The organism is Mycobacterium senriense (genome assembly GCF_019668465.1).
GTDB classification, from domain to species: domain Bacteria; phylum Actinomycetota; class Actinomycetes; order Mycobacteriales; family Mycobacteriaceae; genus Mycobacterium; species Mycobacterium senriense.
This window is the reverse complement of the sequence record NZ_AP024828.1, coordinates 5,086,013-5,201,355: the sequence shown is the minus strand read 5'-3', so window position 1 is coordinate 5,201,355 and position 115,343 is coordinate 5,086,013. Positions and strand designations below refer to the sequence as shown.

The 115,343-nt window shown below is 65.8% G+C and carries 76 protein-coding genes, 5 pseudogenes and 1 riboswitch (2 of these 82 running past the window's edge); of the genes and pseudogenes, 45 read left to right on the top strand and 36 right to left on the bottom strand.

Annotated elements, in window-relative coordinates:
• Together MTY59_RS24085 and MTY59_RS27545 are read right to left on the bottom strand one after the other, a co-directional pair.
• On the bottom strand, positions 1–8,653 hold the 5' portion of the coding sequence (locus MTY59_RS24085) for a non-ribosomal peptide synthetase (RefSeq protein WP_221043377.1). The gene continues 1,625 nt to the left of window position 1, outside the view; 8,653 of the gene's 10,278 nt are visible here — the first part of the coding sequence; it begins with the start codon at positions 8,651–8,653; its stop codon lies beyond the left edge, outside the window.
• 36 nt (positions 8,654–8,689) lie between these two features.
• A pseudogene (locus MTY59_RS27545) lies at positions 8,690–8,909 on the bottom strand (MbtH family protein).
• A gap of 385 nt (positions 8,910–9,294) precedes the next feature.
• Here MTY59_RS27545 and MTY59_RS24075 point away from each other — a divergent pair.
• Both MTY59_RS24075 and MTY59_RS24070 read left to right on the top strand, forming a co-directional pair.
• The gene (locus MTY59_RS24075; protein WP_221043376.1) at positions 9,295–10,047 is read left to right on the top strand and encodes a 1-aminocyclopropane-1-carboxylate synthase; all 753 of its coding nucleotides are present in this window, start codon (positions 9,295–9,297) and stop codon (positions 10,045–10,047) included.
• A 490-nt stretch (positions 10,048–10,537) separates the two neighbouring features.
• Positions 10,538–11,773, top strand: a complete 1,236-nt coding sequence (locus tag MTY59_RS24070) for a fatty acid desaturase family protein (protein WP_250160651.1) — start codon at positions 10,538–10,540, stop codon at positions 11,771–11,773.
• 61 nt (positions 11,774–11,834) lie between these two features.
• On the opposite strand, the gene MTY59_RS24065 is transcribed toward MTY59_RS24070, so the two are convergent.
• Both MTY59_RS24065 and MTY59_RS24060 read right to left on the bottom strand, forming a co-directional pair.
• Entirely contained in the window at positions 11,835–12,812 is a 978-nt protein-coding gene (locus MTY59_RS24065) for a S1 family peptidase (RefSeq protein ID WP_221043375.1), read from the bottom strand.
• 64 nt (positions 12,813–12,876) lie between these two features.
• Entirely contained in the window at positions 12,877–13,644 is a 768-nt protein-coding gene (locus MTY59_RS24060) for a TVP38/TMEM64 family protein (RefSeq protein WP_221043374.1), read from the bottom strand.
• A gap of 180 nt (positions 13,645–13,824) precedes the next feature.
• On the opposite strand from MTY59_RS24060, the gene mutA reads away from it, so the two are divergent.
• The 13 genes from mutA (at position 13,825) to MTY59_RS23995 (ending at position 31,917) form a co-directional block, all read left to right on the top strand.
• Complete coding sequence (gene mutA / locus MTY59_RS24055) at positions 13,825–15,702, top strand: methylmalonyl-CoA mutase small subunit (protein ID WP_221043373.1); 1,878 nt, start codon at positions 13,825–13,827, stop codon at positions 15,700–15,702.
• A 5-nt stretch (positions 15,703–15,707) separates the two neighbouring features.
• Positions 15,708–17,960, top strand: a complete 2,253-nt coding sequence (gene scpA, locus MTY59_RS24050) for a methylmalonyl-CoA mutase (RefSeq protein ID WP_221043372.1) — start codon at positions 15,708–15,710, stop codon at positions 17,958–17,960.
• Positions 17,961–18,950 (top strand): methylmalonyl Co-A mutase-associated GTPase MeaB, encoded by a 990-nt coding sequence (gene meaB / locus MTY59_RS24045; RefSeq protein WP_221043371.1) that lies wholly within the window; start codon positions 17,961–17,963, stop codon positions 18,948–18,950.
• A 64-nt stretch (positions 18,951–19,014) separates the two neighbouring features.
• Positions 19,015–20,301, top strand: coding sequence for an esterase/beta-lactamase LipL (lipL, locus tag MTY59_RS24040; RefSeq protein ID WP_221043370.1), 1,287 nt, complete (start codon positions 19,015–19,017; stop codon positions 20,299–20,301).
• Between the two features lie 135 nt (positions 20,302–20,436).
• Positions 20,437–21,606 (top strand): acyltransferase family protein, encoded by a 1,170-nt coding sequence (locus MTY59_RS24035; protein WP_221043369.1) that lies wholly within the window; start codon positions 20,437–20,439, stop codon positions 21,604–21,606.
• 165 nt (positions 21,607–21,771) lie between these two features.
• Complete coding sequence (locus MTY59_RS24030; protein WP_250160650.1) at positions 21,772–23,016, top strand: acyltransferase family protein; 1,245 nt, start codon at positions 21,772–21,774, stop codon at positions 23,014–23,016.
• A 662-nt stretch (positions 23,017–23,678) separates the two neighbouring features.
• A complete protein-coding gene (locus MTY59_RS24025; protein ID WP_221043368.1) occupies positions 23,679–24,677 on the top strand; it encodes a sulfotransferase family protein in 999 nt (332 codons plus the stop codon).
• Positions 24,678–24,854: 177 nt separating this feature from the next.
• Entirely contained in the window at positions 24,855–25,910 is a 1,056-nt protein-coding gene (locus MTY59_RS24020; RefSeq protein WP_221046628.1) for an NAD-dependent epimerase/dehydratase family protein, read from the top strand.
• Positions 25,911–26,197: 287 nt separating this feature from the next.
• A complete protein-coding gene (locus MTY59_RS24015; protein ID WP_221046627.1) occupies positions 26,198–27,001 on the top strand; it encodes a TylF/MycF/NovP-related O-methyltransferase in 804 nt (267 codons plus the stop codon).
• A 128-nt stretch (positions 27,002–27,129) separates the two neighbouring features.
• Complete coding sequence (locus tag MTY59_RS24010; protein WP_221043367.1) at positions 27,130–28,407, top strand: glycosyltransferase; 1,278 nt, start codon at positions 27,130–27,132, stop codon at positions 28,405–28,407.
• A 405-nt stretch (positions 28,408–28,812) separates the two neighbouring features.
• Complete coding sequence (locus tag MTY59_RS24005) at positions 28,813–30,099, top strand: glycosyltransferase (RefSeq protein ID WP_221043366.1); 1,287 nt, start codon at positions 28,813–28,815, stop codon at positions 30,097–30,099.
• A 98-nt stretch (positions 30,100–30,197) separates the two neighbouring features.
• Positions 30,198–31,001 carry a TylF/MycF/NovP-related O-methyltransferase gene (locus MTY59_RS24000; protein ID WP_221043365.1) on the top strand — a complete coding sequence of 268 codons (804 nt, stop codon included), beginning with the start codon at positions 30,198–30,200 and terminating at the stop codon, positions 30,999–31,001.
• 112 nt (positions 31,002–31,113) lie between these two features.
• Positions 31,114–31,917 carry a class I SAM-dependent methyltransferase gene (locus MTY59_RS23995; RefSeq protein ID WP_415822965.1) on the top strand — a complete coding sequence of 268 codons (804 nt, stop codon included), beginning with the start codon at positions 31,114–31,116 and terminating at the stop codon, positions 31,915–31,917.
• Between the two features lie 25 nt (positions 31,918–31,942).
• Here MTY59_RS23995 and MTY59_RS23990 read toward each other — a convergent pair whose 3' ends face one another.
• The 6 genes and pseudogenes from MTY59_RS23990 to MTY59_RS23965 all read right to left on the bottom strand — a co-directional run bounded on the left by MTY59_RS23990 (position 31,943) and on the right by MTY59_RS23965 (position 38,938).
• A complete protein-coding gene (locus tag MTY59_RS23990) occupies positions 31,943–33,199 on the bottom strand; it encodes a glycosyltransferase (protein ID WP_221043363.1) in 1,257 nt (418 codons plus the stop codon).
• A gap of 126 nt (positions 33,200–33,325) precedes the next feature.
• Positions 33,326–33,982: an O-methyltransferase gene (locus MTY59_RS23985; RefSeq protein ID WP_250160649.1), complete on the bottom strand. Its 657-nt coding sequence runs from the start codon at positions 33,980–33,982 to the stop codon at positions 33,326–33,328.
• A gap of 17 nt (positions 33,983–33,999) precedes the next feature.
• Positions 34,000–35,055, bottom strand: coding sequence for a polysaccharide pyruvyl transferase family protein (locus tag MTY59_RS23980; RefSeq protein WP_221043361.1), 1,056 nt, complete (start codon positions 35,053–35,055; stop codon positions 34,000–34,002).
• 4 nt (positions 35,056–35,059) lie between these two features.
• A pseudogene (locus MTY59_RS23975) lies at positions 35,060–36,119 on the bottom strand (glycosyltransferase).
• A 331-nt stretch (positions 36,120–36,450) separates the two neighbouring features.
• Positions 36,451–37,689 (bottom strand): glycosyltransferase, encoded by a 1,239-nt coding sequence (locus tag MTY59_RS23970; protein WP_221043360.1) that lies wholly within the window; start codon positions 37,687–37,689, stop codon positions 36,451–36,453.
• A gap of 379 nt (positions 37,690–38,068) precedes the next feature.
• Positions 38,069–38,938 carry a class I SAM-dependent methyltransferase gene (locus MTY59_RS23965; RefSeq protein ID WP_221043359.1) on the bottom strand — a complete coding sequence of 290 codons (870 nt, stop codon included), beginning with the start codon at positions 38,936–38,938 and terminating at the stop codon, positions 38,069–38,071.
• A 629-nt stretch (positions 38,939–39,567) separates the two neighbouring features.
• Here MTY59_RS23965 and MTY59_RS23960 point away from each other — a divergent pair.
• The 3 genes from MTY59_RS23960 (at position 39,568) to MTY59_RS23950 (ending at position 41,660) form a co-directional block, all read left to right on the top strand.
• Positions 39,568–39,981 (top strand): sugar 3,4-ketoisomerase, encoded by a 414-nt coding sequence (locus MTY59_RS23960; protein ID WP_221043358.1) that lies wholly within the window; start codon positions 39,568–39,570, stop codon positions 39,979–39,981.
• Positions 39,978–40,406 carry a sugar 3,4-ketoisomerase gene (locus tag MTY59_RS23955; RefSeq protein WP_221043357.1) on the top strand — a complete coding sequence of 143 codons (429 nt, stop codon included), beginning with the start codon at positions 39,978–39,980 and terminating at the stop codon, positions 40,404–40,406. Before MTY59_RS23960 ends, MTY59_RS23955 begins: the two co-directional genes overlap by 4 nt.
• A gap of 135 nt (positions 40,407–40,541) precedes the next feature.
• The gene (locus tag MTY59_RS23950; protein ID WP_221043356.1) at positions 40,542–41,660 is read left to right on the top strand and encodes a DegT/DnrJ/EryC1/StrS family aminotransferase; all 1,119 of its coding nucleotides are present in this window, start codon (positions 40,542–40,544) and stop codon (positions 41,658–41,660) included.
• 9 nt (positions 41,661–41,669) lie between these two features.
• Here the strand turns inward: MTY59_RS23950 and MTY59_RS23945 are convergent, their stop codons facing one another.
• From MTY59_RS23945 to MTY59_RS23880, 14 genes are all read right to left on the bottom strand, one after another.
• The gene (locus tag MTY59_RS23945) at positions 41,670–42,686 is read right to left on the bottom strand and encodes a class I SAM-dependent methyltransferase (protein WP_221043355.1); all 1,017 of its coding nucleotides are present in this window, start codon (positions 42,684–42,686) and stop codon (positions 41,670–41,672) included.
• 188 nt (positions 42,687–42,874) lie between these two features.
• Entirely contained in the window at positions 42,875–44,395 is a 1,521-nt protein-coding gene (locus tag MTY59_RS23940) for an SDR family NAD(P)-dependent oxidoreductase (protein ID WP_284145245.1), read from the bottom strand.
• Positions 44,396–44,401: 6 nt separating this feature from the next.
• Positions 44,402–44,812, bottom strand: a complete 411-nt coding sequence (locus MTY59_RS28035) for a VOC family protein (RefSeq protein WP_221043353.1) — start codon at positions 44,810–44,812, stop codon at positions 44,402–44,404.
• On the bottom strand, positions 44,809–45,369 hold the full coding sequence (locus tag MTY59_RS23930) for a GNAT family N-acetyltransferase (RefSeq protein ID WP_221043352.1): 561 nt from the start codon (positions 45,367–45,369) through the stop codon (positions 44,809–44,811). The genes MTY59_RS28035 and MTY59_RS23930 overlap by 4 nt, the downstream gene beginning before the upstream one ends.
• Positions 45,359–45,604, bottom strand: a complete 246-nt coding sequence (locus tag MTY59_RS23925; protein WP_221043351.1) for a hypothetical protein — start codon at positions 45,602–45,604, stop codon at positions 45,359–45,361. The genes MTY59_RS23930 and MTY59_RS23925 overlap by 11 nt, the downstream gene beginning before the upstream one ends.
• Positions 45,605–45,614: 10 nt before the next feature.
• The gene (locus MTY59_RS23920) at positions 45,615–47,315 is read right to left on the bottom strand and encodes an HAD-IIIC family phosphatase (RefSeq protein ID WP_221043350.1); all 1,701 of its coding nucleotides are present in this window, start codon (positions 47,313–47,315) and stop codon (positions 45,615–45,617) included.
• A gap of 121 nt (positions 47,316–47,436) precedes the next feature.
• Positions 47,437–48,414 carry a glycosyltransferase family 2 protein gene (locus MTY59_RS23915; RefSeq protein WP_284145244.1) on the bottom strand — a complete coding sequence of 326 codons (978 nt, stop codon included), beginning with the start codon at positions 48,412–48,414 and terminating at the stop codon, positions 47,437–47,439.
• Between the two features lie 3 nt (positions 48,415–48,417).
• The gene (locus MTY59_RS23910; RefSeq protein WP_284145243.1) at positions 48,418–49,398 is read right to left on the bottom strand and encodes a glycosyltransferase family 2 protein; all 981 of its coding nucleotides are present in this window, start codon (positions 49,396–49,398) and stop codon (positions 48,418–48,420) included.
• On the bottom strand, positions 49,395–50,186 hold the full coding sequence (locus MTY59_RS23905; protein ID WP_221043348.1) for an ABC transporter permease: 792 nt from the start codon (positions 50,184–50,186) through the stop codon (positions 49,395–49,397). The genes MTY59_RS23910 and MTY59_RS23905 overlap by 4 nt, the downstream gene beginning before the upstream one ends.
• Positions 50,187–50,927, bottom strand: coding sequence for an ABC transporter permease (locus tag MTY59_RS23900; RefSeq protein WP_221043347.1), 741 nt, complete (start codon positions 50,925–50,927; stop codon positions 50,187–50,189).
• Positions 50,924–51,871: an ATP-binding cassette domain-containing protein gene (locus tag MTY59_RS23895; protein WP_221043346.1), complete on the bottom strand. Its 948-nt coding sequence runs from the start codon at positions 51,869–51,871 to the stop codon at positions 50,924–50,926. Before MTY59_RS23895 ends, MTY59_RS23900 begins: the two co-directional genes overlap by 4 nt.
• A 176-nt stretch (positions 51,872–52,047) precedes the next feature.
• On the bottom strand, positions 52,048–54,966 hold the full coding sequence (locus tag MTY59_RS23890) for an MMPL/RND family transporter (protein ID WP_221043345.1): 2,919 nt from the start codon (positions 54,964–54,966) through the stop codon (positions 52,048–52,050).
• 89 nt (positions 54,967–55,055) lie between these two features.
• Positions 55,056–57,950 (bottom strand): MMPL/RND family transporter, encoded by a 2,895-nt coding sequence (locus tag MTY59_RS23885; RefSeq protein ID WP_221043344.1) that lies wholly within the window; start codon positions 57,948–57,950, stop codon positions 55,056–55,058.
• Positions 57,947–58,366 (bottom strand): MmpS family transport accessory protein, encoded by a 420-nt coding sequence (locus MTY59_RS23880; protein WP_221046624.1) that lies wholly within the window; start codon positions 58,364–58,366, stop codon positions 57,947–57,949. The genes MTY59_RS23885 and MTY59_RS23880 overlap by 4 nt, the downstream gene beginning before the upstream one ends.
• Positions 58,367–59,212: 846 nt before the next feature.
• On the opposite strand from MTY59_RS23880, the gene MTY59_RS23875 reads away from it, so the two are divergent.
• The 10 genes from MTY59_RS23875 to ileS all read left to right on the top strand — a co-directional run bounded on the left by MTY59_RS23875 (position 59,213) and on the right by ileS (position 85,862).
• On the top strand, positions 59,213–59,443 hold the full coding sequence (locus tag MTY59_RS23875) for an MbtH family protein (protein WP_221043343.1): 231 nt from the start codon (positions 59,213–59,215) through the stop codon (positions 59,441–59,443).
• A gap of 49 nt (positions 59,444–59,492) precedes the next feature.
• Positions 59,493–69,731: a non-ribosomal peptide synthetase gene (locus MTY59_RS23870; protein ID WP_221043342.1), complete on the top strand. Its 10,239-nt coding sequence runs from the start codon at positions 59,493–59,495 to the stop codon at positions 69,729–69,731.
• A gap of 20 nt (positions 69,732–69,751) precedes the next feature.
• Positions 69,752–77,377, top strand: coding sequence for a non-ribosomal peptide synthetase (locus tag MTY59_RS23865; RefSeq protein WP_431190743.1), 7,626 nt, complete (start codon positions 69,752–69,754; stop codon positions 77,375–77,377).
• A gap of 783 nt (positions 77,378–78,160) precedes the next feature.
• Complete coding sequence (locus tag MTY59_RS23860; RefSeq protein ID WP_221043340.1) at positions 78,161–78,334, top strand: hypothetical protein; 174 nt, start codon at positions 78,161–78,163, stop codon at positions 78,332–78,334.
• Positions 78,335–78,416: 82 nt separating this feature from the next.
• Positions 78,417–79,259, top strand: a complete 843-nt coding sequence (locus tag MTY59_RS23855; RefSeq protein ID WP_221046623.1) for an AraC family transcriptional regulator — start codon at positions 78,417–78,419, stop codon at positions 79,257–79,259.
• Complete coding sequence (locus tag MTY59_RS23850; protein ID WP_221043339.1) at positions 79,213–79,614, top strand: VOC family protein; 402 nt, start codon at positions 79,213–79,215, stop codon at positions 79,612–79,614. Before MTY59_RS23855 ends, MTY59_RS23850 begins: the two co-directional genes overlap by 47 nt.
• A gap of 75 nt (positions 79,615–79,689) precedes the next feature.
• Complete coding sequence (locus tag MTY59_RS23845) at positions 79,690–80,259, top strand: carboxymuconolactone decarboxylase family protein (RefSeq protein ID WP_221043338.1); 570 nt, start codon at positions 79,690–79,692, stop codon at positions 80,257–80,259.
• Positions 80,260–80,335: 76 nt separating this feature from the next.
• Entirely contained in the window at positions 80,336–81,460 is a 1,125-nt protein-coding gene (locus MTY59_RS23840) for an NAD(P)H-dependent flavin oxidoreductase (protein ID WP_221043337.1), read from the top strand.
• Between the two features lie 183 nt (positions 81,461–81,643).
• Positions 81,644–81,829, top strand: a riboswitch (M-box (ykoK) riboswitch).
• Between the two features lie 280 nt (positions 81,830–82,109).
• Positions 82,110–82,361, top strand: a complete 252-nt coding sequence (locus tag MTY59_RS23835; RefSeq protein ID WP_221043336.1) for an Rv1535 family protein — start codon at positions 82,110–82,112, stop codon at positions 82,359–82,361.
• 372 nt (positions 82,362–82,733) lie between these two features.
• A complete protein-coding gene (gene ileS, locus MTY59_RS23830) occupies positions 82,734–85,862 on the top strand; it encodes an isoleucine--tRNA ligase (RefSeq protein ID WP_221046622.1) in 3,129 nt (1,042 codons plus the stop codon).
• An 81-nt stretch (positions 85,863–85,943) separates the two neighbouring features.
• On the opposite strand, the gene MTY59_RS23825 is transcribed toward ileS, so the two are convergent.
• Positions 85,944–86,468 carry a hypothetical protein gene (locus MTY59_RS23825; protein ID WP_221043335.1) on the bottom strand — a complete coding sequence of 175 codons (525 nt, stop codon included), beginning with the start codon at positions 86,466–86,468 and terminating at the stop codon, positions 85,944–85,946.
• Between the two features lie 150 nt (positions 86,469–86,618).
• On the opposite strand from MTY59_RS23825, the gene MTY59_RS23820 reads away from it, so the two are divergent.
• Positions 86,619–88,019: a DNA polymerase IV gene (locus MTY59_RS23820; protein WP_462937579.1), complete on the top strand. Its 1,401-nt coding sequence runs from the start codon at positions 86,619–86,621 to the stop codon at positions 88,017–88,019.
• On the opposite strand, the gene MTY59_RS23815 is transcribed toward MTY59_RS23820, so the two are convergent.
• On the bottom strand, positions 87,984–88,940 hold the full coding sequence (locus MTY59_RS23815) for an asparaginase (protein WP_221043334.1): 957 nt from the start codon (positions 88,938–88,940) through the stop codon (positions 87,984–87,986). The two genes, MTY59_RS23820 and MTY59_RS23815, sit on opposite strands and share 36 nt — an antisense overlap.
• Positions 88,941–88,987: 47 nt before the next feature.
• Between MTY59_RS23815 and lspA the strand changes: the two genes are divergently transcribed.
• The gene (lspA, locus tag MTY59_RS23810) at positions 88,988–89,638 is read left to right on the top strand and encodes a signal peptidase II (RefSeq protein ID WP_221043333.1); all 651 of its coding nucleotides are present in this window, start codon (positions 88,988–88,990) and stop codon (positions 89,636–89,638) included.
• Positions 89,631–90,557, top strand: coding sequence for an RluA family pseudouridine synthase (locus tag MTY59_RS23805; RefSeq protein ID WP_221043332.1), 927 nt, complete (start codon positions 89,631–89,633; stop codon positions 90,555–90,557). The genes lspA and MTY59_RS23805 overlap by 8 nt, the downstream gene beginning before the upstream one ends.
• 1 nt (position 90,558) lies before the next feature.
• Here MTY59_RS23805 and MTY59_RS23800 read toward each other — a convergent pair whose 3' ends face one another.
• Together MTY59_RS23800 and MTY59_RS23795 are read right to left on the bottom strand one after the other, a co-directional pair.
• A complete protein-coding gene (locus tag MTY59_RS23800) occupies positions 90,559–91,317 on the bottom strand; it encodes a class I SAM-dependent methyltransferase (protein ID WP_221043331.1) in 759 nt (252 codons plus the stop codon).
• Between the two features lie 24 nt (positions 91,318–91,341).
• Positions 91,342–91,752, bottom strand: coding sequence for a group I truncated hemoglobin (locus MTY59_RS23795; RefSeq protein WP_221043330.1), 411 nt, complete (start codon positions 91,750–91,752; stop codon positions 91,342–91,344).
• A 284-nt stretch (positions 91,753–92,036) separates the two neighbouring features.
• Between MTY59_RS23795 and MTY59_RS23790 the strand changes: the two genes are divergently transcribed.
• The 4 genes from MTY59_RS23790 (at position 92,037) to dnaE (ending at position 98,062) form a co-directional block, all read left to right on the top strand.
• Positions 92,037–93,077: an SDR family NAD(P)-dependent oxidoreductase gene (locus tag MTY59_RS23790; RefSeq protein WP_221043329.1), complete on the top strand. Its 1,041-nt coding sequence runs from the start codon at positions 92,037–92,039 to the stop codon at positions 93,075–93,077.
• Positions 93,078–93,081: 4 nt separating this feature from the next.
• On the top strand, positions 93,082–93,885 hold the full coding sequence (locus tag MTY59_RS23785) for an SDR family NAD(P)-dependent oxidoreductase (protein WP_221043328.1): 804 nt from the start codon (positions 93,082–93,084) through the stop codon (positions 93,883–93,885).
• 83 nt (positions 93,886–93,968) lie between these two features.
• Entirely contained in the window at positions 93,969–94,400 is a 432-nt protein-coding gene (locus tag MTY59_RS23780; RefSeq protein ID WP_221043327.1) for a type II toxin-antitoxin system Rv0910 family toxin, read from the top strand.
• A gap of 122 nt (positions 94,401–94,522) precedes the next feature.
• Positions 94,523–98,062, top strand: a complete 3,540-nt coding sequence (dnaE, locus tag MTY59_RS23775) for a DNA polymerase III subunit alpha (RefSeq protein WP_221043326.1) — start codon at positions 94,523–94,525, stop codon at positions 98,060–98,062.
• 54 nt (positions 98,063–98,116) lie between these two features.
• Here the strand turns inward: dnaE and MTY59_RS23770 are convergent, their stop codons facing one another.
• Positions 98,117–98,989: an MBL fold metallo-hydrolase gene (locus MTY59_RS23770; RefSeq protein WP_250160647.1), complete on the bottom strand. Its 873-nt coding sequence runs from the start codon at positions 98,987–98,989 to the stop codon at positions 98,117–98,119.
• Positions 98,990–99,069: 80 nt separating this feature from the next.
• A complete protein-coding gene (locus tag MTY59_RS23765; protein ID WP_221043324.1) occupies positions 99,070–99,516 on the bottom strand; it encodes a PPOX class F420-dependent oxidoreductase in 447 nt (148 codons plus the stop codon).
• A gap of 60 nt (positions 99,517–99,576) precedes the next feature.
• Here MTY59_RS23765 and MTY59_RS23760 point away from each other — a divergent pair, with 60 nt between their 5' ends.
• The 5 genes and pseudogenes from MTY59_RS23760 (at position 99,577) to MTY59_RS23740 (ending at position 105,154) form a co-directional block, all read left to right on the top strand.
• Entirely contained in the window at positions 99,577–99,978 is a 402-nt protein-coding gene (locus MTY59_RS23760) for a helix-turn-helix domain-containing protein (protein WP_221043323.1), read from the top strand.
• A complete protein-coding gene (locus tag MTY59_RS23755) occupies positions 99,975–100,451 on the top strand; it encodes a VOC family protein (RefSeq protein ID WP_221043322.1) in 477 nt (158 codons plus the stop codon). Before MTY59_RS23760 ends, MTY59_RS23755 begins: the two co-directional genes overlap by 4 nt.
• Positions 100,452–100,541: 90 nt before the next feature.
• Positions 100,542–102,367: pseudogene (gene fadD11 / locus MTY59_RS23750) on the top strand (fatty acid--CoA ligase FadD11).
• The gene (locus tag MTY59_RS23745; protein ID WP_221043321.1) at positions 102,364–104,256 is read left to right on the top strand and encodes a lysophospholipid acyltransferase; all 1,893 of its coding nucleotides are present in this window, start codon (positions 102,364–102,366) and stop codon (positions 104,254–104,256) included. The pseudogene fadD11 and the gene MTY59_RS23745 overlap by 4 nt, the downstream one beginning before the upstream one ends.
• A 118-nt stretch (positions 104,257–104,374) precedes the next feature.
• On the top strand, positions 104,375–105,154 hold the full coding sequence (locus tag MTY59_RS23740; protein ID WP_221043320.1) for a DUF6065 family protein: 780 nt from the start codon (positions 104,375–104,377) through the stop codon (positions 105,152–105,154).
• A 7-nt stretch (positions 105,155–105,161) separates the two neighbouring features.
• Here the strand turns inward: MTY59_RS23740 and MTY59_RS23735 are convergent, their stop codons facing one another.
• Positions 105,162–106,625: an FAD-dependent oxidoreductase gene (locus MTY59_RS23735; RefSeq protein ID WP_221043319.1), complete on the bottom strand. Its 1,464-nt coding sequence runs from the start codon at positions 106,623–106,625 to the stop codon at positions 105,162–105,164.
• Complete coding sequence (locus tag MTY59_RS23730; RefSeq protein ID WP_221043318.1) at positions 106,622–107,029, bottom strand: hypothetical protein; 408 nt, start codon at positions 107,027–107,029, stop codon at positions 106,622–106,624. The genes MTY59_RS23735 and MTY59_RS23730 overlap by 4 nt, the downstream gene beginning before the upstream one ends.
• Before the next feature lie 95 nt (positions 107,030–107,124).
• Between MTY59_RS23730 and MTY59_RS23725 the strand changes: the two genes are divergently transcribed.
• The 4 genes and pseudogenes from MTY59_RS23725 (at position 107,125) to MTY59_RS23710 (ending at position 110,978) form a co-directional block, all read left to right on the top strand.
• Positions 107,125–107,712: a TetR/AcrR family transcriptional regulator gene (locus MTY59_RS23725; RefSeq protein WP_221043317.1), complete on the top strand. Its 588-nt coding sequence runs from the start codon at positions 107,125–107,127 to the stop codon at positions 107,710–107,712.
• A 10-nt stretch (positions 107,713–107,722) separates the two neighbouring features.
• Positions 107,723–108,160, top strand: coding sequence for a nitroreductase family deazaflavin-dependent oxidoreductase (locus tag MTY59_RS23720; protein WP_221043316.1), 438 nt, complete (start codon positions 107,723–107,725; stop codon positions 108,158–108,160).
• Positions 108,161–108,198: 38 nt separating this feature from the next.
• Entirely contained in the window at positions 108,199–109,482 is a 1,284-nt protein-coding gene (ilvA, locus tag MTY59_RS23715; protein ID WP_221043315.1) for a threonine ammonia-lyase, read from the top strand.
• Between the two features lie 103 nt (positions 109,483–109,585).
• Positions 109,586–110,978 (top strand): annotated as a pseudogene (locus MTY59_RS23710) (ISNCY family transposase).
• A 62-nt stretch (positions 110,979–111,040) separates the two neighbouring features.
• Here the strand turns inward: MTY59_RS23710 and MTY59_RS23705 are convergent.
• Positions 111,041–111,728: pseudogene (locus MTY59_RS23705) on the bottom strand (pyridoxamine 5'-phosphate oxidase family protein).
• A gap of 40 nt (positions 111,729–111,768) precedes the next feature.
• On the opposite strand from MTY59_RS23705, the gene MTY59_RS23700 reads away from it, so the two are divergent.
• A complete protein-coding gene (locus tag MTY59_RS23700) occupies positions 111,769–113,097 on the top strand; it encodes an aminotransferase class I/II-fold pyridoxal phosphate-dependent enzyme (protein ID WP_221043314.1) in 1,329 nt (442 codons plus the stop codon).
• Between the two features lie 7 nt (positions 113,098–113,104).
• Here MTY59_RS23700 and MTY59_RS23695 read toward each other — a convergent pair whose 3' ends face one another.
• The 3 genes in view from MTY59_RS23695 to treY are tightly spaced (at most 56 nt apart) and all read right to left on the bottom strand, a layout consistent with a single transcriptional unit that may run on beyond the window.
• Positions 113,105–113,287 carry a hypothetical protein gene (locus MTY59_RS23695; RefSeq protein WP_221043313.1) on the bottom strand — a complete coding sequence of 61 codons (183 nt, stop codon included), beginning with the start codon at positions 113,285–113,287 and terminating at the stop codon, positions 113,105–113,107.
• Between the two features lie 56 nt (positions 113,288–113,343).
• Positions 113,344–115,074: a malto-oligosyltrehalose trehalohydrolase gene (gene treZ, locus MTY59_RS23690; RefSeq protein WP_221043312.1), complete on the bottom strand. Its 1,731-nt coding sequence runs from the start codon at positions 115,072–115,074 to the stop codon at positions 113,344–113,346.
• On the bottom strand, positions 115,067–115,343 hold the final stretch of the coding sequence (gene treY / locus MTY59_RS23685; protein ID WP_221043311.1) for a malto-oligosyltrehalose synthase. 2,024 nt of this gene lie beyond the right edge of the window; only the last 277 of its 2,301 coding nucleotides appear in the window; its start codon lies beyond the right edge, outside the window; its stop codon occupies positions 115,067–115,069. The genes treZ and treY overlap by 8 nt, the downstream gene beginning before the upstream one ends.

Sequence of the window (115,343 nt, the reverse complement as noted above, 5' to 3'; positions counted from 1 at the left end):
CGGGGTCGGACCCACCCAGATCGAACTCAGGGGCGAGGTAGCGCACCAGCCCGTAGGTCAGACCGTCGGGCAGGGCGCGCAGCTGCTCCTTGGCGTCCTTGATCAGAGCGCCCAGTGCATCCTCACCCGCCATCACCTGTTCCCAGGACAGGCCGCCGGCCGGCCGCCCGAATTTCAGGGCCACCGGGTACTTGGTGGTGAACCAGCCCACCGTGCGGGACAAGTCGACGTGCGGGGCCAGCTCCTCCTGGCGACCGTGGCCCTCCACATCGATGCCGATCGGGGTGCTGGTGTTCAAGAATTGCGTCCACGCCAGGCCGAACGCGATCAGCAAGATGTCTTGAACCCCGGCATGAAACGCCGCCGGGACCTCACCAAGCAGCTGGCGGGTCCTCTCGACATCCAGTGACACCGACAATTGGCCGGCGCTGACGTAGGTGTCCTCCGGCTGTACCGGCGGTAACGCGGCCGGGATTGCCGCCACCTGACGCCATGCCTCGGCCTGGGCCATCACGTCTGCGCTCCGCGCGTACTCGGCCAACAGCGACGACCACCGGGCAAACGACGTCCCGGGCGCCGGCAGCGCCACCGGCTGGCCACTGTGATGCTGGGCCCACGCAATATTGAGGTCTTCCAACAGGATTCGCCACGACACGCCATCGACGGACAGGTGGTGAATGATCAACGCCAACTGGTTCGTCGACTCGGCCCACACCGCGCGCAGCATTGCCCCGGTGCCCGGGTTGAGCCGTGACCGGGCCGCCACCAACGCTTCAGCCGACAACACGTCGACGGTGTCCACGCAGCCGGCGGCAGCTACCGTCCCGGCTTCGGACGCCCACAACAACCAGCCGCCGGCGCCGTCGTCGTCGACGCGCAGCCGCAACGTGGCGTGCCGGTCCAGCAACGACTGCAGGACCACCACCGCGTCGGCCCGCGCGACACCCGCGGGAGCTTGCAACACCATCGTCTGGTTGAACTGCTCGACCGAACCCTCGACGCTGTGCAGCCAGCGCATGATCGGGGTGGCCACCACAGACCCGGTGCCTTCGTCGACCACGCCGCCCTCGCCGTCGGCGAGGACCGTGGCGACCTGCGCGAGCCGCGCCACCGTCTGTTCGACGAAAACGTCACGCGGACGGCACATTACGCCGGCAGCGCGGGCACGGGACACGACTTGCATCGACAGGATGCTGTCGCCGCCCAGATCGAAGAATGAGTCATCGACACCAACCCGCTGCACACCTAATACCTGGGCATAGATGCCGGCCAGGATTTCCTCGACCGCGCTGCATGGAGCGCGGTAGTGGTCGACATCGGAGTATTCGGGTGCCGGCAGGGCACGGACGTCGAGTTTGCCGTTGACCGTCAATGGCAGCCCCTCGAGGACGACGACGGCGGCCGGCACCATGTAGGTCGGCAACTGTTCACCCAATTGGGTACGGATCTCAGCGGGGTCGGCGGACCCGGTGATGTAGCCCACCAGCCGCTTGTCGCCGGGACGGTCCTCGCGCGCGATCACCGCCGCATGGTCGACACCGTCCAGCCCGTTGAGGGCCGCCTGGATCTCACCGAGCTCGATGCGATACCCGCGGATCTTGACCTGCTCATCAGCACGCCCGACATAACGCAGCTGACCATCGGCACCCCACGCCACCAGGTCCCCGGTGCGATACATGCGTGTACCCGGTTGTCCGAACGGGCACGCCACGAACCGCGTCGAGCTCAGCCCGGGCCTGCCCACATAGCCGGCGGCCAGCCCGGCACCGGCCACATACAGCTCGCCGACCACCCCGGCGGGCACCTGACGCAACCACCCGTCGAGCACGAAGAAGGCAAGGTGGGCCAATGGCACCCCGATGGGGCTGGCGTTGCTGTCGACGTCGCCGTCGACGATCTCGCGGAACGAGGCGTGCACCGTCGTCTCGGTGATGCCATACATATTGATCAGGCGCGGCAGTCCGGCGTGGCGGTTCAGCCAGGTCGCCAGACGGTTCGGTTCGAGCGCCTCGCCGCCGAACACCACCGACTGCAACTTCAGCTGCTGTCCCAGTTCCGGGGAGAGCCCGTCGGCGGTCTGTAGCGCATAAAACGCCGACGGCGTCTGGCTCAGCACACTGACCTGTTCACGAACAAGTAAGGCGTGCAATTCTTCTGGCGAACGCACCACCGAATCGGGCACCATCACCAACCGCCCGCCATACAACAGTGCGCCGAAGATCTCCCACACCGAGAAGTCAAACGCCAACGAATGACACTGCGTCCACACCTGGCCCAACCCCAGCTGACCATCCAGCGTCTCCAGCAGCTGGGTGACGTTGTGATGAGGCACTGCAACGCCTTTGGGCGTTCCAGTGGTGCCCGAAGTGTAAATGATGTAGGCGATGTTCTCGGCCCCCACCGCCGGCAACGCGGTCTCGGACTGGGTCGTCACCGCTGGGTCGTCGATGTCGATCAGCGGCAAGCCGGACCGCTCCAGCCGTGACCGCACGTCCGCGGTGGTGACCACCGCGATAGGCGCGCAATCGCCCAACACGAACTCCATCCGCGCCGCGGGAACCGACGGATCGATCGGCACGTACGCCGCCCCGGTCTTGAGCACCGCCAAGATCGCCATCACCGCTTCGGCCGACCGCGGGATCACCACCGCCACCCGCTGACCCGGACCCGCGCCCTGCCCAGTAAGCATGTGCGCCAACCGGTTTGCTGATTCCTCAACTTCGCGGTAGGTCCACGCGCGCTCGCCGCAGGTGATTGCGACCGCGTCTGCGGCGCGAGCCACCTGTGCGGCGAACAACTCGGGAATCGATGCTTGCCCGCTTGGCCGCTTTGCCAACACCGCCCGGTTACCCCACGCATCGAGCCGCTCATGCTCGGCATCGTCGAGCAGATCGAGAGACGACAACCGCCGGGTGGGATCGGCGATCATTGCCACCAGCACCTGCTCTAACCGGGCGATCATCGTGTCGATGGCCGCACGGTTGAATGCGTCCGTGTCGAATTCGACGCGAAGGCTCAGTTCGTGGCCCGGCGTCGCGACCACCGAAAGCGGGTAGTGGTTGAATTCGCGAACGTCAAACTCGGTGACTGCCAGATCATGTCCGCCCAGCAGGGCGCCGGGGTCGACCGGATAGTTCTCGTATAGGAAGAGCGTGTCGAACAGTTGATCGTGACCGGTGGCGCGGTGGATCTCGGGCAGAGCCAGATGCTCGTATTCGAGCGTGTCGTTGTGGATGCGCTGCAGCTGCTCCAGCAGATCGGCGACTGTGGTCCCCGAGGTGGTGGTGGCCCGCACCGGCACTGTGTTGATCATCAAGCCCACAATGGATTCCGAGCCGACCAGCTCGCTCGGCCTACCCGAGACGGCGGTGCCGAATGCCACATCATGCTGACCGGTCAGCCACATCAGCAGCTGCGCCCATGCGCCCTGCAGGACGGTGCTCACGGTGGTGTGGCATGAGCGGGCCAGCTCGGTCAGGGCCGCTGTGGTGGCGTCGGACACCCGGAAGGATGCGACGTCTCGCCGCCCTATCCGGCCAGGCGTGCCTACCAATGTCGGGGACTCGAAGCCCGCCATTACGTCGCGCCAAACCCCTTGCGCCGCATCGCGATCCTGCTCATCCAGCCAGGTGACAAAGCTGCGGTACGACGGAGCCGCGGGCAGCCGCTCGCCAGAGTAACTGCCGAACATCTCCTGCATCAGGATTGGCAGCGACCAGCCATCCGCCACGATGTGGTGAATGGTGAGCACCAAGCGGTACCGGTCTGCAGCGGTGCGGATCAACGCCGCCCGGAACGTCGGGTTGTCAACCAGGTCGCACACCGCGGCGCGTTCCGCGGCACACAGTCGCTGGACCTGTTGATCTGCGTCGCCGCCCGCAGGGGTCAGGTCAACGTCCTGCCACTCGAGCACCGGGTTGGCCGGGATGACCTGCACCGGCTCACCGAAGTCTTGGCAGAACCGGGCCACCAGGTTGGGGTGCCGGTTGACGACCGCCTGCACGGCCTCGCGCAGGCGGTGCGCGTCGAGGGCACCGTTGAAGGTGATACCGAGCTGCACGACGTACAGATCGTCCAGACCCGGCGCGAAGTCGGTGTGGAACAGCAGACCCTGCTGCACCGGGGTCAACGGCAGCACATCGGCGACCTGGTGCCGCCGGCAAAGGTCGTCGATCTGCTGCTGGCTGAGGCGGGCGGGAGCGATATCGGACGGAGTGAGCCCGCCCCCACCGGCTTTCACGTGCGCGCAGATGCCGGCCAGAGCCTCAAACCACAATCTGCTCAGCCGGCTGACCTGTTCGTCATTCAGCGCCGAGGGCGCCCACGTCCAGTTCGCTTGCAGCTGCGGCCCGGCCTCGGTGTCGATGCTGCCGGCATTGAGCTCCACCGTGTGCGCCAACCGCAGGGGCACCGCCGCAGCCACGCCGGCAAACGACAGACTGTCCTCGTTGATCCGCCACAACTCGCCAGGCAGGTCGGCACCCGCACCGAGGCGGCCCAGGTAGTTGAACCCGATCGTCGGGTCAGACCCACCGAGATCGACCTCGGGGTTGAGGTAGCGCAGCAGCCCGTAGGTCAGCGGATCGGGCAGGGCGCGCAGCTGCTCCTTGGCGTCCTTGATCAGAGCGCCCAGTGCGGCCTCACCGGCGACCACCTGCGCCCACGACAGGCCACCGACGGTCAACGCGACCGGATATTTGGTGGTGAACCAGCCCACCGTGCGTGACAAGTCCACATAGGGAGCCAGCTCCTCGTGGCGCCCATGGCCCTCGACGGCGATACCGATCGGCACACTCGCGTGCACACCGAGAAACTCCGCGAACGCCAGCCCGAAGGCGATAAGAAATATGTCGCCGACCCCGGCGTGGAACGCGGCCGGCACCTCACCCAGCAGCAGGCGGGTTGTCTCGACATCCAGCGACGCCGACCTCTGCCCGGCGGTCTGAAAAGTATCCACCCCCGGTTGCGCCGTCGGCAGCGCGGCCGGTATTGCCGCCACCTGCCGCCACTTCTCGGCCTGTGCCACTACTTCGGCGCGGCGCGCATGCCCGGCAAGCAGCGCCGACCACCGCGCAAACGACGTCCCGCCGGCGGGCAATGTCACGGGCTGGCCGGCGTGGTGCTGTGCCCAGGCGATGTTGAGGTCCTCTACCAGGATTCGCCACGACACCCCGTCCACGGCCAGGTGATGAATGATCAATGCCAGCTGGCCGGTGGAGGTCGCCCACACCGCGCTGAGCATCAGTCCCGCCGCCGGGTTCAAATGCGAACGCGCCTGCACCAGCGCCTCATTCGACAACACACCGACGCTGTGCAGGCATCCGCCTGCGTCCACCACCCCAGCTTCGGGTGCCGCCAGCGACCAGCCGTCGGCGCCGTCATCGTCGATGCGCAGCCGCAACGCGGCATGCCGATCGAGCAACGCCTGCAGGACGACCGCGACGTCGGCCTCAGTCACCCCCGCCGGGGCGGCCACCACTATGGTCTGGTTGAACTCGTCGATCGGGCCCTCGAGGCTGTGCAACCAACGCATGATCGGGGTGGCCACCACCGGGCCGATGCCCTCGTCGACGACGCCGGACTCGCCATCGGCGACCGTCGCGACCCGCGCGAGTCGTGCCACCGTCTGTTCGACGAAAACGTCACGCGGACGGAGCATCACGCCGGCCGCCCGGGCGCGGGCCACGACTTGCATCGACAGGATGCTGTCGCCGCCGAGGTCGAGGAACGAGTCGTCGACCCCGACTCGGTCCATCCCGAGGACTTGGGCGTAGATGTCGGCCAGGATTTCTTCGACCGCGTCGGCCGGGGCCCGGTACTCACCGGCGGTGTATTCCGGTGCGGGCAAGGCGCGCTTGTCGAGTTTTCCGCTGGCGGTCAACGGGATTGCCGACAGCGTCACCACCGCGGCGGGGACCATGTAGGCCGGCAGCCGATCGGCCAGTGCGGTGCGGATCTCGGTCGGGTCGGCGGTGCCGGTGATGTAACCCACCAGCCGCTTGTCGCCGGGGCGGTCCTCGCGGACGATGACCGCCGCGTGGTCCACGCCGTCCAGCGCGGCGAGAGCCGACTGGATCTCCCCGAGTTCGATGCGGTAGCCGCGGATCTTGACCTGCTCATCGGCACGGCCCAGGTGTCGCAGCTGCCCATCCGCACCCCAGGACACCAGGTCGCCGGTGCGATACATGCGCGTCGCGGGGGCCCCGAACGGGCACGCCACGAACCGCGACGCGGTCAAACCCGCCCGACGCACATACCCGTAGCCCACACCCCGCCCGGCCAGATACAACTCACCGACCACCCCGGCCGGCACCGGCTGCAGCCACTTGTCCAGCACGAACATCGCCGCCCCGGGTATCGGCGACCCGATCGGCACCAGGCCCCGCCCCGGCGTCAGCGGCGTGCTCATCGACGCACACACCGTCGCCTCGGTCGGGCCGTAGGCATTGATCATCACCCGCCCCGGTGCCGCCCACCGATCTACCAAGTTGGGCGGGCAGACCTCCCCGCCCACCACCAGCGCCGTCGACTCCAACCCCTCCGGTGGCAGCATCGCCACGGCCGACGGCGTCTGAGTCAGGACGCTGACCTGTTCCGCGAGAAGCAACGCGTGGAAATCGTCCGGGGAGCCCACCACCGACTCGGGGACCACCAACAGTCGCCTGCCCCGCAGCAGCGCACCCCAGATGTCCCACACCGATAAGTCGAAGGCGGAGGAGTGGCATTGCGCCCATACACCCCCGGGCGGCAGGCGCTCGTCGAGTGCCTCGATCAGCCAGGTGACGTTGTGGTGCGCGATGGCCACCCCTTTTGGTGTCCCGGTGGTGCCCGAGGTGTAGATGATGTAAGCGACGTTTTCGGGGTCCGGCATGGGAAGCGGGGTGCCGGGTTGGGCCTCGATGGCGGGATCGTGGGCATGGATGACCAGCAGCTCGGAGCCGTCCAGCCGCGAGCGCAGCTCGGTCGTGGTGATCACCGCCGCCGGTGCGGCATCGGCAAGCATGAACTTGGTCCGCGACGACGCGTGCGCCGGGTCGATCGGCACATACGCTGCCCCGGTCTTGAGCACCGCCAGCATCGCCACGATCGCGTCCGCACACCGGGGGAACAGCAGCGCAACACACTGCCCCGGGCCAACCCCACGACCGGCCAGAAGATGCGCCAACCGGTTCGCGGCCTCGTCGAGTCCCCGATACGTCAGGGAGCGGCCGTCGAAGGTCACCGCTACCGCGTCGGGGGCGCGCTTCGCGTGCTCTCCGAACACCACCGGAATCGACGCGGGCGCGGTTACCGGCTGGGTTAACGCCACGCGATGCGACCACCCATCCAGCCGGGCGTTCTCATCCTCATCGAGGATTTCGATCGACGAGATCGGCCGGTCCGGATCGGCAGCCATTTCCGTCAGCACCTGCTCCAGACGTGCCGCCAGGTAAGCGACGTCAAAGCCCGCAAACGGCTGTCCGGCGCCCGCTGTGCTGAGAAACAGCCGGTCACCGACCCCAAGGAGGAAGAGCGCGAAGTGCCCGACGGCGCCGTTGGCGGTGTATGTCGCGGTGGCCGGAACGCCACCAAGCTCCAGGGTCAATCGGGCCGGGATGAAATTGACACCGACTCGGTTCGCTGCCTGTCTCAGGCCGCGAACGCCGCCTTCACCGTCGAGCTGGTGCACCGGGAACCGCTGATGCTTCAACATTTCCCGGATCTGTATGTCGACGTGCTGACAAAAAGCGGCGACCGTTGTCTGCGGTCGCGTCTGCAGGACCAGCGGCACAACCCCGGCGAGCATCCCCGGGAGCGTCTTCGACTCGGGACGCACTCGCCGGCTGACCGGGAAATCGAGCGCCACCTCCGAACCGCCTCCCGACCATGCATGCACCAACAGCGCGCATGCCGCTGTGGTGACCGAATAGCGGCGGATGCGCAGCTTTTTGGACAGCCCTTGCATGCTGCCGATGGCGGACGGATCCAACTGAACTGACGCCGACGGGGCACACGGGTCCCGGTCGAAGTCGATTTGGGGCGGCACGTAATCGTGTCCGCCTTCCGGCGGAAGGTTCTTGTTCCAGTACGCTTCATCTTCCAGATAATCGGTGGATGCTTCGTATCCCGACTCGAGATCAACCAGATCCTGCACGGAGCCGAAATAGGCGTCGGTAACCGGAGATTCAGCGACCAGCGCCGAATAGATGGCTGCCACCCGACGGCTCACCAGCGCCATGCCCAAGCCGTCTATGGCGATGTGGTGGCAGCAGGCGAACAAACAGAATTCCTCGGCCTGCGTTTGGAACAGGGTGAAGTTGAATAACTGGCCGTTCAACGCCATCGGCGTGCGCTGGACGGAGGAAGCCCTCCGTTCGACTTCCTCCACGGGATCGGGTGAGCCGGTCAGGTCATGAAACTCGACCTCGAGATGCGCGCAGTCGATCGGCCTTTGGACCACCTGGCCATCGATCTCGAAGAATGACGCCCTGGCCGGTTCGGCCTCCGTCACCGCTTGGCGGATCGCCCGCTCGAGGACATCACGGTGTATGGCGCCCTCGATCTTTATCAACAGGCCGAGCTGCCACTGCGTACCGGCATAGCCCGATTCCTGCGAGAGCCAGATGTCTAGTTGTCCGCGTGTCACCGGCAGCACCAGGTCATCACGTCCCATCGACTCCACCCACACCCCCCATGCCCCGAGTGGTTACTAGATCAAAACCTTGCCTCGTCGCCAGCTCTTACGCAGGCTCTTCGGCCGAAAGTCCGGCCAATTTTGTTGGATGTAATCCAGGCACGCGGTGGGGTCGGCTTCCACATCGGCCACACGCCACCCGGCTGCAACATCGGTGAAGGTCGGCCAAAGGCTGTGTTGCTCTTCATCGTTCACCAAGACGAAAGGTGCCGTTCTCGTCGTCGAATGGTCTGATGCCCCTAACGAATCTCCAAGATACTAGTTGACCTGCGCCCCCAATTCCGTTTTCGCGACGCCTCGCCGGCGTGAAATTTGGGTCGGGTCGCCTGCCGACGCCGATGTTTCTGGCCACCGCCATCCTGGGAGTCTTCGGGCACCGCGGCCAACGCCGAACCGTCAGCACGCATCGAGGATGCAATACGCCGCCAAACCAGGCTGGGAAGCAACACCTCGGACGCATATCGCTCTTTTGCCAGCGCACGGCGCGGCGCACGGTTAAACTCGTTTCGATTTGGGTGGGTTTACACACTGCCAGCTATGCGCATGATCTCGGGCGATCAACGTAAGCGCGGTGCCGGTAGGGCGCGGGTGTCGAGTTTGCCGTTGGGGGAGGTGTGTCGATGAAACGACGATCGGACTACATTTTCACTGAACTGAGCCATCATACGGATGACTGCGTGGGGGTAGTACAAAAGTACCTTGATTTCCTTGTCCAAGGCGACGGCCGAAAAGCTCATTGTCCATTTACCAGGTCGATGCTGGAACAGCGCCAGTTCTTCTACGATACAAGCGATCTGCTCCTGCAAAAAGACGAGTTTTTCCGGGCTATAGCGGAGATGCGTGAATTTCACGCTCGGAATGCTGACCGTCTTTTGGTTGTCGGGGTCGCATACCTGAATGAGGAAAACTTCGTAGAAGCGGTCGCCAAACAAGGCGAAGTTTGGCGGCAGAGATTGAGGCTTGAGCTCATAGCCGCTGGTCTGACGATCGCATGGACGCATCCGAAAAATCCAATCGGCACCCATACGGATCGCGACAAACCTCTCGAACCTCTCTGGGTAAGCGATATTCCGCTACTCATGCTCCGAAACCTTGACAAGGGGGACGAGCCGTTCATGCTGAGCACTGACTCCAAGCGAGCGTTCGTGCAGGGTATGAGGTATAACGAAACGATACCAATAGCGATACATCCTGATACGACAAGTCCGCAGCTGGAACCGCACTATAAGCTGAGCGCCCTGACGAATCTCATGAATGACGTTCGGCTTTCCACCGTCAGATCGGTGACAGCCGATCTGACCGGACGCCTTGTGACGGTGTTGAAAAGCGGTAAAATCTGCGAGCATGTGTGGAGCCCCGAAGTACCGGTATAGGAGGCGGCGCAAGATGCCCGACCCTCCGATGCCCGGACCTCTCGACTGACGGGAACGCCGAGTCCATCCCGACCAACCATCTTCGGCACCAGGAAGAGCTTAAGAAGCTAGGCTCTGGCGACGCATCGGTGATGCACCGATGTGGCACGCAATGTGAACGCTGCTTTCCGGCAGCAACTCATCGGAGTATATCCCGGTGAACATCCTGGTTTAATCCAGGCGAACATCTTGCGACATGGCAACCGCCGGGAACTAAAGGGGGACCCGACCAGGCCGCACTGCAAGCAGGTTGAAAGCGCGACCAACGCGTAAACGCGTGGATTCGCGCGCATGTACTTGCGCACAACCGCATTAATACGTTCACCCACATGAGCGAAACCGGCAAACAGATTTACGCAAAATTCGTATCATCAGCAAAGGCAAACTTGGGGGGGTGCCAGATGGTTTTCTATGGAGTGCGTCGGCGTCGTGTTCCTAGCTGGGGGCCGTCGTGACAAGTATCGAAATTCCCGCCGCCACCGAGCAAAGGCCACAGGGCGCCTGCAAGGTGGCCGCAATCCCAAGAGGCTTCCCAGCTCCCGGGTTTGCGCGGCCGACCATCGCGGTGCCGACGGTGCTGGTCTGGCTTGGATCGTTCGTTGCGTGGTCGGGGGCGACGGTAGCGGTTCTCTGCGGAGTGAGTCATTGGTGGTTGGTGTTCACCATCGTCGTTCAGAGTCTCGTGACGGTCTCTATTTTCATCGTGGCGCACGAATCGATTCACTACACCGTCGGCCGGCCAAACTGGATCAACCAGGTCTTCGGCCGCCTGTCGATGCCGTTTGTCTCGTTGTTCGCAACATTTCCACTGCTCGCGTATATCCATCTCGCGCACCACCGCAACACCAACGAAACTATCCACGACGATCCGGACGCGTGGAGTATCGCCGGCCCGCGTTGGCAGCTTCCGTTGCGCTGGTTGACAATCGATGCCTGGTATTGCCGCTTTTACCTAGCGCGCCTGCGCCGGCGCCCGCGCAAGGAAGCCCTGGGATTTGCCGTACACCTCACCGTGGCCCTTGCCTTCGTAACCGCCATCCTGATTCTCGGCTATGGGCGCGAGCTGGTGCTCATCTATTTCATCCCCCAGCGGATCGGCGTGGGCGTCCTAGCGTGGTGGTTTGATTGGCTGCCTCATCACGACCTTGGCACGGCAAAGACCAACCGATTCCGGGCCACGCGAGTTCGGGTTGGCTGGGAGCGTGTTCTGTGTCCGTTGTTGATGTATCAGAACTATCACCTGGTCCACCATATCCATCCGGGGATCCCGTTTTACCTGTACGTCAAGGCATGGAAGGCCGCAGAAGCCGACTATCTGAACCGAAACGTGCCGATCACCACCGCGTGGGGCCGGGAAATGACTCCGTCGGAGTACCGCACATGGCGGGAGGTCACATCGCCGCGACGTGGGTGCGAATCGCAGTCTTCACATGGGTCAGTAGCGGCGCGGCAGTGGAAGGGCTTGTCTCAAGCCCTTTTTGACGACGTCGCGAGGCAAGGCTGGTCAGCACGCGATATCGGGAATCTCTTGGTCAGGGTGCTTGCTGGGGGCTTTATCTTCACTGGGCCCATCCATCCTGTCGACGGTTTCTTCACCCGGTCGGTGCGAAATCTACCGAGTCGCACCGCATTTGGCGGTCGCCGCGCCCCCGCGTCGCCGGCGTCGGGGGCGATGCCGCGACGGTAGGAAGTCAGCCTGAAGTCAACCTGAAGACGCACCGAATACCGCGGCGCTCGCCGAGAGCGCGTCAGCCCGGGGAAGCCGGCGCGGTCACGACCGTCAGGTGCCACTTGTCCAGCCAGGGCCGCACCAACTCGGCGACGGAGAATCTCGCCCGCGCCGCGCACCCGGCTCTGGGGATGTGGGGGTCGCCGCCGCGGATGAGGATGCCGACGGCGCTGACGGTGCCGTCCTTTTCGTACAGATACACCGGACCGCCCGAATCGCCGCACTGGCCGCTCGCCAGGAACACGACCTTGCTGCCGGTGATCCGCACGATCTGTCCGCAGGCGTCCGCGCCGGAGCTCATGCCGAATTTGCACAGCTGCTGACCGATCCGGAGGTTGGTGGCGACACCGCTGACCGGCACCGACGAGGCGATCGCCGAGGACTGGGGAACGTTGTCACCGTCCAGCGTGATCAGGCCGATGTCGTGCTGTTCGTCGTGGACTCCCTCGCTGACCGTCTCGCTGAACGTGCCCAGCGTCGTGTAGGGCAAAACGCCGTCCAGGTTCATCGTCACCTTGCTGCGTTCCCCTGGGCGGTTGCAGTGCCCGGCGGTGAGGATCCCCGTCCTGCCGCTGCTGGTGTGCACCAAAAACCCTGCGGTACAGCCCATTCCGCCGGAACCGTCAGCGTAGTCGACGTAGATTCCGGCACCCGGGCCCGCGGCGCTGGCGGCGGGCAGATCGATCGGTGCCAGGACGGGCGGCGGGGGCGGCGCCGGCTGCTGCGCCGAAGTTGCGGTCCTAGGGAACAAGCAGACGGCGGTCACCAGGGCGGCGATGCTGCACACCACCGCAAGGCCGAGCAACGAAGTGTGGATCTTGGCGCGGCGTGGCTGCACGACCAAGCCGGCGAACAGGCTCCTCTTCCGCTTGCGACGCCGCTCGCCCGGACCGGGTACGAAGCCCATCACGGCGAGCACCGCCAACACCAGGGCGCTCAGCGGCAGCGCGACGGCACGGGCTGGCGAGTACGGCGTCCCCCAGCTCGCGACCTCCATCGCGTACACCACTCCATTAGACCGATCTTTGGCGCACCGCGCGGCGGTCTGAACGAAGTTGGGATCAGCTGATGGCGGCCGGTTCGGGGGAGTGCTCGTCGTCGAGGTGACGGTGCGCGCGGCGGTGGTGCCGACGGAAGTGCCGGATCTCGATGATCAGCCCCGTCAGTCCCAGCGCACTCGTGACCGCCGACACCAGATACAGCAGCGCGCTGATGTGACCGGCCAGCGCATCGCCGAGCACCACCACGGCGGTGGTGCCGGGCAGCAACCCGACCACGGTTGCCACCGTGTAGGGCAGCACCCGCACGCTCGACGCGCCCGCGGCGTAGTTGAGTACCGAGAACGGCACCGCGGGGATCAGCCGCAGCGACAGGATGGCCAGCCAGCCCCGTTGTCGCAAGCGCTCTTCCACCGTCTCGATCGATCGGTGACGCGCCAGGCGGTTCAACCGCCACCCGGCCGCGCGCACCAACAGCAGGGCGATCATCGCGCTCACGGTGCTGGCGACCACCGCGATGGCGACCCCCTGCAGCGGGCCGAACAGCAGCCCGGCCGCCAGTGTGAATGCCGTGCGCGGAATGGGCACCACCGTCACGACGATGTGAGCGACCAAGAACGCCAGCGGAAACCACGGCCCGACCGACTGGGCCCAGTCGCGCATCTGCGCCGGCGAGGGCAGGGGCAGCCAGGACGCCAGCCCCACCAGCGCTGTGATGCCCACCACTGTCCAGACGATCCGCGACCGGGACACGCCTCGCGCGGCGACGCCGATGGCGCAGCCGAGATCACGAAGCGTCTCGGTGATTTTGCTGGTGGCGGAACCCGTCACGTCTTCCTAGGGTACGGGGCGCAGATGAATTAGCCGTTTCCTGAGGCTGGCGTTTCCCCGGGTTTCGGGCTCGCTGGCCACACCTAGCGGTTTTTAGCGACGAGCGGTCATCAATTAGCCTGAGTTGCTAAGTGGTATCCCCAGAGCTGTAGCCCCAATGTTGGGAAAAGGGAGCAATCGGTGTCCATTGATGTACCCGAGCTCGACGACCTGGAACAGGTTCGCGGGCGTTGGCGCAGTGCGGTCGCCGGAGTGCTGGCTAAAAGCACCCGGAAGGACCCCGAGCAGTTGGGGGACGCGCCCGAGCGGCTGCTGGAAACCCCGACGTATGACGGGATTGCGGTCCGCGCGCTCTACACCGCGCTCGATGAACTGCCGGAACCGCCGCTGCCGGGCGAATGGCCTTTTGTGCGCGGCGGCGACGCGCTGCGCGACGTCAAGTCCGGCTGGAAGGTCGCCGAAGCCTTTCCGGCCACGCCGGTGCCCGGCGTCGCGGCCAAGGACGTCAACTCCGCGGTGCGGGACGCGCTCGGCAACGGGGCCAGCGCCCTGGTCCTGCGGATCGGGGAGTCGGGCGTGGCGCCCGACCAGCTCGGGGACACGCTCGAGGGCGTCTACCTGAGCATGGCGCCGCTGATCCTCGAGGCCGGCGCCGATTACCTGGCGGCCAGCGACGCGGTGCTGGCGTTGGCGGACGGTGTGGAGCCCGACCAGCGCGCCACGGTGTCGATCGACCTGGGCGGCGATCCGCTGAGCGCGGCCCTGAGCGAGCGGCCCGCGCCGAAGATCGAGGATGTGGTCGCCGTGGCCAAGCGGGCCGCCGGGCACGCCGGCGTGCGCGCGATCACCGTCGACGGGCCCGCGTTCCACAACCTCGGTGCCAACGCGACGTGGGAGCTGGCGGCCAGTGTCGCGGGCGCGGTGAGTTACCTGCGGGTGCTAACCGAATCGGGTTTGTCGATCGGCCAGGCGTTGCGGCAGATCAGCTTCCGGTTCGCCGCCGATGATGACCAGTTCATGACGATCGCCAAGTTCCGCGCGGCGCGCAACCTGTGGGCGCGGGTCGCCGAGGTGGTCGGCGACCCGGATGCCGGCGCGGCGGTCATCCATGCCGAGACGTCGCTGCCGATGATGACCCAGCGCGACCCGTGGGTGAACATGCTGCGCTGCACCCTGGCCGCCTTCGGCGCCGGTGTCGGTGGCGCCGACTCCCTGCTGGTGTTCCCGTTCGACGTCGCGATCGACGGTGGATTCCCGGACATCGCAACGAGTTTCGCCCGCCGGATCGCCCGCAACACGCAGCTGCTGCTTCTTGAAGAGTCGCACGTGGGCCGCGTGCTGGACCCGGCCGGTGGCTCGTGGTTCGTCGAGGACCTCACCCACCGCCTGGCCGAGCAGGCCTGGGAACAGTTCCAGGCCATCGAGAAGCACGGCGGATTCACGCAAGCCCACGACTTCATCGCCGGCCAGATCGCCGAGGTGGCCGCCCGCCGCACCGACGACATCGCGCACCGCAGGACCGCGATCACCGGAGTCAACGAATTCCCGAACCTCACCGAAGTGCCGCTGCCCCAAAGCGACTCGACGTATTCGCCGCTAGCTGCCGGGAAACTGGTGCGCTACGCCGCGGAGTTCGAGGCACTGCGGGACCGGTCGGACGCCTACCTGGCCCGCACCGGGTCGCGCCCGCAGGTGTTGTTGCTGCCGCTGGGGCCGTTGGCCGAGAACAACATCCGGGCCACGTTCGCCTCGAACCTGCTGGCGTCCGGCGGCATCGAGGCGATCAATCCGGGAACGGTCGACGCCGACGGCGTCGCGTCGGCGGTGACCGACGCGGGGTCACCATCGGCGGCGGTCATCTGCGGCACCGACAAGCGCTACCAGGATGAGGCGTCGGGCGTCGTACAGGCGGCCCGCGGCGCCGGAATCGCGCGGGTCTACCTGGCCGGGCCCGACAAGGCGGTGGCGGACGCCGAGCACCAACCGGACCATTTCCTGACCGCGAAAATCAATGCGGTCGAAGCTTTGTCGGATCTCCTCACGAGGCTGGGGGCGTAGACGCGATGACGACCACTGCACCTGCTGTCGGCAGCTTCGCCGATGTACCGCTGCACAGCGAGCGGAATGTTGCGCCGGCGACCCAAGCCGCCGTCGACAAATACGTGGCCGCGGCCGCCGCTGCGCACCTGTACACACCCGACCAATTGCAATGGCAGACACCGGAAGACATCGACGTCAAACCGGTGTACATCGGCGCGGACCGTGCGGCCGTCGAAGCCGACGGGTATCCGCTGCACAGTTTTCCCGGCGAACCGCCGTTCGTGCGCGGGCCCTACCCGACGATGTATGTCAACCAGCCGTGGACCATTCGGCAGTACGCCGGCTTCTCCACCGCAGCGGAGTCCAACGCGTTCTATCGGCGCAACCTGGCCGCGGGCCAGAAGGGTCTGTCGGTGGCTTTCGACCTGGCCACCCACCGCGGGTACGACTCGGATCACCCCCGCGTGCAGGGTGACGTCGGAATGGCCGGTGTGGCAATCGATTCCATTCTCGACATGCGCCAGCTGTTCGACGGCATCGACCTGTCGACGGTGTCGGTGTCGATGACGATGAACGGCGCGGTGTTGCCGATCCTGGCGCTGTACGTGGTGGCCGCCGAGGAGCAGGGTGTTCCGCCGGAGAAGCTGGCAGGCACCATTCAGAACGACATCCTCAAAGAGTTCATGGTGCGCAACACCTACATCTATCCGCCCAAGCCGTCGATGCGCATCATCTCCGACATCTTCGCCTACACCAGCGCGAAGATGCCGAAGTTCAATTCCATCTCGATCTCCGGCTACCACATCCAGGAAGCCGGTGCCACAGCCGATTTGGAGCTGGCCTACACGCTGGCCGACGGCGTCGACTACATCAAGGCCGGCTTGGATGCCGAGCTGGACATCGACAAGTTCGCGCCGCGGCTGTCCTTCTTCTGGGGCATCGGGATGAACTTCTTCATGGAGGTCGCCAAGCTGCGGGCGGGGCGGCTGTTGTGGAGCGAGCTGGTCTCCCAGTTCGACCCGAAGAACGCCAAATCGCTGTCGCTGCGCACACATTCGCAGACCTCGGGGTGGTCGCTGACCGCGCAGGACGCCTTCAACAACGTCGCGCGCACCTGCATCGAGGCGATGGCCGCGACGCAGGGGCACACGCAATCGCTGCACACCAACGCGCTCGACGAGGCGCTGGCATTGCCCACCGACTTTTCGGCTCGCATCGCCCGCAACACCCAGCTGGTGCTGCAGCAGGAGTCGGGCACCACGCGGCCGATCGACCCGTGGGCCGGCTCGTACTACGTCGAATGGCTGACCCATCAACTCGCGCAGAAGGCCCGCGCCCACATCGCCGAGGTCGCCGAGCACGGCGGCATGGCGCAGGCCATCAGCGACGGCATCCCCAAGCTGCGCATCGAGGAGGCGGCCGCGCGCACCCAGGCCCGCATCGACTCCGGGATCCAGCCGGTGATCGGGATCAACAAGTATCAGGTCGAAGAGGATCAGGAGGTCGAGGTCCTCAAGGTCGAGAACAGCCGGGTGCGCGCCGAGCAGCTGGCCAAGCTGAAGGAGCTGCGGGAAAGTCGCGACCAGGCTGCGGTGGACGCGGCGCTGGCGGAGCTGTCGCGCGCGGCCGCCGCGCACGGCCGCGCGGGTGAGGACGGGCTGGGTAACAACCTGCTCGCGCTGGCCATCGACGCGGCCCGCCACAAGGCCACCGTCGGCGAGATCTCCGACGCCCTGGAGAAGGTGTATGGCCGTCACCAGGCGGAGATCCGTACTATCGCCGGGGTCTACCGCGAAGAAGCTGGAAAGGCCGGAAACATGGCAACCGCGACCGAACTCGTCGAGAAGTTCGCGGAAGCCGAGGGTCGCCGACCCAGGATTCTGGTCGCCAAGATGGGCCAGGACGGCCACGATCGCGGCCAGAAGGTGATCGCGACGGCGTTCGCCGACATCGGATTCGACGTCGACGTCGGGTCGTTGTTCTCCACGCCCGAGGAGGTGGCTCGCCAGGCCGCCGACAACGACGTGCACGTGGTCGGGGTGTCCTCGCTAGCCGCCGGTCACCTGACGCTGGTGCCCGCGCTGCGCGAGGCGATGGCCGAAGTGGGGCGGCCCGACATCATGATCGTGGTCGGCGGCGTCATTCCGCCGGGCGACTTCGACGAGCTGTATCAGGCCGGGGCCGCCGCCATCTTCCCGCCCGGGACGGTGATCGCCGAGGCCGCAATCGGCTTGCTGCACAAGCTTGCCGACCGGCTGGGTTACACGCTCGACTAAATGGCTTCGCAACGGAACGACTCCGTCGAGGATTTGGCCGAGGCGGTCCGCAACGGCGACCGCGCGGCGTTGCCGCGGGCCATCACGCTGCTGGAGTCCACGCGCGCCGACCATCGCGAGAAGGCGCAGCAACTGCTGCTGGAGCTGACCCCGGACTCGGGTAATGCGTACCGGGTCGGCATCACCGGGATCCCCGGGGTGGGGAAGTCCACCAGCATCGAGGCCCTCGGCATGCATCTGATCGAGCTGGGCCATCGGGTGGCGGTGCTGGCCGTCGACCCGTCGTCGACGCGCACCGGCGGCTCGATCCTGGGCGACAAGACCCGGATGGCGCGCCTGGCAATGCATCCGGATGCATACATTCGGCCCTCGCCCACCTCGGGCACCCTCGGTGGGGTGGCCAAGGCGACCCGCGAAACGGCGGTGCTGCTGGCGGCGGCCGGCTTCGACGTGGTCCTGATCGAGACCGTCGGGGTCGGTCAGTCCGAGGTGACGGTGGCCAACATGGTCGACACCTTCGTGCTGCTAACCCTGGCCCGCGGTGGTGATCAGCTGCAGGGCATCAAAAAGGGTGTGCTGGAGCTGGCCGACATCGTCGTGGTGAACAAGGCCGACGGCGACCACCTCGCCGAGGCCCGCTCGGCCGCACGCGAGCTGTCCGGCGCGATCCGGCTGATACATCCGCGCGAAACACTGTGGCGCCCGCCCGTTCTCACGATGAGCGCGGCCGAAGGAACGGGCCTCAAGGAATTGTGGGACACCGTCGAACGTCATCGCCAGGTCCTCAGCGAGGCGGGGGAGTTCGAGGCGCGCCGCCGGGCCCAGCTGGTCGACTGGACGTGGCAGATGGTGCGCGACACGGTGCTGGACCGGCTGTTGTCCAGCCCGGCGGTGCGCAAGATCCGCGCAGACGTGGAGCGAAAGGTCAAGGCGGGGGAGCTAACTCCCGCGCTGGCCGCCGAGCAAATATTAGCGGCCGCGTCCAGCTAACGGTTAGGTCAATAATCTTTGATTTCGCTCCACCCGGGAGTGTAATTCAAGTAAATTCAAAGTTGTGACGGTGGATACCCGAGTCGATCGCCGCGCGGTCCGTGTCCACGATGACCTTGACGCAGGTCATCGTGTGTCCGGCGCGGCGGACCCACACTTCGGTTGCGTCGTTCGTAGTTTCGCCAGCATGTTCCCGGCCCGCCGGTTCGGCGGCGGGGCGCTGGCCGTCTATGTCGACGGCCAGCCCGTCGTGGATGTGTGGTCGGGTTGGGCCGACCGCGGCGGCCAGCGGCCGTGGACGGAAAACACCGCGCCCATGGTGTTTTCGGCGACCAAGGGAATGGCGGTCACCGTCATCCATCGCCTTGTCGATCGAGGGCTGATCGACTACGACGCGCCCGTCGCCGAGTACTGGCCCCAGTTCGCGGCCAACGGCAAGGCCGACATGACCGTGCGCCAGGTGATGCGGCACCAGGCCGGGCTGTCGGGCCTGCGCGGCGCCACCAAGGAAGAACTGCTCGATCACGTTGTGATGGAAGAGAAGCTGGCCGCGGCGGCTCCGGGACGGCTGTTGGGCAAATCGGCTTATCACGCGCTGACGTTCGGCTGGCTAATGTCGGGCCTGGGTCGTGCCGTGACCGGGAAGGGCATGGGCACGCTGATCCGCGAGGAACTCGCCGAGCCGCTGGACACCGACGGCCTGCACCTCGGCCGGCCGCCGACCGAGGCCCCGACGCGGGTCGCCGAGATCATCTGTCCGCAGCACCTGATCGGCAACCCGGTCGTCAGCTATGTGACCCGCAAGGTCGCCAACGAGATGTCCGGGGCATACCGGTCGATGTACTTCAAGGGCCTCGTCGGCGCCGTCCAAGGTGACACTCCGTTGCTGGACGCGGAGATCCCGGCCGCCAACGGGGTAGCCACCGCGCGCGGGCTGGCACGCATGTACGGCGCCATCGCCAACGGCGGCGAGGTGGATGGCATCCGATTCCTCTCCCGTGAATTGGTCGCCGGCCTGACCGGTGAGCGCAGTCTGCGACCGGACCGAAACATCTTCGTACCGTTGGCTTTTCACCTGGGTTATCACACGCTGCCTATCGGCAATGTGATGCCAGGCTTCGGCCACGTCGGCATGGGAGGTTCGGTTGGTTGGGCAGACCCCGCTTCCGGGGTGGCGTTCTCGTTGGTGCACAACCGGCTGCTGACACCCTTCGTGATGTCCGATCACGCGGCATTCGTGGGCATCTACGCGCTGATCCGCAGGGCCGCGGACAAGGCACGCAAACGCGGATTCCGCCCGGTCACCGAGTTCGGGGCGCCGTTCTACGAGCCGGGAGCCGTCGCCGGCTGATGCCGGGCGGCGCCCAAACGGGCGGCGTAGGCTGAGTCGGATGTTTTCGGGCGCAATTCAGAATGGTGTGCTTTCATCCGCATGGCCGGCGGGCGAACTCAGTTCGCCCGCTCGACCGTGTAGCGGCGGCCTCTGATGAGCGCAGACCCCAAACTCCCTGACGCGAACTACATTGCGGACGGCCGGCCACAGCGGGCACGGACGGGGGGGCGGACGCTCGCGCAGGTATTCGATACGCGGAATAACGCGCTCAACGTCTGGCGCTTGGTGCTGGCGTCGGGCGTCATCCTCGAACACTCCTGGCCGCTCACCGGCCGCAAGTTGCACCCCCCGGTCGAGCAATTCCTGACCCAGGGGTGGGTCGACGGGTTCTTCGTCATCTCGGGATTCCTCATCACGGGCAGCTGGGTCCGCAACCCCCGGCTCCGCGAGTACTTCGTCGCGCGCGTTCTGCGCATCTTCCCGGGGCTGTGGGTCTGCCTGGCCGTGGTGGCCTTCGTAATCGCCCCGATCGCAGTGGCGATCCAAGGGGGGTCGGCGGTCAAGTTGCTGCTGTCTCCTGCGCCGATCACCTACGTGCTGAACAACGCCGTGTTCAACGTGTACCACGCCGGCATCGATGGAACGCCGAAGCACGTCCCGTTCCCCGGTGTGTGGGACGGCGTGCTGTGGACCCTCGTATTCGAATTGATCTGCTACGTCGCCGTCGCCGTTGCGGGCGTAGCCGGTCTGCTCAACCGCAGATGGCCCGCCCCAGTGGTTTTCACGCTCTTCCTGGTGAGCTCGGTGCTGGTGTCCTACCCGGTCGAGACGGCGCCGACGGTTGTCCAGATGGTGACCCGTTTCTCGCTGGTGTTCGCGGCGGGTGCCGTCCTGCACGAGTTCCGGGACGTGATCCCCGCTCGGTGGTCACTGGTCGCGTTGAACGCCGTCATCGTCGTGGTGGCCGGTTTGCTGGTGCCCAACTACCGGATACTTGCCGCGCTTCCGCTGGCCTACGCCGTCGTCGTTTCGGGCGCGCTGATCCACGACAAACGCCTGCGGTTGCGCACCGACCTTTCCTACGGCGTCTACATCTACGCGTGGCCGATGCAGCAGTTCCTGGTCATCTGCGGGCTGGCCTTCTTGCATCCGCTGGCGTTCGCGGTCGTCGCGGCCATCGCCACCCTCCCGCTGGCCGCGCTCAGCTGGTTCCTGGTGGAAAAGCGCGCGCTGTCGCTCAAGTCGCGCTTCAAGCGCAGAAGGCGGGGACCGGATGACTCGGGCGTTGGTGCACAGCCGAAGGCTGACGCCCATGGTCAATGACTGCCCACAAGCGGGGGGCGCGCCCGTCGGGCTCTTAATGCACGAACTCAAACTAAGATCAGGCATTTAAGCCAATACTCCGGCTAAACGACGGTTTCTATCGCCGGGGCATACCGCCGGTCTGTCGGGGTAAGCTGATCCGAGTGTTCTCGGGCGTAATTCAGAATGATGCGCTTTCACACGCATTGCAGGCGGGCGGACGCAGTTCGCCCGGTCGATCGTGTAGCGGGGGCCTCCGTTGAGCGCGACCCCAAACTTCGTGACGCGAACTACATTGTGAACGGCCGGCCACAGGAGGCACGGACGGGGGGACCGACACTCGCGCAGGTATTCGATCCACGAAATAATGCGCTGAACGCGTGGCGATTAGCGCTGGCGACGGGTGTCCTCCTGCAACACTCCTGGCCGCTCACCGGCCGCAAGATTCACCCGCCAGTCGAGCAGCTCCTCACCCAGTGGTGGGTGGACGGTTTCTTCGTCATCTCAGGATTCCTGATCTCGTCGAGCTGGGTCCGCGATCCACGGCTCCGCGATTACTTCGTCTCTCGGGGCCTTCGCATCTTCCCGGGATTGTGGATCTGCATGTTCATCGTGGCGTTCGTCATCGCCCCCATTGGGGTGGCGATCCAGGGCGGTTCAGCCCGGAGGTTGTTGCTCTCTCCGGGGCCGTTTCTATACGTGCTGAACAACAGCGTGCTGAACGTGTACTACGAAGGTATCAACGGAACACCACGCGACGTCCCATATCCGAAGGTGTGGGACGGTACTCTCTGGACGCTTATATTCGAGTCGTTCTGCTACATCGCCGTTGCCATTGCTGGTATCGCAGGACTCTATAACCGTCGTTGGCCTGCTCCCGTAATCTTCGCGCTCATACTTGCCGTGGCGGCGTTGGTCTCCTACCCGGTCGAAGGGGTGCCGACCTTTGTGCAGATGATGGCTCGTTTCGCCATCGTGTTCGCGGCGGGGGTGCTGGCTCATGAGTTCCGGGACGTCATACCGGCTCGATGGTCGCTCGTTGTGGTGAGCGGGGTCATCGTTGTGGTAACGGGCCTGTTGGTGCCCAATTACCGTGTGATCGCGGCTATTCCACTGGCTTACGCCGTCATCGTTTCAGCCGCACTGATTCGCAACAAACGCTTGCGGTTACGCACCGACCTTTCCTACGGCGTTTACATCTACGCGTGGCCGACGCAGCAATTACTCGTCATCTGCGGGCTAGGGTTTTTGCATCCGGTTGCCTTCGCGGTCGTTGCGGCCCTCGCGACCCTCCCGCTAGCCGCAATGAGCTGGTTCCTGGTGGAAAAGCGTGCGCTGTCGCTCAAATCTCGCTTTAGGCGCAGAGCGCGCGGCTGGGACGACATGGGCACGGGCGCACAACCGGTCGCCGACGGCGTCTCTGGCGAATAAGTCACCGCCGGTGCGAGTGAATCGCAGACTTGAGGTCGCCGCGATGGTGCATCGGCGCAGGGGAGCCTGGGCCTAGGGCTGGGGCCAGCCTGGTCAGCGCGGTCGAGCCCACCAAAAACTTGGCCTCCGGCGTGGTTCGCGCACGGGGGATGAGATCGTTTGTTAACGTAACCATGCTGCGTTCGCGGGAATGCACGGCCGATCTGATGACGGCTGCGCGTAGGTCTGCGGAGATGGTTTACCCGGGCTCTTAATGCAATTCGCGCCGGGCATAACAACCGAGCCGTGATGGCTGATCCGCGCGTTGTCATCCAAAAGTTAAGTAAACAAAACGGATTCGTAAATATTGTGTCCGGATCCTTCGTGCCGGGCTATAGTCCTTAGCGGGCGCAATAAAATTCGATGATCCGGGGGGCGAAGTTGACGGTCGCAAGTCAGGCCTGACTCCGCTGAGGAGGTCGGTAAGGGATCTCCTCTTTTTGTCAAAGATGTTGAGGGGGCTGTGATTCAGGCCTCTTGACTTCGTAGTCCGCGCGATCGGGATGGCTCCGGTGATTGCTGCGCGCCCGTCGAATGGGCCTGCATCAGATCGGAAGGGCATGAATAACAACAGAACTCCCGAAGTCGGTTAGCCGCCCGAGAAGTGAAAGGTTGGATTCGCGATGAGATTGGCCCTGTCGAGCAAACCAGCCGCCAACGCCTCCAATTCCTTCGGCACCCGTCCGGTTGTGTTGTTCGTGCTCGGGCCGCAACGGTCCGGAACCTCGGCGCTTACCCGGGTGCTCTCGCTATGCGGCGGCACCCTTCCGGCTGCGATGTTGGGTGCCGACGCGAACAACCCGCTTGGCTACTGGGAACCGCGGGCGGCCATTTCGCTGAACGAGACGATCCTGCGCCGGCTCGGGACCAATTGGTACGACCCGTCATTGCGGTTTCTGGATGACGGCGCGGTCGATCCCGGTGAGAGCAAGGGCTGCGTCGCGAAGATCGCCGCGTATCTGTCCACCCTGCCCGCCGCGCCGTTGGTGGTGATCAAGGAGCCCAGGATCACCACTCTGTCTGACCTGTGGTTCGAGGCGGCGCGCCAGGCCGGATTCGACGTCGCCTCGGTCATCGCCGTACGGCATCCGCAGGAGGTCATCTCGTCGATTGTGAAGTCCTGGCACGTTTCTCCGGCGCTCGCGAGTGCCTTGTGGCTGAAATGCAACATCCTCGCTGAGCGCAACACTCGCGGCGTGCCGCGCGTATTCGTCGACTACGCGAATCTTCTCGATGACTGGCGCCGGGAAATGAAGCGAATTTCCGTCGAGCTGCCGGTCGAACTGCATACCCGGGACGAGGACGCTATCGAGGAGTTCCTCACCCCCGGTCTCCATCGCCAGCGGCACTGCGGGCCGGTGACGGACCTTTTCGGCGCGGATTGGATCTCGCTGGTCTACGAAGTGTTGTACGAGGCCGCCCACGACGATCCGCTTGACATGTCAACGTTGGACCGCGTTTTCGTGTCCTACCGGGAAAGTGAGCGGGATTTCCGCAAGGCATTCGAGGACTTTCACGGATTATCGAACAGCGTGCTGTTCCGCATCTTCCGGCCAGTCATCGCGCGCCCGGTGATGGAGGCCCTTGCCATGGCGCATCGGCACCGGGGGACTTGGGCCTAGCCTCTTCGCCTGCTCCTTTTCAGCGTTTCGCGCGAATTCGAGGTGGCGTCGGTCCGCTTCGCAGGATCCTCTGATGCTGCGCAGAGTCCCCGATATGATCGACCGGACCGCGCGGCGATGCCGGTTGCGTAATTTCCTCTGCACACGAAAGAAAGGCGTCGATTCTTGTCAGCGTCCGTGCTCATCAGTGGTGGGGCAGGATTCATCGGGTCGGCGCTCTCCCACCGTCTCGTCGATGCCGGATACGACGTCGCGGTGATGGACGTCTTGCATCCCCAGGTGCACGGCGGCGGCCGGCCGATTGAGCTGCCCTCAACCGTGCGGCTGTTCACCGGTGACGTCACCCATGCGCCCGACTGGGACGCCGTGTTGCGATTGTTCCGCCCTTCGCAGGTCGTCCATCTGGCGGCCGAGACCGGAACCGCACAGTCGCTGTCCGAGGCGACGCGCCACGGCTCGGTGAATGTCGTTGGAACGACTCAGCTTCTTGACGCCCTGAGCCGCTCGGGAATCGTGCCCGAGCAACTGGTCCTGGCCTCGTCCCGGGCGGTCTACGGCGAGGGCGCGTGGCAGTCCGGCGAGCGGATCTTCCACCCGAAACCCCGCAGCCACGCGCAACTGCTCGCCGGTGTCTGGGACCCGCAGGGGCCGGCGGGCGAACAGGCGCAGCCGCTGCCGAGCCGTGCCGACCGAACGGAGCCCCGCCCCACCAACGTGTACGCGGCGACCAAGCTGGCCCAGGAGCACCTGCTGGCTGCCTGGACGGCCGCGCACGACACCAACCTCAGCGTGCTGCGTCTGCAAAATGTCTACGGCCCCGGCCAGTCACTGACCAATTCGTACACCGGGATCGTCGCGCTGTTCGCGCGGTTGGCGCGGCAGGGGCTTGCGCTGGAGGTCTACGAGGACGGCCGGATCGTGCGCGACTTCGTCTACATCGACGCCGTCGTCGACGCGCTGCTCGCCGCCGTCCAGCAGCCCGCGACCCAGCCGCGCTGCCTCGACATCGGGTCCGGCAACGCGACAACCATCCATGAGTTGGCCAACAAGATCGCCGCCATGTGTGGCGCGCCCGAACCGGTCGTCGTTCCGAAATTCCGCGACGGCGACGTGCGCGCTGCGAGTTGCGACATCGAACCGGCGCAAACCGAGCTGGGTTGGCAACCGAAGGCCACCCTCGACGAAGGTCTGGGCGCCCTGCTCGACTGGATCGGCGGGCAGCCCGAGTCTTAGGCCGCGTCGAAAGAATCGGGCCGTCCCCTCGCTGAAAACGTCGGGCGCCGCTGAGGGCGGTCTCCCCAAGTCGAGCAGCCGAGGCCGCCGCGAATTTACGCTTATGATGGTTGCTACTACCCGGTAGGGCAGGGATGGTCAGCCGGTAGGACGGGTCAGGTCAAGTGGGCCGGTCAGGTGTCCTCGTTGGAATGCGAAACGCCTTGACCGCCTCGACGTTGTCGAGGCCTCACCGCGAGTACTTCATCTCAACTAAGGGGCCAGCTTTGACCGTTGCCGATCGTGACATGCGATCTCCTTTCCTCGACACCCGATCCGCATATCTTGACCTGCTGCGACGTAACCTCACCCGGTACGGCAGCGACGAGTTGGTGCCGGTGGGCTGGAATTACTTTGGGCGTCCCCTCTTCAGCACCCGCAATTTGCTGCTGGTGCGCAAGCGCCCGTTCAACAAGCAGGCGCGTGATCTCGGGCTTGACTGGCCTGCGGATGCCTTGACGATGATCGGCATGAAGCGGCTGACCAGTTTGCAGCACTGCGTGGAGACCGTCCTGAAAGAGGATGTACCCGGCGATCTGGTCGAGTGCGGCGTGTGGCGGGGCGGCGCATCGATCCTGATGCGGGCCGTGCTGTCGGCGTACGGAGACGAGAAGCGATCGGTGTGGCTGTGCGATTCGTTCGAAGGGGTGCCCCCGCCGGATACCGACAATTACGAGGCCGACAAGGGCATCAGATTGCATACGGCTGCCGTCCTGGCCGTACCCCAGGAGCAGGTCAGGGCGAATTTCGAGCGGTACGGACTGCTCGATGATCGGGTTCGATTTGTTCCGGGCTGGTTCAAGGACACCCTGCAGGACGCCCCGATTGAGCGCATTTCGGTGTTACGGCTGGACGGCGACCTTTACGAGTCGACGATTCAGGCGCTCGATGCGCTCTACCCACGGCTGTCGTCCGGGGGCTTTTGCATCATCGACGACTACCACGCCATCGCTGCATGCCGTCGGGCGGTGACGGACTACCGTACGCAACATGGCGTGACCGCAGAGATCGAGGAGATCGACGGTACCGGCGTGCTGTGGCGCAAGCCTTGAGGCGCACCCGCGCTTAGTTCGTCCTCGATGCAGTCGCGCAAACCGGTGCTGTGGAGTTTCGTCGATATTTACAGTGATGTCGGTGCTTCACCGCCATTGATGGCGCAACCGAAGGGCGTGGATTCGCGATGAAATGTGTGCTGGCCAGTTATGGAACGCGCGGTGACATCGAGCCTTCCTTGGTTGTGGCGCGCGAACTGCAACGCCGGGGGCACGACATGGTCATGGCGGTCCCGCCCGACTCGGTGAGCTTCACCGAAGCCGCGGGGCTGACGGCCGTCCCGTACGGGCTGGAATCGCAGGCCTGGCTCGACGTGTACCGCGACTTCTGGACATCGTTCTTCCGCGGCTTCTGGAAGATCCAGGAAATGCGCGTCATGTGGCGCGAGATGTGGGACCTCAGCGACCAGTGCTGGGCGCAGATGAACACCACGTTGATGTCGCTGGCGGACGGAGCCGACCTGGTGTTCGCGGGGCAGAGTTACCAGGAGCCGGCGGCCAACGTCGCCGAATATTACGACCTTCCGTTGGCCACGCTGCATCACGTGCCCATGCGGCCCAACGGCCAGGTTGTCTCGATCCTGCCGCCGCCGCTGGCCCGCTCGGCGATGACGGCGTTCGACTGGTTCTGTTGGCGCCTGAACAAGAAGGTCGAGGACACCCAGCGCCGAGAACTGGGGCTGCCGAAGGCAAAAGGACCGTCACCGCGGCGCATCGCCGAGCGTGCATCGCTGGAAATCCAGGCGTACGACGAGGTTTGCTTTCCCGGTCTGGCCGCGGAGTGGGCGAAATGGGATGGCCTACGGCCGTTCGTCGGAACGCTGACAATGGAGCTGACCACCGACGCCGACGACGAGGTGATGTCCTGGATTCGCGGCGGAACCCCGCCGATCTGTTTCGGATTCGGCAGCATGCCGGTCGAATCCCCGGCCGACACCGTCGAAATGATCAGCTCGGCGTCCGCGCAGCTGGGGCAGCGGGCGTTGATCGCCGCCGGCCGTAGCGACTTCAGCGGAGTCCCGCTCGCCGATCACGTCAAGGTGGTGGGCCCGGTGAACTACGCGACGATATTTCCCGTCTGCCGCGCCGTCGTTCACCACGGCGGTTCGGGTACCACCGCCGCGAGCTTGCGCGCCGGAGTTCCCACGCTGATCCTGTCGATGGACGCCAACCAGACAATCTGGGGAGCTCAGCTCAAACGGCTGAAAGTTGGTACCACACGACGGTTTTCGGCAACCGACCGGGAATCGTTGGTGGGGGACCTGCGGCGGATCCTGGCCCCGGACTACGCTGCGCGCGCCCGCGAGATCGCCGCCCGGATGACCAAGCCGGCCGACAGCGTGGTGAAGGCCGCCGACGTGGTGGAGGATTTCGTCAGCTCGCGGAGTCGTACTAGTTCGAGCTAGCTCGTCATCCCTATTGTGCAGGGCGAATAGCTGATTCAGCTATCGATCAGGGCACGCGGAGCTATCCGGACCGAGTTGCTACTTTCTCGAGACACGATGTCGATCGTCTGGCACACTTACGTAGAATCAGGCGACGACGCCTGGGGTACAGCCATACCGCCCCAGAGTCGTCATACTTCTACGGTCGGGGGGAAAGGCCGATGAGGTTGGCTTTGCAGCACTCGACTGTACCGGTGCGCTCTCGCAATCTAATTCGGCCTCGGGGCGCCAAATCCGTTGCGAAACAACTACATCCAATGTCTCTGACCACATCGCAGGGCCACTGGCGGACCGCAGGTTACCGAGCGGAAACGCCACAGTCAAAGTTGCCCATGCCGTCGGGGATTGATTAAGGTAATAGGCGCGATGAAATTTGCTGTGGCAAGCTATGGAACGCGTGGGGATATAGAACCTTGCCTCACCATCGGGCGCGAGCTGATGCGCCGGGGGCATTCGGTTCGGATGGCCGTCCCGCCCAATCTCGTCGGTCTGGCCGAAGCGGCCGGACTTCCGGCGATCGGCTATGGGCCCGATATGCACGACTTTTGGAGCGACGAGTTCATTCGGGATTTCTGGAAGAACTTCGTCAAGGGTCCCGTCAGCCTGATCCGCGAAGCCTGGGAACCGGTGCTGCGGAACTGGCAGGAAATGAGCTCGGCGCTGATGTCGGTGGGTGCGGGCGCTGATTTGCTGTTCACCGGCCAGCTTTACCAGGATTTGGCCATCAATGTCGCTGACTACTACGGCATTCCGATGGCCACGCTGCACTACATTCCGATGCGACCCAACGGCGTACTGCTTCCGAAGGTGCCCGCGCCCCTGGTCCGCACCGGTATGTCGATCTACGACTGGATGTGCTGGCGGATGAACAAGAAGGCCGAGGATCGGCAGCGCCGCGAGCTCGGCCTGCCGACCGCCACGGTTGCCTCACCGCGACGCATCGCCGAACGCGGTTCGCTGGAGATTCAGGCCTACGACGACGTGTGCTTTCCCGGGCTTGCCGACGAATGGGCGAAATGGGGCACTCAGCGGCCGTTCGTCGGTTCGCTCACCATGGAACTGACGACGGACTCCGACGACGAGACCTTGTCATGGATCGCCCAGGGAACGCCGCCGATCTGTTTCGGCTTCGGCAGCATGCCGGTCGCCGAGACTCCCGCCGATACGGTCCGGATGATCGGCGCCGCCTGCGCGCAGCTGGGGGAGCGGGCGTTGATCTGCTCAGGTTGGAGCGACTTCAGCGACGTTCCCCAGTTGGACCACGTCAAGGTCGTGGGCGTGGTCAACTACACGAAGATCTTCCCGGCCTGCCGTGCCGTCGTGCACCACGGCGGATCGGGCACCACGGCGGCGGGCATGCGTGCCGGCATTCCCGCGCTGATCCTCTGGACGGCGGGTGATCAGCCTATGTGGGGGTCTCGCGTCACGCGGTTGAAGGTCGGCACGTCCCGGCGGTTCTCGAGCGCCACCCCCGAAACTCTCGTTGCGGACCTGCGAAAAATCCTCGCCCCGGAGTACCTCACCCGCGCGCGTGACCTCTCGGCCCGCATGAGCAAGCCCTCCGAAAGCGCGGGGCGCGCTGTCGATTTGCTGGAGGAATTCGCTCGCTCGGGGCGCTCTGTCCCGGACGCTCGAGCCGGGCGAAATCGCTGAGCGCCGGAGACGGATACACTGCGAAACGCAATTGACGGCGCCGACGGGCGTCTAGGCTCTCAACCGGTACTACTGGCATCGCGGAGTAAGGGGCAGTTTTGGCCGTGACCGATCACGACACGCGGTTTGCATACCTCGACCTGCTCCGGCGCGACCTCACCAGGTATGGCAGCGACGAGCTGGTTCCGGTGGGGTTGTACCGCCTGGGTCGTCCCCTGTTCAGTACCCGCAACTTGATGCTGGTGCGGAAGCGTCCGTTCAACAAGCAGGCGCGTGATCTCGGGCTGGACTGGCCGGCGGATGCCCTGACGATGATCGGCATGAAGCGGCTGACCAGCTTGCAGCACTGCGTCGAGACGGTGCTGGAAGAGGACGTGCCCGGCGACCTGGTCGAGTGCGGTGTGTGGCGCGGTGGCGCCTCCATCCTGATGCGCGCCGTGCTGGCGGCCCACGGGGACGAAAAGCGGACGGTGTGGCTGTGCGATTCGTTCGCCGGAGTGCCGCCCCCGGACACCGTCAACTACAAGGCGGATAAAGGGATTCGGTTGCATCGGCACGCACGCATCCTGGGCGTGCCGCAAGACCAGGTCAAGGCGAATTTCGAGCGCTACGGGTTGCTCGATGACCAGGTGCGTTTTGTTCCGGGCTGGTTCAAGGACAGCCTGCAGGAAGCCCCGATCGATCGCATTTCGGTGTTGCGGCTCGATGGTGACCTTTATGAGTCGACAATTCAGGCGCTCGATGCGCTCTACCCGCGGCTGTCGCCCGGGGGCTTTTGCGTCGTTGACGACTACCACGCGATCAAGGCGTGCGCGCAAGCCGTGACCGACTACCGCACGCAGCACAACGTGACCGGTGAGATCGTGGAGATCGACGGCACCGGCGTGCTCTGGCGCAAGTGAGATAGCTGAAACACTAAGTGTACGAATTGATTTGCCCCGTGGCGAGGGATGGTCGAAACACGATCACGGCGCACCCATCATGTTTCCCCGGGGTGCCGTGCGCGCCGATGTTATGGTTGCCGCCGTGGCAACAGGGCTGACAACCGGCACCCGCCTCAGGATGTGGTGGGTGCGCACCGAGTACTGGCTCGCACGTACGCTGCTGCCCGACGTCTACGCCAACGACGCGTTGATCACGTTCAACAATTTCCACGGGTTCCTCGATGATCCCGACTTCCAGCGCGCCTACCAGCGCGGTGCCAAATCTCTCGGCAACGAGGACTGGTACCAGTGGCAATGGCGTGTGCACGTGGGGCTGTGGGCTGCGGCGAGCGCCAGCCAGCTCGAGGGCGATTTCGTCGAGTGTGGCGTCAGTTACGGCTTTTTAAGCAGCGCCATCATGGAATACCTGGACTGGGATCGCCTGGGCAAAACGTTCTATCTGCTGGACACGTTCGCCGGGCTCGACCCGCGGTTCGTCACCGACAACGAACGCCAGGCCGGGGCGCTGCAGACCAGCGAGGGGCACCTCCGCAACGGAATGTACGCCAACGGGGTTGACAGCGTCCGCGCCAATTTCGCGCAATGGAAAAACCAGCGCATCATCGTGGGCTCCGTCCCGGAAACTCTCGAGCAGGTGGAGGCGACGTCGGTGGCCTACCTGCACATCGACATGAACTGCGCGCCCCCCGAAGTCGCTGCGCTGCGTTTCTTTTGGCCGCGCCTCACACCCGGCGCCTTTGTGCTGCTGGACGACTACGCGAATCGGGGACGCGACGAGCAGCGCATCGCCATGGATGAGGTCGCCGGCGAGCTGGGCGTGAAAATCTGCACATTGCCCACCGGCCAGGGTCTGCTCATCAAGCCGGCGCGCTGAGCCCCGCTGGTAAACGTAATCCGCCTTACTCAAGCCCTTTCCGGCGGGCGGTGGCTTCCAGCAGGTCGGCGGTGCGCTCGATGCTCGCAGCGGGTGTGGTCATGCGGGCGGCGAATTCTCGGGTCCGGGTGGCGTATTCCGGCGTGAGTATCTGGCGCAGGTCCGCGAACAGCGTTTCTTGAGATGTGGCCGAAAAGCGCCGCGCCGTACCCAACTTCAGGCGTTTGATCGCACCGGCCCAATATGGTTGATCGGCGGAGCTCCACAGCGCCAAGGTGGGGATTCCGGCGCGCAGACTCGCGGCCGTGGTGCCCGAGCCGCCGTGATGAACGATGGCGCGGCAGGCGGGAAAGATGGTCGCGTAATTCACCACACCGACCGTCTTGACGTGGTCGAAGCGCGGCACGTCGCTGAAGTCGGTGCCGCCGAAGCAAATCAGAGCCCGCTCGCCCAACCGCGCGCATGCCGCGCCAACCATGTTGACCGTCTCGGCAGCGGATTCGAGCGCGATGCTGCCGGACCCGAAGCAGATCGGCGGTGTTCCCGAGGCAATCCAGGCCGCGACGTCGTCGTCGGCGTCCGTCCGCAGCTGCAGCGTCAGCGCCCCGACAAAGGGGCGACGGTCGCCCCACCGCGCCCATTCGGCTGCCAGCCCTGGAAAGAAGATCTCGTCATACGCCTGGATTTCCAGGGATCGGCGCTCGGCGATTCGCCGCTGTGAGCGATGCGTTGCCTTCGGCAGGCCGAGTTCGCCGCGCTGCGCATTGTCGACTTCCTTCGTCGAGCGCCAGAACACCCATTCGATCACCGTCATCGTCGAGCGCATCAGCGGCGCCGGCACGCTCGGCACGAGCCGGCCATTGGCCCGCATGGGGAAGTGATGCAGCGAGGCCAGCGGGATGTCGTAATGCTCGGCGACGTTGGCCGCGGCCTGCTCGAAATTCAGGCCGCTGGAGAGCAGGTCGGCGCCGTCCGCCAGCGACGTCAGCGTGGTGCCCACGTCACCCCAGTACTTGATCAGGGGATCCCAGACTTTGGGGATCTGCCGGATCGGATTGCGAAAGAAGTCCGTCCACATGTTGCGCAGGAATTCCTCGTCCAAGAACTCCTGCACCTTCGGACCATAGGGAACCGCGGCCAGCCCCACCGACTCGACGAATCCGACAAGTTCGGGCGGGACGGCCATCTGGACTTCGTGCCCCCGGCGCACCAGTTCGAGGCCAACGGCCGCGGACGGTTCGATGTCGCCGCGAGTCCCGTAACTCGCCAGGGCAAATTTCACGACACATCCTGCCTTCCGAGTCGTCCCGCCTGTCGGCAACGTCCGGGCCATTATTGCCGGTTGTATGGACCGGCCGTCATCGGATCGCCATTGTGCGCGGTCGGCTGGCCGGTGGACGGGCCAGGGCTAGGACGCCAATTCGATGAGGCCCAGCCGTCTGGACACCTCCACCGCCCCCACCACTTCGGGATCGGCGCAGATGTCGCGCCAGGCTTCGCCCATCCCGCGGTTGAAGTCGATGTCATCGAACAGCACCCAGCCACCCGGGGCCATGCGGGGCTTCAAGATCTGCCATTGCCGGGTCACGAAATCTCGGGTGTGGATCCCATCCACCAAGGCCAGATCGATCGGGTCGGGGATGTCGCCGACGTGCTCTTCGAAGGCGCCCCGCGTGAGGGTGTAGCGATCGGTGACGGATTTGATGTTTTGCTCGGCGATGTCGGCCCAGGACGGGTTGATCTCGAACGAATACATCCAGCCCCGCCGAAGCGCCGAGGACAGGTACATCCCGGACACCCCGAACGCCGATCCGAATTCCACGACGATCCTGGGGTCGCGCCAGCCCACCAGGTAGGCGTACAGGTCGCCCTGCCATGACGCCGCGCGGACCTGCTTGGGTTTCCGGGTCGCGCCGGGCTGTCCGTAGGCTTCGGACAGGGGCAGGGCGCCGAGCTTCTCAGTTGCCCGTGCTGAAGTTTCGATCTCGGTTTTGCGCGCCGCGGGCGGCAACCGCCGGGGAAGGCCGGTGACGCGCCCGCCGCGTTTGACCCACTTCAGCTCCAACCCTTTTCGCAGCGTTATCACGAGACGAGACCCAACTGCCGCGCCAGATCCGCATATTCGCTCTCGAGGCGCTGTTTCAGGCGTGCGACGGCGATGCGCTTTGCGCTCCGGATGTTCGATGAGTTCGCGATCGCGTCGAGCACCCGGTCGACAACGGCGGCGCTGCTCACCTCGTCGGTGCGAATCAGTGAGCGGTCATCATCGATCGCGAGCGCGAAGTCTCGGCATTTCGGTTGATACTCAAGCGAAACGACGGGTGTATCGGACAGAGAAGCCAGGACGCTCGCGTGCAGGCGGGTGACGATGGCGGCGGAACAGCGGGCCAGTTCCCGCGCGGCCGCATCGGGGCCGGCCGGAAGCACCATCTCTGCTTCCGGGATGTTCCTCAGCGCCACTTCGGTCCAGCGTCGGTCTTCTGGATTCATGAGTATCCCGACGAAGCGGTAGCCATGTGATGACAGTTGCTTGACGGCGCCGGCTATCTCGTCCGCCAGCTGCTCGGGGTCGTGTCCCCAAAGGTCGTCGCCGAAGCCGAGATTCACTCCGATCAGCCCGTCTTCGGGAGCGACGTCGGGCCGGGGGAGCAGCAGCGCGGGATCGCCGGATACCTCGACGTCCAACCCGATGTCGGCCAGAAGTTCGGCGCTGCGCGGCCCCCGCACGGATACGGTTCGAAACCTGGAAAGTATGGGCGCCCAGCGTTTCAGCTCGCCTTTGCCCGAGCCGCTATTGCGTCCGCCGAATACCGGATCTTCCACGCCGACGCCAATCGCATAGCTACCGTTGTCTTTGGTGAGCGCCAACCCTCGGTTGACCAGAAGCCGCCACTGGCTCCTTCCGACGAGTGTGCCGCCACCCACGACCTGCCTGCTGCGCCGCAGCGGCCGGTTCAAACCCATTGCCGCCGTGGCGGTTGCATAGATCAATTGGTGTGGGAGGCGCGGCAGATCCAGAAACGTTGCGCCACGCAACTGGCCCCGAACCGCGTCGTAGATCGCATCGTCGCCAAGGTTGCCCAGCCCGTGCCAGCCCAGGTAAGCGACGGTGGGGTCGCCGACGACATTCGTTGTCACGCGCTCAGTCGCTGGTCGACTCGGTGTCCAACACCGTCCTCCGGTTCGGTGGCGTTGCGGGTGAGCTTGCGCCGCAACCTCTTCACACGCCCGCCGAGCGTTTTGGTCCAGCGGTTCCGCAATGCCAGCGTCGCGATGCGCGGGTACGCGGCGGTGGTTTGCACCAAAAGTGCCTGGCCCTCAGGATCTGGGACCTGTTTGGCGATCGCGCTGAGCACCCAGTTGGCGTTTTTGGCGACGATCGACTCGCGAAGGGGGTCACCGGAGACGACATCGAGCATGGCGTCCAACGTCGCCGCATGCGCGGGACCCTGCGTCCGCCAGAAGGTTGCGGGATCGGTGATCGACCTGTACCACATGCCGCGCGGGTGTCGGCGGTAGACGGCCATCGTCTCGGGCAGCATCGCGATGTCGCCCTCGGCGGCATGACGGACGTGCAGGTACCAATCCAGGGGCATGATGTCGGTCGGGATGTCGTCGTAGCGGGGGAGGCGGCGGTACATCACCGAGTTGGTCTGGATGAAGTTTCGCGAGATCAACGTCTCGAAGCTGAGGTCGCCGGCCCGAAAAGGCGGCGGAAACTTCGGAAGGAAGACTTCTTCGAACTTCCGGTACAAGGTGTGTACGAGTTTCTCGTCCTCCGCGTATTCGTTGGTCCAGACCACCTGCACCGGGTGGAAACACACCGCCGTGCCCGGATCCGCGTCCAGTAATGCCACTTGTCTGCTCAGTTTCAGCGGGTCGACCCAGTAGTCGTCGCCCTCGCACAGCGCGATGTACTCACCACGCGCGGCGGACAGGGCGCCGGTCAGGTTCGCGTTGAGGCCGACGTTCTTGGACCGCAGGATGGGCCGGAACAGGTGCGGGTGGCGGCCGGCGTACTCCTGGATTATTCGGGGCGTGGCGTCGGTCGAGGCATCGTCGGCGACGATGACCTCCATTGGAAAGTCGATCTGCTGGGCGAGGAAGCCGTCCAATGTGTCGCGGACGTAGGCCTGCTGGTTGTAGGTGGTCGACACCACGCTGACCTTTGGTGCGTCCGCTGCTTTCCTTGTGGCGGTCACTACGAGCCTCTCTTCTGCGCGGCGGCTGCGACGTGGTCGAGAAGTACTCTGTCATCGACCAGCGCACAAAGTAGTTGCGAAGAGATGCCGTTCCCCCAGAGCGGTTGCGTACCGAGCGACCCCGTGGGCGCGACAAAGTACGGTTACTGACACTTCGGTCAATTATAACCAGCGCGGAACCCGCGGTGTCCTGTCGAGGAAAGCGGCCCGACGCGCGGTTCGCGGGTTTGGCGGGCGCGCAGCAAATGGTGCTGAGCGCCCTGTAGCGCCGAGAAACCTGGTGAACTTACCCGTTGTTGGCACTGACGATGTCCGTGGCAATCACGGTCATTCACGCGGCAAATTTCTCCAAGAGGTTGGCAGTGATCGCGATACTCTCGGCGGGTTTGGTCATCCGAGCCGCGATCGCACGGGCGCGGATGGCGTAGTCCGGGGCCAGGATCTGTCTCAGGTCATCGACCAACGAATCTTGCGTGGTACTCGAAAAGTGCCGTGCCAGGCCAACTTTCAGTCGTTGGACCTGGCCGGCCCAAATCTTTTGATCGCTCAAACTCCAAAGGCTTAAGGTCGGGACCCCTGCGCGCAGTCCTGCCGCCGTGGTGCCCGCGCCGCTGTGGTGGACCACAGCGCGGCAGGCGGGGAAGACCGCTGCGTAGTTCACCGGGCCGACGACCTTGACGTGATCGAACTGTGGTGCACCAGTGAAATCTGTTTTGCCGGAGCACAACAGCGCCCGCTCGCCCAACTGCGCGCAGGCCTTAGCAATCATGGTGATTGTATTGGCCGGAGATTCAATTGATGTGCTGCCGAAGCCGAAGCAGATCGGGGGCGTCCCCGCTGCGATCCACGAAGCGACGTCGACGTCGGAATCCGTCGTCAACTCCATAGTCAGCGTGCCGACAAAGGGGCGTCGGTGGTTCCATTTGGTCCATTCGGCGGCCAGTCCGGGAAAGCACACCTGGTCGTAGGCCTGGATCTCCAGGGCGCCGCGTGCGGATATCCGTTGTGGTGCAGGGCCTTTCGCTTTCTGCAGGCCGAGTTCACGGCGCTGGGCGTCCTCGGCCTTCTTCGTCACCCGCCACTGCATCCAGTCCAGCGCCGTCATCACGGTGCGCACCGCCGGCGCCGGCAGATTAGGCGCGAGTTGCCCGTTAGGCCGCATAGGGAAGTAGTGCATCGTGGCCAACGGCACGTCGAGGCATTCGGCCACGTTCGCGGCGACCCCTGGAAAGCCGGGGCCGGTGAATACCAGGTCGGCGCCGTCGGAGAGCGATGTCAGGGTCGCGCTCATCTCAGCCCAGGACTGGGTAAGGAGGTCTTGGGCTTCCCGCCACCGCTTCCTCACCTCGGGGACATTCCAGAACTTGCCGAGGAAGTCGGTGTCCCAGAAGCCGTCCTGCTGATCGGGTCCGTAGCCTGCCGCCGGAAGGCCGGCCGACTCGACGAGGGGGACCAAATTGGGCGGAACGGCCATGCGGACCTCGTGCCCGCGGCGCTGCAGTTCGCAACCCACAGCCGTGCAGGGCTCGACATCGCCGCGAGTTCCATAGCTGGCCAGGGCGAATTTCACGACGAATCCTTTCGGTGGTCGCGCGTGCGCGGGTCGGCGACCGCAGAGGTCATTATTGTCGGTTTTGTTGTTCTCGGAAGAGCATTCGATGTTGCCGTGATCGATTGGCTGATCGGGTCGCGCTGTGCAGGCGCGAGGCAGCACTTCGAGCCGAGGCAGTTGAAGGTTTCGCGCCTCACGCCAGCGAAGGCGCAGTTGATTCGGATCGGGCGCCGAATTCTTCACACGCCTGCAGCCTGTGCTAGGGGTTATGCAGCAGGTCGACAAGCGGTGCTGCGGTGCTTTAACGCAGGCAGGCCGTGTGAAAACCCCTTTCAGGGACCGGAAGATGCGTTTCCTATCAGAGGCGCAGGTTGTGTCAGACTCGACCGCTCGGCGTTCAAGTCAGCGCCTTGCGCCCTGTTTTAATGCCGATAAAAGTGCCGCGCATGAAAGATTCATACGAGCCACCTAGCAAGCCTTCAGCGATGTTGGGCTCCAAGTTGTCGTACTGTTCCATCACGAGATCAAAGCCGACATCGTGAATCGTCTGTAGGAGGTGCTCGCGCTGAATCCAAAAGGACCGGCGGTTATCCCAGGATGCCCATTTCGCGCTTTCGCGATCCTTGAACGATTGATTGTTTTGGAATTCTGTATACCACCTGCCGGCTAGGCCCTCGTTTTTTGTCGGCGCTGAAAGGACGAACTGTGTGCTTTCAGGTCTCCGTAAAATCCTGTCGGTAAACCACCGCGCCCGTGTAGATAATTTGAATCTCACAGCATTGCGACTGATGAGTGAGAAATGTGTCTGCAAGATCAGCAATTTATTTGTCGCAACCGAGACGGCTTCCAAAAACTCCTTTGGGCGATCAAGATGGTACAGGAGTCCGCAGCAAAACACAGCATCGAAGACGCCATGCTTTGCGATGTTGAAAGCGTCATCTTGAACGAACTCGAGGTTGGGAAGATTGGTTCTGGACTTAACGTAGTTGCACGCCGCTATATTCGACTCGCGCACCTCGACCCCGAGAACTTTAAAGCCGAGTCGCGCGAATTCGACTGCGTATCCACCCTCCAGGCAACCTAGATCCGCGACGCGAATCTTGCTCTTATCTCCGGGAAATACTGTCTCCAGTACACCACGTGATGAAATAAACCATGGATGGTCCGTCATCGACTGAGTCGATTCAGGTCTAGTGAAGGTTCCATCGTCAAGTTTGATGTTGTGAGCGGTAAATTCTATCTTCTCTTTTGGTTGACCCACTGTCATGGCGCACTGATCCTTTTCATGCTAATAAATCCATTCTTCGGATAAGTACTCGTCGCGTTTCGATGGTTTCACCGAAGGCCGCCCCGTCACGTATTGGACAGGCTAATGCACGTCCTCACCGTGGGTTGGGCGAACGTTCGAATCGGCCTGCCGGTTTGCCCGCCCGCGCGATCCGGTGACTATTGCTGCTGGTGCCGTGGGGCGCTGGCACCCAAGGCCGATACGCCATTGGTCCAGCGGGGCCTGACTGACTGCTGTCCGCCAAGTCACCGTAATCGTCGACGTAGTCGGTTCGTCTGGTATTGAATACACTCGTGTCGCCTGGACGTTCGACGACTCCCGAAGTGCGCATGCGGCACGAGGGGGTCCCCAACCCTGCGGCTCGGGTGCGGTCGAGCGCGGCGCTGCGGTCTCGAACAGGGTCGCTCAATTGGTGATAGACGGGCCTGAAATCGCTTCCGGCGTCAAACACGCCTCCGGCCGCCGCCCCGAGGACAAGATCGCCGACATGCCGACGGGCGCCGACCGATCATGCGACTCGGCTGGCAGGATCAACCTATGTCTGGACTCCGCCCAGCACTTGTGTCCGCCGCGAGATGCGAACTGACGCCCTGGCTACGCCTTCGCCCATGATCAGCGCCCGCGACTGCAGATTGATCGACTTGCCCAAGATCCACGACCCTCGGGGAAACCTGACCTTCATCGAGTCCGGTAGTCATGTGCCATTCGAGATCGAAAGGGCTTTTTGGATCTATGACGTCCCGGGCGGATCGCTGCGAGGTGGGCACGCATATCGGACCGGCCAAGAACTAATATTGGCGCTTTCTGGAAGCTTCGAAGTCATGCTCGACGACGGCGCTCACCAGGTTCGTTACACCTTGAATCGCTCCTACCACGCTTTGTTCGTCCCTAGTCTCATCTGGCGAGAAATGATCAACTTTTCAACGAACTCTGTTGCGCTCGTGCTTGCCTCTGTTCCCTTCGATCCGGATGACTACGTACGGGATTACGAGGAATTCCTGCGAGTAAGGAACGCTCAATGAGCCGCGTAGACGAATGCCGAATTGTGAATCTGGACAAGATCGAAAGCGCCAGCGGCAACCTGTCTCCCCTCTATGGTGGTGTGCACGTTCCCTTTCCAATCAAGAGGGTGTATTACCTCTACGACGTCCCGGGCGGTGCCGAACGCGGCGGACATGCTCATCTGGGATTGCAGCAACTGATTGTGGCGGTCTCCGGTTCGTTCGCGGTCACCCTCGACGACGGGCACAGTCGACGAACCGTTTCGCTCGACCGGTCATACTATGGCCTCTACCTTCCCAGCATGATCTGGCGAGAGATCACTGGTTTCTGTACTGGCGCCGTATGTCTGGTGTTCGCCTCGCTGGTCTATGACGAGAGCGATTACATCCGCGACTACGACGAATTTCTATCGATGGTTCGAGCTAGCGGGGGCGGGAGCCGCTGACCCGACCACCGTTTCCAAATTCAAAACGGCCCCAAGGGGCTATGACCCAGGATATGGGTGCGGCTGGCATGGCAGTAGTGGATAGGATTTCGAGCGGTGGTGATCAAAGCGTGAACCTTTGGTATCGGTGCGCCCATGAGTGACCTTCCCGATGCAGTGCCATTCTTGGACGTCCGCGCGGCCACCCAAGAGGTCGAAGCCGCGTTGCTGGACGCCATCACACGTGTGGTGCGCAGAGGCTGGTACGTGCGTGGTGAAGAAACTGCGGCATTTGAATATGAGTTCGCCGCATTCGTCGAGGCCAAACACGCCGTCGGAGTCGGAAACGGCTTGGACGCCATCACACTCGCGTTGAGGGCGCTTGGAATCGGCCCGGGGGACGAGGTGATTGTCCCCAGCGACACGTTTATTGCAACTTGGATTGCGGTGGCAAAGACGGGTGCTCGCCCGGTAGGCGTTGAGCCGATCGTTGGCCAGTGGAACCTCGATCCGGCTCGGGTAGCGCAGGCGATGACCGCGCGAACGCGAGCGCTGGTCCCGGTGCACCTCTACGGCCAGCCTGCCGACCTCACGGAGCTTTTGGCGGTGGCGAGAGCACACGGCCTGGCAGTAGTAGAAGATGCGGCGCAGGCGCACGGCGCCCGGTACGACGGCCGCCGCGTCGGCGCTCATGGCGACGCAGTTGCATGGAGTTTTTACCCCGGGAAAAACCTTGGGGCACTTGGCGATGGGGGAGCAGTCACCACCGACAACCCCGACATTGCTGCGCGGGTCCGCTCGCTCGGCAACTACGGAAGCGCGAAGAAATATATGCATGACGTGCTTGGAGTTAATTCCAGGCTCGATGAGATTCAGTCGGCCGTCCTACGTATCAAGTTGCAGCACCTTGACATCTGGAACGCTCGCCGCCAAGCCATCTCGAAGCGGTATACGAACGAGCTGGCCGACATCGCTGGGCTGGAACTGCCCAAAGTTGCGGCTAACCGTGAACACGTTTGGCACCTATACGTGGTGGACCACGCGTCGCGAGATAAGCTTCAAAGTCATTTGGCTGATAACGGGATTCAGACTTTGGTGCATTATCCGATTCCCTCTCACCTATCCGGCGCCTTCGCCTCACTCGCGCTGGGTGAGGGGGCCTTCCCCATCGCGGAGAAGGCGGCGCGCACCCACCTCAGCCTACCCATCGGCCCTCACCTTTCGGACGAGAGCGTCTCTCGAGTGATTGACGCATGCAGGACGTTTTCAGTGTGATGTCGGGAGTCAAATCCTGTCAGCCAGCCTGAGCAAGCTTGTGTCCTGGGGGGTGGGCGCGGCCTCCAGGGGTGCCGTTCGGTTGACGCGTTCCCGCAGGTCGATTGGGCCGTCTTCGTACTGATAGCTAATCCGCGACCGGCGCTGGCCATCCATCATTCTTTGGTTGCAGAGCAGGTATTCCCAAGACTCGGCAACCGAGCCGCTCAGCCAACTATCACCGAATCCAGCACCTTTGTCCTCAACCGCCCGGCACACAACGGCCAAGTAGCCGGCATTTGAGCCCTCAACCCAGCGAACCTTGTCTTGAACAGGGTACTTGTAATAAAGACAATCGACCGGTGCGAGCTGGAAATAGCGCAGCATATAGTCGAACATCGGAATTGTAAGATACCAAAAAGTATTAACCTCCGCCTGAAACCTGCCAGAGTTGTTGAATTCGATTGCAAATTCTTCTCGGTCGACCACGTTGGTTGAAACAATCATCAAGCCGTTTTTCTTCAGCAAGGGCCGTAGGCCGGCAAGCACGTGGAATGGGGAAAAAACATGATAAAGCACGCCGGATAAATTGATCAGATCAAATCCGGGCCACTGGCGACTATGAATCTTGCTCGAGAGATCGTAAAGATGGCCAATTCTTTGAAATGAGAAGTCGACTTCATAATATGTCATTAGTGCCCGCATCTTCATATAGCAATGGAAGATGAAGTCGGTCGCGAGAACCCGCTTAGCGCCCTGTCGACACATTAGGACTGGTAGTAACCCTTCCATGCTTCCGACATCCAGGCAGTCTGCATCGTTAAGGTCGCAATTGCGTAGAAGCATCCTAGGAAGCAGCGGCATTGCCTGGGGGAACTGACCTTTAGTAATTATTCCTGGCATCAATTCAACGTCGTAGTACCAGAAACTGTTATATAGCTTCGATTTCAACATTTTTTCGGGGGATTTTGGATACCGTCGAAATTCCGCCCATACCGAGTGGGCAAGCGAAAGGCCTTTTTCAAAGGCATAATTCGTAATCTGCATCACAATCCTCCCGTTTAGATTATCCTGCTCGTCCTATTCATGCTTACGGCTAGGGGTGAGGGTAAAAATTTGCCTCCGGGCGGTCGTCGAACGCGCTTCGCGAAGAGTTGGATGGCCTGAAAGCCGTAAAAGGCTATTCGATATCTTGTATCGATGTGCCCGATTGACACGATCTGCCAATAATCGCTTTACTTTCTACTAGAAGTAACCTCGAAGTCTTCAACGATCTGCACGCCCGGCTGCGGCTCTTCGAGCAACAGCGAGACGACCTTTGCAGCAACCTGTTCCGGCATGAGGGCGCCTTTTTTGCCTAGCGGTGTATTTGTCTGATCGGTTAGCAGTTTTGGGGGCCGGACTAACATGCCACGGGATGTCGCGTCCCGATTCGCTAGCGACCGCATCAGGCCTTCGATGGCGGACTTGGCCGCGACATAGTGCGGGAAATCGGCGGGAGCCGTCTTGGAATACATGGAGGAAATCACAATCGGCCGCCCGTTACGCTCCTTGAGTGTTCCCAAAAAAGCCGCAAGCGGCACGGTCACTAGCCGCAGGCTCTGTTCCACAAACTGATGCATGCGCTCCAAAGTATCCGCCGCGAAATCGAGCGTACGAATCGCAGGACTTGCATTGCAGATTAAGAAATCGAGTCCACCGAACTCCTTTGCTAACCATTCGCTCTGCCGTCGGCACCAATCGTGGTCAGCCGCATCGCCAGGCACCAGCCGCACTCCGCCGTGTGTTCCAGTCAGACTGTCGCGCAAGGCTTCTGCTTCTTCGCGTGAGCGCGCGTAGTTAAGCAGTACAGTGCAGCCTTGTGACGCTAACGCACTGACAAGGGCTGCGCCAAGCCCTCGGCTGCCGCCGATCACCAGTGCGACCTTGCCGCGGAGCGCCTGCGAAGGCAACAACCACAGTTCTAGCGACTCTCGCGAGCAAATTCGTGAACCGCTGCGCAGAAACGCTGCGATCCGAGCATCTGCCACTACCGCTTCATCGGCTCGCAGCTGCGCCGCCAAGCGAAGCAAGTTGAACCGTGAGTCCTTGCGGACGAGCTCTACGTTGTACGAATACGGTGTCGTCAAGGCGACCTTGTCAGCGGCGAACGTCATTTCCAGCCGCGAATAAGCGGCCTGTCTGCCCGGAATCTCCATGCCAACCACGTAACTGGTCCAAGCGAGTGACGCGATCTGTTCGGGCGTTATGCCTTTCTCGCATAGTCCCCACCGCACGATTAGTTGCTGCATTTCCGATGAGGGAGGCATGTAATGCCCCGCGACGCTAAAACTGTCCGGCAGGGTCGCTTCGTCCCACTCCTGAGGTGCTGTTCGGCTAGCTGTCGCTGCCACCTGCGGCAGGCTTGCAGTCGAGCGGCGGGCCGCGTCCTGATAGGTGAATGTGGCCTCGACCAAGCGGCGTCGCCCATCGAGGACCTCGATACTATCTTTTGCCGCATCTGGTTTGACGATTACTCGATAAGTTACTCCGACAAAAAGCGGCTCTAAGAAGAGCAAAGACACACCACTGAGCGCCTGCGCTGGGCGGGCTGGCGTCCACTGCAGCGTTGCCAGCGCAGCCAGAATGCCGAAGACCACCTGTTCGCCAAACGGGGTACGGTGCGCGTAATCCGCACTCATGTGAAGCGGATTCACGTCGTGACTGACGGCGCTGAACAAAGCCATATCAGATGGCGTGATGCAGAGCCCGTCCATGAGCTGTTAGGCCTTTGCGGCTTGGACTAGCTCGATCACCGAGCGATTGCGGAGAATCAGGAACGATACCGACCGTCCTCCAAACGCTGGTGACGGCATCGGAGGGCGAAGGATGTGCGCGCGCAGTTCTTTCCGCGCCGAATCCAGAGATGCGTTAAGGTCGTCGACTTCGTAAGCCTGGTGGTAAAGGCGACTGCCCGCTTCTAGCCAGGGGTCGAGCGTAGTACTTCCTTCGAGTGGTTCAAGTAATTCGAGGCGCGGCCCAGGTCCCACCAGGAATAGGCCACGGACTCCTTGCGCCGGATCGACGAATTCCTCGTCCTCACGCTGGTAACCGAGCTGCGCGTAAATGGCCTCATCGCGCGCGATCGACTCGGTCGCGACTCCGATGTGATGGAACCGCCCGATTGGTCTCATAATCGAGCACTGCGGCGCGCGACTCGACCGGCTATCGGAGAAAGCGCGTCGCGAAATGACAGCCAGTCTGACACAACGAGAGAATGTTCGACGAACACGCGCCTAGCCGAGTCGATGTATTCGGACCGGCTCGTGTACCCGCAGGAATCCTGAAAGCTGACTCCCATGGCATTGTCCGCGAGCGTGCGGCAGTAGATCCGTTCCAAGCCGAGTTCGTCGAACCCAAAGCGCAGAATCAGTAGCACCGAGGCGGCCGCCGCAAGAGAACCTCGCCGAAGAATCCAGCGCCCCCACTCACCGCTCGCGCCTTCGATCCCGTAGAGGCCGACGAGGCCCTCCCAACGTCCATGAAGGGTTTCGACTACGAAGTAGTAATCACCGGTACGGTCTCGTTGGATCTCGATCCATTGTTCCTGGTCCTCAACTCTGCCAGTGGTCGGATTTAGGAACCGTCCGAGTTCTGGGTCAGTGCGCAACCGGAGGATGTCGGCGGCATCACCCCGGTCGACGGGCCGGAGGCGGTAACCGAAGCCCTCCGGGCCGACCCTAACGGTCACGGACTCGGTCGACCGCCGTCGCGATCGACTCAACGTCGAACAGCTCGGCGATTTCGTCCTCTTCGAACTGCACGTCACATTCCTCTTCGACCTGGAAAACAATCTCGATGTGCTTGAGTGAGTTCCAGTCCTCTTGGTCACCGCGACGAGCCCTAATGGCATCGTCGGGGGAGATGCGGAGGACGCGAGCGACGACTGCGGCGACTGCGCTGCGAATCTCTTGCGATGACGGCATGCAGAAGAGCCTAACCGTGGTCCGCGCTGGGCCCGAGTACCGAGACCACGACCGCGTCGGGTACTAGAACTTTATCGAATCGGATCCGGTCGACGATGACCTCGTCAGTACTGGCGTCCTTGTCCTCAAGACCGACGATATCTGTGAGCCAACGGCGTGCCGGGGTATTCCGGTCGGTCCGTCGCACCTGAAAACACACTTCACGTACCTCCTCCCAACACGGGAGTGCCTTCAACGCCTGCGTGACCAGAATGGATTCGAGCCCGCGGCCCATCGCGCGGCAGCTCATTGCGAGCTCGTCAACACGAAGCCGGTCCCCGTCTTTTCGAACCAGTACTAATGCGATCACGCCGCTGTTCGACAGGCGATCCGACAGTGCCACCGAAATCACGTAGGCGCCTTCATCCCGCATCGCTCGTTGCAAGTCAGATTCGTTTAGCCGGGCGACTGCGAGGTTGAATTGGTTGGTTTTGGCGCTCAGATCAGCGAGCCGAGTCAACTGTTCCTCGCGATCGATGCCGACCTCGGCCCGAACCCCAAGTTCCTCCAAGTAGCGATCGAAGTCCACGGCGCCCTGTAGTAGTTCTTCCCGCGCAACGTTCGCAGCGAGATCGCCGGCGCGGATGGCAGCGGCGTCATCGGTCGACCATCGCCAGAGGCCCGGGTGCCATCGCAAAGCATTGACAGTACGATCCGCGTCAGCTTGAGCAAGGATGAGCGATACACCCGCGCATCGAAGGCCGACGGTTAATAGTTCGCCAGGGTTGTCGTCGACGAAAACCACAGCGTCTTTACCTATTCGGGCTCTGGCAGCCGCGCGGCGCACCGCATCAGCCTTTGAGCCCCAGGAAACTTCGACGGTGAAGAAGTCCTCAAGAGCCAACCCGTAGTTGATTTTGCGCGTCGCGAAGAGGCGCTCTACGTCCTCTGGCTCATTACGTGATATGAGCGCGAGCAACACACCGCTCGCAGCGAGCTCCTTCAGATGGCCGTGCAACCTGGCATGTGCGTCGCTAACTATTACTCCCTCTATACCATCCTCACCGAGAACGCCTTGATGCAGCGTTTCGTCGAGGTCGACCGCAACCATTTTGAGGGGCGGAAGCATCGTTGCCGGCAACCAATGTGTGCCTAGGGCCCGCGCAAGTTGAACTTGCGCGTCTCGGGAGATGCGACTGCCTGTCAGGGCGGCGGTGCGCTCGTCGATGAGGATGACACCGGCTTCATCGCAAACTGCCAACGGGTTTGCGCAGTGCACTCCGGGCAAGTTCTCGAGCCGTTCAACCACCGCCGCGACACGGGCCCGCTTGTCTGAGATAGGAACCACAAGCACCGGTCCGGCAGCGGATGCCGCACACCAGGTGACCCGACTTACGAACCAGTCCAATGCCTCGTCGTCGTCAAGTGTCAATCTGTCGAGGTCGTACCAGATTAGGTCGATCTCAGCGCCGGAGCAGGGGGTCAGAGCCAGCGTGTCGTCATACCCTCCAAGCGCTAACTCGAGGTCGAGGCCAGCTGTCAGCAGAAACGGGTCGAGCAACGGTTGTAGCGGCTCGATGGCGTGGTTGCGCCACACCGCCACAGTGCCTTGCAGTTTTACAGGTTCGTCGATCTTCAAAGCTGTGACCTCCGCCCGACGCGGGCGAGGCGCGGTGAGGATCTCTTGGCGGTGGAATTGCTCAAGGAGATATTGGCCTTCCGTAACGCTCATGTCGGCGAGCCTACGCAGGTCTGATCATGTTCGGCGGTGACTTCAACATCCCAATTGCCATGGGACGCATTAGAGGACATTGGAGTCTGAGTTTTCCGCAGGTAATACAGTGGTGATCCCATCACGCGCGCGAGCCATTGGGAGGAGGCTCATTTCCTTTCAGTTCGGCCCGGAAACCTCGGGCGCGGACGAACTCGCGATACGGTGCTGCCGCCAATATTTTCGAGCGGGGCCATCGATCTGGCCCATAGATCAATACCTCCAGCGCTCGCACGGCCCACACCGGCAACCACCATAGCGCTGAAATCACGCGAATGCTCGTGGGAGACGCGGGGTCGACGACCAACCAGGTGATGATCCGCAACCGATCGAGCCACCAAGGACGCATTGTCAAGGCATGTAGCGTAAATGGCGTGTGATGCCGAACTGAAAGTTCCTTCGGGACAAAGCAAATCGCTGATCTGAGCATCAAGCGTAACCACAGGTCCAAGTCGGAAAGATTAACGATATCGTCGCGGAATCCGCCAGCATCGATGGTCAGCCGGCGTCGCAACATCACGTTGGTCGGCTCACCTACCCAGTTGGTGCCGAGCCCCTGCAAGGTCATTTGCTTCGCCAGCGATGCTCCCTCATTACGCGCTTCTAGCCTCCGAAAACGGTTATGAAGCGTTCCCGACCGCTCGAGCCACAACTCGTCATCAGTCACCACGCGCCGGGGAGCGAAGGCCAGCCCAACAGCTGGATCGTCGAAGCATTCAGCAAGTGTCTGCAAGGCTCCCGGAAGCAGATAGTCATCACCGTGTACGAATTGAATACATTCGCCGCGGGCAAGTTCTATACATTTGTTGTGGTTTCGTGCCGCGCCAACGCGAGATTGATTGCGGACAAGTCGGTCTCCCGGTCGCAGCAATGACCTGGCGATCGCAACGCAGTCGTCCGACGATTGGTCATCAACGACAAGAATCTCGAAATCAGCCTCCTGTTCCAGAATACTCCGTAGACAGCGCTCAATGGTGGAGCTGTTGTTGTGCATCGGCACGCACACCGAAATGCGTGGCGGCGCCTGGGGATCCTCAGCGCTGAAATTCGTAGATTCCACGTCCTATGAACCGCCCGGACTTAGCGGTGTATGCACGAGCCGTTTGCGAAACCGTCTCGCCCGCGTGAACTCCCCAACGGGAGCCGCCAGCAACGTCTTCAGTCGCGAGGAACGCTGAGGCCCGAACAGCGTCACCTTGATGAGCAGCCCCAGCCAGGCGAGTAACCACCATGGTGTCGCGGCAGCGCGGACGAGACCAGTAGCCGCCGGATCCACGATCATCCAGGTCAGAATGCGCAGCTGGTCGAGCCAGTGTCGCTGGGCCTTCGTGATATTCGCCGACTCGGTGGTCGCGGTGTGGTGCCGCACCGAGAGCTCCTGTGGTACAAAGCAAACCGCTCCCCGCAGCATGAGGCGCAACCAGAAATCGAGGTCGACGGTCTGATAGACGTCGTCCCGCAAGCCGCCCGCGTCCAGTGCCAGCCGGCGCCGGAACATCACGCAGCTCGGTTCGCCGATCAAGTTGGCGCTCGCACCCCACAAGGCCACCAACTGCAGGACCAGTGACGATCCGCGGTTGTGCTCGCGCAGCTTGGCAAAGTAGACGTGGAGCTTGCCCGGCGCTTTTCGTCGCTCGCTCCAGGGCAGGTCGTCGGTCTGCACCCGCCGGGGTGCGAAGGTCAGCCCGACGGCGGGATCGTTGAAACAGCGGGCGAGCGTCCGCAGTGCTCCTGGGAGTAACCAATCATCGCCGTGCAAGAACTGGATGTACTCGCCGTGGGCGAGTTCCAGGCACTTGTTGTGGTTTCCGTTCAGGCCAAGGCGAGACTCGTTGCGTATCAGGCGGTCTCCCTCACGCAGCAGGGATGCGGCAATACTTGCTCCGTCATCCGACGACTGGTCATCGACGACAAGGATCTCGAACTCGACGCCATCCTGATCCAGGATGCTGCGCAGACAGCGCTCGATGGTTGCGCCGTTGTTGTACATCGGCACGCACACCGAGACCAGGGGGTTAGCCGGTATGTGGTCAGCGTGAGTCACGCGTTGGCCTCGGCGGCTAACCGGTAGCCACGCACGGCCACCGGGATGAACACCGCGAGTAACGCGACCGCCCAAATCAATGTTGTCACAAGGGGCCACATGATCGGGCCGCCATGCGCCAAGGACCGCATCGTCTCGATCGGCGGCGAAATGGGTTGTACGCGGATCAACGGCTGAGCCCAATCCGGAAACAGTTTGATCGGCGTGGCACCGGGATTGACGAACGCCAGCGCAAAAGTGACGCCCAGCACCCAGGTCATCGCGGTGCGGCCGTTGTTACGTATAGCCATCGCCATCACCAGAGCGGTGAAGCCGGTGACAACGATCGACGGAATCAGCAGGAAAAGCAGTGCCGCGGGCCAACCCTGGTGGAAGCGCAGCCCCATTGCCAGCCCCAGGGCGGTGATCAGCACGGTGCCGAGCAATGCGCGCATTACCTCGGCGATGATCCAGCCGGTGATCGCGCTTGCCCGGTGAATCGGCAGCACCCACAACCGGCTGAGTAGGCGCGACTCGCGGTCCATGGTGATGCCGACCGAGTTGCCCAGGGACCCGAACAGCCCGGAGATCACCGCGCACATGGGAACGATGCCGTAGATGCTGTCCACGCCCGTGACCCTCTGCACCTGCTCGCCCAGCACGATTTTGTAGATGAACAGCAGACAGACGGGTAGCAGCAACGACCCCAGCAGCACCGCCTGGTCGCGCCGCCAGCGGAGCAGGAGCCGGCCGGCCTGAACCCAGCTTTGAGTCCACAGCGACCCTTGTGGCTCGAGGCGATGCGTCACCTAACCGCGCCTCTGCATCCGCAAGGTGATCGCGCCGAACACCAGGACCATGCCCAGGCACCAGGCAAGGGTGGCCAATAAATTGCCGGGGATCACGTGGCCAGTGGCCAGGCCGCGCAGGGTCTCGGCGAACTGTGACACCGGCTGGTTGCGGACGTAGGGGCGCAACCATTCCGGGAAGGTCTTTTCCGGGGCAATGCCGGTGGACAGCATGAACAGCAGCAGCTGAGGGACGAACAGCAGGTGGCTGGCTCCCTGAACAGATTTGGCTCGCGATCCCAGCGCGTCGGCGCCCAGTCCCACGGCCAGGCACAGCAGCAACGAGATGAGCAGGAAGCCCGCCGCGTAGCCGAATCCGCCGGTGATCCGGAAACCGAAGGCATACCCGGCAATCAGCGCCACCAACAGGGAGAGCACCGCGCGCATCTGGGTGGCCGCCGTGCGGGCGGTCACGGTGGCTGCCGCGGCGACCGGCAACGTGCGCATTCGCTCGCCGAACCCGGACACGTGGTCACGCGCGGCCCGGTCCGCGGTGAGCAGCCCGACGAAGATCATCGATTGCGCGACCACCGCGGGGAGGAAATATTGCGTGTAGCTGATGTGCCCGGTGTCGACCAGGCCGTGCAACGCCACACTGAACCCCGCCAAATAAGCTGCCGGCGAAAGGATCTCAAAGATCATCTCGCCGTCGCGAGCCGCCGACATCAGCGAACGTTCGGTGAGGGCGGACAGGGCGCTCATGACCGGGCGGCGGTCCGTTCGGTCAGATGCAGGAAAGCCTCGTCGAGCGAGGGCTTACGCAGCGAGATGTCGGCGAGCTCGAGTCCAAGCGCGTCGACCCGTCGGAACACCTCGACCAGCGTGGCCACCCCATCGGGTGCGAACACTGACACCGAATTCGTGTCGCCGTCGACATCGACGCCCTCGAGGCCGTTCAGCGCCGCCGCGACCTGAGCCAGGTCAACGGGATTGGCGGGGGTCACCTGGCAGTAGCTGGTACCCACCGCACGCTTGAGCTCCTCGGCAGTGCCGCTGGCGATTACCTGCCCGTGATCGATGACGACGATCGAATCGCTGAGCACGTCGGCCTCTTCCAGGTACTGGGTGGTCAGCAGCACGGTGATGCCTTGCACGGTCAGCGAACTCACCAGGGCCCACACGTCGCGGCGGCTGCGTGGGTCCAGCCCGGTGGTCGGCTCGTCGAGGAACAGCACCCGCGGGGGCACCACCAGGGCGCTGGCCAAGTCGACGCGCCGGAACATGCCGCCCGAGTAGGTCGACAGCCGCCGGTCGGCGGCGGCGACGAGATCGAACTGTTCGAGCAGTTCGTCGGCGCGGGCCTTCGCACGCTTGCGATTCAATCCGCGCAGCCTGCCGAACAGGACCAGGTTCTCCCGGCCGGTCAGCATCGGATCCATCCCGGTGAACTGCCCGGCCATCCCGATGCTGGCACGTACCTCGGACGCCTGGCGGATGATGTCATACCCGGCGACGCTGGCGCGTCCCGAGCTGGGGCGGATCAGCGTGGAAAGAATGTTGATCGTGGTGGTTTTGCCGGCTCCGTTATGGCCGAGTACCCCGCACACCGTTCCGGCCGGAACCGAGAAGTCGATGCCGTTCAACGCGAGCGTGTTCCGCCCGAATGTCTTTGTGAGGCCTACAACCTCGATCGCAAGTGCACTCACGGTACGAGTATTTCACGGTGCGATGCGGCGTGCGGACGGTATAGATAGATAGCGATAGGGGAGATGGCCCAGGCCTTTCCGTCGGGCAAAATCATTGGCGTCCAATCTTTCTCGTCGCGCTTTTCGCGGAGGGCGTTGACCGCTCGCTATCCGGGCAACGAAACGACGAGGACCACCTATACGGTCGGCCTGGCGATCGGGATCTCGGCGGTGTCGGCATCCATGTCGACCTCGTCGTGGTGGAGCAAGGTGCGTACCGATTGACGCGTTCCCACCGAGCGAAGCAACAGACTGGCCGGCCTTGGCCGCACCAATTGCGGCCACCAGAACCACCGCCCGAGCAGCGCGGCGATGGTAGGCGTCATGAACGAGCGCACGATCAAGGTGTCGAACATCAGGCCCAGGCCGATCGTGGTACCGACCTGACCGATGATGCGCAGGTCGCTGACCACCATCGACGCCATGGTGAACGCGAACACCAGCCCAGCGTTCGTCACGACCTTACCGGTGCCGCCCATCGCGCGAATGATGCCCGTATTTATGCCGCCGGCTAATTCCTCTTTCATACGGGATACCAACAGCAGGTTGTAGTCAGAGCCGACCGCCAATAAGACGATCACTGACATCGGCAGCACCATCCAGTACAACTTGATGCCAAAGATGTACTGCCAGATCAGCACCGAGATCCCGAACGATGCGCCCAGCGAAAGCGTCACCGTGCCCACAATGACCAAGGCGGCCACGAAACTTCGGGTGAGGATGAGCATGATGATGAAAATCAGGCACAGCGCACCAATGCCGGCGATAAAGAGGTCGTAAGTGGAGCCGTCCCGGAAGTCCTTGAACGTCGACGCGGTACCTGCGATATAGATCTTGGAGTTTTCCAACGGAGTGTTCTTGAGCGCCTCTTCGGCCGCCAGCCGGATCTTGTCGATGCGGTTGACGCTTTCAGACGTCGCGGGATCGCCCCGGTGCGAAATGATGAAGCGAGCGGCCTTCCCGTCCGGCGACAAGAACTGGGCCATCGCGCGCTTGAAGTCCGCGTTGTCGAAAATCTCGGGAGGCAAATAGAACGAGTCGTCGTTCTTGGAATCATCGAACGCCTGCCCCATGGCGGTGGCGTCCTTGTCGTTGCTGTCCATCTGGCCGAGGATGCCGGACATGGTGCTGTGGTTCGTCAGCATCATGTTCCGCATGTCCTCGGACATCGCGATCATCGGCGGATACTGCTCGAGCAGCTGAGGCATCAGCTTGTCCATGTGATCGAGATCTTGGAGCAGCCCTACCATCTTGTCGCTAAGCGTGTCGACGCCATCGAGCGTGTCGAAAATGGATCGCAGGGAAAAGCAGATCGGAATGTCGTAGCAGTGTTTTTCCCAGTAAAAATAGCTGCGCAACGGCCGGAAGAAATCCTCGAAGTCTGAAATATGATCACGCAAGTCCGAAACAACATCAGCCATTTCTTTGGTCTTCGTGATCGAGTCGTGCGTGATGTCGGTCATGCGGGACTGAAGTGCATATATCCGCTTCATGATCTCGATCTGCTTGGCCATCATGTCCGCTTGGATCAGCATGTCGTCCATGCGCGCCCGCATGTACTTCAAGTCCTGACCCATCGTCGCCTGCTGCATGCTGAGCAGGAACGGAATCGACGTGTGCTGGATCGGTGTTCCCTCGGGTCGCGTTATGCCCTGCACACGAGCGATGCCGTGAACTGCGAAGACCGCCTTCGCAAGTCGGTGCAGCAACAGAAAGTCTGCCGAGTTCCGCATGTCGTGATCGGATTCGATCATCAAAATCTCGGGCATCATGCGCGACTGGTTGAAGTGGCGGTCTGCGGCCGCGTAGCCGACGTTGGCGGGAACGTTATCGGGCATGTAGAGCCGGTTGTTGTAGCTCGTCTGGTAGCCGGGCAAGGTCACCAGGCCCACCAGGGCGACCGCTATCGTCGCGCACAGAATGGGCGCGGGCCAACGGACGATCGCCGTGCCGATCCGCCGCCACCGGCCGAACCCCATCGCACGCGTCGGGTCGAACAACCCGAAGCCACTTCCGACGGTCAGGACCGCCGGAACCAACGTCAGGGCGATCACCACCGAGATGAGCATGCCCACGGAGCAGGGCATGCCCATGGTTTGGAAGATGGGCATGCGGGTGAAGCTCAGGCACAACATCGCCCCGGCGATCGTCAGACCGGAACCCAAGACGACGGGGGCGACGCTGCGATAGGTGGTGAAGTACGCGCTGTGCCGGTCTTCGCCGGCCTGGCGCGCCTCTTGATAGCGGCCGAAGAAGAAGATCGCGTAGTCCGTGCCGGCGGCCATTGCCAGGGCCACCAGCAGGTTGACGGCGAACGTGGACAGCGGCATCCAGCCGTTATTGGCGATGAAGGCGATGACACCGCGAGCGGCGAAGACTTCGACCCCGACGGTGAGCAACAACAAGATGACGGTCGTGATCGAGCGGTACACCAGGAGCAGCACGACGAAGATGATCAAGGCGCCGATCATCGTCATTTTCAGAATGGATCGGTCGCCGGCGAGCTGCATGTCGGAGAACAGCGCCGACGGACCGGTGACGTAGGCCTTGACCCCGGGCGGCGGTGGTGTCCGCGCGATCACGTCGCGGACCGAAGCCACCGATTCCTGGCCCAGGGTGGTGCCTTGATTGCCCGCCAGGTTCAACTGCACATAGACGGCCTTACCGTCGGGGCTCTGGGCACCCGCCGCGGTGAGGCGATCGCCCCACAAATCCTGCACATGCTCGATATGCTTTGTGTCGCTTTTTAATTCAGCAACCAGCTTGTCGTAGTAGGCATGTGCCTGGTCGCCAAGCGGCTGCTGTCCCTCCAGAACCAGCATCGCGAAGCTGTCCGAATCGGATTCCTTGAAGTCCCGGCCCATGCGCTGCATGGCCTGCACCGCCGGTGCGTCTTGAGGAGCGAGCGGCACCGAATGCTGTTGGCCCACAATCTCGAGCCGTGGCACGCCGAACGTCACCAGCAGGGTCAGCGCCACCCAACCGATGATGATGAACACCGCAAGGTGGCGAATGGTCCGCGCGAAGCGTGACGGCCGGGGTGGGTGCGTGGTCATAAAGCCCTCGACAGGCCGGCGACGTTATTGCCCTGTGTCACAGTGTTCCCCAAGGTCGCTGTTCCCATTTTGAAGCGGAAAGCCGCCACTTACTGCGGCTGCTTCAGGAGCAGTGAACGCACCAACGGACGGGGCCCGGTGTGCCGCAGCATCGTGCTGGCCGGGCGGGGGCGCACCAATTGTGGCCACCAGAACCAGCGTCCCAGCAATGCGGCGACGGACGGCGTCATGAATGCCCGCACGATCAACGTGTCGAATATCAAGCCGATGCCGATCGTCGTGCCCACCTGGCCGATGCTGCGCAGCTCGCTGACCCCCATCGAGGCCATGGTGAACGCGAACACCAAGCCGGCGTTCGTCACGACCTTTCCGGTACCGGCCATGGCGCGGATGATGCCCGTGTGGATCCCGGCAGCCAACTCCTCCTTCATGCGGGAGACCAATAGCAAGTTGTAGTCGGAGCCCACCGCCAACAGCACGATCACGGAGGTGGAAAGCACACTCCAGTGCAGTTGCATGTGCAGCAAGTACTGCCAGACCAGCACGGACAACCCGAAGGACGCACCGAGCGATAGCAGAACCGTGCCGACGATGACCATGGCGGCAATGAAGCTTCGCGTCATGATCAGCATGATGATGAAAATGAGGCAGATCGCGGATACGCCGGCGATCAAAAGATCGAACATGGATCCGTCCACCAGATCTTTGGTAATCGCCGCGGTACCGGTCAAATAGATCTTGGCGTTTTCCAGGGGAGTGCCCTTGAGCGATTCCTCGGCCGCCGTCTTGATCTGTTCGACCCGATTGAGGCCATCGGGCGTCGACGGGTCGCCCCGCTGGGAGATGAGCAGACGGACGTCCTTGCCGTCCGGCGACATGAACACCTTCTCGATCCGCTTGAACGACTCGGACCCATTGATGATCCCGGGCGGCAGGTAGAAGGAATCGTCGTTCTTGGAGGCGTCGAACGCCTGTCCCATGACGCTGGGATCCTTTGCGCTCGAATCCATTTGGCCCATGACGCCGGACATGGTGCTGTGCATGGTCAGCATCATGGTGCGCATGCCCGACATGGTTTCGATCATGGGCGGGATCTGCATGACCAGCTGCGGCAGGACCGCATCCAGCTGATCGAGGTCCTTCACCAGGTCGCCCAGTTTGTCGCTGATCAGGTCAACGCCATCGAGCGTATCGAAGATGGATCGCAGCGAGAAGCAGATCGGGATGTCGTAACAGTGCTTTTCCCAGTAGAAGTAGCTGCGGAGCGGGCGCCAGAAATCCTCGAAGTCGGAAATGTGATCGCGCAAATCTGATGTGATGTCCTGCATTTCATGCGTCGTCCCGACCATGTGGTGCGTCGTGGCGACGAGCTCTTTCATCAGGTCCAGCATGTGCTGCATGAGGCCGATCATCTTTCCCAGCTCGTTGGCCTGGGTGAGCATGTCGTTCATGCGGTCTTTTTGGAAAGCCATGTTCTGCATCTGGCTCGCCTGACCCATGCTGATGATCCAAGGAATCGTCGTGTGCTGCAGGGGCGCTCCCTCGGGGCGGGTCACGGTCTGCACCGTCGCGATTCCGGGGACCGCCAGCACGCCCTTGGCGAGTTTATTGAGGACGAGCATGTCCGTCGGGTTACGCAAGTCATGATCGGTCTCGATCAAGAGAATTTCGGGCATCGACATGCGCTGGCCGGGGAAGTGCCGGGCCGCGGCCGCATACCCCACGTTGGCGGGAATGCGGTCCGGAATGAATTTCTGGTCGTCGTAACTGGGCTTGTAATTCGGCAGCGTCAACAGCCCGATCAGCGAGACGGCCAGCGAGGCGATGAGGATGGGCGCCGGCCACCGCACGACGGCCGTACCGATCCGTCGCCACCTGCGGGTCGAGAGTGCACGCCGTGGGTCGAACAGACCGAACCGGGCTCCGGCGGCCAGAAGGGCCGGGCCCAGCGTTATCGCGACCAGGACCGCGACGGAGATACCGACGGCGCAGGGGATACCCAGCGGCTGGAAAAAAGGAAGTCGGGTGAAGCTGAGGCAGAGCACCGCGCCGGCGATGGTCAACCCGGATGCCAAAACGACCTTGGCGACACCGTTGAATGTGGTGTAGAAGGCCTCTTCTCGGCTTTCGCCCGCATCCCGCGCCTCTTGATATCGGCCGACGAAGAAAATGCCGTAGTCGGTACCCGTCGCAATAACAGCGGCGACCAGCAGGTTGACGGCAAAAGTGGTAAGGCCGACCAACCCGAGGTGGCCGATCAGCGCGACCATTCCGCGCGCGATCTGCAATTCAAGGCCGACGATCAGCAACAAAAGAATGACCGTGACAATCGAGCGATAGACGAGCAGCAACGTCAGGAAGATCACGGCAAGGCTGACCAGCGTAACCAGCATGATGCTCTGCTGACCGGCGATATTCATGTCCGCGATGATGGGTGCGGGCCCGGTCACGTAGACCTTTAATCCCGGCGGGGGCGAAGCCTCCTGCACGATCTTTCGAACGGCCGCCACGGACGCGTCACCCGCGGCCGCGCCCTGGTTACCGTTCAGGTTCACCTGTACGTATGCGGCCTTACCGTCCTGGCTTTGCGCGGCGCCGCGGGTCAGCGGGTCGCCCCAGAAGTTCTGGACGTGCTGCACATGCGCGTGGTCGTTTTCCAGAAGCGTGACCAAGCGGTCGTAATACGTGTGCGCCTCGTCGCCGAGTTGCTGCTGGCCCTCCAGCAGGATCATCGCCAGAGCGCCGGAGTTGGTCTCGTGGAAGTCCTGGCCGAGGCGCTCCATGGCCTTGAAGGACGGTGCGCCCAACGGGCTCAGCGAGACCGCGTGCTCGGCCTCGACCTTGTCCAGTGGCGGGACGCTGACGCTGAGCAGGACGGCGATCCCCAGCCAGCCCAAGATGATGGGAACCGAGAGGCGGTGGATGATCCGCGCTATCCGTGGTCGCGCGGCCGGCTGGGTTTCCAGTTGGTGGTGGGTACTCATGTGGCCGTCAACACGCAGTAGGTGAAGGCGTTCAATTCGTGCGAGATCCTCTCGGCTTTGACGACACCGTCGACCACGATGCGGCAGCCGAGACTATCGCTATTACCTTGCGCGACCACATTTCCCACGATCGATGGCAGCGTCGTCGAGATGTCGAACGACCACGGCAACTCGATACCGTTGATGTGGTTCGGCTCGCCGTTGGCGTCAAAGTAGCTGATGTCGGCCGTCGACCCGGCGGGGCCGAAGACCTCATACTTCACGTGCTTGGGGTTGAACGGTTTGGTGTCCTGCTGCCTGGATTCGGCATATGACGGGCGCTTCTCGGAACCGAAGACGCCGTGCAACCGCGAGACTGTCATACCTCCAGCGACAACGACCGCCACGATGACCAGCGGGATCCACAGCCGGCCCAGGAAGCTGAACAACCCAGGACCCTTTTTCGTGCGCGTCGGCTGAGAGCCGCTTCGCTGCGCGGGTGCCGTTGAAGATCGACGACCAAAGCCTAGGAAACGACGTTGGCTAATGTCTCGTCCTTCCGCGATGGTGTTGTCAGGCCGGGCCCGGACATCCGAATTGACCACTGCACCCCCTTCAGCCGTGTCGCGCCCGCTCGGTGTTCGCTCCCGACCATGCAACTACACACCGGTCGCAACGCGCCAGGCGACACGGCTCCGAATGCTGGGCCCGTCGCCGACCAGTCGTTTTTTTGTCACCTCTTGCGAGTCCCGCCCCCAGGGAGCGCGACCAGGTCTTGATGAGTAAACCACGCCAGTCGCTTCCGCATCGGTGCTTTGCGAACGCGTTGCGGGATCGTAATGCCTACGGCGTTTAACGACGTCGCGCTGATCGCGAATCCGCCCGAGGACCCCCGCGACGCCGCATCGCCACCTAAGCACAACACACGGCACGTGTCACAGGCGCAGACGGTTCAAGGTTCGTCACCGTAGCCGGGTCGCTTTCGTATCTGGGTGATTTTCCCGGCTCTGTGGCTTCGGCTAGGCTGTGTGGCGACAAGCACAATAACTTCATCGGCCTGAAGGACGTGCCTGCTCCAATAGCGAAATTTCGCAGCCAACGCCATTGACGCAGGTCACTGCTGCGAATTTGGGGCATCGGGGCCCCGCCGCACACCAATCACTGGATGGCATCAACGCCTTCTGGGTCACCAGGGACTTTAACCAAACCACGGGCGAGCGATCTAGGGCTCAACTATGGTTTGGACCTGTTCCACTCATGTCCACTATGCATCCTGGAGAATTGTGAGCATCAACCCATTCGACGACGACAACGGCAGCTTTTTCGTCCTTGTGAACGACGAGGAGCAACACAGCTTGTGGCCGGCCTTCGCCGATGTTCCAGCCGGCTGGCGAGTCGTCCACGGCGAAGCCGACCGAGCCTCGTGTTTGGAGTACATCGAGCAGCACTGGCCTGACATTCGGCCGAAGAGCCTGCGCGACAAGCTCGCAACGGGCCGGGGTTTTGACGAATAAGCAGCCTGGGTACGGGGCGGGTGGTGGCGGTGGAGACTTGGGGGAGTCGATGGAGAGGGAAGATCGGGCACTTCCGCTAACGCGCGGGCAGCTCGATATCTGGCTGTCCCAAGAAGCCGGATTCGCCGGCACGCAATGGCAGCTCGGTCTCCTGGTCAGAATCGACGGCATCGTCCATCGTGATGCGCTCGAGCAGGCGATTACCCAGGCGGTCGGCGAGGCCGAGCCGGGCAGGGTCTCGTTCTTCGAGGTCGACGGCCAGGTCGTGCAGAAGCCGGTCGACTACCCGCTGGTCGAGCTGACGTTCGACGACCTGAGGAGCGCGGCGGACCCCGTGCAGGAAGCCCGCGAAAGGGCTTCGTCCATCCAGCACACCCCGATGGCGTTGAACGGCCAACTGTTCAAATTCGTGCTGTTTCAAACAGGGCCCGACGAATTCTATTTGTTTGGTTGCTGCCACCACATCGCCATCGACGGTCTGGGCATGGCCCTTGTTTGCCGCCGGGTTGCGACCATTTACTCCGCGATGGTGGCCGGAAAGCCGATTCCCGACGCCTACTTCGGCTCGGTGCAGGACTTGGTGGACCTGGAGTCGGGGTACGAAGCCTCCGAGGACTACGCCGAAGACAAGGCCTATTGGAGCGAGCACCTGCCGCCGGAGAGCGGACCGGTGGATCGCCTGCCCGACGCCGTCGGCGAGCGCGACCATTACTCGCCGTCCGCATCCGTACAGTTGGACCCCTCGGTTGCCAACCGCATCAAGGAGCTGTCGAAAAAGCTTGCCATCAGGCGCTTTTCGGTCACCACCGCCGCTTGCGCCCTGCTGGTGCGCGGGTGGTCCGGTAGCGGCTCGGAGGTGGCGCTCGACTTCCCGGTCAGCCGGCGCGTGCGGCCGGAGTCGAAAACGCTTCCCGCGATGCTCGCCGGCGTGGTGCCGCTGGTCCTGGCGACGGAGCCGCAATCGACCGTCGCCGATTTCTGCAAGCACGTCGACACCCGGATCCGTGAACTCCTGCGTCACCAGCGCTTTCCGGTGCACACCCTCGAGGGCGACGGGCTGCGGCAAGCGCCGAATCGGGTCGGGATCAACTTCATCCCGTCCCGGCTGACGCTGGACCTCGCCGGCTCCCCGGCGACCGCGTCGTACACGAACCATGGCCCGGTCGGGCACTTCGGCCTGTTCTTCCTCGGCGCCGGTGACCAGCTATTCCTCAGCACCGCGGGCCCGGGCCAGCCGTTCGCCGGCTTCGGTGTTGCCGACCTGGCGGGCAGGCTGCAGCGGATCCTGGAGGAGATGACCGCCGACCCGGAACGGCCGCTGTCGTCGATCGATCTCCTGGCCCCGGACGAGCCGGCTCTCCTGGACGAGTGGAGCAACCGGCCGGCACTGCACGAGCCCGTGCCCGCACCCGTGTCGATTCCCCAGGCATTCGCCGAGCACGTGCAGAGCACGCCTGACGCGTTAGCGGTGACATTCGACGGCCGCTCCATGACATACGCGGAACTCGACGCGGCCTCCAACCGGTTGGGCCATCTGCTCGCCGACCGCGGAGTCGGCCCCGGGGACTGTGTGGCAGTGCTGTTCCCCAGGTGTGCCGACGCGATCGTTTCGATGCTGGCGGTGCTTAAGACCGGGGCGGCGTACGTGCCGATCGATCCGGCGCACGCGTCGTCGCGGATGGACTTCGTGCTTGAAGACGCGGCACCCAGTGCGGTGATCACCACGGCGGAGCTGCGCTCGCGGCTGGACGACCATGACGTCCTGGTCGTCGATGTGCACGATCCGGCCATCGACAGCCAGCCCGACACCGCCCTGCGGCTGCCCGCTCCCGAGAACACCGCGTACATCATCTACACCTCCGGAACCACCGGAACCCCCAAAGGCGTTGCGATTCCTCACTTCAACGTCGCGTGGCTGATCGAGTCGCTCGACGCAGGATTGCCCAAGGGGAACGTGTGGACGCAATGCCACTCCTCGGCGTTCGACTTCTCGGTGTGGGAGATCTACGGCGCCCTGCTGCGCGGTCGGCGGCTGCTGATCGTGCCCGAATCGGTGGCGTCCTCGCCGGCCGATCTGCACGACCTGCTGGTCGCGGAGAAAGTCAGCGTGCTTACCCAGACCCCGTCGGCGGTGGCGATGCTGCCGGCCGAAGGCCTGGAGGCCACGGCGCTGGTGGTGGCCGGTGAGGCCTGCCCGACCGACGTCGTCGATCGGTGGGCGGCGCCCGGGCGGGTGATGCTCGACGCCTATGGTCCGACCGAGACCACGGTGTGCGCATCGATCAGCATGCCGCTGGTGCCCGGATCGCCGGTGGTGCCGATCGGCTCCCCGATAGCCGGCGCGGCCATGTTCGTGCTCGACAAGTGGCTGCAGCCGGTGCCCGCCGGCGTGGTCGGCGAGTTGTACCTGGCGGGTCGCGGCGTCGGGCACGGCTACGTGCGCCGGGCCGGCCTGACCGCGTCGCGGTTCGTGGCCAACCCCTTTGGCGGTCCGGGCGCGCGGATGTACCGCACCGGCGACCTGGTCTGCTGGGGTCCCGACGGACAGCTGCAGTACCTGGGCCGCGCCGACGAGCAGGTCAAGATCCGCGGCTACCGCATCGAACTCGGCGAGATCCAGGCCGTGCTGGCCGGACTCGACGGGGTGGACCAGGCCGCGGTGATCGCCCGCGAGGACCGCCCCGGCGACAAGCGCCTGGTGGGCTACATCACCGGAACGGCCGACCCCGCCGCCGTGCGCGCCGCGCTGGCCGACAAGCTTCCGCCCTACATGGTCCCGACCGCGGTGATGGTGCTGGATACCCTGCCGTTGACCGGCAACGGCAAGCTCGACAAACGCGCCCTGCCCTCGCCCGAATACGCCGCGAGCGAGTATCGGGCCCCGGCCGACGCGATCGAGGAGATCCTGGCCGACATCTACGCCCAGGTGCTGGGGGTGGAGCGCGTCGGCGTCGACGACTCCTTCTTCGACCTCGGCGGCGACAGCATCCTGTCGATGCAGGTGGTGTCGCGGGCCCGCACGGCCGGCGTGATCTGCCGTCCGCGAGACATTTTCGTGGAGCAGACGGTCGCTCGCTTGGCGCGGGTGTCCGAGGTGGCGGCCGACGGTGAGTTCGGTGCGGCCGACGAGGGGATCGGGCCGGTGGTGGCCACCCCGATCATGCGCTGGCTGCAGACCATCGACGGCCCGATCGACGAGTTCAACCAGACCATGGTGCTGGCGGCTCCCGCCGGCGTGAGCGAAACCGACGTGGCGGCGGTGCTGCAGGCGCTGCTGGATCGTCATCCCATGCTGCGGCTGCGCGTGCAGGACGACGGCGCCGGCGGCTGGTCCCTGGAGGCACCCGAGGTGCGCTCGGTGCAGGCCGACGACCGCCTGCGCGTGGTCGACACGTTGTCCGACGCGGCACTGATCGAGGCCCGCGGTCGGCTCAATGTGGCCGACGGGGCGCTGGTGAGCGCGGTGTGGGCAAGTGCGACAAGCCAGTTGGCGTTGGTCATTCATCACCTTGCCGTCGACGGCGTCTCGTGGCGGACCCTGATCGAAGACCTCAACATCGCCTGGGCCCAGCTTCACAACGCCCAGCCGGTGGCCTTGCCTGCGCCCGGAACGTCTTTTGCCCGTTGGTCTTCGCTGCTCGCCGACTACGCGCAGAGCCCGGCGGTGACCGCGCAGGCCGATGCGTGGCGGCAGGTGGCCGCCACGTCGGCGGCGCTGCCGGCGGTGCAGGCCGAGGACACCTACGCGACCGCCGGTCAGTTGACGGCGTCGCTGGATGTCGACACCACCCGGCTGCTGCTGGGGGAGGTGCCCGCGGCGTTTCACGCTGGGGTGCAAGACATTCTGCTGATCGCGTTCGGGCTGGCGTTCACCGAATTCTTGGGTGAAGCCGCCCCGATCGGCATCGACATCGAAGGCCACGGCCGCCACGAAGAGGTGGCTTCGCGCGTGGACCTGTCGCGCACGGTGGGCTGGTTCACCACCAAATACCCTGCGGCGCTGACGATCAACGGCGGGCTGAACTGGTCGAAGGTGGTCGCCGGTGACGCCGCGCTGGGAGCGGTGATCAAGGACGCCAAGGAGCAACTGCGCACCCTGCCCGACGGTCTGACCTATGGGCTGTTGCGTTACCTGAACACCGAAGTCGACCTGGACGGTCCCGACCCGGTGATCGGGTTCAACTACCTGGGCCGGTTGGCCGCGGGAGCCGACCTCTCCGAGGAACTTTGGCGCGTCAGCGAGGACAGCCTGTCATCGGCCGCCGTGGCCACCGCGGTGGCAATGCCCTTGGCGCACACCGTGGAACTCAACGCGGGCACCATGGACACCGAGGCCGGCCCGAACCTGCACGCCAACTGGCGGTGGGCACCGTCGGCGCTGACCGACGACCAGGTAAACCGGTTGAGCCAGTTGTGGTTTGAGGCCCTCACCGGGATCTGCGCCCACGTGCGCGCCGGGGGCGGCGGGTTGACCCCGTCCGACATCGCGCCCGCCCGCCTGGACCAGCAGCAGATCGACGAGCTCTGCCGGCAGCACCAGATCGCCGACGTCTTGCCGCTCAGCCCCGTCCAGCAGGGGTTGCTCTTCCACACCAGCTTCGCGCAGGAACTCGAAGACCTCTACGCGGTGCAGCTCGGCATCACCGTGAGCGGTTCCCTTGACTCACAACGGCTTCGCGACGCGGTGCAGACCGTCGTCAACCGCCACCCCAACCTGGCGGCCCGGTTCCTCGACGAATTCGGCGAGCCGGTGCAGATCATTCCGGCCGAGCCGGTGATGGCGTGGAACTACGTCGAGCTGACCGGCGGTGACGTCGACGAACAGGTCGAGCAGCTGTCCGCGGCCGAACGCACCGCGGTCTGCGACCTAGCCGGCCAGCCTGCCTTCCGGGCCGCGTTGATCCGCACCGCGCCCGACCGGCACCGGTTCCTGCTCACCATTCACCACATCGTCATCGACGGCTGGTCGTTGCCGGTCCTGATGCGCGAGGTGTTCGCCGGCTACTACGGCGAGCGGCTACCCGCGCCCCCGTCGTATCGCAGCTACCTGATGTGGCTCGCCGCTCAGGATCGAGCCGGCGCCCAAGCGGCCTGGGCCGAGGCGCTCGACGGATTCGAAGCACCCACGCTGGTGGCGCCGCCGGGCAAGATCGGCCGGCGTGCCGTTGCCAGCTATACGGTGTCGGCGGACACCACCCGCGCCCTGAGCGAATTGGCGCGCTCCAGCCGCACCACCGTCAGCACCGTGCTGCAGGGTGCGTGGGCGCAGCTGCTGACCTGGCTGACTGGCCAGCACGACGTGGCCTTCGGCACCGCCGTCTCGGGCCGGCCCACCGAGCTGCCCGGCGCGGACGCGATGGTCGGTTTGTTGATCAACACCGTTCCGGTGCGGGCCAACATCGCCGCCGCGACCACCGTCGCCGACCTGCTCGAGCAGCTGCAACGCGTCCACGCCGAGACTCTCGAACATGAACACTTGGCGCTCAACGAGATTCACCGCGTCACCGGCCACGACCAACTGTTCGACACGCTCTTCTTGTACGAGAACTACCCGATCGATGCCGGTGCGTTGCTGGGCGTCCAGGAATTGGCCGTCACCGAATTCAGCAGCCGCGAATTCAACCACTACCCGCTTTCCGTGGTGGCCACGCCGGGACACGAACTGAGCCTGCGCGTCGAGTACGACACCGAGGTGTTCGAGGCGTCCGTCGTCGAAAGGCTGATCGAGCGGTTGCGTCAGGTGATGGCGACCATGACGGCCGATCCCGCACAACGACTTTCGTCGATCGATCTGCTCGACGCCGCCGAGCACGAGCGGCTCGACGCCTGGGGCAACCGGGCGATGCTGGCGCGCCGGCCGGGTGGGCAGGCGTCGATTCCGGCGATGTTCGCCGCGCAGGTGGCCCGCGCCGCCGACGCGGTGGCGATCACCTGCGGCGAGCGGTCGTGGACCTACCGCGAGGTCGAGGAGTCGGCAAACCGGTTGGCGCACCTGCTCACGGAGCAGGGTGCCGGCCCGGGGCAACGGGTGGCCGTGGTGATCCCGCGGTCCGCCGAAGCGGTGATGGCGATCTTCGCCGTGCTCAAGACCGGGGCGGCCTACGTGCCGATCGACCCGGGCGTGCCGGCGGCGCGCCTGGAGTTCGTGCTCGGCGACGCCGCGCCGGTCGCGGCGGTGACCACCGCCGAGGTGCGTTCCCGGCTGGACGGGTTCGACGGCCTGATCGTCGACATCGACGACCCCGCCGTGGCCACCCACCCGACGACGGCCCTGCCGGTTCCGGCCCCGGAAAACATCGCGTACATCATCTACACCTCGGGCACCACGGGCACGCCTAAAGGCGTCGCCATCCCGCACAGCAACGTGACGTTGTTGCTGGAGACACTGGATGCTCAACTCGGGTTGGGCCAGGTGTGGACGCAATGTCATTCGCTGGCGTTTGACTTCTCGGTATGGGAGGTTTTCGGCTCACTGCTGTACGGCGGACGCCTGGTCGTGGTGCCGGATGCGGTGGTGCGCTCCGCTGAAGACCTGCATGCGTTGCTCGTTCGCGAGCAGGTCAGCGTGCTGAGCCAGACCCCGTCGGCGTTCTATGCGTTGCAGAGCGCCGACGCGTTGGCGCCCGAATTGGGTGAGCAGCTGAAGTTGCAGACGGTGGTTTTCGGTGGTGAGGCGCTGGAACCGCACCGGTTGTCGACGTGGCTGCACCGTCACCCGGGTCTGCCCCGGATGATCAATATGTATGGCATCACCGAGACGACGGTGCACGCGTCGTTCCGGGAGATCGTCGGCGAAGACGTCGACCGCAACGTCAGCCCCATCGGTGTGCCGCTGGCCAACCTCGCCTTCTTCGTGCTCGACGGCTGGTTGCGCCAGGTGCCCGTCGGGGTGGTCGGTGAGCTGTACGTCGCCGGTGGCGGGCTGGCCGCCGGATATGTCGGCCGTGCGGGCCTGTCGGCCACGCGGTTCGTGGCATGCCCGTACGGGGCCCCGGGTGCGCGGATGTATCGCACCGGCGACCTGGTGCGCTGGGGCGCCGACGGTCAGCTGCAATACATGGGCCGCGCCGACGAACAGGTCAAGATCCGCGGCTACCGCATCGAACTCGGCGAAATCCAGGCCGCCCTCGCCTCGCTGTCCGGGGTCGAGCACGCGGCGGTGATCGCCCGCGAGGACCGCCCCGGCGACAAGCGCCTGGTCGGCTACGTGACCGGAACCGCCGACCCGGCCGAGGTTCGCACCCAGCTCGGCGAGCGGTTGCCGAGCTACATGGTGCCCTCGGCCGTGGTGGTGCTCGACGCGCTGCCGCTGACGGTCAACGGCAAGCTGGACACCCGCGCGTTGCCGGCTCCGGAATACCAGGACGCCGACCGTTACCGGGCGCCGGTGAGCGCGATCGAGGAGATCCTGGCCGGCATCTACGCCCAGGTGCTGGGGGTGGAGCGCGTCGGTGTCGACGACTCCTTCTTCGACCTCGGCGGCGACAGCATCCTGTCGATGCAGGTGGTGGCGCGCGCCCGGGCGGCCGGAGTGGTGTGCCGCCCGCGGGACGTCTTCGTCGAGCAGACGGTGGCCAAGCTGGCGCGAGTCGCCACGGTGGCCAGCGGCAACGACGAGGTCGACGAGGGGCTGGGCGCCGTGGTGGCCACCCCGATCATGCGCTGGCTGCAGAACATGGACGGTCCGGTCGAGCAGTTCAACCAGACCATGGTGCTGACGGCGCCGGCTGAGGTCACGTTCGACGACGTACCGGTGGTGGTGCAGGCGCTGCTGGATCGGCACGCGATGCTGCGGATGCGCGTCGAGGACGACGGCGTCGGCGGCTGGTCGCTCGACGTGCCCGAGGCGGGCTCGGTGCAGGCCGGCGACTGCGTGGAGTCGGTCGACGTGTTGTCCGAAGCGGCGCTGGTCGACGCCCGGTCGCGGTTGAACCTGGCTGACGGTGTGCTGTTGCGTGCCGTATGGGCAACTGCGACAAACCAATTGGCGTTGATCATCCACCACCTCGCCGTCGACGGGGTGTCCTGGCGGACCCTGATCGAAGATCTCAACATCGCCTGGGCGCAGCACCACAGCGGCCAGCAGGTGGCGCTGCCGGTGGGCGGCACCTCGTTCGCGCGGTGGTCGTCGCTGCTGGATGAATACGCGCGCCGGCCCGAGGTGGTCGAGCGGCTGGAGGAGTGGCGGCAGGTGGCCGCCATCCCGGCGGTGCTGCCGGAGGCGCAGCCCGAGGACACCTACGTGACGGCCGGACAGCTCTCGGCGTCGTTGGACGTCGAGACGACCCGGCTGCTGCTGGGTGAGGTGCCCGCGGCGTTCCACGCCGGGGTGCAAGACATTCTGCTGATCGCGTTCGGCTTGGCCTGGACCCAGTTCGTGGGCACCGGCGCGCCGATCGCGATCGACGTGGAGGGCCACGGACGCAACGAAGAGCTGGGCCCGCAGGTGGACCTGTCCCGCACGGTCGGCTGGTTCACCGCGAAGTACCCGGTGTCGTTGCGGATCGGTGGACTCTCCTGGGGCCAGGTGGTCGGCGGTGACGCGGCTCTGGGCGGGCTGATCAAGGACGCCAAGGAACAGCTGCGCGCGTTGCCCGACGGCTTGACCTACGGTCTGCTGCGCTACCTGAATCCCGAAGCGGCACTGGATGGTTCGGATCCGGTCATCGGATTCAACTATCTGGGTCGGCTCGCCGGCGGGGCCGCCGAACTGTCGGCCGATCTGTGGCAGCTGGATCCGGACAGCTTCGCGCTCGCCGGTGCGGCCGGCGCGGTGGCGCTGCCGTTGCCGCACACGGTGGAGCTCAACGCCGGCACCATGGACACCGCGGACGGCCCGCACCTGCAAGCCAACTGGACGTGGGCGCGCTCGGCGCTGGACGAGAAGCAGATCGGCCGGCTCAGCGAACTGTGGTTCGACGCCCTGGCCGGCATCTGTGCGCACGTGCGCAACGGCGGCGGCGGCCTGACCCCGTCGGACATCGCGCCCGCCCGCCTCAGCCAGCGCGACCTCGACGAACTGCAGCAGCAGTACCAGATCGCCGACGTGCTGCCGCTCACCCCGTTGCAGCAGGGACTGTTGTTCCACACCGGCACCGCCCAGGGCGGCGAGGACCTCTATGCGGTGCAGCTCGACATCTCCGTCACTGGCGCCGTCGATCCGGAGCGGCTGCGGAAGGCGGTGCACACAGTCATCACCCGCCACCCCAACGTGGTCGCCAGCTTCTCCGAGGACTTCGCGGAGCCGGTACAGGTCATGACGACCGATCCGGCGCTGGCCTGGCAGTACGTCGAACTGGACACCGACGGCGACATCGCGGAGCAGATCGAGCGGTTGTCCACCGCCGAACGCGTCGCCGTGTGTGATCTGGCCGGGCAGCCGCCGTTCCGGGGCGCCCTGATCCGCACCGCGGAGAACACCTACCGGTTCGTGCTGACCAACCACCACATCGTGCTCGACGGCTGGTCCAAGCCGCTACTGCTGCAAGAGATCTTCGCCAGCTACTTCGGGGTGCGGCTACCCGCGCCGGTGCCGTACCGCAACTTCATCACCTGGCTGTCCGAGCAAGACCGTGCCGCGGCTCAGGCGGCGTGGCGCGAGGTGCTCGCGGGTTTCGACACCCCGACGCTGGTGGGCCCGTCCGGGCGGATGGCCCTTGGTCCGCGCGGTGTTGCGGAGTTTCACGTGTCCGCGGATACCAGCCGTCTGCTGGGCGAATTGGCCCGCTCATGCCGCACCACCGTCAGCACGGTGCTACAGGCGGCCTGGGCGCAGCTGCTGATGTGGCTGACCGGACAGCACGATGTGGTGTTTGGCACAGCGGTTTCGGGACGTCCGACCGAATTGGCCGGATCCGAGGCCATGGTGGGCCTTTTAATCAATACCGTCCCGGTGCGGGCGACTATCGGCGCTGAAACCACCATTGCCGACCTGCTTGACCAGCTACAACGTACCTACACCAACACCCTGGACCATCAGCATTTAGCACTGAATGACATCCATCGTGTAACGGGACATGACCTAATTTTCGACACAATGTTCGTGTACGAGAACTATCCCCTCGATACTGCCGCGCTATCGGCCGTTGACGAGTTAACTATTACTGGATTCACGAATCGGGAATACAACCACTACCCGCTTTCGGTGCAAGCCGTGCCAGGCCATGAAATAGGCCTACGCGTCGAGTTCGATACAGACGTATTCGGCGAGGCGAGGATCGACAAGCTTGTAGAGCGGTTCAAGCGGGTGCTGGAAGCCATGACCGTGGACTTGGAGGAGCAGTCATGACCGTCGGTGCGGGACGGCGATTGTTATCGATTGATCTGCTGGATGGCGGCGAGCACGATCGACTCGACGAGTGGGGCAATCGGGCGGTACTGACCAAGCCGGTCAAGTCCTCGTCGTCGATTCCCGAGATGTTCGCCATTCAGGTGGCGAAGGCTCCCCACGCGGTCGCGCTGACCTCTGGCGATCGCTCGCTGACCTACCGCGAGCTCGATGAGGCCGCGAACCGGCTGGCGCACCTGCTGGCCGAACAGGGCGCGCGCCCGGGCGAATGCGTTGCGCTGCTGTTCTCCCGTTCGGCCGAGGCGATCATCTCGATTCTTGCGGTGCTGAAGACCGGCGCGGCCTACCTGCCGATCGACCCGGCGCTGCCGTCGGCCCGGATGGAATTCATGCTCGGCGATGCCACGCCGATCGCGGTGGTGACCATGGCCAGCCTGCGCACCCGGCTGGACGGGTTCGACCTGCCCGTCATCGATGTCGACGAAGCCGCGGCGGACGGGCAGCCCAGCAGCGCGCTGGTGGGGCCGGCGCCCGAGGACATCGCGTACATGATCTACACCTCGGGCACCACGGGGACGCCCAAGGGCGTCGCGGTCACGCACCGCAATGTGACCGAGTTCCTGCGGACGTTGCACGCCGATCTGCCGACCGGGCCGGGGAAGGTCTGGTCGCAGTGGCACTCGCTCGTCTTCGACGTGTCCGTCTGGGAGATCTGGGGAGCGCTGCTGCACGGCGGGCGTCTGGTGGTCGTTCCCGAGTCCGTCGCGGTCTCGCCCGACGAACTGCACGCCCTGCTGGTCGCCGAGAAGGTCGACGTCCTGAGCCAGACCCCGTCCGCGGTGGGCATGCTCTCGCCGGAGGGCCTGGAGTCCACGGCACTGGTGGTCGCGGGTGAGGCCTGCCCGGCCGAGGTGGTCGACCGCTGGGCGCCCGGACGCGTGATGATCAACGCCTACGGCCCGACCGAGGCCACCGTCTACGCGGCGATGAGCACGCCGCTCGCCGGCGAGTCCGGTGCCCCGCCGATCGGATCGCCGGTTCCCGGTGCGGCATTGTTCGTCCTGGACAAGTGGCTGCGGCCCGCGCCGGAAGGCGTGGTCGGCGAGTTGTATGTGGCCGGCCGTGGCGTCGCCACCGGATATGCCCGCCGGGCCGGACTGACGGCGTCGCGCTTCGTGGCCTGCCCGTTCGGTGGGCCGGGCGCGCGGATGTACCGCACCGGTGACCTGGTCCGCTGGGGCGCCGACGGGCAGCTGCAGTACCTGGGCCGCGCCGACGAGCAGGTGAAGATCCGCGGGTATCGCATCGAGCTCGGCGAGATCCAGTCGGCCCTCGCCTCGCTGGAGGGCGTGGACCAGGCGGCGGTGATCGCCCGCGAGGACCGCCCCGGCGACAAGCGCCTGGTCGGCTACATCACCGGGACCGCCGACCCGGCCGAACTGCGCACCCAGCTGGGCAAGCGGCTGCCGGCCTACATGGTCCCGGCCGCGGTCGTCGTGCTGGAGAGCCTGCCGCTGACGGTCAACGGCAAGCTGGACAAGCGCGCCCTGCCCGCGCCCGAGTACCACAAGCGCGCCGGCCAATACCGCGCCCCCGGCAACCACACCGAGGAGATCCTGGCCGGCATCTACGCCCAGGTGCTCGGCGTCGAGCGGGTCGGCGTGGACGACTCGTTTTTCGACCTCGGTGGGGACAGCATCCTGTCGATGCAGGTGGTGGCCCGGGCCCGCGCGGCCGGGGTGATGTGCCGCCCGCGCGACGTGTTCGTCGAGCAGACGGTCGCCCGGCTGGCCCGGGTGGCCACCGACGGCGCCGACGAGGACGCCGTGGTCGACGAGGGGATCGGGCCGGTGCTGGCCACCCCGATCATGCATTGGCTGCAAACCGTGCAGGGCCCGATCGACGACTTCAACCAGACCATGGTGCTGGCCGCACCCACGGGCGTCACCTCCGAGGACGTCCTGGTCGTGCTGCAGGCCTTGCTGGACCGTCACCCCATGCTGCGGCTGCGCGTGGAGGACGACGGCGACGGCGGCTGGTCGCTGGAGGCGCCCGAACCGGGCACCGTGCAGGCGGCCGACTGCCTGCAGTCGGTCGAGCAGCTGTCCGACGCGACCCTGGTGGCCGCCCGGTCTCGGCTGAACCCGGGCGCCGGGGTGATGGTGAGCGCGGTCTGGGCAAGCGAGACAAGCCAATTGGCGTTGATCATCCACCACGTGGCCGTGGACGGCGTGTCGTGGCGGACCTTGATCGAGGACCTCAACATCGCGTGGGCGCAGCACCACAGCGGTCAGCCGGTGGCGCTGCCCGCCGGCGGCACCTCGTTCGCCCGCTGGTCCTCGCTGCTGGCCGAGCACGCACAGAGCCCGGCGGTGGTCGAGCAGGCCGACGCCTGGCGCGAGGTGGTCGCGACCCCGGCCGTGCTGCCGGCGGTTCGCCCCGAGGAGGACACCTACCAGACCGCCGAGCAGTTGTCGGTGTCGCTGGATGTCGAGACGACCAGGCTGCTGCTGGGTGAGGTGCCCGCGGCCTTCCACGCCGGGGTGCAGGACATCCTGTTGATCGCGTTCGGGATGGCCTGGACGGAGTTCCTCGGCAGTGCAACGCCGATCGGCATCGACGTCGAGGGTCACGGCCGTCAGGAAGAGCTCGGCCCGCACGTCGACCTGTCCCGCACCGTGGGTTGGTTCACCACCAAGTACCCGGTGTCGCTGACGGTCGACGGCCTGGATTGGGCGAACGTGGTCGCCGGCGACGACGCGCTGGGCGCGGCGATCAAGGCCACCAAGGAGCAGCTGCGCGCCCTGCCGGACGGGTTGACCTACGGCCTGCTGCGCTACCTGAACCCCGACATCGACCTGGGTGGATCCGACCCCGTGATCGGATTCAACTACCTGGGACGGCTGGGCGCGGCCGCCGACCTGCCCGGTGAGCTGTGGCGGCTGAGCCCCGACAGCCTGTCGCTGAGCGGCGCGGCCGCGGCGGTGGCGATGCCGCTGATGCACACCGTCGACCTCAACGCCGGCACCATGGACACCGAGGAAGGCCCCCACCTGCACGCCAACTGGACGTGGGCGGCCTCCGCGATGGACCGCGAGCAGATCAGCCGGCTCAGCCAGCTGTGGTTCGAGGCGCTCATCGGCATCTGCGCCCACGTGCAGGGCGGCGGCGGCGGGCTGACCCCGTCGGACATCGCGCCCGCGCGCCTGAACCAGCGGCAGATCGATGAGCTGAGCAAGCAGCACCAGATCGCCGACATCCTGCCGCTGACCCCGCTGCAGCAGGGCCTGCTGTTCCACGCCAGCTTCGCGCAGGACCCGGGCGACGACGTCTATGCGGTGCAGCTCGGAATCACCGTGACCGGTGAGCTCGACTCGCACCGCCTGCACGACGCCGTCCACACCGTGGTCAGCCGCCACCCCAACCTGGCGGCCCGCTTCTGCCCGCAGTTCGGTGAGCCCGTCCAGGTCATCCCGGCCGACCCGGTCATGGCGTGGCGGTACATCCAGCTGGGCGCCGAGGATCTCGACCCCGAGCAGCGGGTCGACGAGCTGTGCGCCGCCGAGCGCGCCGCGGTGAGCGACCTGGCCAACCGTCCCGCATTCCGGGCGGCGCTGATCCGCACCGCAGACAAGAGGTACCGGTTCGTGCTCACCAACCATCACATCGTGATGGATGGCTGGTCGCTGCCCATCCTGCTGCGCGAGATCCTCGCCAACTACTACGGCGACCAGCTGCCCGCGCCGGCGACCTACCGCAGCTACCTGACGTGGCTGGCCGGGCAGGACCGCACCGCCGCGCAAGCGGCGTGGCGCCAGGTCCTCGACGGCTTCGACACCCCCACCCTGGTGGGCCCGGCGGGCCGGATGCGGCTCGGCCGGCGGGCCGTGGAGTCCTACCGGCTGTCCGCGGAGACCACGCTCGCCCTGGGCGAGCTGGCCCGCTCCTGCCACACCACCGTCAACACCGTGCTGCAGGCCGCCTGGGCGCAGCTGCTGATGCGCCTGACCGGCCAGCATGACGTCGCGTTCGGTACCGCGGTGTCGGGCCGGCCCGCCGACTTGATCGGCGCCGAGTCCATGGTGGGTCTGCTGATCAACACCGTGCCGGTGCGGGCCAGCATCACCGCAGAGACCACCGTCGCCGACGTGCTGGAGCAACTGCAGCAGCACCACAACGACACCCTCGAACACGAGCACCTGGCGCTGAGCGACATCCACCACGTGACCGGTCACGACGCGCTGTTCGACACCTTGTTCCTGTACGAGAACTACCCGATCGACACCAGCGTGCCGTTGGGCTTCCACGAGTTGGCCATCACCGACGTCACCAACCGGGAGTACAACCACTACCCGCTGTCGGTGATGGCGCTTCCGGGCCGCGAGCTCGGCCTGCGCGTCGAATTCGACACCGACGTGTTCGACTCGGCCGGCATCGAGAAGCTGACCGAGCGGTTCCAGCGTGTGCTGTCGGAGATGACGGCCGACCCGACCCGACGGCTGATGTCGCTGGACGTCGTCGACGAGCACGAGCACGCGTGGCTCGACGAGCGCGGCAACCGCGTCGTGTTGAGCCAGCCGGCGACCGGCAAGTCCATCCCGGCCATGTTCGCCGCGCAGGTGGCCAGCACCCCCGACGCGGCGGCGCTGGCCTTCGACGGCCGCTCGATGACCTACCGGGAGCTCGATGAGGCCGCCAACCGGATGGCGCACCTGCTGATCGAAGAGGGCGCCGGTCCGGGCGAGACGGTCGCGCTGCTGTTCTCCCGCTCCGCCGAGGCGATCGTCTCCATCCTGGCGGTGCTCAAGACCGGGGCGGCCTACCTGCCGATCGACCCGGCGCTGCCGGCCGCCCGAATCGAGTTCCTGCTCGCCGACGCCGAGCCGGTCGCCGTGGTCACCACCGCGGGCTTGCGCGGACGGCTGGACGGCTGCAGCCCGACGGTCATCGACGTCGACGACCCGGCGCTGGGCAACCAGCCCGGCACGGCGCTGCCGATCCCGTCGTCGGACAACATCGCTTACGTCATCTACACCTCGGGAACCACCGGTGTCCCCAAGGGCGTGGCGGTCACCCACGAGAACGTCGCGCAGCTGCTGGACACGCTGCACGCCGACCTGCCGGAGGCGGGGGTGTGGGCGCAGTGGCACTCACTGGTGTTCGACGTGTCGGTGCACGAGATCTGGGGCGCGTTGCTGCACGGCGGCCGCCTGGTGGTGGTGCCCGAGTCGGTCGCGGCTTCGCCCGACGACCTGCACGCGCTGCTGGTCTCCGAAGGGGTCACCGTGTTGAGCCAGACCCCGTCGGCGGTCGGCATGCTTTCGCCGGAGGGTCTGGAGTCGACGGCGTTGGTGGTGGCCGGTGAGGCCTGCCCGGTCGAGGTTGTCGATCGGTGGGCGCCCGGGCGGGTGATGATCAACGCGTACGGCCCGACCGAGGGCACGGTGTACGCGGCGATGAGCGCCCCGCTGGAGAGCGGAACGGGCTCGGCGCCGATCGGTTCGCCGGTGCCGCGGGCCGCGCTGTTCGTGCTGGACCGATGGCTGCGACCGACGCCCGAGGGTGTTGTCGGCGAGCTGTACATCGCCGGTCACGGTGTGGCCACGGGTTATTCGCGCCGGCCCGGTCTGACGGCGGGACGCTTCGTCGCCTGCCCGTTCGGCGGCCCGGGTGCGCGGATGTACCGTACCGGCGACCTGGTCCGGTGGGGCCGCGACGGCCAGCTCGAATACCTGGGTCGGGCCGACGAGCAGGTCAAGCTGCGCGGCTACCGCATCGAGCTCGGTGAGGTGCAATCGGCCCTCGCCGGACTGGACGGGGTCGAGCAGGCCGCGGTGATCGCCCGCGAGGACCGCCCCGGTGACAAGCGGCTGGTCGGTTACATCACCGGAACCGCCGACCCGGTCGGGATCCGCATCCAGCTCGCTGAGCGGCTGCCGGCCTACATGGTGCCGGCCGCGGTGGTGGTGTTGGACGCGCTGCCGCTGACCGTCAACGGCAAGCTCGACAAGCGCGCCCTGCCCGCACCGGAGTATCAGAAGCGCGGTGGCGAGTACGTCGCGCCGGCCGACCCGACCGAAGAGATCGTTGCCGACATTTTCGCCCGCGTCCTGGGCATGGAGCGGGTCTCGGTCGAGGACTCCTTCTTCGAGCTGGGCGGGGATTCGCTGTCCGCGATGCGGGTGATCGCCGAGATCAACACCGCCGTCAACGACGCCCTGTCGGTGCGCACCCTGTTCGATTCGCAGTCGGTCCGCGCGCTGGCGCACCGGATCACCAGCGGTGCCGACACCGAGGGCGCCGCCGGACCCGGCTTCGCGGCGGTGCACGGCGCCGACGCCAAGGAGGTGTTCGCCCGCGACCTCACGCTGGACAAGTTCATCGACGCGACGACGTTGTCGACCGCGCCGTCACTGCCCGGCCCGAGCGCCGAGGTCCGGACGGTCCTGCTGACCGGGGCGACCGGTTTCCTGGGTCGCTACCTGGCACTGGAATGGCTCGAGCAGCTGGAACAGGTCGACGGCAAGCTGATCTGCCTGGTGCGGGCCAAGTCCGACGAGGACGCGTGGCGCCGCCTGGAGCAGACCTTCAACAGCGGTGACCCGGAACTGCTGCAGCACTTCCAGGAACTCGCCGAAGAGCACCTGCAGGTCGTCGCTGGCGACAAGGGCCAGGCCAACCTCGGCCTGGACGAGGAGACCTGGCAGCGGCTGGCCGACACCGTCGACCTGATCGTCGACTCCGCGGCCGTCGTCAACGGCGTCCTGCCCTACAACGAGTTGTTCACCCCCAACGTCGGGGGCACCGCGGAGCTGATCCGGTTGGCGCTCACCACGAAGAAGAAGCCGTACGCGTACGTGTCGACTTCGGATGTGGGCCGCCAGATCGACCCGGCGGAGTTCACCGAGGACGGCGACGTCCGGGTCATCAGCGCCCGGCGCGTCATCGACGGCGGCTATGCCAACGGGTACGGCAACAGCAAGTGGGCGGGCGAGGTCCTGCTGCGCGAGGCCAACGACCTGTGCGGTCTGCCGGTCTCGGTGTTCCGCTCCGACATGATCCTGGCCGACACCACCTACGCCGGTCAGCTCAACGTGGCGGACATCTTCACCCGGATGATCCTGAGCCTCGTGGCCACCGGCACCGCGCCCAAGTCCTTCTACCAGCTGGACGCCGACGGTAACCGGCAGAGCGCGCACTTCGACGGCCTGCCCGTCGAGTTCGTCGCCGAGGCCATCGCCAAACTGGGTGCCCAGGTGATGGACGGGTTCGAGACGTACCACGTGATGAACCCGCACGACGACGGCATCGGACTCGACGAATACGTCGACTGGCTGATTGAAGCCGGCTACCCGATCGAGCGCGTCGGCGACTTCGGCGAGTGGTTGCAGCGCTTCGAGACCGGCCTGCGCGGCCTGCCGGAACGGCAGCGCCAGAACTCGGTCTTGCAGATGTTGACGTTGCTGCTGCGGGATCCGAAGAATCTGCAGCCCGCCGAGCCGGCCCGGGGTGCCTTCGCACCGACGGATCGCTTCCGCGCTGCGGTGCAGGAAGCGAAGGTCGGTGCCGACAACGACATCCCGCATGTCAGCGCGTCGGTGATCGTCAAGTACGTCACCGACCTGCAATTGCTCGGTTTGCTGTAACCCCTTACGACGAACGCGAATGCGGCGTGGTCCATCCGGACCACGCCGCATTCGTTTATCCGCCATTGGCGCTACCGGCTTGTCGGGGCCAGCACGTGTAACCCGGCGATAGCGGACAACGCCGCGACGCGTGGCTGTCGAATCCGGAAATCCCATCGCAACTAGTGCATACTGTGTGTTATCAGACTACTGTCTAGTAGTACTATAAGTATGTACACAACCTTGCGCCTAAATGACGATCCATCTTCTTAGTCATTTACAAGACAATACGTTCGTATAACCGTGGACAAACGGGGTACTCGCCTATTACAGTTTCTAATTGTTCGACCCATGTTGACTACGGGGTCTTCGGAGCGGGTGAGCGTTGACCGTTCGGTCGCGCACACTTTCGGATTTCGCCGTCTGGCCAAACGACGAGGAGCAACGAAAAATATCGGTCAGTGTTTGCCGACCGGGCATCCCGCCTGATTAACCGGATGCCCAAGGCAACGGTGTCGACGAGGACGCCTGCTGGCCAACGTGCAGCAGAACGAGGTGAAGCACCGATGACCGAAGTGCGATGCGAAAGATGCGTGAGAACTGTCAGGGCATCCAATGGGTCACCGTCACGGTCGGCCCTGCAGTTGCTGGGGTGGACTGTCATCGACGGTGACCGGTATTACTGCCCCACACACAGCGGAGATGGGTACGCAGCCAGGGCTATTTGAACGAGGCTGCGCCCTGAGCGTCTGCGGAGGAGCCCGCGCCGCGCTAGTCGATTCGGTTGTTGTGGGGGAGGCGGCGGTGCTTGTTCGTGACAAGGGTGCCGGCGAGGAGCGCCTCGTCTATGTGACCGGAGCCACTGACCCGGCCGACATTCGGGCCCGGTTGGGTCAGCGGCTCCTCACGTATGTCGTGCCCAGGACGAATTCGGCGATGACCGTCAAGGGACCTGACGTCGCAACCCCGCCGCGCTAGCGTGGCTGGGATGGGCGGCGAAGCGCAGCGCAGCTGGGAGTTCGTGGTGGCGCCGGCGCGGAAGGCGCCCGGCATCACGTCGATGGTGGGTTATCGCGCGCTGGAGGTGCCCGAGACTGTGCATCGCGGTCTGCCGTCGTCGATGTTGACGTTCATCGTCAGCCTCGACGACGGGGTGGAGGCCGCATCCACCGTCGATGGCCTCGCGAGTTCTCGGCCCAACCCATTGGTCCTCGGTGGATTACACGTGCAGGCCAGTCATGTGCGGCAGCGGCGTGCCCAAGCCGGTGTGCAGCTGGCGGTGCACCCGTTGGCGTCGCGCGCACTGTTCGGTATGCCCAGCGCCGAGCTGCCGGTCACCGCCTACGACGGTGTCGACGTACTCGGCCGTCGCGCGATCGAACTCTCCGAGCGTGTCGCCGGAGCGCGTCATTGGCCCGACGTCTTCGCAACTGTGGCTGATTACCTTGTCGACGCCCAGCGCCGCCACGACGATGTGGCCGTGCGTCCCGAGGTCGCGTACGCCTGGCGGCTGATGGAGCGCACTGGAGGCCGAATTCCTTTGAGCGCGTTGGCAGATCGCGTCGGGGTGAGTGCCAGATGGATGACCGCGCTGTTCCAGCGGGAGGTCGGCAGATCTCCGAAGACGGTGTTGATGCTCATGCGATTCCAGCACGCGACGGCCAGGATCGCGGCGTCGGCGCGTCGTGACGGCCAGGTCGACCTCGCCGCGGTCGCGGCCGACACCGGGTATTGGGACCAGGCGCACCTGACCCGCGAGTTCGGCCGGTTCGCCGGGGTGCCGCCGCGGGCATGGCTGGCCGAAGAGTTCCGAAACATACAAGACGGCGGGCACTCGTCCGGTTCACGATGGGACCATGACTACTTCGAATCCGACCGTCTGGTTGACGCTGCAGGCACATAACGCTCTCAAGCTCATCGACTACTACGTCGACGCGTTCGGCTTCGTCGTCGCGGCCCGGTACGGCGACGGCGACCGGGTCGATCACGCCCAGCTGAATTGGCCGGAAGGCAGCGGCGGGATCATGTTGGGCAGCCACAAAGCCGGGGCGGACTGGTCGCGTGAACCGGGAACCGCCGGCGGCTACATCGTCACCGGTGATCCCGCTGCCCTCTACGAACGGGTGCTCTCACACGAGGCGGAAATCGTTCGCCCGCTCGCCAAAACCGATTACGGTGCAACCGAATTCGCCGTCCGCGATCCTGAAGGCAACTTGTGGTCGTTCGGCGACTACGTTGGCGAACCGATGCCGAGCTGATCACCGGGACACCTGCGCCTGACTACCATGACGGTAGAACGCGACGTCCCGCCAGCACGGAGGAGTGCTCATCCGATGACAACAGCGCGCCTACCTCGACTGCCACTCGACGAAGCCAAAGCCGCCGCCGACGAAGCCGCCGTCCCCAACTACATGGCCGAGCTCAGCATCTTCCAGGTGCTGCTCAACCATCCGCCACTGGCGCGCGGCATCAACGACCTGCTCGCCACCATGCTGTGGCACGGGACCCTCGACTCGCGGCTGCGCGAGCTGGTGATCATGCGGATCGGCTGGCTCACCTCCTGCGATTACGAATGGACACAGCACTGGCGGGTGGCATCGCGGCTCGGCGTTCCGGCCGAAGATCTGCTGGGCGTGCGGGATTGGCCAGATTACGCGGAGTTCGGATCCATCGAGCGGGCGGTGCTTGCGGCGACCGACGACGTGGTCCGCGACGGCGCGGTGAGCGCCGCGAACTGGGCGGCATGTGAGCGTGAATTCGCTGGTGACACAACGATTCTCGTCGAACTGGTAACGGTCATCGGCGCCTGGCGGATGGTCGCGTCGATCCTGCAGAGCCTGGAGGTGCCGCTGGAGGAGGGCGTGTCCAGCTGGCCGCCGGACGGCCGGTCTCCCCGGTCGTAGCGCCGGCGCGCAAACATGAGTTGCCCACGCGCCGTGGCCGATTGACTTAGCAGTCGATAACTCTTAGCGTCGGGCAATGAGAACCAGGGTCGCCGAGATGCTCGGAGTCGAATTCCCGATCTGCGCCTTCAGCCATTGCCGCGACGTGGTGGCAGCGGTGACCAACGCGGGCGGCTTCGGGATCCTGGGCGCCACCGCGCACAGCCCTAAACGCCTGCAGAGCGAGCTGACCTGGATCGAGGAACAGACCGGAGGCAAGCCCTACGGAGTCGACCTGCTGCTGCCGCCCAAATACGTTGGCGCCGAGCAGGGCGGCATCGACACCACGCAGGCCCGCACCCTGCTGCCCGACGAGCATCGCGCGTTCGTCGACGACCTCCTGGCCCGCTACGGCGTCACCGCGACGGCAGAGCAGCCGCGCGCGTCGCTGGGTCGCCTGAACATCTCGCCCAAGACCTACGAGCCGCTGCTCGACGTCGCGTTCTCCAACAACATCCGGCTGATCGCCAGCGCGCTGGGCCCGCCCCCGGCGGACCTCGTCGAACGCGCGCACGACCGGGACGTGCTGGTGGCCGCGCTGGCCGGGACCACCCGGCACGCGCAACGGCACGCCGCCGCGGGCGTCGACCTGATCGTCGCGCAAGGCACCGAGGCGGGCGGGCACACCGGCGAGGTGGCGACCATGGTCCTGGTGCCCGAGGTCGTCGATGCCGTGGCGCCGGTGCCGGTGCTCGCCGCCGGCGGCATCGCCCGTGGCCGTCAGATCGCCGCGGCGCTGGCCCTGGGCGCCGAGGGCGTGTGGTGCGGCTCGGTGTGGCTGACCACCGAAGAGGCCGAGACGGCGCCCGTGGTCAAGGAGAAGTTTCTGGCCGCCAGCTCGTCGGACACGGTGCGGTCGCGCTCGATGACGGGCAAGCCGGCGCGGATGCTGCGCACGGCCTGGACCGAGGAGTGGGAGCGGCCGGAAAACCCGGATCCGCTGGGCATGCCGTTGCAGACCGCGCTGATCACCGAGCCGCAGCTGCGCATCAACCAGGCCGCCGCCCATCAGGGCGCCAAGGCGCGTGAGCTGGCCACCTACTTCGTCGGGCAGGTCGTGGGCTCACTGGACCGGGTCCGGCCGACGCGTTCGGTGGTGCTGGACATGGTTGAGGAGTTCATCGACACCATCGGCCGGCTCGAAGGCCTGGTGGAGAAGTGATTCGCGGCGGCCAAGCCATCCGCACGGAATTGACGAATTCCTGACGGCCGCCGGGCGTACGCCCAGCTCAGCGCCGTGAACCTGGCCGAATGCTGTGTGCGCTCCTAATGAATGCGTACAGAATCTCCGACACGCTATCCAGGGATTTGACCCCACCATAGCCGTCGTGCATCATCGGTCGGGTAAGCACCTCGTTAGGTGAGGCGTCTACACGAATACAGGCCACTGACCCCGAACGTCGAAAGACGCCCCGGGTCAGGACAGCTCCTCCCGGCTTAAGGGTTGAGCCCAGGTGGCTTCCGGCTCGGATTGTTTTTCCAGGCCAGGACACGTCGTGTGGTGCCGAAGCTCTGACGAGTGAGGTGCGGATCCCCGACGGTCGTCGGGTTCTGCTCCTTTGCTGCGCATAGATTGCATGCGACCCGCGCATGCGTCGTGACCGCGAGGAGGTGAGGGACACATGAGTTCTAGCGATAGTCCGGACCGAAGTCCGAACTGTGTTTCGTCCCGATCCGGTCTCCGGCGCGACCTTCTCGGCTGAGTCGTCGCAACGCTAAGTGGCTATCGCCCAAGCGTTCTGAGATCACACGGGATGGGACACACGTCAGTCCAGTCAATCCCCGTTGGATCTCCCCTCTAGGAGGCGAAGATGACCGCAGCTTTCTACGACGAAGTGCTCACCGTAGCGCCCGCCCCCACGCTGACCGTGGTGCGCGACACCGACACGATCCCGGCTCCGGCCGAGGCTCCCGTGACCAAAGCCCGCCGCCGGTCCGACAACGCATCGTTCGGCGCCGGGGGCGACCCGCTGGTCGACGGCGCCGCCCGCCTGCTGAGCGTCCCGGTGCGTCACGTGTACGCCGCACTGTGGCGGGTCGGCGTCCTCGAAGTCCGCGCCTGAAAGACGAACTTCGATGGACGCCGAACAACCGTGGCTCCAAGAGGTCGCCTGGCCGCAGACGTAGCTCTGCGCCTTGGTGACCCCTTGGAGTGCACCCGGATTTGCGGGTCTTCGTAGAATCGATCTACTGGCGTCGATCCGGCCATCACCGGGGAGCCTTCGGAAGAACAGCCGTCCTGGCTCAGTAGAACCGAACGGGTAGGCCCGTCACAGCCGTCATCGAGCGGCCACGCGAAAGCGCGGCAAGCGGGGTGGTACCGCGGCGCTCGCGCAGCCAGCGCGTCGTCGTCCCCGGTTTGCACCGTGGCACAGGAGACAACGCGCATCGTGACCGACACACCCGGCCCCGCAGCTGACCTCGAGGCTCAGCCGGTGGACTCCGTCCAGGCCTACCCCAAGCCGGCCGGCGGAGCGCCGGACTTCCCGGCGCTCGAGCTCGAGGTGCTGGACTACTGGGCCCGCGACGACACCTTCCGGGCCAGCATCGCCCGCCGTGACGGCTCGCCGGAATACGTGTTCTACGACGGGCCGCCGTTCGCCAACGGGCTGCCGCACTACGGGCACCTGCTCACCGGCTACGTCAAGGACATCGTCCCGCGCTACCGAACCATGCGCGGCTACAAGGTGGAGCGCCGGTTCGGCTGGGACACCCACGGGCTGCCGGCCGAGCTCGAAGTCGAGCGCCAGCTGGGCATCACCGACAAATCGCAGATCGACGACATGGGCATCGCCGCGTTCAACGACGCCTGCCGCGCCTCGGTGCTGCGCTACACCGACGAATGGCAGGCCTACGTCACCCGCCAGGCGCGCTGGGTCGACTTCGACAACGACTACAAGACGCTGGACCTGCCCTACATGGAGTCGGTTATCTGGGCGTTCAAACAGCTCTGGGACAAGGGCCTGGCGTACGAGGGCTACCGGGTGTTGCCCTACTGCTGGCGCGACGAAACCCCGCTGTCCAACCACGAATTGCGGATGGACGACGACGTGTACCAGAGCCGCCAGGACCCCGCGCTCACGGTGGGATTCAAAGTCACCGGCGGTGCCCTGGATGGCGCTTATCTGCTGGTGTGGACGACGACGCCGTGGACCCTGCCGTCCAACCTGGCGGTCGCCGTCAACCCCGACGTGACCTACGTCGAGGTCAAGGCCGAGGGCAAGCGTTTCGTCCTCGCGGAGCCGCGGCTGGCCGCCTATGCGCGTGAGCTGGGCTTCGAAAAGGGCGAGGAGCCCGAGATCCTGGCCACCCACCGCGGCGCCGACCTGCTCGGCACCCGCTACCTGCCGCCGTTTCCGTACTTCATGGATACTGCCAACGCATTTCAGGTGCTGCCCGGCGAGTTCGTCACCACCGAGGACGGTACCGGCATCGTGCACATGGCGCCGGCCTACGGCGAGGACGACATGGCGACCACCGACAAAGTCGGCATCACCCCGGTCACGCCCGTCGATTCCAAGGGGCGCTTCGACGCCTCGGTCCCGGATTACCAGGGGCAGCACGTCTTTGACGCCAACCCGCACATCATCCGTGACCTGAAGAACGGCAGCGGTCCCGCCGCGGCCAACGGTGCGGTGCTGCTGCGCCACGAAACCTACGAGCACCCCTACCCGCACTGCTGGCGCTGCCGCAACCCGCTGATCTATCGGGCGGTGTCCTCGTGGTTCGTCGCGGTCACCGAGTTCCGGGACCGGATGGTCGAACTCAACCAGCAGATCACTTGGTACCCCGAGCATGTCAAGGACGGCCAGTTCGGCAAGTGGCTGCAGGGCGCCCGCGACTGGTCGATCTCACGAAACCGCTACTGGGGCACCCCGATTCCGGTATGGAAGTCCGACGACCCCGCCTACCCGCGGGTCGACGCCTACGGCAGCCTCGACGAACTCGAACGCGACTTCGGGGTGCGGCCCACCAACCTGCACCGGCCCTTCATCGACGAGCTGACCCGGCCCAACCCCGACGACCCGACCGGGGCCAGCACGATGCGCCGCATCCCCGACGTGCTCGACGTGTGGTTCGACTCGGGATCGATGCCCTACGCCCAGGTGCATTTCCCGTTCGAGAACGCCGACTGGTTCGACGGCCATTACCCGGGCGACTTCATCGTCGAGTACATCGGGCAGACCCGCGGCTGGTTCTACACCCTGCACGTGCTGGCCACCGCGCTGTTCGACCGTCCCGCCTTCAAAACGTGTGTGGCACATGGCATCGTGCTGGGATCCGACGGCCAGAAGATGAGCAAGTCGCTGCGTAACTATCCCGATGTCAGCGAGGTGTTCGACCGCGACGGCTCCGACGCCATGCGCTGGTTCCTGATGGCCTCGCCGATCCTGCGCGGGGGCAATCTCATCGTCACCGAGCAGGGCATCCGCGAAGGTGTGCGCCAGGTGCTGCTGCCGTTCTGGAACGCCTACAGCTTCCTGGCCCTCTACGCGCCCAAAGTCGGTACCTGGCGCACCGATTCGACGCAGGTGCTGGACCGCTACATCCTGGCCAAGCTCGCCGAGCTGCGCGACGACCTGACCCATGAGATGGACACCTGCGACATCTCGCGGGCCTGCGAGCAGCTGCGTCAGTTCACCGAGGCGCTGACGAATTGGTATGTGCGACGGTCGCGTTCGCGGTTCTGGGAAGAAGATGTCGACGCCATCGACACCTTGCACACCGTGCTGGAGGTGATGGCGCGGCTGGCCGCGCCGCTGCTTCCGTCGGTGACCGAGATCGTGTGGCGCGGCCTGACTGCGCAGCGGTCGGTGCACCTCACCGATTGGCCGCAGGCCGGCGACGTGCCCGCCGACCCCGACCTGGTCGCCGCGATGGATCAGGTCCGCGAGGTCTGCTCGGCCGCGTCCTCGTTGCGCAAGGCCAAGAAGCTGCGGGTGCGGTTGCCGCTGCCCAAACTCACGGTGGCGGTGGAGAATCCGCAGCGGCTGGAGCCGTTCGCCGATCTGATCGCCGACGAGCTCAACGTCAAGAGCGTCGAGCTGACCGACGCGATCGACACCTATGGCCGCTTCGAGCTCACCGTCAACGCGCGGGTGGCCGGGCCGCGGCTGGGCAAGGATGTGCAGGCGGCCATCAAGGCGGTCAAGGCGGGGGAGGGCGTCGTCAATCCGGACGGCACCCTGACCGCCGGACCCGCGGTGCTGCAACCCGAGGAATACAGCTCACGGCTGGTCGCCGCCGACCCGGAATTCACCGCGGCCCTGACCGACGGGGCGGGCCTGGTGGTGCTGGACGGCACGGTGACCCCCGAACTCGAGGCCGAAGGCTGGGCCAAGGACCGGATCCGCGAGCTGCAGGAGCTGCGAAAGTCCACGGGTCTGGATGTGTCCGACCGGATTTCGGTGGTGATGGCCGTGCCCGGCGAGCGGGCCGACTGGGCGCGCACTCACCGCGACCTCATCGCGGGCGAAATCCTGGCCACCAGTTTCGAATTCGGCGATCCGGCCGATGGCGCCGAGATCGGTGACGGCGTGCGGGTGAGCATCGCCAAGGCCTGAGCGCTCGCCGGGGTATCGGCGAGCGTAACGCCACGGCGGAATTCGGACGCAATTTTCGCCGTGGCGTTACGCTCGCGGCGGTCAGCTCCTCGATCGCAGCGCATGGTGGACATGCGGCCAGAACGGCATGCCCACCGCCACCGTCGCCCCGGTGGCGATCACGCCCACCGCGACGTCGACGCTCTTGCGGCCATCCGAGGCCCAGTAGACGTCCTTGAGGTCCAACAGCAGCGCCAGCTCGTCGACGATCATCGCGTTGGCGGCACCGTACGCCACCGCCGCCGCGGGATGCCGCCGCTGCTTCTCGCTTCCGCGCAACCCCACACCGGCCACCGTCGCCAGCATCCCGATCCCGATGTTGTAGTGGTGAAAGTGCTTGCCGCCCAACGACACACCGCCGCCGGATGGTCCATGGCCGGCGCGGATCCAGTGGGTGAGGCCGCGCAGGCCCGCGAAGGTCAGGGTGAACGACGCCCACGCCAACACGGTGGCCTGCTCGCCGGGCTGCAGGCGTTCGTTCCATTGATGGCGCAGCCGCTCCCATCGCGTCGAGGGCGACGCGCTCCCGTGCGGAGCGGCCGCGTCGCCCTGCCTGTTGTCCGTCATTTGATCGCGCGCCAGCGCAGCCGGCCTGCGCGAAGCTCGACCGCCTCGGCCCAGCGCTGCGAGTTGCAGATCCGGCGGTGCGCCAGGTTCATGGCCATGACAAAACGTTAGTCCCAACTGGCCCTTCGCGTGGGCCCTAGCATCGAGCGTGTGGAGTCGCGGTGGGTGCTGCACCTGGACATGGACGCGTTCTTCGCCTCCGTCGAGCAACTCACCCGCCCGACGCTGCGCGGGCGCCCGGTGCTGGTCGGTGGTGTGGGCGGGCGCGGCGTGGTGGCCGGGGCCAGCTACGAGGCGCGCGTGTTCGGGGCGCGGTCGGCCATGCCCATGCATCAGGCCCGCCGGCTGGTCGGTGTCAGCGCGGTGGTGCTGCCGCCGCGCGGCGTGGTGTACGGGCTGGCCAGCCGGCGCGTCTTCGACACCATCCGCGCCGTGGTGCCCGTGGTCGAGCAGTTGTCCTTCGACGAGGGATTCGGCGAACCCGCTCAGCTCGCCGGAGCGTCCGCCGAGGACGTCGAGGCGTTCTGCGAGGACCTGCGACGACGGGTCCGCGACGACACCGGCCTGATCGCCTCGGTGGGCGCCGGGTCGGGCAAGCAGATCGCCAAGATCGCCTCCGGGCTGGCCAAACCCGATGGTGTCCGGGTGGTGCGCCGCGCCGAAGAACGACCGTTGCTCGGCGGGCTGCCGGTGCGCCGGCTGTGGGGGATCGGCCCGGTCGCCGAGGAGAGGCTGCATCGCCTCGGCATCGAGACCATCGGCGAGCTGGCCGCGCTGACCGAGGCCGAGGCGGCCAACATCCTGGGCGCCACGATCGGGCCGGCGCTGCACCGGCTGGCCCGGGGAATCGACGACCGCCCGGTCGCCGAGCGCGCCGAGGCCAAGCAGATCAGCTCCGAATCGACCTTTGCCGCCGACCTGACCAGCCTGGAGCAGTTGCGTGAGGCCATCGAGCCGATCGCCGAGCACGCCCATCACCGCCTGCTGCGCGACGGCCGCGGCGCGCGCACCGTCACCGTCAAACTGAAGAAATCCGACATGAGCACGCTGACCCGGTCCGCGACGCTGCCCTATGCCACCACCGAGGTCGCCGCGCTGGTGGGCATGGCCCGCCGCCTACTGCTCGATCCGCGCGAGATCGGGCCCATTCGCCTTCTCGGCGTGGGCTTTTCGGGGCTGAGCGATGTGCGCCAGGAATCGCTGTTTCCCGAGTTGGAACTGGCGGCGCCGCAACCGGATTCGCCGTCGGTGGAGACCGCGACGGAGGCGATGTTCACTCCGGGGCCCGATGAGGCCGGGTGGCGGGTCGGCGACGACGTCGCCCACCGCGAGCTCGGGCACGGCTGGGTGCAAGGCGCGGGCCACGGCGTGGTCACCGCGCGGTTCGAAACGCGCTGCTCCGGCCCCGGACCCGCCCGGACGTTTCCCGCCGACGGTGGCGAGCTGGTGCGCGCCAACCCGATCGATTCCCTGGATTGGCCCGATTACGCCGGGGGGCTGCAGGCCGATGCGCTGTCAACCCCAGCGGGCGACGACGTCGGCGACCGGTAGCTCCGCGGACAGCGCGGCGATCAGCAGGACGCGCGCCTGAGACGGTCGCAGCCGCGGCACCATCACCGCCCCGGCCGCCGCCATGTCGTGGCCGGGACCATAGCTGGCGCCGACCCGGCCGCCGGGGACGCGGGTGGACACCGCGACGACGACCCCGTCGCCGCAGTGCCGGCGCACCGCGTCGACCACCGCAGGTCCGGCGTTTCCCGAACCCAGCGCCTCGAGCACCACACCCCGCGCCCCGGCGGCCACGCACGCATCGAGGGCCACCGCGTCGCTGCCCAGGTATGCCGCGACGATGTCGACGCGCGGCGCATCGGTGGCCCGCAGTTCGCCGGCGTACGGGCGGGTCTTCGGGCCGGTGAGGGCCACGTCGCCAGCCACGGTGCCGAGCAGCCGGCCGGTGAAGCCGCTGAGGTCCTCGGTGGCCACCTTGCTCATGCCCAGCGGTTGCAGCACCCGGCCGGCGAAACACAGCACCACGCCCAGGTCGCGGGCGGCCGGGCTGGCCGCCACCGCCAGGGCGTCGCGCACATTCGCCGGGCCGTCCGCCTCGGGGGCGTCGGCGCTGCGCATGGCGCCGGTCAGCACCACCGGGGCCGGGCCGGCATAGGTGAGCTCGAGCCACAGCGCGCTTTCCTCCATGGTGTCGGTGCCGTGCAGCACCACCACCCCGTCGGCCCCGCCGTCGACCGCGGCCGTCACCGCGTCGCGGATCCGGTCCCAATCGGCCAGGGTCAGCTCCGAGCTGTCAACTGCCAGCAGGTCAACGACGTCGACGTCGTGTTCTTCGCGGAAGGGCGCCGTCAGGTCGGATCCGCTGTACGAGGGTCGATGCACCCCGTCGGCGCCGGTGCCGGTCGATATCGTGCCGCCGGTGGCGATCACGGTGAGGCGGGCCATGGTGGCATCATTGCGCATCGCCGCGATCATGGAGCCTGCGTGGGGCAGTAGGGGATGATGGGGAAGTGCCCGAAGAACCAACGAACTCGACTGAGCCGGTGACCTCAGCCGAAGAGGCTGGTGCGGCCGCCCCGGTCGAGCCAGACGCGGAGCCCGACACCGCCGCTTCGCCCGCACCCGCTCCGCGGCGGCTGCGGCTGCTGCTGTCGATCGCGGCGGTAGTCCTGGCCCTCGACGTCGTCACCAAGGTCCTTGCCGTCAAACTGCTGCCGCCCGGCCAGCCGGTGCCGATCATCGGCGACACGGTGACGTGGACCCTGGTGCGCAATTCGGGTGCGGCCTTCTCGATGGCGACCGGGTACACCTGGATGCTGACGCTGATCGCGACCGGTGTGGTGGTCGGCATCTTCTGGATGGGACGCCGGCTGGTGTCGCCCTGGTGGGCGGTGGGCCTGGGCATGATCCTCGGCGGCGCCATGGGCAACCTGGTCGACCGATTCTTCCGCGCCCCCGGGCCGCTTCGCGGGCATGTCGTGGACTTCCTGTCGGTGGGCTGGTGGCCGGTGTTCAACGTCGCCGACCCCTCGGTGGTCGGGGGCGCCATCCTGTTGGTGGTGCTGTCGATCTTCGGATTCGACTTCGACTCGGTGGGTCGGCGCACCGCCGGCGACCGGCGTAAGGAAGAAGGCGACAGCCAGGACAGCGCGGGTGAGTGACCGCTCGATGCCCGTCCCGGAGGGATTGGCGGGCATGCGTGTCGACGCCGGGCTGGCCCGCCTGCTGGGGCTGTCGCGCAGCGCGGCGGCGGCGCTCGCCGAAGACGGCGGCGTCGAACTCGACGGCGTCCAGGCCGGCAAGTCCGACCGGCTGACCGGCGGCGCCTGGCTGCAGGTGCGGCTGCCCGAGGCGCCCGCCCCGCTGCAGAACACGCCGGTCGACATCGAGGGCATGACGATCCTGTACTCCGACGACGACATTGTCGCGGTCGACAAACCGGCGGCGGTGGCCGCGCACGCGTCGGTCGGCTGGACCGGGCCCACCGTGCTCGGCGGACTGGCCGCCGCCGGCTACCGGATCACCACCTCGGGCGTGCCCGAGCGGCAGGGCATCGTGCACCGCCTCGACGTCGGCACGTCCGGGGTGATGGTGGTGGCGCTGTCCGAGCGGGCCTACACCGTGCTCAAGCGGGCGTTCAAACAGCGCACCGTCGACAAGCGCTATCACGCGCTGGTGCAAGGACATCCGGACCCGTCCAGCGGGACCATCGACGCGCCGATCGGGCGTCACCGCGGGGGCGAGTGGAAGTTCGCGGTCACCAAGGACGGCCGGCACAGCCTCACCCACTACGACACCGTGGAGGCCTTCGTCGCCGCCAGCCTGCTCGACGTGCACCTGGAAACCGGCCGCACCCACCAGATCCGGGTGCATTTCTCCGCGCTGCATCACCCGTGCTGCGGTGACCTGGTCTACGGCGCGGACCCCAAGCTCGCGAAAAAGCTTGGGCTGGAACGTCAATGGTTGCATGCCCGCTCGTTGTCCTTCACCCATCCGGCCGACGGCAGGCGGATCGAGATCGTCAGCCCCTACCCGCCCGACCTGCAGCACGCGCTGGACGTGTTGCGCGACGAGGGCTGACTCAGGCGGGTTTGCGGGCCTCGACGAGCAGCCGCACGGAGTGCGTGACGAACGGCCCGCCGGATTCGATGCGCTCGTGCAGTTCGGCCAGCCGCTCGCGGTAGCGCTGCACGCTGAAGTCGGGCACCGTCCAGATCACCTTGCGCAGGAAGTACACGACGGCACCGATGTCGAAGAACTCGGCGCGCATCCGCTCCATCCGCACATCGACGATCTCCAGCCCGGCGGCCTCGGCCTGGGCGCGCACGGCGTCCGGGTGAAACTCGGCCCACTTCTGCGGCTGCGGCCCGATGAAGTACTCGACCAGCTCGCCCATGGTGGCCGGGCCGATGTGCTGCGCGAAGTAGGTGCCGCCCGGCCGGAGTACCCGCAGGATCTCGCTCCACCAGACGGAGATCGGGTGACGCGTGGTCACCAGGTCGAACGCGTCGTCGGCGAAGGGCAGCGGCGGCTCGTCGCGCATCGCGACGACCACCACACCGAGCGCGTGCAGGCGCCGGGTGGCCAGCGCCGCGTTCGGCGGCCACGTCTCGATGGCGGCCATGGTCGGCGGGAAGGGTGCCGCGCCGGACAGCACCTCGCCGCCGCCGGTGTGAATGTCCAGCGCGGCCGACACCGTCGCCAACCGGCCTCGCAGCAGCCGCTGATAACCCCACGACGGGCGTTCCTCGGTGGCCCGGCCGTCCAGCCACGAAAAATCCCAGCCCTCGACCGGGGCGGCGTCCGCCTCGGCGATCAGGTCGTCAAATGTGCGCCGCATGTCAAGCATGCTAGGCACAAACGGTCAAACCCGGACCTTGCCTGCGTCGCCCGTGGCGATCTCCGGGGCCAGCGGCGCTATCGCGCCGAGTATCTCGGTGACCGTCTCCGACGGCACCCCGGCGGCGGCCAGCGCGTCGGCCAGATGGCCGGCCACCAGATTGAAGTGGTGCGTGGTGATCCCGCGGCCCTGGTGCACCTGCTTCATCGGCGCGCCGGTGTAGGGCTCCGGGCCGCCCAGGGCGGCGGCGAAGAACTCCACCTGTTTGCCCTTGAGGCGGTTCATGTTCGTGCCGGTGAAGAAGCCGGACAGTTGATCGTCGGCAAGCACGCGAACGTAGAAGTCCTCGACCACGACTTCGATCGCCTCGTGCCCACCGATCCGGTCGTAGATGGGTGCCGGTCCGGGCTTGCGGAAGCGCGCCAGAATTTTCATAAGAACGATTGGAACATTGCGGCGTTGCTCGTCAGTTAGTGCGCGATCACACCCGGATTGCCCTGTGTAACAAGCGGATTGCCCACAGCTGGCGACCGTCGCCGGCGAACCGTGAGACCCGCCGTCGCGTTACATGGCGGCAATCCGCATCGGGCTGAGCGACTGATGCCCTAGGTTGGCTTAATGATGCACGTCACATCACTCGCACAGCCCCGCAAGGCGGTCGTGGTCAACGGGCAGGCCAGTTGCGGTCGGGGGGCTCACATCATCAGGAGCGAATGCCGATGAATCTCGGTGACTTAACGAACTTGGTGGAGAACTCGATCGGGAACCTGGTGGAAAAGCCACTGGCCGCGGTGTCCCACATCGTCAACACCCCGAACTCGGCCGGACGGTACCGACCGTTCTATCTGAGGAATCTGCTGGACGCGGTGCAGGGCCGCACGCTCGAGGACGCCGTCGAGGGCAAGACCGCCCTGATCACCGGGGGATCCTCGGGCATCGGGGAGGCCGCCGCGAAGAAGATCGCGGAGGCCGGCGGTGCAGTGGCGCTGGTGGCGCGCACCCGGGAGAACCTCGAGAAGGTCGCCGACGAGATCCGCGATAGTGGTGGGACCGCCCACGTCTACCCGTGCGACCTGACCGACATGGACGCCATCGCCGCGATGGCCGATCAGGTGCTCGACGAGCTGGGCGGCGTCGACATCCTGATCAACAACGCGGGACGCTCGATCCGGCGCTCGCTGGAGCTGTCCTACGACCGGATCCACGACTATCAGCGGACCATGCAGCTCAACTACCTGGGCGCGGTCCAGCTGATCCTCAAGTTCGTCCCCGGCATGCGGGAACGTGGCTTCGGCCACATTGTCAACGTCTCCTCGGTCGGCGTACAGACCCGCGCGCCGCGCTTCGGCGCCTATATCGCCAGCAAGGCCGCGCTGGACAGCCTGTGCGATTCGCTGCAGGGCGAGACCGTCAACGACGGCGTGCGGTTCACCACGGTGCACATGGCGCTGGTGCGCACGCCGATGATCAGCCCGACCACGCTCTACGACAAGTTTCCGGCGCTGACGCCCGAGCAGGCGGCCGGGGTGATCGCGGACGCGATCGTGCACCGGCCGCGGCGGGCCAGCTCGCCGTTCGGCCAGTTCGCCGCGCTCGCCGATGCGGTCAACCCGGCGGTGATGGACCGGGTGCGCAACCGGGCGTTTGAAATGTTCGGCGACTCCGATGCCGCGAAGGGTGATGAATCGCCAACCGAGGCAACGAAATTCGATAAGCGAAGCGAGGCGTTTGTGCGGGCGACCCGAGGGATACATTGGTAACACCATGAGCCTTCCAAAACCTGACATTCAAACCACCGTCGTCATCACCGGCGCCTCGTCCGGCATCGGCGCCGAACTGGCCCGCGGGTTGGCCCGCCGCGGCTTCCCGCTGCTGCTGGTCGCGCGGCGCCGCGAGCGCCTCGATGAGTTGGCCAACGAGGTGGGCCAGGAGTACTCGGTCGCCGTCGAGGTGCTGCCGCTGGATCTCAGTGACGGCAAGGCGCGCGCCAAGCTGGCGGGCCGGCTGCGCAGCGAGCCGATCGCCGGCCTGTGCAACAGCGCCGGTTTCGGCACCAGCGGGGTGTTCCACGAACTGCCGGTGGACCGGGAGAGCGAGGAGGTCACCCTCAACGCGCTGGCCTTGATGGAACTCACCCACGCGGCGTTGCCCGGCATGGTCGAGCGCGGCGCCGGCGCGGTGATGAACATCGCGTCGATCGCGGGATTTCAGCCGGTGCCCTTCATGGCGGTCTATTCGGCCACCAAGGCCTTCGTGCAGACGTTTTCCGAAGCCGTGCACGAGGAGCTGCATGGGACGGGGGTGTCGGTCACCTGCCTGTGCCCGGGACCGGTGCCGACGGAGTGGGCCGAGATCGCCAACGCCGAGCGGTTCAGCATTCCCATCGCGCAGGTGTCGCCGCGCGACGTGGCCGAGTCGGCCATCGGCGGCATGCTGGCCGGCCGGCGCACGGTGGTGCCCGGCATGGTGCCCAAGGTGGTCAGCACCGGCGGGCGGTTCGTGCCGCGCAGCCTGCTGTTGCCCGGCATCCGGATCGGCAACCGATTCCGCGGCGGCCCCAAGAGCTGAGGCCCGGCCGTCCGCGGTCGCCGGATCACATTCGTCACATCCGTCTCTCCGGGGGACGGGTGACGAGGCGCTAGGCTCAGGCGGTGGCTGCCGTGGACCTGACCGCCGACGTCCCGATGACCCCGCAGGACATGTGGGATCGCGTGTCTGACCTGTCCGAGCTGGGCGACTGGCTGACCATGCACGAGGGATGGCGCAGCGACCTGCCCGACGAGATCGCCGAAGGCACCCAGATCGTCGGCGTGGCGCGGGCCAAGGGCTTCCGCAACCGGGTGACGTGGACTGTGACCAGGTGGGACCCGCCGCACGAGATGGTGATGTCGGGATCCGGCAAGGGCGGCGCCAAGTACGCCGTCACGCTCACCGTGCGGCCCACCGACGAGGGCTCGACGCTGGGTGTGCGCCTCGAACTGGGCGGACGGGCGCTGTTCGGTCCGGTTGGCTCGGCGGCGGCGCGCGCCGTCAAAGGCGACGTGCAGAAGTCGCTGAAGAACTTCGTCGAGTTGTACGGATAAACCGGTTCGTCGCGATCGCAAGCGCGGCGAAGCCGGGCGCGGCGGGTCGCCACCAATAAACACAGACACACGCCGCGACACGCCGAACTCGTGTCGGTCCGCGGTCATAGACTGGCGTCCCTATGAACCAGCCATCCTTCGTGCACCTGCATAACCACACCGAGTATTCGATGTTGGACGGTGCCGCGAAGATCGCGCCGATGCTGGCCGAGGTGGACCGGCTGCAAATGCCCGCGGTCGGGATGACCGACCACGGAAACATGTTCGGCGCCAGCGAGTTCTACAACGCGGCGACCAAGGCGGGGATCAAGCCGATCATCGGCGTCGAGGCCTACATCGCCCCGGCCTCGCGCTTCGACACCCGGCGGATCCTGTGGGGCGACCCGGGCCAGAAGTCCGACGACGTGTCGGGCAGCGGCTCCTACACGCACATGACGATGGTGGCCGAGAACGCCACCGGCCTGCGCAACCTGTTCAAGCTGTCCTCGCTGGCGTCGTTCGAGGGCCAGCTCGGCAAGTGGTCGCGGATGGACGCCGAGATCATCGCCGAACACGCCGAGGGCATCATCGCCACCACGGGCTGCCCGTCGGGTGAGGTGCAGACCCGGCTGCGGCTGGGTCATGAGCGCGAGGCGCTGGAGTCGGCCGCCAAATGGCGCGAGATCTTCGGCGCCGACAACTACTTCCTGGAGCTGATGGACCACGGGCTGTCCATCGAGACGCGGGTCCGCGAAGGACTGCTGGAGATCGGCCGCAAGCTCGGCATCCCGCCGCTGGCCACCAACGACTGCCACTACGTCACCCGCGACGCCGCCCACAACCACGAGGCGCTGCTGTGCGTGCAGACCGGAAAGACCCTCTCGGACCCCAACCGGTTCAAGTTCGACGGCGACGGCTACTACCTGAAGTCGGCCGCCGACATGCGCCAGATCTGGGACGACGAGGTTCCCGGCGCCTGCGACTCCACCCTGCTGATCGCCGAGCGGGTGCAGTCCTACGACGAGGTGTGGGCGCCGCGCGACCGGATGCCGATCTTTCCGGTGCCCGAGGGACACGACCAGGCGACCTGGCTGCACCACGAGGTGTTGGCGGGGCTGCAGCGCCGCTTCCCGTCCGGCGTCGGGCAGGACTACATCGACCGGGCCGAGTATGAGATCAAGGTCATCTGCGACAAGGGTTTCCCGTCCTACTTCCTGATCGTGGCCGACCTGATCAACTACGCGCGCTCGGTCGACATCCGGGTGGGGCCGGGGCGTGGCTCGGCGGCGGGCTCGCTGGTGGCCTACGCGCTGGGCATCACCAACATCGACCCGATCCCGCACGGTCTGCTGTTCGAGCGGTTCCTCAACCCGGAACGTCCGTCGGCACCAGACATCGATATCGACTTCGACGACCGTCGTCGCGGCGAGATGGTGCGCTACGCCGCCGAGAAGTGGGGCTCTGACCGCGTGGCCCAGGTCATCACCTTCGGCACCATTAAAACCAAAGCGGCGCTGAAGGATTCGGCGCGCATCCACTACGGCCAGCCCGGATTCGCGATCGCCGACCGGATCACCAAGGCGCTGCCGCCGCCGATCATGGCCAAAGACATTCCGCTGTCGGGCATCACCGACCCGGGCCATGAGCGGTACAAGGAGGCCGCCGAGGTGCGCGGCCTGATCGAAACCGACCCGGACGTGCGCACCATCTACCAGACCGCGCGCGGCCTGGAAGGCCTGATCCGCAACGCCGGCGTGCACGCGTGCGCGGTGATCATGAGCAGCGAGCCGCTGACCGAGGCCATCCCGCTATGGAAGCGGCCCCAGGACGGCGCCATCATCACCGGCTGGGACTACCCGTCGTGTGAGGCCATCGGCCTGCTGAAGATGGACTTCCTGGGCCTGCGGAACCTGACGATCATCGGCGACGCCCTGGAAAACATCAAGAGCAACAGGGGAATCGACCTCGACCTGGAATCGGTCCCGCTGGACGACAAGCCCACCTACGAGTTGCTCGGCCGTGGCGACACCCTGGGCGTGTTCCAGCTCGACGGCGGTCCGATGCGAGATCTGTTGCGCCGCATGCAGCCCACCGAGTTCAACGACATCGTCGCGGTGCTGGCGCTGTACCGCCCCGGCCCGATGGGCATGAACGCCCACAACGACTACGCCGACCGCAAGAACGGACGTCAGGCGGTCAAGCCGATCCACCCGGAGCTCGAGGAGCCGCTGCGCGAGATCCTGGCCGAGACGCACGGCCTGATCGTCTACCAAGAGCAGATCATGTTCATCGCCCAGAAGGTCGCCTCCTACACGATGGGCAAAGCCGACGCGCTGCGCAAGGCGATGGGCAAGAAGAAGCTCGAGGTGCTCGAGGCCGAGTACAAGGGCTTCTATGAAGGCATGACCACCAACGGCTTCTCCGAAAAAGCGGTGAAAGCGTTGTGGGACACCATCCTTCCGTTCGCCGGGTACGCGTTCAACAAGTCGCACGCGGCGGGCTACGGCCTGGTGTCCTATTGGACGGCCTACCTGAAAGCCAACTATCCTGCCGAGTACATGGCCGGCCTGCTGACGTCGGTCGGCGACGACAAGGACAAGGCCGCCGTCTATCTGGCCGACTGCCGCAAGCTCGGCATCACGGTGCTGCCCCCGGACGTCAACGAGTCGCTGGTGAACTTCGCCTCGGTGGGCCAAGACATCCGGTTCGGGCTGGGCGCGGTGCGCAACGTCGGCGCCAACGTGGTGGGTTCGCTGATCGGCACCCGCAACGGCAAGGGCAAGTTCACCGACTTCTCGGACTACCTCAATAAGATCGACGTCGCGGCCTGCAACAAGAAGGTCACCGAATCGTTGATCAAGGCGGGCGCCTTCGACTCGCTGGGTCACGCCCGAAAGGGCCTGTTCCTGGTGCACACCGACGCGGTCGACTCGGTGCTGGGCACCAAGAAGGCTGAGGCGATGGGCCAGTTCGACCTGTTCGGCGGCGGCAGTGACGGCAGCCTCACCGACTCTGTGTTCAACATCAAGGTGCCCGACGACGAGTGGGAGGACAAGCACAAGCTCGCCCTGGAGCGAGAAATGCTGGGCCTGTACGTGTCCGGACATCCGCTCAACCAGGTGGCGCACCTACTGACCGCACAGGTCGACACCCAGATTCCGGCCATCCTCGACGGCGATGTGCCCAACGACACCCAGGTGCGGGTGGGTGGCATCCTCGCCTCGGTCAACCGTCGGGTCAACAAGAACGGAATGCCCTGGGCATCAGCCCAATTGGAGGACCTCACCGGTGGCATCGAGGTGATGTTCTTCCCACAGGCGTACTCCGTGTACGGGGCCGACATCGCCGACGACGTCGTGGTGCTGATCAAGGCCAAGGTGTCGCTGCGCGACGACCGGGTCGCCCTGATCGCCAACGAGCTTGTGGTGCCCGACTTCTCCAACGCGCAGCCGAACCGCCCGCTGGCGGTCAGCCTACCGACGCGGCAGTGCACCATCGACAAGGTGACCGCGCTCAAGCAGGTGCTGGCCCGCCACCCCGGCACGTCGCAGGTGCATCTGCGCCTGATCAGCGGGGACCGGATCACCACGCTGGAACTGGATGCCTCCCTTCGGGTTACGCCGTCGCCGGCGCTGATGGGGGATCTCAAGGCGCTGCTCGGCCCGGGCTGCCTGGGCGGGTAGGCACTGCCGACTGTGCGGCTGGCCGCACACTCGTGTCCGACTGTGCGGCTCGCCTCACACTCGCGGCGCCGTCCGGGCCAATCGCGACGCCGCCTGGTGGTCGTGGGTCGGGATGATCGTCACCGCGTGCCGCACCAGGTGCAGGCGCTGCAGGGTCCTGAACGTCTCCTCACGATCCTCGTCCACCAAATTGCCTGGGTAGCTGGCCTTCTGCCGGACCTTGTCGATCTGCAAATGGTGCCAGACGGCGTCGCCGGCGATCAGGATCCAGCCACGCGCGGTGTGGGCGAGCACCCCGACGCTGCCCGGAGTGTGACCAGCCAGATCCACGAGGACGACCGAATGGTCGCCGAAGAGATCGTGGCTGGCGGTGAACGTCAACACCGGCGGCCCGTCCAGGTCGTATTCGTTGACGGGCCGGTCGCGCAGCGAATCGCGCACGCCGCCGACGGGAGCGACGGGGCCGGAACCGATCCAGTCGTGTTCGCGGCGGTGTAGGTGCACGGGGAGACCCGGCAGGTCCAGCAGACCCGACACGTGGTCCCAGTGCGCGTGGGTGGGAAGCGCGAAATCCAGGCGTGGCGCCTCGGGGAGCCGGTCCAGTGCGGTGCGGGTCGGGATGGTGCCGGCCGGCGGGCGGACCGCGACCCGCAGCACGGCGGGCAGCTGCGCGATCGCGCGTCGCTCGACGTCGACGCAGACCGCGGGGTCGACGATGATCGTCGCTTCCGGGTGGGTGAGGAGGAACGAGGTCAGCGAGTTCTCGACGCGCGCCGGGGCGAAGGTGCCCTCGACGATGGCAGCGGTCGGCACCGGGCGTGGCAGCTGGGGCAGCGCGGTCACCGCCACGGTGCGGCCGGGAGCCGGCAGTCCCGCGTCGACGACGCTGCGCAGAAACCGCTCGTCGGGCCGCTTCGGGCGCACCATCCCGAGCGCCAATCCCGCTGCAGCGCTGCAGCATCGGCGCAAGCCAGGGGAGCGGACGGGGTCGGACACCGTTGGGTGCGTCATGGCAGGTCCACCCGCACGATGACGCTGTCCGGCCACACCCCTCGGTCGCGGGCGCGCCGCAACTTCTCGCGTGCGCACAGGCCTTGGTGCACGTTGGTGATGCCGGGAACCTTGATCAGCGGGACGATGTTCCACTGCCAGCCGTAGCGGCGGTGCAGCACGCGGTTGCCGCGGGCGGCCTCGGCGCCGGACAGCACCGTGGCGCGGCCGGTCACCGTCGTCGCGCCGGGGCGCACCCGGCCCCGGTAATCGCAGGCCGCGAGCTCCACGTCGTGGCGGGCGGCCAGTCGGTTGGTCTTGGGGCCGACCTTGGTCCGGAACAGCAGGCCGGCACCGTCGAACGCGAACCAGATCGGGGTGTCTACGGGCGTGCCGTCGCGGCGAAACGATCGCAGCAGGGCGTAGCGAGAACGGCTGAGTTCGGCGTATTGGGGGATGGCCATAACATCAGTCAAGGACTTAGAGTTGGCTCGAAGTCAACCATCGAATTCCCGGGAGGTGCGATGGCGCCGAGCCTGACGATCGGGGAGGTAGCGCGCCAGGCAGGGGTGGCCGCGACGGCGTTGCGCTACTACGAGCAGATCGGGCTGGTGCCGCAGCCGGCGCGGCTGGGCGGTCAGCGCCGCTACGACGACTCGATCCTGGCCCGCCTCGAGGTGATCGCGCTGTGCAAGGCCGCCGGGTTCTCGTTGGAAGAGATCCAGCTGCTGTTCGCCGACGACGCCCCCGGGCGCCCGGCCAGCCGCGCGCTGGCCGAGGCCAAACTCGCCGAGATCGACGCCCAGATGGACTCGCTGGCCCGCGCCCGTGCCGTCATCGAGTGGGGGATGCGCTGCACGTGCCCCTCAATTGATGCCTGTACCTGTGGCATTCACCCACCCAGCCCCGGCAAGGAGCCCACATGAGCCAGCAGCACCCCATCGCCGTGCAGAACTTCTCGCATGTCTGCATCGGCGTCTCCGACATCGAGGCGTCGCTGGCCTTCTACACCGCGGTGCTGGGCATGGACGTGGTCTTCGACGTCGAACTCGCAGGCGCCGGACTGGATTCGGTCACCGGCGGCGCCGCCCAGCAGGGCCGCATGATCGGCGGGCTGATCGGGGCGGCGATGGTGGAGCTGTTGTCGTTGGGTGCGGTGCCCGAGTGCCCGAGCGGCCCGCACCTCGGCTACACCAACATGTCGTTTCGCGTCGACGATCTCGACGCCGCCTACGACACCGTGACGCGCCACCACCCCGGCGTGCGGGCCGACCCGCCCGTCGACATCGGGGGCGTGCGGATGTTCTTCATCCACGACCCCGATGGCACGCCGATCGAGCTGGTGGAGCTGCCCGGCGGCGCGACGAGCACGGTGCAGCTCTGGCGCGCGCAGGCGTGAACCGGTGAAGTCACGGGATATGTTTCCTGCCCCTGTGCTCGGACGTAGGCTCACCAGGGCAGTGCTGATGCGGCGCCGGGGAGGACGGAAATGACGACAGCCCAGGATCCGGCCACCTTGTGCGCGGCGTTTCAGCGCAACGCCGCGATCGACCCCGACGCCGTCGTGCTACGCACACCCGGTGCAACCCAGACCATGACGTGGCGCGAGTGCGCCGAACAGGTGCGCAAGGTCGCCGCCGGCCTTTCGGGGTTGGGGATTCGGCGCGGCGACGCCGTGTCGCTGATGATGGCCAACCGGATCGAGTTCTATCCGCTCGAAATCGGTGCGCAACACCTTGGGGCGACGTCGTTTTCGGTCTACAACACGCTCCCGGCCGAGCAGCTGACGTACCTGTTCGGCAACGCCGGCACCAAGGTCGCGATCTGCGAGGAGCAGTACGTGGACCGGATCCGCGCCAGCGGGGTGCCGATCGAGCACATCGTCTGCATCGACGGGGCACCGCCGGGCACCCTGTCGGTCGAGCAGCTGTACGCGGCGGCCGACGACGACTTCGACTTCGAATCGACCTGGCGCGCAGTACAACCCGACGACATCGTGACGCTCGTCTACACCTCGGGAACCACCGGAAACCCGAAAGGTGTGGAGATGACCCACGCCAACCTGCTGTTCGAGTCCCGGGCGCTCAACACCGTGCTTCCTTCGGAGTTCGGTGACCGGGTCACCTCGTATCTCCCGACGGCGCACATGGCCGACCGGGTGATGGGGCTCTACGCCCTGGAGGTGTTCGGCGCTCAGGTCACCGTCGTCGACGATCCGCGGGCCATCGCAGCCGCGCTGCCCGACGTGCGGCCCACGGTGTGGGCCGCGGTGCCGAGGGTCTGGGAAAGGCTCAAGGCGGGAATCGAATTCACCATCGCCAACGAGGCCGACGAGGTCAAGCGTCAAGCGTTGCAGTGGGCGATGGCGGTGGCCGCCAGGCGCGCCGATGCCCTGTTGACCGGTGGCCGGATGTCGGACGAGCTGGCCGCCGAATGGGCCCGGGCCGACGAGCTGGTGCTGTGCAGGCTGCGCGAGCGGCTCGGGTTCGGCGAACTGCGCTGGGCGGTCTCGGGCGCGGCGCCGATCCCCAGGGAGACGCTGGCCTTCTTTGCCGGCATCGGGATTCCGATCGCCGAGGTGTGGGGGATGTCGGAGCTGAGTTGCGTTGCGGCGGTGAGTCACCCGCGTGAGGCCCGGCTGGGTTCGGTCGGCAAGCTGCTGCCCGGGCTGGAGGGCCGGATCGCCGACGACGGCGAGTTCTTGGTCCGCGGTCCGCTGGTGATGAGGGGCTACCGCAAGGAGCCGGAGAAGACGGCCGAGGCGATCGACGCCGAGGGCTGGTTGCACACCGGCGACATCCTGGAGGCCGACGCCGAAGGCTACCTGCGCGTGGTGGATCGCAAGAAGGAGCTGATCATCAATGCGGCCGGAAAGAACATGTCCCCGGCCAACATTGAGAACGCCATCCTGGCCGCGTGTCCCATGGTCGGGGTGATGATCACCATCGGCGACGGACGGCCGTACAACACCGCACTGATGGTCTTCGACGCCGACTCGGTGGGCCCGTATGCGGTCCAGCGCGGCCTGCCCGACGCCTCGGCGGCCGCCCTGGCGGCCGACCCCGAGGTCGTCGCGCAGGTCGCGGCCGGGGTGGCCGCGGGCAACGACAAACTCTCCCGGGTGGAACAGATCAAACGGTTCCGCATCCTGCCCACCTGTGGGAACCCGGCGGTGACGAGATCACGCTGACGATGAAGCTCAAACGCAAGCCGATCATGTCGAAGTACGCCGCCGAGATCGAAGAGCTCTACGCACCCGAACCGCATCCGGAGGTGCACGAGCCCGCCGAAGCCGCCACGGTGCAGCCGGCATGAGCGGGGGACCGGCGGGGACCGCCCGGGAGATCGGCCGGGTGGGAGTGCGAAAGTTGTTGCAGCGCACTGGTCTGGTCACCGAATCGACATCGCCGCTGTCGACCGACCCGGCCGAGGTCGTCGAATTGCTGGGCGCGCCATGGTATGCGCAGCGGCTGGACAAGCTGGCCCACGACCTGGGCCGCGACCCGGAGAGCGTGCGCGCCGAGGCCGCCTGTTATCTGCGCGAGATGGCGCCCTCGCTGGACCAGCAAGCGGTGAAGGCCTGGCGCAGCTTCAGTTGCTGGCTGATGCGCGCCTATGATGTGCTGACCGACGAGGACCAGATCGCTGCGCTGCGCAAGCTGGATCGCAAAGCCACGCTGGCGTTTTCCTTTTCCCATCGCTCCTACCTGGACGGCCTACTGCTGCCCGAGGTGATCCAGGCCAACCGGCTCTCACCCGCGCTCACCTTCGGCGGCGCCAACCTGAACTTCTTCCCGATGGGCGTCTGGGCCAAGCGCACCGGGACCATCTTCATCCGTCGGCAGACCAAGGACATTCCGGTCTACCGCTTCGTGCTGCGCGCCTACGCCGCGCAGCTGGTGCAAAACCACGCCAACCTGACCTGGTCCATCGAGGGGGGCCGGACCAGGACCGGCAAGCTGCGTCCCCCGGTGTTCGGAATCCTGCGCTACATCGCCGACGCGGTCGACGAAATCGATGGCCCCGAAGTGTATTTGGTGCCGACGTCGATCGTCTACGACCAGCTGCACGAGGTGGAAGCCATGACCACCGAGGCCTATGGTGCGACGAAGCGGCCGGAAGACTTTCGCTTCCTGATCCGGCTGGCACGCCAGCAGGGTGAGCGGCTCGGCCGCGCCTACCTGGACTTCGGTGAACCGTTGCCGCTGCGCAAGCGCCTCGAGGAGCTGCGCGCCGAGGAGTCCGGCACAGGCACCGAAATCGAGCGCATCGCGTTGGACGTCGAGCACCGGATAAATCGCGCGACGCCGGTCACCCCGACCGCGGTGGTCAGCCTTGCCCTGTTGGGGGCCGACCGCTCGCTGTCCATCAGCGAGGTATTGGCCACGGTGCGGCCGCTGGCGAGCTACATCGCCGCGCACAACTGGGCTGTCGCCGGGGCCGCCGATCTGACGAACCGCTCGACCATCCGCTGGACCCTGCAGCAATTGGTCGCCTCCGGCGTCGTCAGCGTCTACGACGCGGGCACGGAACCGGTCTGGGGTATCGGCGCGGAGCAGCACCTGGTCGCCGCGTTCTACCGCAACGCGGCGATCCACATCGTGGTCGACCGTGCGATCGCCGAGACGGCATTGCTGGCCGCCGCGGAAAACGCCGAGGAGTCGGTGGACGCCCTGGTACACCCCACGGCTGTGCGCGATGAGGCGTTACGCCTGCGTGAGTTGCTGAAATTCGAGTTCTTGTTCTCGGCGCGCGCGCAGTTCGAGAAGGAACTTGCCGACGAGGTGCGCCTGATCGGGCGGGTGGAGGACACCAGCAAGGCGGCCGGCGTGGCCGACGTGCGGGGCCTGCTGGAAAAGGCCGACGTGCTGCTGGCGCACCTGGTGCTGCGCCCGTTCCTGGACGCCTACCACGTCGTCGCGGACCGGCTGGCCGCCTACGAGGACGAATCGTTCGACGAGGACGCGTTTCTTGCCGAGTGCCTGGAAGTGGGCAAGCAGTGGGAGCTGCAGCGCAGGATCGCCAGCGCCGAGTCGAGGTCGATGGAACTGTTCAAGACGGCGCTGCGGCTGGTGCGGCATCGGGAACTCGTGGACGGCTTCGATGACCTGAACATCGCCCGGCGGCGCCGCGAGTTCGCCGACGAGATCGCCACCGCGGTCCGGCGGGTGAATACCATCGCCGAGCTGGCCAGAACGCGCTGATCGCCGGTCCTTGGCGCGCGCTGCGGTTCACGGACCGTTAACGTTTGGTCGCGATAGTGCGTTGGCGACGTCGGTGATGGTCGACGGTGTTCGATAGGGCCGGTGAAGCGAGGATTTGATGAGTGAGAAGTCCAGTGGGCAGTCCCGCCCACTGATCGGGTACGTCACCCATGAGATCGCCCCCCCGATCAGCCCCGCGCCGATCGGCCGGGAGTGGATGTCGGAGATACGGCAAGGGTGGCCGCACCGGTGCCTGCCGATGCTGATCGCGAACCAAAGCGGCTGGGAGGTGCGCAACCGCAGCGCGTTCACGGCGACGTGGATGGGCGGCAACGACCGCACGAACCTGATGATCGCTCCCGACACCCGCGAGAGCGGCCAGTTCCTGCCGTCGAGCCACTTCGGCTACGGCATCTTGACCTGGCACCTGCCGATCCTGTTTCGCACCCCGCCGGGCTACAACCTCCTGGCCCGCGGGCCGGCCAACTACCCGAAGGACGCCGTCTCCCCGTTGGAAGGCATCGTCGAAACCGATTGGTCCAGTTCGAGTTTCAGCATGAACTGGAAGTTCACCCGCGAGTTCATGCCGGTGCGATTCGAGGTCGGCGAGCCGATCTGCATGATCGTGCCGCAACGCCGGGCCGAGCTGGAGGAGTTCGCCCCCGAACTTCGGCCCATCGAATCCGACGAGGAACTGCGCCGCAAGCACGAACACTTCCTCGGTTCACGCGGCGCACTGGGCCGCGAGCAGGAGGCGGCGGGCGGCGCCGGTAACGAGAAGGTGCCGTGGCAAGGGGATTACACGCGGGGCCGGCACAGCGACGGCGAGCCCGGCGCGGAAGACCACCAGACCCGCCGTCATCTCCGGGCGTTCGTCCAACCCGGTAACGCGGGCTAGAACGAAATCACCGCGCGTGCACGGTAGTTGCCGCGGCCATGTTCGTGATCCGGTCCGGCGCCTGGGCCGACGCACCGGCCCACGCGATGTAGCCGTCGGGACGCACCAGCACGGCCGGCCCGCGGTCGGCGCGTTCGGCCTGCAGCATCCCGGGTGTCGCGACCGGGGCGGCACCGTATTCGCGGATGAAGACGAAGCCGCCGCCGCGCTGCAAGTGGGCCAACCGTCCCTCGACGAGGGGTATCGCGGCGGCGCGGGTGCCCACCGGTCCGCGCCGGCCGTACCGCAACGTCGTGCCCGCGAAACTGCCGGCCACGAAGTCCTGCACCGCGGGTATCCGAAGCAGGTTGGGCGCCAACAGGTTACGTAGCCATATCGCGGGCCGCCGGTGCAGCGTCGCGCCCCGGGCGATCATCCCGGACTGCAAGAGCACCCGCTTGCCGATCGGGTGGCGTTCGTCCTGGTAGGTGTCCAGCAGGGCGTCGGCGGCGCCGCCGAGCGCCGCGTCGAGCTTCCAGGCCAGGTTCGCGGCGTCCTGAATGCCGGTGTTCATGCCCTGGCCGCCCATCGGTGAGTGCACGTGCGCGGCGTCGCCGGCCAGGAACACGCGTCCGTGCCGGTACTGCGCGACTTGCCTTTCGTCGCAATGGAATCGGGACTTCCAGCCGATCTCGATCACGCCGAAGTCGGTTCGCATGGCGCGGGCCAGGACGTCGATGATCTCGGCGTCGTCGACGGGCGCGCTGTCGGGCAGCTGGTGGTCGCGGTCCCAGACCAGGGCCCGGTACCACGAGCCGTCCCCGTCGTGGCGGTTGTAGGGGGCCAAGAACCCCAACACGTCACCGGTGGTGTTCACCACCAGCCCGCCGCGCGACGGGCCGTGGGCCAGCTTGACGTCGGCCAGCATGAGCGAGGTCAGCACCATCTTGCCGGGGAACTCGACGCCCAGCAGCGTGCGGACCGTGCTGTGCGCCCCGTCGGCGCCGAGCACGTACCGCGCCCGCCACGTCTGCCGGTGTGCGGGATCGCCGTCGCCCTTGGGGCGGGCGGTGACGGTGACGCCCGCGGCGTCCTGCTCGAGCGCGACCACCTCGACGCCGCGCCGGATGTCGGCCCCCTCGGCCACCGCGTAGCGGCGCAGTGCCGCGTCGACGTTGGTCTGCGGGGTGATCAGGACGAACGGGTAGGCCGAATTGAGGCGGGTCAGGTCGAGGCGGGCCCTGGCGAACAGGGTCACGTCCGGCCCGCGCTGCCCGACCGCGAGCAGCTCGTCGGCAGCGTCGCGCGCGTCGAGGACCTCCAGCGTCCGGGGCATGACGGCGAACGCGCGGCTGGTCGGGTTTTCGGCGGGCCAGCGCTCCAACACCGTGACCGACCGTCCGGCGCGGGCCAGGTCACCCGCGGCGGTAAGGCCGGTGGGGCCGGCCCCGACCACCAGGACGTCGACCTCGCGAACGGTAGTTGTACTCATCGGACCGCTCCTTCCGGTTGCGGGTACCAGCGACGGATGTCGCCGGGGGTGGATTGCGCTGCCTGGTTGAAGACGAAGCGGCAGCCGGGCTGGGTGATGTGCGCGATGTTGACGATCGACTCGAACAGCAGGGTGTTGCCGACGACCAGGCGAATCCCGGCGCCGATCAGCACGGCGTCGTAGCGCTTGGCGCGCAGCCACTCGCCGGCCTTCTCGGCGCCGGCGGTGCCAAAGTCGATCAGGCAGTTGTCGACCTGGTAGCCGGCGGCACGCAGACCCGCCACGTTGTCGTCGTTGGCGGCCCGCAGCACCTCCCTCGACAGGCCCGCGAACTGGGCGAACTCGGGTGACGAGTAATCGATCACGTCAGGATCGAGCCCGATCTGGATGACGGTCACGGTCATGTCCGGCCTCCTCGGCCAACCGGTTCAACAACTGTTGAAATCAACCTAAGCTCGGTTGTTGGCGATGTCAACAGTTGTTGAACTAGAATTTCGGCATGCCCACCCGCGACGGCAAAGTCACCCGCGCGACGATCCTCGGTGCGGCGCGGACCCTGTTCTCTACGCACGGCTTCGAGCGGACCACCATCCGTTCGATTGCGGCCGAGGCCGGCGTCGATCCCGCGCTCGTCATGCACTACTTCGGCAACAAGGCCGACCTGTTCGCCGCGGTCTCGCGGCTCGACATCACCTTCCCGGACCTCACCGGCGTCGCCCCGGACCGCATCGCCGACGTGCTGGTGCCGTTGCTCATCCGGGTGTGGGATCCGGCCGGGTCGTTTCTGCCGCTGCTGCGCGCGGCGGCCACCAACCGCACGGCCGCCGACGCGCTGCTGGAGGTGTTCGTCGAGAAGGTGACGCCGGCCCTGGCCTCCGTCACGCCCGACCGCGCCGCCGAGCGGACCGCGATGGTGGGATCGCAGGTGTTGGGAATCGCCATGGCGCGCAACGTCGTCGGGATGCCCGCGCTGGCCGCGATGGACGACGCGACGCTGACCGAATGGCTGCGCCCGGTGCTCGCCCACTACCTCACCGGGGCGGCACCCTTATCACAGGCCTCGCCGGACCGCGAAAACCGCGCCTAGAGTTGAGGCCATGCCGCTAAAAGGGGAGTACCTGCCGAGCCCATTGGATTGGTCTCGCGAGCAAGCCGACAAATACGCCGAGTCGGGGGGAGCCGAGGCCGCCGACATGAAGGGCAAGCCGATCATTCTGCTGACCACGGTCGGCGCGAAGACCGGCAAACTGCGCAAGACACCGCTGATGAGGGTCGAGCACGACGGCCAGTACGCGGTCGTCGCCTCACTGGGCGGGGCGCCGAAGCACCCGGTCTGGTACCACAACATCAAGAAGAACCCCCGCGTCGAGCTGCAGGACGGCTCGGTGACCCGCGATTACGAGGCCCGGGAGGTCTTCGACGATGAGAAGGCCACCTGGTGGGAGCGTGCCGTGCAGGCGTGGCCGGACTACGCCGAGTATCAGACCAAGACCGACCGCCAGATCCCGGTGTTCGTGCTGACCCCGGTCGGCTGAATTCCGGAGTTGGTCGGCCGTCGTGGCACCATTAATCAGTGTCCGCCGAATTGAGCCAGAGCCCGAGCGTCTCGCCGTTATCCGCGGCTGACATCGACAGCGCGGCCAAGCGGATCGCCGCGGTGGTCGCGCCGACCCCGCTGCAGTTCAGCGATCGGTTATCGGCGCTCACCGGCGCGCAGGTCTACCTCAAGCGCGAGGACCTGCAGATCGTGCGCTCCTACAAGCTGCGCGGCGCCTACAACCTGCTGGTCCAGCTGTCCGAGGCGGAGCTGGCCGCGGGCGTGGTGTGCTCCTCGGCGGGCAACCACGCGCAGGGTTTCGCCTACGCGTGCCGGATGTTGCAGGTGCACGGCCGCGTCTATGTGCCGGCCAAGACGCCCATGCAGAAGCGCGACCGGATCCGCTATCACGGCGGCGACTTCATCGACCTGATCGTGGGCGGCACCACCTACGACCTCGCCGCCGAGGCGGCGCTGGCCGACGTGCAGAGCACCGGCGCCACCCTGGTGCCGCCCTATGACGATCTGCGCACCATGGCGGGCCAGGGCACCATCGGCGTCGAACTGCTCGATCAGCTCGACAACGAGCCGGACCTGGTGGTCGTCCCGGTGGGCGGCGGCGGCTGCATCGCCGGCATCACCACCTATCTCGCCGAGCGCACCGACAACACCTCGGTGCTGGGCGTCGAGCCGGCCGGCGCCGCGGCGATGATGGCCGCGCTGTCCGCCGGCGAGCCGGTGACGCTGGACCACGTCGACCAGTTCGTCGACGGTGCCGCGGTGCGCCGGGCGGGCGACCTGACCTACGCCGCGCTGGCGGCCGCCGGCGACATGGTGTCGATCACCGCGGTCGACGAGGGAGCGGTGTGCACCTCGATGCTCGGGCTGTATCAGAACGAGGGCATCATCGCCGAGCCCGCGGGTGCGCTGTCCGTCACCGGGTTGCTGGACGCCGACATCGAGCCGGGATCCACTGTGGTGTGCCTGATTTCGGGCGGCAACAACGACGTGTCGCGCTACGGCGAGGTGCTCGAGCGCTCGCTGGTCCACCTCGGCCTCAAGCATTACTTCCTGGTGGACTTTCCGCAGGAACCCGGCGCGCTGCGCCGCTTCCTCGACACGGTGCTCGGGCCGGACGACGACATCACCCTGTTCGAGTACGTCAAGCGCAACAACCGGGAGACCGGTGAGGCGCTGGTCGGCATCCAGCTGGGGTCGTCGGCCGACCTGGACGGCCTGCTGGCCCGGATGCGTGCGACGGAGTTGCACGTCGAGAGCCTCAAACCGGGCTCGCCGGCCTACCGATACCTGCTGCTCTAGCTACTTCGACCTGAAAAAGTCGGGGTGTGGCGGTGGCTGAAGTGGCCGTTGTTTGACGAGATGATGGCCTCGAACCCTTGGGCAAGAAGGGATCGAGGCCATCGTGCTGAGAACTTTAAACGACCAGCCGTCGTTGTGGGACGCGATACTGCCGTCGGAGCTGCTGGTGTTGCCCGACGAATTGGCGCGGGTGGACAGGCTGCTCGACGACCCAGCGTTCTTCGCGCCTTTCGTGTCGTTTTTCGACGCACGAATGGGGCGTCCGTCGGTACCGATGGAGACCTATCTGCGGATGATGTTCCTGAAGTTCCGTTACGGGCTGGGTTATGAGTCGCTGTGTCGTGAGGTGGGTGATTCGATTTCCTGGCAACGGTTTTGCCGAATCCCGTTCGGCACACGGGTCCCGCATCCGACCACGTTGATGAAGCTGACCCGCCGGTGCGGCGATGCTGCGGTGGCCGGGCTCAACGATGCGCTGTTGGCCAAAGCCACCGAGCGCAAATTGCTGCGAACCGACAAGGTCCGTGCGGATACCACCGTGGTGCCAGCGGCGGTGGCCTATCCGACCGACTCGGGTTTGTTGGCCAAGGCCGTGGGCAGCATCGCTGGCACGATCACGCGTATTCAAGCCGCCGGCGGAGCGACGCGCACCCGGGTGCGCGACCGCAGTCGCTCCGCGGGGGCAGCGGGCCCGTTCGATCGCGGCCAAGCTGCGTCTGCGCGGTGCAGCGGCGCGCGAGGAGGGCCAGGCTGCGGTGCTGCGGATTACCGGGGATCTGGCCGGTATCGCCGAATCGACGGTGCGTGATGCCCAGGCGGTGCTGCGCAACGCCCGACGGAGTCTGCCCACCGCGACCGGTCGGCGTTGCGGCCAATTGCGCCGAGCGATCAATGACCTCGATACGCTGTTGCAACGCACCGCTCTAGTGGTGGCTCAGACCCGCAGCCGGCTGGCCGGAGTGATGCCTGATTCAGCGACCCGGATGGTCAGTTTCCATGACGTCGATGCCCGCCCCATCCGCAAGGGTCGGCTCGGTAAGCCGGTGGAGTTCGGTTACAAAGCCCAGGTCGTAGACAACGCCGACGGGGTCATCCTCGACCACACCGTCGAGACCGGAAACCCTGCTGATGCACCGCAATTGGTGCCGGCCATCGCACGCATAACAGAACGCACCGGTGGTGCACCAACAGCGGTGACTGCTGATCGCGGCTATGGATACGCGTCGGTGGAAACCGAACTGCACGACCTCGGGGTTCGCCGCGTCGCGATCCCGCGTGCCAATAAGCCCAGTGCCACCCGCCGGGAGTTCGAACACCGAAGAGCATTCCGCACCAAGATCAAATGGCGAACCGGATGTGAAGGCCGGATCAACCACCTCAAACGCAGCTACGGTTGGAACCGCACCGAGTTGACCACCCTGACGGGAGCTCGAACCTGGTGCGGACACGGAGTCTTCGCCCACAACCTGGTCAAGATCAGCGCCCTGGCCGCATGAACAGCGCAGACCAGCAGCCCGATCGACCAGCCTCGGCCGTCAGCTCGAGCGCCCTCAGACCATCAACCGTTTTTCAGGTCGAAGTAGCTAGCCCCCAGGTAGCGCGGCAGCGCGACCCCGGGGTCGAGGTCGTCGGCGGGCACCGGCGTTCCGGCCGTGAGGCTCAGCGGCACCACGCCCGCCCAGTGAGGCAGCGGAAGGTCCTGCGGATCGTCGGCCGGGGGACCGCTGCGCACCTTCGCCGACACCTCGACGAGGTCGAGCGCGAGCACCCCGGTCGCGGCGAGCTCGCGGGCATCGGGCGCCCTGCAGTCGGCGGCGCGCCCCGGCGCGATGTGGTCGAGCAGGCAGCTCAGCGCGCGCGACTTCTCCGCCGGATCGTCGACGACGCGGGCGTCGCCCACCGCGACCACCGAGCGGAAGTTCACCGAGTGGTGCATCGCCGACCGGGCCAGCACCAGCCCGTCGACCAGGGTGACGGTGACGCAGACCGGCAGGCCCGACCCGGACGCCTGGGCCGCCCTGGCCGCCAGCAATGGGCCGCCGCCCGTCGAACCGTGCAGGTAGAGCGTTTCGTCGAGCCGGGCATGTGTCGTGGGCAAGACCACCGTCCCGACCGGCGCTCGAGTAGCCCAGGTGGCAGATCAGCGCCTCGTCGAGGATGTCGCGAATGGCGCTGCGCTCGTAGCGGGCGCGCTCCCGGTAGCGGGTCGGGGTGGTGCGTGCCGTCGGCTGGTATGCGGTGTCCACAAGATTGCCCTCTAGTTTGTTCTAGTACATAATGGATTGCGTGCCAGTACAAAACAGCATAACCGGATCCGGGGCGGAATCCATAGCCGCCAGCATCGAAGCGGCGATCTCGGCCGGCTCCCTGGCTCCCGGCGATGCGCTCCCGCCGGTGCGCGAGCTGGCCACCCGGCTCGGCGTGAACGCGAACACCGCCGCCGCGGCCTACCGCCTGCTGCGGCATCGCGGGGCCGTCGAGACCGCCGGCCGGCGCGGCACCCGCGTGCGTCATCGCCCGGCGACCACCCCGCGCTCGCTGCTCGGCCTCGACGTGCCCGCGGGCGTGCGCGACCTGTCGACCGGCAACCCGCACCCGGACCTGTTGCCCATCGCCGGCGCCTCGCTGGCCGGCCCGGGTGCCGGCCCTCCCGTGCTGTACGGCGAGCCGGCCGTCTCGCCGGCGCTGGAGGAATTCGCCCGCCGTGCGCTGCTCGCGGACGGGATCCCCGCCGATCACCTGGCCGTGACCAGCGGCGCGCTGGACGGCATCGAGCGCGCGCTCACCGCGCATCTGCGCCCCGGTGATCGTGTCGCCGTCGAGGATCCGGGCTGGGCCAACCTCCTCGATCTCTTTGCCGCACTGGGGCTTTCGGCCGAACCGGTGCGGGTCGACGACGAAGGCCCGCTGGCCGACGACCTGGCCCGGGCGCTGGGCAGTGGGGTGCGTGCGCTGGTGCTCACCAACCGCGCCCAAAACCCCACTGGCGCTGCGCTTTCGGCGCATCGCGCCGAGTCGCTGCGTCCGCTGTTGGCGCGGCGGGCCGAGGATCTGCTGCTGGTCGAAGACGACCACTGCGCGGGCATCTCCGGGGCACCGCTGCACACCCTGGCCGGCTGCACCGCGCACTGGGCGTTCGTCCGCTCGGCATCCAAGGCGTACGGCCCCGACCTGCGGGTGGCCGTGCTGGCCGGGGACCACCGCACGATTGAGCGCGTGCACGGCCGGTTGCGGCTCGGGCCGGGCTGGGTGAGCCACTTCCTGCAGCGGCTCGCCGTCGCCCTGTGGTCCGACCAGGCGGCCGGGGAGCTGGTCGCGACGGCCGAGCGGCACTACGCCGACAGCCGCCAACGGCTCTGCGGCGCCCTGACCGAACGCGGTCTACCGGCTCACGGCCGCTCCGGGCTCAACGTGTGGGTGCCGGTTCCCGACGAGACGGTCGCGGTATCGCGGCTGCTCGGCGGGGGCTGGGCGGCGGCCCCGGGCAGCCGGTTCCGGATGAACACGCCGCCGGGCATCCGCATCACGATCTCCGACGTGACTCCCGACGAGATCGATCCACTCGCCGACGCGGTCGCCCGGGCGGTGCATCCGGCCGGGCGGGCCACCGTCTAGCCGCGGCTCAAGCGCCCTCCTGGTCGTCACCGGCGCCGGGCCCGGGGCCGCTCCACAATTGCTCGACGCTGGGATACGGCGGCATGTCGTGACGCACGGTGCGGCGGCCCGACGCCGGATTGGTGGCGCGGCGGCTCGGCTTGCGCAGACAAATCCGCCTTAGCGGGGGACCGAATTCAGATTGACTCATGGCGGCATCATCGGGGGTGCGCCCGCCGTGCCGCTATTCAGTTATCCACAGGCCGCTCAGACCGACAGGATGGCGAACGAATGGCCTTGTAGCACAGTGCCGTCGGCATCGACGTCCGGCTCGTCCCAGGCCAGCACCACCTCGCCGGTGAGGGGGACCCTAACCTGCTCGGCGCCGAGGTTGCACACGATGCGCAACCGGCCACGTGACATGCTGATCCAGCGTTCGTCCTCGTCGAATTCGACCGCGAGGTGTTCCAGCCAGGGATCGGCCATGTCGGGGTGGTTGCGCCGCAAGGCGATCAGGTCGCGATACAGGCCGAGCAGCCGGGCGTGCTCGCCGGTGTCGACCTCGGCCCAGGCCAGTTTGGAGCGCGCGAACGTCTGGGGGTCCTGCGGGTCGGGGATCTCGTCGGCGTCCCAGCCGTGTTCGGCGAACTCGGCCTTGCGTCCTTCGGCCGTCGCCCGCGCCAGCTCCGGTTCGGGGTGCGAGCTGAAGAACTGGAACGGGGTCGAGGCCCCGTACTCCTCACCCATGAAAAGCATGGTGGTGTAGGGAGATCCGAGCGCGAGCGCGGCCTTGATGGCCAGCTGGCCGCCGGTCAGGTTCTGCGACGGGCGGTCTCCCAGGGCGCGATTGCCGACCTGATCGTGCGTGCAGGTGTAGGCGACCAGCCGGGTGGCCGGGATGCCCGACTTCTCGCTGGTGTCCAGCGGCCGCCCGTGGCGGCGGCGCCGGAACGACGAATAGGTGGCGGCGTGGAAGTACCCGCGGCCCAGCGTCTGCGCCAGGGTGGCGAGGCTGCCGAAGTCGCCGTAGTAGCCCTGGCGCTCGCCGGACACCGCGGTGTGGATGGCGTGATGGATGTCGTCGGCCCATTGCCCGGTCAGGCCGTAGCCGCCCCGATCGCGCGCGGTGATCAGCCGCGGGTCGTTCAGGTCGCTCTCGGCGATCAGCGACAGCGGGCGGCCCAATTGATGTGCCAGCCAGTCCGTTTCGGTGGCGAGCTCCTCGAGGATGTGGATCGCGGTGGTGTCCACCAGCGCGTGCACCGCGTCCAACCGAAGGCCGTCGGCATGAAAATCGCGCATCCAGCGCAGCGCACACCCGATGATGTAGCGGCGCACCTCGTCGGAATCGGCGTCGGCGATGTTGATACCCTCGCCCCACGGGTTGCTGGCCGACGACAGGTAGGGGCCGTACCGCGGCAGGTAGTTGCCCGACGGGCCGAGGTGGTTGAAGACCGCGTCGATCAGCACCCCCAAACCCTTGGCGTGGCAGGCGTCGACGAAGCGGACCAGCCCGTCGGGGCCGCCGTAGGGTTCGTGCACGCTGTACCACAGCACGCCGTCGTATCCCCAACCATGAGTGCCGGCAAAGGAATTCACCGGCATCAGCTCGACGAAGTCCACGCCGAGATCGACCAGATAGTCCAGCTTTTCGATGGCCGCGTCGAACGTGCCGGCCTCGGTGAACGTGCCCAGGTGCAGCTCGTAGATCACCGCACCCTCGACCGCGCGGCCGCCCCACCCGCTGTCGGTCCACTTGGCGGCGGCCGGATCCCACAACTGCGAGCGGGCGTGCACCCCCTCGGGCTGGCGGGCCGACCGTGGGTCGGGCAGCACGGTGGGGTCGTCGTCGAGCAGGTAGCCGTAGCGGGCGGCGGGCGCGGTGTCCACGCTGGCATGCCACCAACCGTCGCCCGAGCGCGTCATGGCGTGCGTCTGGCCGTCGACGTCGAGCCGAACCCGCGCGGGTGTGGGCGCCCAGACCCGGAATTCAGTCATGGTGGCGCTCCAGCAGAACAACCGGCAGATCGGCGAACAATTGGGCGGCCGACGTCGGGCCGTCGGCGATCACCCCGGTGAGCGCGTCCTTCCAGGTTCCGTCCGGGAGTGGCAAAACCGTGTTACCCCAGCCCGTTTCGGTCAGCCGCACGGTCCACCGGGTCACGGCCACCACGATGTCCTCGCCCCGGCGGAAGGCCAGCACGTGATCGGCGGCGTCGCCGTTGGCCAGCACCGGAACGTAGTCGCCGTGCAGGAAGGCGTCGGGC

Coding starts and splice junctions, on each gene's coding strand:
- MTY59_RS24075 (WP_221043376.1), top strand. CDS start 9,295: ATGAAACGACGATCGGACTACATTTTCACTGAACTGAGCCATCATACG.
- MTY59_RS24065 (WP_221043375.1), bottom strand. CDS start 12,812: ATGGAGGTCGCGAGCTGGGGGACGCCGTACTCGCCAGCCCGTGCCGTC.
- scpA (WP_221043372.1), top strand. CDS start 15,708: ATGACGACCACTGCACCTGCTGTCGGCAGCTTCGCCGATGTACCGCTG.
- meaB (WP_221043371.1), top strand. CDS start 17,961: ATGGCTTCGCAACGGAACGACTCCGTCGAGGATTTGGCCGAGGCGGTC.
- MTY59_RS24035 (WP_221043369.1), top strand. CDS start 20,437: ATGAGCGCAGACCCCAAACTCCCTGACGCGAACTACATTGCGGACGGC.
- MTY59_RS24030 (WP_250160650.1), top strand. CDS start 21,772: ATGATGCGCTTTCACACGCATTGCAGGCGGGCGGACGCAGTTCGCCCG.
- MTY59_RS24025 (WP_221043368.1), top strand. CDS start 23,679: ATGAGATTGGCCCTGTCGAGCAAACCAGCCGCCAACGCCTCCAATTCC.
- MTY59_RS24015 (WP_221046627.1), top strand. CDS start 26,198: ATGCGATCTCCTTTCCTCGACACCCGATCCGCATATCTTGACCTGCTG.
- MTY59_RS24010 (WP_221043367.1), top strand. CDS start 27,130: ATGAAATGTGTGCTGGCCAGTTATGGAACGCGCGGTGACATCGAGCCT.
- MTY59_RS24005 (WP_221043366.1), top strand. CDS start 28,813: ATGAAATTTGCTGTGGCAAGCTATGGAACGCGTGGGGATATAGAACCT.
- MTY59_RS23995 (WP_415822965.1), top strand. CDS start 31,114: ATGGTTGCCGCCGTGGCAACAGGGCTGACAACCGGCACCCGCCTCAGG.
- MTY59_RS23965 (WP_221043359.1), bottom strand. CDS start 38,938: ATGACAGTGGGTCAACCAAAAGAGAAGATAGAATTTACCGCTCACAAC.
- MTY59_RS23960 (WP_221043358.1), top strand. CDS start 39,568: ATGATCAGCGCCCGCGACTGCAGATTGATCGACTTGCCCAAGATCCAC.
- MTY59_RS23955 (WP_221043357.1), top strand. CDS start 39,978: ATGAGCCGCGTAGACGAATGCCGAATTGTGAATCTGGACAAGATCGAA.
- MTY59_RS23950 (WP_221043356.1), top strand. CDS start 40,542: ATGAGTGACCTTCCCGATGCAGTGCCATTCTTGGACGTCCGCGCGGCC.
- MTY59_RS23945 (WP_221043355.1), bottom strand. CDS start 42,686: ATGCAGATTACGAATTATGCCTTTGAAAAAGGCCTTTCGCTTGCCCAC.
- MTY59_RS23940 (WP_284145245.1), bottom strand. CDS start 44,395: ATGGACGGGCTCTGCATCACGCCATCTGATATGGCTTTGTTCAGCGCC.
- MTY59_RS28035 (WP_221043353.1), bottom strand. CDS start 44,812: ATGAGACCAATCGGGCGGTTCCATCACATCGGAGTCGCGACCGAGTCG.
- MTY59_RS23925 (WP_221043351.1), bottom strand. CDS start 45,604: ATGCCGTCATCGCAAGAGATTCGCAGCGCAGTCGCCGCAGTCGTCGCT.
- MTY59_RS23920 (WP_221043350.1), bottom strand. CDS start 47,315: ATGAGCGTTACGGAAGGCCAATATCTCCTTGAGCAATTCCACCGCCAA.
- MTY59_RS23900 (WP_221043347.1), bottom strand. CDS start 50,927: ATGAGCGCCCTGTCCGCCCTCACCGAACGTTCGCTGATGTCGGCGGCT.
- MTY59_RS23890 (WP_221043345.1), bottom strand. CDS start 54,966: ATGACCACGCACCCACCCCGGCCGTCACGCTTCGCGCGGACCATTCGC.
- MTY59_RS23885 (WP_221043344.1), bottom strand. CDS start 57,950: ATGAGTACCCACCACCAACTGGAAACCCAGCCGGCCGCGCGACCACGG.
- MTY59_RS23870 (WP_221043342.1), top strand. CDS start 59,493: ATGGAGAGGGAAGATCGGGCACTTCCGCTAACGCGCGGGCAGCTCGAT.
- MTY59_RS23855 (WP_221046623.1), top strand. CDS start 78,417: ATGGTGGGTTATCGCGCGCTGGAGGTGCCCGAGACTGTGCATCGCGGT.
- MTY59_RS23850 (WP_221043339.1), top strand. CDS start 79,213: ATGACTACTTCGAATCCGACCGTCTGGTTGACGCTGCAGGCACATAAC.
- MTY59_RS23845 (WP_221043338.1), top strand. CDS start 79,690: ATGACAACAGCGCGCCTACCTCGACTGCCACTCGACGAAGCCAAAGCC.
- MTY59_RS23840 (WP_221043337.1), top strand. CDS start 80,336: ATGAGAACCAGGGTCGCCGAGATGCTCGGAGTCGAATTCCCGATCTGC.
- MTY59_RS23835 (WP_221043336.1), top strand. CDS start 82,110: ATGACCGCAGCTTTCTACGACGAAGTGCTCACCGTAGCGCCCGCCCCC.
- MTY59_RS23825 (WP_221043335.1), bottom strand. CDS start 86,468: ATGACGGACAACAGGCAGGGCGACGCGGCCGCTCCGCACGGGAGCGCG.
- MTY59_RS23815 (WP_221043334.1), bottom strand. CDS start 88,940: ATGCGCAATGATGCCACCATGGCCCGCCTCACCGTGATCGCCACCGGC.
- MTY59_RS23800 (WP_221043331.1), bottom strand. CDS start 91,317: ATGCGGCGCACATTTGACGACCTGATCGCCGAGGCGGACGCCGCCCCG.
- MTY59_RS23795 (WP_221043330.1), bottom strand. CDS start 91,752: ATGAAAATTCTGGCGCGCTTCCGCAAGCCCGGACCGGCACCCATCTAC.
- MTY59_RS23790 (WP_221043329.1), top strand. CDS start 92,037: ATGAATCTCGGTGACTTAACGAACTTGGTGGAGAACTCGATCGGGAAC.
- MTY59_RS23785 (WP_221043328.1), top strand. CDS start 93,082: ATGAGCCTTCCAAAACCTGACATTCAAACCACCGTCGTCATCACCGGC.
- dnaE (WP_221043326.1), top strand. CDS start 94,523: ATGAACCAGCCATCCTTCGTGCACCTGCATAACCACACCGAGTATTCG.
- MTY59_RS23770 (WP_250160647.1), bottom strand. CDS start 98,989: ATGGTGCGCCCGAAGCGGCCCGACGAGCGGTTTCTGCGCAGCGTCGTC.
- MTY59_RS23765 (WP_221043324.1), bottom strand. CDS start 99,516: ATGGCCATCCCCCAATACGCCGAACTCAGCCGTTCTCGCTACGCCCTG.
- MTY59_RS23760 (WP_221043323.1), top strand. CDS start 99,577: ATGGCGCCGAGCCTGACGATCGGGGAGGTAGCGCGCCAGGCAGGGGTG.
- MTY59_RS23755 (WP_221043322.1), top strand. CDS start 99,975: ATGAGCCAGCAGCACCCCATCGCCGTGCAGAACTTCTCGCATGTCTGC.
- MTY59_RS23745 (WP_221043321.1), top strand. CDS start 102,364: ATGAGCGGGGGACCGGCGGGGACCGCCCGGGAGATCGGCCGGGTGGGA.
- MTY59_RS23740 (WP_221043320.1), top strand. CDS start 104,375: ATGAGTGAGAAGTCCAGTGGGCAGTCCCGCCCACTGATCGGGTACGTC.
- MTY59_RS23735 (WP_221043319.1), bottom strand. CDS start 106,625: ATGAGTACAACTACCGTTCGCGAGGTCGACGTCCTGGTGGTCGGGGCC.
- MTY59_RS23730 (WP_221043318.1), bottom strand. CDS start 107,029: ATGACCGTGACCGTCATCCAGATCGGGCTCGATCCTGACGTGATCGAT.
- MTY59_RS23725 (WP_221043317.1), top strand. CDS start 107,125: ATGCCCACCCGCGACGGCAAAGTCACCCGCGCGACGATCCTCGGTGCG.
- MTY59_RS23720 (WP_221043316.1), top strand. CDS start 107,723: ATGCCGCTAAAAGGGGAGTACCTGCCGAGCCCATTGGATTGGTCTCGC.
- MTY59_RS23695 (WP_221043313.1), bottom strand. CDS start 113,287: ATGAGTCAATCTGAATTCGGTCCCCCGCTAAGGCGGATTTGTCTGCGC.
- treZ (WP_221043312.1), bottom strand. CDS start 115,074: ATGACTGAATTCCGGGTCTGGGCGCCCACACCCGCGCGGGTTCGGCTC.